General features: G+C 68.2%; 103 protein-coding genes, 1 tRNA gene and 1 other RNA gene (1 of these 105 only partly in view). 49 read left to right on the top strand and 56 right to left on the bottom strand.

The annotated features are described in order from the left end of the window. From sppA to murG, 14 genes are all read left to right on the top strand, one after another. A protein-coding gene (gene sppA, locus Q0053_RS02675; RefSeq protein WP_298095637.1) for a signal peptide peptidase SppA crosses the window boundary here: on the top strand, positions 1-1,595 show its 3' portion. Its footprint begins 187 nt before the window's first position; 1,595 of the gene's 1,782 nt are visible here — the last part of the coding sequence; the start codon falls outside the window, past its left edge; its stop codon occupies positions 1,593-1,595. 104 nt (positions 1,596-1,699) lie between these two features. After that, the gene (locus tag Q0053_RS02670; RefSeq protein ID WP_298095635.1) at positions 1,700-2,017 is read left to right on the top strand and encodes a hypothetical protein; all 318 of its coding nucleotides are present in this window, start codon (positions 1,700-1,702) and stop codon (positions 2,015-2,017) included. A 67-nt stretch (positions 2,018-2,084) separates the two neighbouring features. Beyond that, a complete protein-coding gene (locus tag Q0053_RS02665; protein WP_367276670.1) occupies positions 2,085-2,786 on the top strand; it encodes an N-acetylmuramoyl-L-alanine amidase in 702 nt (233 codons plus the stop codon). A gap of 144 nt (positions 2,787-2,930) precedes the next feature. Beyond that, positions 2,931-3,308: RNase P RNA component class A (rnpB, locus tag Q0053_RS02660), an RNA gene on the top strand. Positions 3,309-3,675: 367 nt separating this feature from the next. After that, complete coding sequence (locus Q0053_RS02655) at positions 3,676-4,110, top strand: division/cell wall cluster transcriptional repressor MraZ (protein ID WP_298095629.1); 435 nt, start codon at positions 3,676-3,678, stop codon at positions 4,108-4,110. Further along, on the top strand, positions 4,107-5,072 hold the full coding sequence (gene rsmH, locus Q0053_RS02650) for a 16S rRNA (cytosine(1402)-N(4))-methyltransferase RsmH (RefSeq protein WP_298095626.1): 966 nt from the start codon (positions 4,107-4,109) through the stop codon (positions 5,070-5,072). The genes Q0053_RS02655 and rsmH overlap by 4 nt, the downstream gene beginning before the upstream one ends. Then, positions 5,069-5,479, top strand: a complete 411-nt coding sequence (locus Q0053_RS02645) for a cell division protein (protein ID WP_298095623.1) — start codon at positions 5,069-5,071, stop codon at positions 5,477-5,479. The genes rsmH and Q0053_RS02645 overlap by 4 nt, the downstream gene beginning before the upstream one ends. 89 nt (positions 5,480-5,568) lie before the next feature. Then, positions 5,569-7,212, top strand: coding sequence for a penicillin-binding protein 2 (locus tag Q0053_RS02640; RefSeq protein WP_298095699.1), 1,644 nt, complete (start codon positions 5,569-5,571; stop codon positions 7,210-7,212). Further along, positions 7,209-8,678 carry a UDP-N-acetylmuramoyl-L-alanyl-D-glutamate--2,6-diaminopimelate ligase gene (locus tag Q0053_RS02635; protein WP_298095618.1) on the top strand — a complete coding sequence of 490 codons (1,470 nt, stop codon included), beginning with the start codon at positions 7,209-7,211 and terminating at the stop codon, positions 8,676-8,678. The genes Q0053_RS02640 and Q0053_RS02635 overlap by 4 nt, the downstream gene beginning before the upstream one ends. Further along, a complete protein-coding gene (murF, locus tag Q0053_RS02630) occupies positions 8,671-10,068 on the top strand; it encodes a UDP-N-acetylmuramoyl-tripeptide--D-alanyl-D-alanine ligase (protein WP_298095616.1) in 1,398 nt (465 codons plus the stop codon). Before Q0053_RS02635 ends, murF begins: the two co-directional genes overlap by 8 nt. Then, a complete protein-coding gene (gene mraY, locus Q0053_RS02625; RefSeq protein ID WP_298095613.1) occupies positions 10,068-11,177 on the top strand; it encodes a phospho-N-acetylmuramoyl-pentapeptide-transferase in 1,110 nt (369 codons plus the stop codon). The genes murF and mraY overlap by 1 nt, the downstream gene beginning before the upstream one ends. Continuing rightward, the gene (gene murD / locus Q0053_RS02620; protein ID WP_298095611.1) at positions 11,178-12,542 is read left to right on the top strand and encodes a UDP-N-acetylmuramoyl-L-alanine--D-glutamate ligase; all 1,365 of its coding nucleotides are present in this window, start codon (positions 11,178-11,180) and stop codon (positions 12,540-12,542) included. Between the two features lie 6 nt (positions 12,543-12,548). Beyond that, on the top strand, positions 12,549-13,730 hold the full coding sequence (locus tag Q0053_RS02615; RefSeq protein WP_298095608.1) for an FtsW/RodA/SpoVE family cell cycle protein: 1,182 nt from the start codon (positions 12,549-12,551) through the stop codon (positions 13,728-13,730). 204 nt (positions 13,731-13,934) lie between these two features. Next, the gene (gene murG, locus Q0053_RS02610; protein WP_298095605.1) at positions 13,935-15,023 is read left to right on the top strand and encodes an undecaprenyldiphospho-muramoylpentapeptide beta-N-acetylglucosaminyltransferase; all 1,089 of its coding nucleotides are present in this window, start codon (positions 13,935-13,937) and stop codon (positions 15,021-15,023) included. On the opposite strand, the gene Q0053_RS02605 is transcribed toward murG, so the two are convergent. After that, complete coding sequence (locus Q0053_RS02605; protein ID WP_298095603.1) at positions 15,020-15,466, bottom strand: hypothetical protein; 447 nt, start codon at positions 15,464-15,466, stop codon at positions 15,020-15,022. The genes murG and Q0053_RS02605 overlap by 4 nt on opposite strands. 60 nt (positions 15,467-15,526) lie before the next feature. On the opposite strand from Q0053_RS02605, the gene Q0053_RS02600 reads away from it, so the two are divergent. Then, on the top strand, positions 15,527-16,237 hold the full coding sequence (locus Q0053_RS02600) for a WecB/TagA/CpsF family glycosyltransferase (RefSeq protein ID WP_298095601.1): 711 nt from the start codon (positions 15,527-15,529) through the stop codon (positions 16,235-16,237). 48 nt (positions 16,238-16,285) lie between these two features. On the opposite strand, the gene Q0053_RS02595 is transcribed toward Q0053_RS02600, so the two are convergent. The 5 genes from Q0053_RS02595 to Q0053_RS02575 form a co-directional block, all read right to left on the bottom strand. Further along, entirely contained in the window at positions 16,286-17,197 is a 912-nt protein-coding gene (locus tag Q0053_RS02595) for a DUF6438 domain-containing protein (RefSeq protein ID WP_298095599.1), read from the bottom strand. Then, entirely contained in the window at positions 17,194-20,634 is a 3,441-nt protein-coding gene (gene smc, locus Q0053_RS02590) for a chromosome segregation protein SMC (RefSeq protein WP_298095597.1), read from the bottom strand. The genes Q0053_RS02595 and smc overlap by 4 nt, the downstream gene beginning before the upstream one ends. A 14-nt stretch (positions 20,635-20,648) precedes the next feature. Continuing rightward, entirely contained in the window at positions 20,649-21,287 is a 639-nt protein-coding gene (locus tag Q0053_RS02585) for a DsbA family protein (protein ID WP_298095595.1), read from the bottom strand. A gap of 8 nt (positions 21,288-21,295) precedes the next feature. Then, positions 21,296-21,946: a DsbA family protein gene (locus Q0053_RS02580; protein WP_298095592.1), complete on the bottom strand. Its 651-nt coding sequence runs from the start codon at positions 21,944-21,946 to the stop codon at positions 21,296-21,298. 102 nt (positions 21,947-22,048) lie between these two features. Then, positions 22,049-22,615, bottom strand: coding sequence for a DUF721 domain-containing protein (locus Q0053_RS02575; RefSeq protein ID WP_298095589.1), 567 nt, complete (start codon positions 22,613-22,615; stop codon positions 22,049-22,051). Between the two features lie 21 nt (positions 22,616-22,636). Between Q0053_RS02575 and mutY the strand changes: the two genes are divergently transcribed. After that, positions 22,637-23,665 carry an A/G-specific adenine glycosylase gene (gene mutY / locus Q0053_RS02570; RefSeq protein WP_298095586.1) on the top strand — a complete coding sequence of 343 codons (1,029 nt, stop codon included), beginning with the start codon at positions 22,637-22,639 and terminating at the stop codon, positions 23,663-23,665. Between the two features lie 3 nt (positions 23,666-23,668). Here the strand turns inward: mutY and Q0053_RS02565 are convergent, their stop codons facing one another. Both Q0053_RS02565 and pyrC read right to left on the bottom strand, forming a co-directional pair. Continuing rightward, the gene (locus tag Q0053_RS02565) at positions 23,669-24,748 is read right to left on the bottom strand and encodes a site-specific DNA-methyltransferase (protein ID WP_298095584.1); all 1,080 of its coding nucleotides are present in this window, start codon (positions 24,746-24,748) and stop codon (positions 23,669-23,671) included. Positions 24,749-24,835: 87 nt separating this feature from the next. Beyond that, positions 24,836-25,930, bottom strand: coding sequence for a dihydroorotase (gene pyrC / locus Q0053_RS02560; protein WP_298095582.1), 1,095 nt, complete (start codon positions 25,928-25,930; stop codon positions 24,836-24,838). Between the two features lie 242 nt (positions 25,931-26,172). Between pyrC and ppdK the strand changes: the two genes are divergently transcribed. After that, entirely contained in the window at positions 26,173-28,863 is a 2,691-nt protein-coding gene (gene ppdK, locus Q0053_RS02555) for a pyruvate, phosphate dikinase (protein WP_298095580.1), read from the top strand. 17 nt (positions 28,864-28,880) lie between these two features. Here the strand turns inward: ppdK and Q0053_RS02550 are convergent, their stop codons facing one another. From Q0053_RS02550 to Q0053_RS02520, 7 genes are all read right to left on the bottom strand, one after another. Next, positions 28,881-29,144 carry a hypothetical protein gene (locus Q0053_RS02550; protein ID WP_298095579.1) on the bottom strand — a complete coding sequence of 88 codons (264 nt, stop codon included), beginning with the start codon at positions 29,142-29,144 and terminating at the stop codon, positions 28,881-28,883. 113 nt (positions 29,145-29,257) lie between these two features. Then, positions 29,258-30,352, bottom strand: a complete 1,095-nt coding sequence (ychF, locus tag Q0053_RS02545; RefSeq protein ID WP_298095577.1) for a redox-regulated ATPase YchF — start codon at positions 30,350-30,352, stop codon at positions 29,258-29,260. A 68-nt stretch (positions 30,353-30,420) separates the two neighbouring features. After that, the gene (locus tag Q0053_RS02540) at positions 30,421-30,909 is read right to left on the bottom strand and encodes a copper chaperone PCu(A)C (protein WP_298095576.1); all 489 of its coding nucleotides are present in this window, start codon (positions 30,907-30,909) and stop codon (positions 30,421-30,423) included. 73 nt (positions 30,910-30,982) lie between these two features. Beyond that, on the bottom strand, positions 30,983-31,612 hold the full coding sequence (gene pth / locus Q0053_RS02535) for an aminoacyl-tRNA hydrolase (RefSeq protein WP_298095573.1): 630 nt from the start codon (positions 31,610-31,612) through the stop codon (positions 30,983-30,985). Positions 31,613-31,690: 78 nt separating this feature from the next. Beyond that, a complete protein-coding gene (locus Q0053_RS02530) occupies positions 31,691-32,308 on the bottom strand; it encodes a 50S ribosomal protein L25/general stress protein Ctc (protein WP_298095571.1) in 618 nt (205 codons plus the stop codon). Between the two features lie 154 nt (positions 32,309-32,462). Next, positions 32,463-33,554: a hypothetical protein gene (locus Q0053_RS02525; RefSeq protein ID WP_298095569.1), complete on the bottom strand. Its 1,092-nt coding sequence runs from the start codon at positions 33,552-33,554 to the stop codon at positions 32,463-32,465. 84 nt (positions 33,555-33,638) lie between these two features. Next, positions 33,639-34,574 (bottom strand): ribose-phosphate pyrophosphokinase, encoded by a 936-nt coding sequence (locus Q0053_RS02520; protein ID WP_298095566.1) that lies wholly within the window; start codon positions 34,572-34,574, stop codon positions 33,639-33,641. Between the two features lie 208 nt (positions 34,575-34,782). Between Q0053_RS02520 and Q0053_RS02515 the strand changes: the two genes are divergently transcribed. The 5 genes from Q0053_RS02515 to Q0053_RS02495 all read left to right on the top strand — a co-directional run bounded on the left by Q0053_RS02515 (position 34,783) and on the right by Q0053_RS02495 (position 39,333). Then, positions 34,783-35,640 (top strand): outer membrane protein assembly factor BamD, encoded by an 858-nt coding sequence (locus tag Q0053_RS02515; protein WP_298095563.1) that lies wholly within the window; start codon positions 34,783-34,785, stop codon positions 35,638-35,640. Between the two features lie 37 nt (positions 35,641-35,677). Next, positions 35,678-35,962 carry a BrnT family toxin gene (locus tag Q0053_RS02510; RefSeq protein ID WP_298095560.1) on the top strand — a complete coding sequence of 95 codons (285 nt, stop codon included), beginning with the start codon at positions 35,678-35,680 and terminating at the stop codon, positions 35,960-35,962. Then, positions 35,925-36,224 (top strand): BrnA antitoxin family protein, encoded by a 300-nt coding sequence (locus tag Q0053_RS02505; RefSeq protein ID WP_298095557.1) that lies wholly within the window; start codon positions 35,925-35,927, stop codon positions 36,222-36,224. Before Q0053_RS02510 ends, Q0053_RS02505 begins: the two co-directional genes overlap by 38 nt. 48 nt (positions 36,225-36,272) lie before the next feature. Continuing rightward, the gene (gene recN / locus Q0053_RS02500; protein ID WP_298095554.1) at positions 36,273-37,973 is read left to right on the top strand and encodes a DNA repair protein RecN; all 1,701 of its coding nucleotides are present in this window, start codon (positions 36,273-36,275) and stop codon (positions 37,971-37,973) included. Positions 37,974-38,229: 256 nt separating this feature from the next. After that, positions 38,230-39,333, top strand: a complete 1,104-nt coding sequence (locus tag Q0053_RS02495; protein WP_298095551.1) for a pentapeptide repeat-containing protein — start codon at positions 38,230-38,232, stop codon at positions 39,331-39,333. A 224-nt stretch (positions 39,334-39,557) separates the two neighbouring features. Here the strand turns inward: Q0053_RS02495 and Q0053_RS02490 are convergent, their stop codons facing one another. The 5 genes from Q0053_RS02490 to Q0053_RS02470 all read right to left on the bottom strand — a co-directional run bounded on the left by Q0053_RS02490 (position 39,558) and on the right by Q0053_RS02470 (position 43,493). Then, positions 39,558-40,943 (bottom strand): SPFH domain-containing protein, encoded by a 1,386-nt coding sequence (locus Q0053_RS02490; RefSeq protein ID WP_298095549.1) that lies wholly within the window; start codon positions 40,941-40,943, stop codon positions 39,558-39,560. A 73-nt stretch (positions 40,944-41,016) separates the two neighbouring features. After that, the gene (locus tag Q0053_RS02485) at positions 41,017-41,820 is read right to left on the bottom strand and encodes an inositol monophosphatase family protein (RefSeq protein WP_298095546.1); all 804 of its coding nucleotides are present in this window, start codon (positions 41,818-41,820) and stop codon (positions 41,017-41,019) included. Between the two features lie 143 nt (positions 41,821-41,963). Then, complete coding sequence (gene efp / locus Q0053_RS02480; protein WP_298095543.1) at positions 41,964-42,533, bottom strand: elongation factor P; 570 nt, start codon at positions 42,531-42,533, stop codon at positions 41,964-41,966. Positions 42,534-42,647: 114 nt separating this feature from the next. Further along, positions 42,648-43,148, bottom strand: a complete 501-nt coding sequence (gene bfr, locus Q0053_RS02475) for a bacterioferritin (protein ID WP_298095541.1) — start codon at positions 43,146-43,148, stop codon at positions 42,648-42,650. A 159-nt stretch (positions 43,149-43,307) separates the two neighbouring features. Further along, on the bottom strand, positions 43,308-43,493 hold the full coding sequence (locus tag Q0053_RS02470; protein ID WP_298095696.1) for a (2Fe-2S)-binding protein: 186 nt from the start codon (positions 43,491-43,493) through the stop codon (positions 43,308-43,310). Positions 43,494-43,607: 114 nt separating this feature from the next. Between Q0053_RS02470 and thiE the strand changes: the two genes are divergently transcribed. From thiE to Q0053_RS02455, 3 genes are all read left to right on the top strand, one after another. Further along, positions 43,608-44,267, top strand: a complete 660-nt coding sequence (thiE, locus tag Q0053_RS02465) for a thiamine phosphate synthase (protein ID WP_298095539.1) — start codon at positions 43,608-43,610, stop codon at positions 44,265-44,267. A gap of 73 nt (positions 44,268-44,340) precedes the next feature. Further along, complete coding sequence (locus Q0053_RS02460) at positions 44,341-46,017, top strand: sensor histidine kinase (protein ID WP_298095537.1); 1,677 nt, start codon at positions 44,341-44,343, stop codon at positions 46,015-46,017. A 44-nt stretch (positions 46,018-46,061) separates the two neighbouring features. Continuing rightward, positions 46,062-46,811 (top strand): hypothetical protein, encoded by a 750-nt coding sequence (locus tag Q0053_RS02455; protein ID WP_298095534.1) that lies wholly within the window; start codon positions 46,062-46,064, stop codon positions 46,809-46,811. A gap of 7 nt (positions 46,812-46,818) precedes the next feature. Here the strand turns inward: Q0053_RS02455 and Q0053_RS02450 are convergent, their stop codons facing one another. The 6 genes from Q0053_RS02450 to Q0053_RS02425 all read right to left on the bottom strand — a co-directional run bounded on the left by Q0053_RS02450 (position 46,819) and on the right by Q0053_RS02425 (position 53,020). Next, a complete protein-coding gene (locus tag Q0053_RS02450; RefSeq protein ID WP_298095532.1) occupies positions 46,819-47,184 on the bottom strand; it encodes a YkgJ family cysteine cluster protein in 366 nt (121 codons plus the stop codon). Positions 47,185-47,231: 47 nt separating this feature from the next. After that, the gene (locus tag Q0053_RS02445) at positions 47,232-47,726 is read right to left on the bottom strand and encodes a DUF6702 family protein (protein ID WP_298095529.1); all 495 of its coding nucleotides are present in this window, start codon (positions 47,724-47,726) and stop codon (positions 47,232-47,234) included. An 11-nt stretch (positions 47,727-47,737) separates the two neighbouring features. Next, complete coding sequence (locus Q0053_RS02440) at positions 47,738-50,143, bottom strand: M1 family metallopeptidase (protein ID WP_298095526.1); 2,406 nt, start codon at positions 50,141-50,143, stop codon at positions 47,738-47,740. Between the two features lie 72 nt (positions 50,144-50,215). Beyond that, positions 50,216-51,202 carry an alpha/beta hydrolase gene (locus Q0053_RS02435; protein WP_298095523.1) on the bottom strand — a complete coding sequence of 329 codons (987 nt, stop codon included), beginning with the start codon at positions 51,200-51,202 and terminating at the stop codon, positions 50,216-50,218. Between the two features lie 62 nt (positions 51,203-51,264). Beyond that, entirely contained in the window at positions 51,265-52,446 is a 1,182-nt protein-coding gene (locus Q0053_RS02430) for an acetyl-CoA C-acyltransferase (RefSeq protein ID WP_298095520.1), read from the bottom strand. Between the two features lie 70 nt (positions 52,447-52,516). After that, positions 52,517-53,020 (bottom strand): helix-turn-helix domain-containing protein, encoded by a 504-nt coding sequence (locus Q0053_RS02425; RefSeq protein WP_298095517.1) that lies wholly within the window; start codon positions 53,018-53,020, stop codon positions 52,517-52,519. Positions 53,021-53,188: 168 nt separating this feature from the next. Between Q0053_RS02425 and Q0053_RS02420 the strand changes: the two genes are divergently transcribed. Further along, on the top strand, positions 53,189-54,028 hold the full coding sequence (locus Q0053_RS02420; RefSeq protein WP_298095516.1) for a thioesterase family protein: 840 nt from the start codon (positions 53,189-53,191) through the stop codon (positions 54,026-54,028). Positions 54,029-54,048: 20 nt separating this feature from the next. Here Q0053_RS02420 and mnmA read toward each other — a convergent pair whose 3' ends face one another. The 5 genes from mnmA to Q0053_RS02395 form a co-directional block, all read right to left on the bottom strand. After that, entirely contained in the window at positions 54,049-55,260 is a 1,212-nt protein-coding gene (gene mnmA, locus Q0053_RS02415) for a tRNA 2-thiouridine(34) synthase MnmA (protein ID WP_298095513.1), read from the bottom strand. A 106-nt stretch (positions 55,261-55,366) separates the two neighbouring features. After that, positions 55,367-55,654, bottom strand: coding sequence for a DUF1153 domain-containing protein (locus Q0053_RS02410; RefSeq protein ID WP_298095511.1), 288 nt, complete (start codon positions 55,652-55,654; stop codon positions 55,367-55,369). A 163-nt stretch (positions 55,655-55,817) separates the two neighbouring features. Then, positions 55,818-57,272, bottom strand: a complete 1,455-nt coding sequence (flgE, locus tag Q0053_RS02405; protein ID WP_298095508.1) for a flagellar hook protein FlgE — start codon at positions 57,270-57,272, stop codon at positions 55,818-55,820. Between the two features lie 13 nt (positions 57,273-57,285). Next, the gene (locus Q0053_RS02400) at positions 57,286-58,044 is read right to left on the bottom strand and encodes a flagellar hook assembly protein FlgD (protein WP_298095505.1); all 759 of its coding nucleotides are present in this window, start codon (positions 58,042-58,044) and stop codon (positions 57,286-57,288) included. 4 nt (positions 58,045-58,048) lie between these two features. Continuing rightward, entirely contained in the window at positions 58,049-59,545 is a 1,497-nt protein-coding gene (locus Q0053_RS02395; protein ID WP_298095503.1) for a flagellar hook-length control protein FliK, read from the bottom strand. Positions 59,546-59,972: 427 nt separating this feature from the next. On the opposite strand from Q0053_RS02395, the gene flgK reads away from it, so the two are divergent. The 6 genes from flgK to Q0053_RS02365 all read left to right on the top strand — a co-directional run bounded on the left by flgK (position 59,973) and on the right by Q0053_RS02365 (position 66,761). Beyond that, entirely contained in the window at positions 59,973-62,069 is a 2,097-nt protein-coding gene (gene flgK, locus Q0053_RS02390) for a flagellar hook-associated protein FlgK (RefSeq protein WP_298095500.1), read from the top strand. Then, complete coding sequence (locus Q0053_RS02385; RefSeq protein ID WP_298095497.1) at positions 62,069-62,998, top strand: flagellin; 930 nt, start codon at positions 62,069-62,071, stop codon at positions 62,996-62,998. Before flgK ends, Q0053_RS02385 begins: the two co-directional genes overlap by 1 nt. Positions 62,999-63,284: 286 nt before the next feature. Beyond that, positions 63,285-64,397 carry an ABC transporter permease gene (locus Q0053_RS02380; protein ID WP_298095494.1) on the top strand — a complete coding sequence of 371 codons (1,113 nt, stop codon included), beginning with the start codon at positions 63,285-63,287 and terminating at the stop codon, positions 64,395-64,397. Further along, positions 64,394-65,194, top strand: coding sequence for an ABC transporter ATP-binding protein (locus Q0053_RS02375; RefSeq protein ID WP_298095491.1), 801 nt, complete (start codon positions 64,394-64,396; stop codon positions 65,192-65,194). The genes Q0053_RS02380 and Q0053_RS02375 overlap by 4 nt, the downstream gene beginning before the upstream one ends. Before the next feature lie 14 nt (positions 65,195-65,208). Continuing rightward, complete coding sequence (locus Q0053_RS02370; protein ID WP_298095488.1) at positions 65,209-66,147, top strand: MlaD family protein; 939 nt, start codon at positions 65,209-65,211, stop codon at positions 66,145-66,147. Further along, positions 66,144-66,761, top strand: a complete 618-nt coding sequence (locus tag Q0053_RS02365; protein WP_298095485.1) for an ABC-type transport auxiliary lipoprotein family protein — start codon at positions 66,144-66,146, stop codon at positions 66,759-66,761. Before Q0053_RS02370 ends, Q0053_RS02365 begins: the two co-directional genes overlap by 4 nt. Here Q0053_RS02365 and Q0053_RS02360 read toward each other — a convergent pair whose 3' ends face one another. The 6 genes from Q0053_RS02360 to Q0053_RS02335 form a co-directional block, all read right to left on the bottom strand. Then, a complete protein-coding gene (locus tag Q0053_RS02360; protein ID WP_298095483.1) occupies positions 66,762-67,607 on the bottom strand; it encodes a hypothetical protein in 846 nt (281 codons plus the stop codon). 103 nt (positions 67,608-67,710) lie between these two features. Beyond that, complete coding sequence (locus Q0053_RS02355; RefSeq protein WP_298095480.1) at positions 67,711-68,361, bottom strand: 3-oxoacid CoA-transferase subunit B; 651 nt, start codon at positions 68,359-68,361, stop codon at positions 67,711-67,713. A gap of 45 nt (positions 68,362-68,406) precedes the next feature. After that, a complete protein-coding gene (locus Q0053_RS02350; RefSeq protein WP_298095477.1) occupies positions 68,407-68,781 on the bottom strand; it encodes a four helix bundle protein in 375 nt (124 codons plus the stop codon). 35 nt (positions 68,782-68,816) lie between these two features. Continuing rightward, positions 68,817-69,521: a CoA transferase subunit A gene (locus tag Q0053_RS02345; protein WP_298095474.1), complete on the bottom strand. Its 705-nt coding sequence runs from the start codon at positions 69,519-69,521 to the stop codon at positions 68,817-68,819. Between the two features lie 155 nt (positions 69,522-69,676). Continuing rightward, the gene (locus Q0053_RS02340; protein ID WP_298095471.1) at positions 69,677-70,519 is read right to left on the bottom strand and encodes a DUF1365 domain-containing protein; all 843 of its coding nucleotides are present in this window, start codon (positions 70,517-70,519) and stop codon (positions 69,677-69,679) included. Continuing rightward, positions 70,516-71,886 carry an NAD(P)/FAD-dependent oxidoreductase gene (locus Q0053_RS02335; protein ID WP_298095470.1) on the bottom strand — a complete coding sequence of 457 codons (1,371 nt, stop codon included), beginning with the start codon at positions 71,884-71,886 and terminating at the stop codon, positions 70,516-70,518. Before Q0053_RS02335 ends, Q0053_RS02340 begins: the two co-directional genes overlap by 4 nt. Before the next feature lie 115 nt (positions 71,887-72,001). On the opposite strand from Q0053_RS02335, the gene Q0053_RS02330 reads away from it, so the two are divergent. The 11 genes from Q0053_RS02330 (at position 72,002) to Q0053_RS02280 (ending at position 84,829) form a co-directional block, all read left to right on the top strand. After that, complete coding sequence (locus Q0053_RS02330; protein WP_298095468.1) at positions 72,002-73,033, top strand: cyclopropane-fatty-acyl-phospholipid synthase family protein; 1,032 nt, start codon at positions 72,002-72,004, stop codon at positions 73,031-73,033. Between the two features lie 12 nt (positions 73,034-73,045). After that, complete coding sequence (locus Q0053_RS02325) at positions 73,046-73,474, top strand: DUF2177 family protein (protein ID WP_298095466.1); 429 nt, start codon at positions 73,046-73,048, stop codon at positions 73,472-73,474. A 91-nt stretch (positions 73,475-73,565) separates the two neighbouring features. Next, a complete protein-coding gene (locus tag Q0053_RS02320; RefSeq protein WP_298095463.1) occupies positions 73,566-74,480 on the top strand; it encodes a DUF459 domain-containing protein in 915 nt (304 codons plus the stop codon). Positions 74,481-74,482: 2 nt separating this feature from the next. Then, the gene (locus Q0053_RS02315) at positions 74,483-75,730 is read left to right on the top strand and encodes a GDSL-type esterase/lipase family protein (protein ID WP_298095460.1); all 1,248 of its coding nucleotides are present in this window, start codon (positions 74,483-74,485) and stop codon (positions 75,728-75,730) included. Next, on the top strand, positions 75,731-77,131 hold the full coding sequence (locus Q0053_RS02310) for an MBOAT family protein (protein WP_298095458.1): 1,401 nt from the start codon (positions 75,731-75,733) through the stop codon (positions 77,129-77,131). A gap of 7 nt (positions 77,132-77,138) precedes the next feature. Continuing rightward, positions 77,139-77,636: a hypothetical protein gene (locus tag Q0053_RS02305; protein WP_298095456.1), complete on the top strand. Its 498-nt coding sequence runs from the start codon at positions 77,139-77,141 to the stop codon at positions 77,634-77,636. A gap of 65 nt (positions 77,637-77,701) precedes the next feature. Continuing rightward, positions 77,702-80,146: a prolyl oligopeptidase family serine peptidase gene (locus tag Q0053_RS02300; RefSeq protein ID WP_298095454.1), complete on the top strand. Its 2,445-nt coding sequence runs from the start codon at positions 77,702-77,704 to the stop codon at positions 80,144-80,146. Between the two features lie 668 nt (positions 80,147-80,814). Next, on the top strand, positions 80,815-82,227 hold the full coding sequence (locus Q0053_RS02295; RefSeq protein ID WP_298095452.1) for a circularly permuted type 2 ATP-grasp protein: 1,413 nt from the start codon (positions 80,815-80,817) through the stop codon (positions 82,225-82,227). After that, the gene (locus Q0053_RS02290) at positions 82,227-83,159 is read left to right on the top strand and encodes an alpha-E domain-containing protein (RefSeq protein WP_298095449.1); all 933 of its coding nucleotides are present in this window, start codon (positions 82,227-82,229) and stop codon (positions 83,157-83,159) included. Before Q0053_RS02295 ends, Q0053_RS02290 begins: the two co-directional genes overlap by 1 nt. A 3-nt stretch (positions 83,160-83,162) precedes the next feature. Then, a complete protein-coding gene (locus tag Q0053_RS02285) occupies positions 83,163-83,990 on the top strand; it encodes a transglutaminase family protein (RefSeq protein WP_298095446.1) in 828 nt (275 codons plus the stop codon). A 74-nt stretch (positions 83,991-84,064) separates the two neighbouring features. Beyond that, positions 84,065-84,829 (top strand): peptidase, encoded by a 765-nt coding sequence (locus Q0053_RS02280; RefSeq protein ID WP_298095444.1) that lies wholly within the window; start codon positions 84,065-84,067, stop codon positions 84,827-84,829. Between the two features lie 54 nt (positions 84,830-84,883). Here Q0053_RS02280 and Q0053_RS02275 read toward each other — a convergent pair whose 3' ends face one another. Both Q0053_RS02275 and Q0053_RS02270 read right to left on the bottom strand, forming a co-directional pair. After that, the gene (locus tag Q0053_RS02275) at positions 84,884-88,180 is read right to left on the bottom strand and encodes an amidohydrolase family protein (protein WP_298095442.1); all 3,297 of its coding nucleotides are present in this window, start codon (positions 88,178-88,180) and stop codon (positions 84,884-84,886) included. Between the two features lie 155 nt (positions 88,181-88,335). Then, positions 88,336-88,411, bottom strand: a tRNA-Lys gene (locus Q0053_RS02270). A 201-nt stretch (positions 88,412-88,612) separates the two neighbouring features. On the opposite strand from Q0053_RS02270, the gene Q0053_RS02265 reads away from it, so the two are divergent. Together Q0053_RS02265 and Q0053_RS02260 are read left to right on the top strand one after the other, a co-directional pair. After that, entirely contained in the window at positions 88,613-90,064 is a 1,452-nt protein-coding gene (locus Q0053_RS02265) for an amino acid permease (protein WP_298095440.1), read from the top strand. Further along, complete coding sequence (locus tag Q0053_RS02260; protein WP_298095438.1) at positions 90,064-90,417, top strand: Hpt domain-containing protein; 354 nt, start codon at positions 90,064-90,066, stop codon at positions 90,415-90,417. Before Q0053_RS02265 ends, Q0053_RS02260 begins: the two co-directional genes overlap by 1 nt. Before the next feature lie 14 nt (positions 90,418-90,431). Here Q0053_RS02260 and Q0053_RS02255 read toward each other — a convergent pair whose 3' ends face one another. Both Q0053_RS02255 and Q0053_RS02250 read right to left on the bottom strand, forming a co-directional pair. Continuing rightward, on the bottom strand, positions 90,432-90,782 hold the full coding sequence (locus tag Q0053_RS02255) for a chorismate mutase (protein ID WP_298095435.1): 351 nt from the start codon (positions 90,780-90,782) through the stop codon (positions 90,432-90,434). 140 nt (positions 90,783-90,922) lie between these two features. Next, the gene (locus tag Q0053_RS02250; RefSeq protein ID WP_298095432.1) at positions 90,923-91,738 is read right to left on the bottom strand and encodes a ferredoxin--NADP reductase; all 816 of its coding nucleotides are present in this window, start codon (positions 91,736-91,738) and stop codon (positions 90,923-90,925) included. 424 nt (positions 91,739-92,162) lie between these two features. Between Q0053_RS02250 and Q0053_RS02245 the strand changes: the two genes are divergently transcribed. Continuing rightward, complete coding sequence (locus Q0053_RS02245) at positions 92,163-94,421, top strand: S9 family peptidase (RefSeq protein ID WP_298095429.1); 2,259 nt, start codon at positions 92,163-92,165, stop codon at positions 94,419-94,421. Continuing rightward, complete coding sequence (locus Q0053_RS02240) at positions 94,355-95,971, top strand: amidase (protein WP_298095426.1); 1,617 nt, start codon at positions 94,355-94,357, stop codon at positions 95,969-95,971. The genes Q0053_RS02245 and Q0053_RS02240 overlap by 67 nt, the downstream gene beginning before the upstream one ends. Positions 95,972-95,980: 9 nt before the next feature. Here the strand turns inward: Q0053_RS02240 and cysC are convergent, their stop codons facing one another. The 11 genes from cysC to Q0053_RS02185 form a co-directional block, all read right to left on the bottom strand. Next, positions 95,981-97,819: an adenylyl-sulfate kinase gene (cysC, locus tag Q0053_RS02235; protein WP_298095423.1), complete on the bottom strand. Its 1,839-nt coding sequence runs from the start codon at positions 97,817-97,819 to the stop codon at positions 95,981-95,983. After that, the gene (gene cysD, locus Q0053_RS02230; protein WP_298095420.1) at positions 97,819-98,724 is read right to left on the bottom strand and encodes a sulfate adenylyltransferase subunit CysD; all 906 of its coding nucleotides are present in this window, start codon (positions 98,722-98,724) and stop codon (positions 97,819-97,821) included. The genes cysC and cysD overlap by 1 nt, the downstream gene beginning before the upstream one ends. 38 nt (positions 98,725-98,762) lie before the next feature. Continuing rightward, complete coding sequence (locus tag Q0053_RS02225; protein ID WP_298095417.1) at positions 98,763-99,158, bottom strand: RidA family protein; 396 nt, start codon at positions 99,156-99,158, stop codon at positions 98,763-98,765. Beyond that, entirely contained in the window at positions 99,155-99,577 is a 423-nt protein-coding gene (locus tag Q0053_RS02220; protein WP_298095414.1) for a thioesterase family protein, read from the bottom strand. Before Q0053_RS02220 ends, Q0053_RS02225 begins: the two co-directional genes overlap by 4 nt. Beyond that, on the bottom strand, positions 99,574-101,178 hold the full coding sequence (locus tag Q0053_RS02215; protein ID WP_298095411.1) for an AMP-binding protein: 1,605 nt from the start codon (positions 101,176-101,178) through the stop codon (positions 99,574-99,576). Before Q0053_RS02215 ends, Q0053_RS02220 begins: the two co-directional genes overlap by 4 nt. After that, entirely contained in the window at positions 101,178-102,344 is a 1,167-nt protein-coding gene (locus tag Q0053_RS02210; RefSeq protein ID WP_298095408.1) for an acyl-CoA dehydrogenase family protein, read from the bottom strand. Before Q0053_RS02210 ends, Q0053_RS02215 begins: the two co-directional genes overlap by 1 nt. 2 nt (positions 102,345-102,346) lie before the next feature. After that, a complete protein-coding gene (locus Q0053_RS02205) occupies positions 102,347-103,159 on the bottom strand; it encodes an enoyl-CoA hydratase family protein (RefSeq protein ID WP_298095405.1) in 813 nt (270 codons plus the stop codon). Further along, positions 103,156-103,674 (bottom strand): MarR family transcriptional regulator, encoded by a 519-nt coding sequence (locus tag Q0053_RS02200; RefSeq protein ID WP_298095402.1) that lies wholly within the window; start codon positions 103,672-103,674, stop codon positions 103,156-103,158. The genes Q0053_RS02205 and Q0053_RS02200 overlap by 4 nt, the downstream gene beginning before the upstream one ends. After that, positions 103,671-104,432: an SDR family NAD(P)-dependent oxidoreductase gene (locus Q0053_RS02195; protein WP_298095400.1), complete on the bottom strand. Its 762-nt coding sequence runs from the start codon at positions 104,430-104,432 to the stop codon at positions 103,671-103,673. Before Q0053_RS02195 ends, Q0053_RS02200 begins: the two co-directional genes overlap by 4 nt. Next, positions 104,429-106,723: a bifunctional salicylyl-CoA 5-hydroxylase/oxidoreductase gene (locus Q0053_RS02190; RefSeq protein WP_298095398.1), complete on the bottom strand. Its 2,295-nt coding sequence runs from the start codon at positions 106,721-106,723 to the stop codon at positions 104,429-104,431. Before Q0053_RS02190 ends, Q0053_RS02195 begins: the two co-directional genes overlap by 4 nt. Before the next feature lie 148 nt (positions 106,724-106,871). Then, positions 106,872-107,741: a TSUP family transporter gene (locus tag Q0053_RS02185; RefSeq protein WP_298095395.1), complete on the bottom strand. Its 870-nt coding sequence runs from the start codon at positions 107,739-107,741 to the stop codon at positions 106,872-106,874. Positions 107,742-107,821: 80 nt separating this feature from the next. Between Q0053_RS02185 and Q0053_RS02180 the strand changes: the two genes are divergently transcribed. Continuing rightward, positions 107,822-108,994, top strand: a complete 1,173-nt coding sequence (locus Q0053_RS02180; RefSeq protein WP_298095392.1) for a Xaa-Pro peptidase family protein — start codon at positions 107,822-107,824, stop codon at positions 108,992-108,994. Here the strand turns inward: Q0053_RS02180 and Q0053_RS02175 are convergent. From Q0053_RS02175 to Q0053_RS02165, 3 genes are read right to left on the bottom strand one after another with little or no spacing between them, the layout of a single operon-like run. After that, positions 108,991-109,641: a GntR family transcriptional regulator gene (locus Q0053_RS02175; RefSeq protein WP_298095390.1), complete on the bottom strand. Its 651-nt coding sequence runs from the start codon at positions 109,639-109,641 to the stop codon at positions 108,991-108,993. The two genes, Q0053_RS02180 and Q0053_RS02175, sit on opposite strands and share 4 nt — an antisense overlap. Before the next feature lie 2 nt (positions 109,642-109,643). After that, a complete protein-coding gene (locus Q0053_RS02170) occupies positions 109,644-110,645 on the bottom strand; it encodes a 4-hydroxyproline epimerase (RefSeq protein WP_298095387.1) in 1,002 nt (333 codons plus the stop codon). Position 110,646: 1 nt separating this feature from the next. Beyond that, positions 110,647-111,543 carry a dihydrodipicolinate synthase family protein gene (locus tag Q0053_RS02165; RefSeq protein WP_298095384.1) on the bottom strand — a complete coding sequence of 299 codons (897 nt, stop codon included), beginning with the start codon at positions 111,541-111,543 and terminating at the stop codon, positions 110,647-110,649. Between the two features lie 69 nt (positions 111,544-111,612). Between Q0053_RS02165 and Q0053_RS02160 the strand changes: the two genes are divergently transcribed. After that, a complete protein-coding gene (locus Q0053_RS02160; RefSeq protein ID WP_298095380.1) occupies positions 111,613-112,866 on the top strand; it encodes an FAD-binding oxidoreductase in 1,254 nt (417 codons plus the stop codon). Positions 112,867-112,905: 39 nt separating this feature from the next. Here Q0053_RS02160 and Q0053_RS02155 read toward each other — a convergent pair. Beyond that, on the bottom strand, positions 112,906-113,094 hold a 189-nt coding region (locus Q0053_RS02155), incomplete at its 5' end, for an aminotransferase class I/II-fold pyridoxal phosphate-dependent enzyme (protein WP_298095377.1).

Here is a 113,094-nt window from a genome sequence, read left to right as displayed (position 1 = left end):
TCGCCATCTTCGGCGGTTCGGGCCTGTCGACCCTTCAGATCGTCGACACCCTGGCCCAGGCCGGGGTGGACGACAGGGTCAAGGTCCTGCTGATCCGCCTGCCGGAAGCCGGAATCAGCCCCGCCGCCGCCGATGAGATCCGTCAGGCCATCCGTCGCTTCCGGGGCACGGGCAAGACCGTCATTGCCCACAGCCAGGGCTTCCAGCCGGTCGGAGCCACGGTCTCCAGCTATATGATCGGGGCCTCGGCGTCTGAACTGTGGATGCAGAACACGGCCGGTTTCCAGCTGGCGGGCTTCTCGGCCGACAGCATCTTCCTCGGCCGCGCCCTCGACCGATACGGCGTCAACGCCGAGTTCGAGCAGCGCTACGAGTACAAGAACGCGGTCAATGAATACACCCAGAGCGACTACACCCCGGCCCATCGCGAGGCGATGACGGCCTGGATGACGTCGATCTATACCTCGGCCATCGCCCATGCGGCGCAGGACCGGAGGACGACGCCGGCGGCCTTGCGTGCCGCGATCGAGGCCGGTCCCCATTCGTCGGCCCAGGCGCTGCAGCGCCGTCTGATCGACAAGATCGGCCAGGTCGAGGAAGCCGAGGCCGAGGCCCGGCGTCGGGCGGGCCGCAATGCCGCGATCATGGAGTTCGCCGACTACGCCTCGTCCAAGGGCCCGCGGGAGGGTTCGGGCCGGAACGCGATCGCCATCGTCGGCGGGGAGGGTGCCATCATGACCGGTACCGGCGGCAGCGCCGACCCGTTCGGTGGCGGTTCCTCGATCCTGTCGGATGACCTCGCCGAGGGCCTCTATGCGGCGATCGAGGATGACAGCGTCAAGGCGATCGTTTTCCGGGTGTCTTCGCCGGGCGGTTCGCCCGAGGCGTCCGAGCAGATCCTGGCGGCGGTGCGCGCGGCCAAGGCGGCCGGCAAGCCGGTGGTGGTGTCGATGGGCGATTACGCGGCCTCGGGCGGCTACTGGATCAGCTCGGAAGCCAACTGGATCGTGGCCCAGCCCTCGACCCTGACCGGCTCGATCGGCGTCTATGGCGGCAAATTCGTGCTGGCCGATGCGCTGGGCCGGTTCGGCGTCGACATGCGCAGCCTGTCGGTCGGCGGTGACTATGCCGATGCCTTCTCGCCGGCGCAGGCGTTCACCCCGGCGCAGCGCGCGGCTTATGCGGCCCAGATCGATCGTACCTATGAGGAGTTCATCGCTCGCGTCGCGGCGGGTCGTCGTCTGCCGCCCGCCCGGGTGCGCGAGATCGCCCGCGGCCGCGTCTGGACCGGTGCCCAGGCCCGGGAGATCGGCCTCGTCGACCAGCTGGGCGGCCTTGAGGAGGCCATCGCCAAGGCCCGCGAGCTGGCCCGTATTCCGGCCGGGGATTCGGTGCGCTTCAAACGCTATCCGGAAGTCAGCTCGCCGTTCGAGGCCCTGTCGCAGGCGTTCGGCGTCTCGGGCGAGGCGGCGCGCGTTCTGGTGGGGATCGGCGGGGTCATGAATGACCCGGCGGCCGAGGCGACCGTTCGCCGCATCCAGACCGAGCGGGCCCGGGCTTCCGGCGCATCGGTGCTGGCGGAACAGCCCTATTGAGGCGGAACACTCGCCTGTGAAGGATCCGGTCATTGACCGTTCATCCGTGTGGACCGACATTGAGGGTTCGACGTTGTTCTTCCAGCGTCTGTTGAGGTGATTTGATGACCCAGTCCGACCGTCTGATCTTCGGCCCGTCGTCGCGCCGTCCGTCGAACGGACTGCTGGCCCCGGTCATGTGGCTGGCAGGCGTGATCGCAACCCTCGTCGCCATGACGGTGGGCGCTGTGCTGGCGGTTTTCACCGCCGTGGCCGTGGCGGTGATCGCCCTGTTCGTCGCTGTTCTGGTCTTCTTCGCCGGCCTGGCCATGGGCGCGCGCCGCAAGGCCGCCGTCCGGGCCCGTCGGGCCGATGACGTGATCGAGGCGCACAAGGTCGACGGCGGGTGGGTCGCCTATGGCTGGGAGCGGCCCGGCCGGTAAGCGCGCCGTGCTCAGCGTCAAGGACGTCCCGTCCCCAAACTTCAACGCCCGGCGCGGCCCACCGGACATGCTGGTGCTGCACTATACCGGCATGCGCACGGCCGATGAGGCGGTTGCGCGGCTGTGCGATCCTGAAGCCCAGGTCTCGGCCCACTATGTGGTCGATGAAGACGGCGCGATACTGCGGCTGGTGGCCGAGGAGCGCCGCGCCTGGCATGCCGGCAAGGGGGCATGGCAAGGCGAGACCGACTGCAACGCCGCCTCCATCGGTATCGAGATCGTCAATCCGGGTCATGAGTTCGGCTATCGCGACTTCCCCGAGGTCCAGATCGATGCGGTGATCAGCCTGATCAACGACATCCGCACCCGCTGGACCATTCCCGACGCCCGTATCATCGGTCATTCGGACCTGGCACCGGAGCGGAAGCAGGATCCCGGCGAGCGGTTTCCGTGGAAGCGGCTGGCCGCGATCGGCCACGGCCTGTGGTTCGAGCCGGCACCGGAGCGGATCGCGGCGCTGGGCGTGCCCCTGGGTGTCGGCGACGAGGGGCTGGGGGTGATCGTCCTGCGCGCCGGCCTGCACCGGCTGGGCTATGCCCTGACGCCGGGCGGGACCTATGACGAGGCGACCCGGCTCACCGTCGAGGCCTTCCAGCGCCACTGGCGGCCGGGGCAGGTGGACGGGGTAGCGGACGGCGAGACGCGGGCGACCCTGATGGGGGTGCTCCAGCTGGCGACGGCGGAGAGTGTGACCGGGGTGTTGAACTGACCATCGCCTTCTCCCTCCCCCGAAGTGGGGAGGGAGAACCGTGCGGCTGTGCCCCACCCGTCTGTCGCTGCGCGACAGCCACCCTCCCCATGAAGGGGAGGGAGAATTTGACGCCAACCCTCTTCCGGCCCATCTGTCGCCGCGTCAGACGGCCGGGCGGTCGCGGCGGGGGTTTTGCCCTCGTCGAGGAAAGTCCGGGCTCCACGGTGAAGAGGCGGCGGGTAACGCCCGCCCGGGGTGACCCGAGGGATAGCGCCACAGAAAGCAAACCGCCTGCCCCTCGGGGCAGGGAAGGGTGAAAGGGTGGGGTAAGAGCCCACCGCGTGCCTGGTAACAGGGACGGCATGGCAAGCCCCGCCTGGAGCAAGACCGAATAGGGACGTCGCGCGAGCTTGCTCGCAGGGTTCACCGCCCGAGGCGTCCGGGTAGGTCGCGAGAACCGTCCGGCAACGGGCGGTCCAGAGGAATGATCGTCACCGTCTCCGGACGGTACAGAACCCGGCTTACAGGCCGTCTGACATAATTTTTGGGCGCTAACGCTCGCCGCGCGGCGGCTCGCTGCTTGAGCGCATCGTCAGCCTCCGACTTGACCCGGGCTGCGTCGTATCGGGCCCCGCGACCGGTGTCGGCCCTTCCGCTTCTGTTAACCCCTTGGCCCCGAATGCGGCGCAGGATTGGCCCACAGGCTGTTAATACTGGGGATGTTCTGTCTCTGTTCACGCCGTTGCAGTTCTGCTTGCCCCAATTGAGGTTAACTTTCGTCAACTAATCCCATTGAGACCCATTTCATCCCATGCTATCCCATTCACCTGGCGCGGGGTTGGTGTGCGCCGCGTGAGGTTCACGGGGATCAGAGGGGCGGACCGAAGGGTCCGAGTTGGGGCAGGGCGTGTTTCTCTCGACCTACGAGAAACAATTGGACGGCAAGCGGCGCCTGCTGATTCCGCAGGAGTTCCGCACCGCCGACAATGGCGCCGAGCATGGCGTCTTCTGCTTCTTCGCCCTGGCCGATGACTGTCTTGAGGCCGGTGGTGACCGGCTGATGGCCGAATATGTCGCCCGGATCGAGGCCCTGCCGTTCGGCAGCGACAAACGCACTGCCCTTGAAGAGACCTTCTACGCCGGCCAGCGCCCGCTCTCCTACGACGGCGGCGGCCGGATCACCCTGCCGGAAAGCCTGTGCCAGGATGCCGGGCTGGGTGAGGATGTGGTCATCGTCGGCCTCGGGCCGCGCTTTCAGATCTGGGACCGCGCGCGCTGGAACGCCCGCCGCGACGCCCGCCGCGCCCTGGCCCGGCAGGTCATGAACGGGGAGGCGGGATGACCTCGCCCCACGCCCCCGTCCTGCTGGCCGAAGTGATCGAGGCCCTGGCTCCGGTTGCCGGCGATGTGATCATCGACGCCACCTTCGGGGCCGGCGGCTATACCCGCGCCATCCTGGCCACCGGAGCCACGGTGATCGCTCTCGATCGCGATCCGACGGTGCAGCCGCACGCCGAGGCCGTGGCCAATGACTATCCGGGCCAATTCCGGCTGGTGCGCACGCCCTTCTCCGGCCTGGCCGAGGCCTTTGCCGACAGCGGCGAGGCGCGGCTGGACGGGGTGGTGTTCGACATCGGCGTTTCGTCGATGCAGCTCGATCAGGCCGAGCGCGGCTTTTCCTTCATGCGCGACGGTCCGCTGGATATGCGGATGGGCGATGAGGGCGAGACCGCCGCCGACATCGTCAACGGTTGGGACCACGGGCCGATGGCCCATATCTTCAAACTGTACGGCGACGAGCGTCAGTCGGGGCGGGTCGCCACGGCCATCCTGCGCCGGCGCGTGGAAAGGCCGTTCGAGCGGACGCTGGATCTGGCTGCCGTGGTCGAAAAGGCGCTGGGCGGCCGCCGGGGTGCGCCGATCCATCCGGCCACGCGCGTGTTCCAGGCGCTGCGCATCGCCGTGAACGACGAACTGGGACAACTGCGTCAGGGACTGGAGGCGGCCGAGGCGGCCCTGTCGCCGGGCGGTCGGCTGGCGGTGGTCACCTTCCATTCGCTGGAGGACCGGATCGTCAAGGCCTTCCTGACCGAGCGGACGGGCAACGCCCCCGGCGGCTCGCGCCATGCTCCGGTCGCGATCGAGACCCGCAAGCCCAGCTTCAACCTGTCATTCAAGGGCGCGCGCGAGGCCGGCGACACGGAGCGGGCCGACAATCCCCGGGCGCGCTCGGCCAAGCTCCGGGCCGCGGTCCGGACCGAGGCTGCCCCCTGGGGTGCCTTCGAGGGGAGGGTCGCTGCATGAATACGGCCGTCGCCACCCTGAACCGTCTCTTCGCCTGGAAGATCCGCGGCATCCGCTGGATCGAGATCATCGGCGTGCTGCTGGTCGCGGTCATGGTCTTCTCGGTCTATCTGGCCAAGGCAGGGGCGGCGCGCGAGAGCGCCCGTATCTCGGACCTCGAACAGCAGATCAGTGACAATGGTCAGCGAGTGCGCCTGCTGCGCGCGGAGGTGGCCCGGCTGGAACAGCCCAACCGGCTTGAGGCCCTGTCGCGCGGGGCGGGCCTGGTGCCTGTCGATGTGCATCGTCAGGCGAGGGTCGAGAATCTTCCGACCCTGGCCCCGATCCCGGAGCCCGGACCGGCCGTCATCGCAACGCCCGCGCCGGTCCCGCCCGCGCCCGCGCCTGCGCCGGAGGCCGAGCGATGAGCGTCCAGGATCCGCATCTGGGTTCCCGCCCGGCACCGTCCTGGGATGTGCGTCGCTTCACGCCCTCATGGCGCTGGCTGACCGAAGCCATGTGGTGGGTCGAACACGCCTTCGGTCGGGCCCGTGCCGTCGCCCGGCCCGAGGAGGACACAAGGGTCCGGATCTTCGTCATCCTGTCGGCCTTCTCGGCGGTCTTTGTCTGCCTGACCTTGGGGGCCGTGCACGCAGCCCTGTTGACGGCCGGAGCCGGTGCCGGAGCGGACTCCCACCCCAATGCGGTCGTTCGCGCTGATCTGGTTGACCGCAACGGGGCCCTGCTGGCCACCAACATCGTCCACTACGGCCTCTATATCGACCCGGCCCAGGTCTGGGACCGGCGGGCGGCGGCGGCGCAGATCCGGCGAGCCCTGCCGCGTGTGTCGCGGACCCGGCTCCAGGCAGCCCTGTACGGCGATCGTCGTCTGCTGGTCGTCAACCGCCTGACCCCGCGGGAAAAGGTGGCGGTCCACAACCTGGCCCTCGGCGGCGTCAGCTTCGAGCCCGAGGACGTCCGCGTCCATCCGCTCGGTGAGTCCGCCCGCCATGTGATCGGCAGTGTCGATACCGGCGGGGTGGGCCTGTCCGCGGCCGAGCGCGCCTTCAACGACGAGATCCGGGCCGCGGGTGCCCGTGGCGAGAGTTTCCAGATATCCATCGATCTGCGGGTCCAGGGTGTTCTGGAAAACGAACTGGCCGCGGCCGCCGAGGCGACCGGGGCGCTCGGTGCCGTCGGCATCATCACCGATGTTCAGACGGGCGAAGTGCTCGGCATGGCCAGCTGGCCGGCGTCCAACTCACGCAACCTGGCCACCGCCGCCACCTATGAAATGGGATCGGTGTTCAAGACCTTCACGGTCGCCGCTGCCATCGACACCGGCCGGGCCGACATGAACACCCTGCTGGATGCGTCCGAGGCGCTTCAGATCGGCAATCGCCGCATCACGGACTTCCATGCCCAGAACAAGGTGATGACGCTGGAGGAGGTGTATCTCCACTCGTCCAACATCGGCACCTCGCGACTGTCGACCGAGATGGGACCGCGGGTGATGCGCGACTATTTCGAACGGTTCGGCCTGATGTCGCGGGCTCCGTTCGAGATTCCCTCGGAAGCGCCCATTCTGCCGGGCGAATGGTCGGACTCGACCCTGGCCTCGCTGTCGTTCGGCTACGGCATCTCGATCACACCGATGCAGATGGCCGCGGCCATGGGAGCCTTGACCAACGGTGGTCGATTCATTCCCCTGACGCTGCGCAAGGGCGGCCGGCCGGATGTGCGGGGCCGCCAGATCGTTTCGCCCGAGACCTCCCTGACCATGCTGGACCTGATGCGCCGCAATGTCGTGCGCGGCTCGGGCGGCCGGGCCGAGGCGCCGGGCCTGCGGGTCGGCGGAAAGACCGGCTCGGCCAACAAGTCGGTCAACGGCCGCTACAACACCGCCCATGCGGTCGGCACCTTCGCCGGGGTCTTCCCCGCTGACGGCCCGGTGAACGCCCGCCGTTACCAGATCCTGGTGCTGATCGACGAGCCGCAAACCTATCCGCGGACCGGCGGCTTCGTCGCTGCCCCGGCTGTCGGTCGTATCGCCGACCGCATCGCCGGCTTCCTCGGCGTGGCGCGCAAGGCCGATCCCTATCGGACGGCCCTCGGCGAGCGCATCCCGGCGTTCGAGGATCTGGAAGGCGACGGGCGATGAACGCGACCCGGCCTGCCCCGATCAAGCTGTCGGAACTGCTGCGCCGCGACGTGGCCGCCGATCCGATGATCACCGGAGTCACGGCCGACAGCCGCAAGGTCGCGCCGGGTTCGCTGTTCGTAGCCCTGCCGGGCAGCGTGGCTGACGGCCGGGCCTTCATCCCGCAAGCCCTGTCGCAGGGCGCGGCGGCGGTGCTGGCCCCCAGTGACACGGATGCGGGCCTGGCCCCGGTCCTGATCACCTCGGGCGATGTGCGTCGGGCCTATGCCCTCGCGGCGCGCGACTTTTATGGCGCCCAGCCCGCGACCTGCGTGGCCGTCACCGGCACCAACGGCAAGACCTCGGTGGCCGCCTTCTGCCGCGAAATCTGGGCCGCCCTGGGCCTGCATGCCGCGAGCATGGGGACCCTCGGGGTTTTGGCACAAATGGGTAACGTTAACCGGGCGTTGACGGGGCCCGGCCTGACCAGTCCGGACGCGGCCGACGCGGCGCGGATCCTGGCGGATCTGGCCGCGAGCGGCGTCACCCATCTGGCGCTCGAAGCCTCGTCGCACGGCATCGACCAGCGCCGGCTGGACGGGGTCACCCTGCAGGCGGCGGCCTTCACAAATCTGAGCCAGGATCATCTCGACTATCACGGCGACATGGACAGCTATCGCAGCGCCAAGCTGCGGCTGTTCGAGACCCTGCTGCCGCGCGGCCGAACCGCGGTTCTGAACGCCGACAGCGACGCCTATTCCAGCTTCGCGGCGGCTTCGATCATGTCCGGGCTGGGCATCATGGGCGTGGGCGAGCGGGGGCGGGACCTGTCGCTGATCGCGCGCCGGGCGACGCCTGAGGGCCAGCGGCTGACGATCGATGCGCGGGGGACCCTGCATGAGGTCCTGCTGCCTCTGGCCGGGGCCTTCCAGGCCTCGAATGCGCTGGTCGCCGCAGGCCTGTGCATCGCCGCCGGCGAGACGCCCGAGCGGGTGCTGGCCGGGCTGGAGAAGATCACCGGCGCGCGGGGCCGGTTGCAGCGTATTCCGGGCAGCGGCCGGGGCGAGGTCTATGTCGACTATGCCCACACGCCGGACGGGCTGGAGACGGTGCTGAAGGCGCTGCGGCCGCATGCGACGGGCCGGCTGATCGTGGTCTTCGGGGCCGGCGGCGACCGGGACCGGGCCAAGCGGCCGATGATGGGCGAGATCGCCGGCCGCCTGGCCGATGTGGCCATTGTGACGGACGACAATCCACGCTCGGAGGACCCGGCGGCCATCCGCAAGGCGGTGCGGGCGGGCTGTCCGGGTGCGCGCGAGATCGGCGACCGCCGCGCCGCCATCCGCGAGGCGATCGAAATGATGGGCGACGGAGATGTGGTGATCATCGCCGGAAAAGGGCATGAGCAGGGACAGATCGTCGGCGGCGTGACCCACCCGTTCGACGACGCCACCGAAGCCGCCGAAGCCCTGCGTATCCATGCCTGACAGACCCCTCTGGACCTCTGCCGAAATCGTTGCCGCCACGGGTGGGACCCTGTCCGGCGCGGCCTTCGAGGCAGGGGGCATTACCTACAACAGCCGCGAGATCGTGCCGGGCGACCTGTTCCTGGCGCTTAAGGGCGCGCGGGACGGCCACGATTTCGCGGCCGCCGCCTTTGCCGCCGGGGCGGCGGGGGCGATCACCGAACATCCCGTCGGGGGCGGCCCGTGCGTGGTCGTGGCCGATACCCTGCGCGGTCTCGAGGCCCTGGGCATGGCGGCGCGGGACCGGACCCCGGCCCGGCGCGGCGCGGTCACGGGCTCGGTCGGCAAGACCAGTGTGACCCAGGCGATCAAGGCGGGCCTGGATCTGGCAGGGCCGTCCCACGCCTCGATCAAGAGCTACAACAACCATATCGGCGTGCCCCTGACCCTGTCGCGGATGCCGCGCACGACCGAACGGGCGGTGTTCGAGATCGGCATGAATGCGCCGGGCGAGATCGCGCCCCTTTCGCGGATGGTCCGGCCGCATGCCGCCTGTGTCACCACGGTCGGTCCCGTGCATATCGAGGCCTTTGCCGACGGCGAGGCCGGGGTGGCGGCGGAGAAGGCGGCCATCTTTGAGGGACTGGCCGACGACGGCGTGGCGATCTTCAATGCCGACGTGGTCTTCGCCCCCGTGCTGGACGGTGCGGCCCGGCGTGCCGGGGCGCGGATCGCGACCTTTGGAACGGTCCCCGGCTGTGATGCGCGTCTGATCGATTTCCAGCCGCACGACAACGGCGCGCGCGTGCGGGCCGAGCTGTTCGGGCGGACGATCGGGTTCCAGCTGGCCCAGTCCGGCTTCCACTGGGGTCTGAACAGCCTTTGTGTCCTGCTGATGCTGGATTCTCTGGACGTGCCGCTGGACACGGCTCTGGCGGCCCTTTCGGAGTTCCAGCCGCTGGCGGGGCGGGGGCAGACGGTTGTGGTCCATGCGCCGGGCGGGGCCTTCACCCTGATCGACGAGAGCTACAACGCCAATCCGCTGTCGATGGCGGCCGGTTTCCGCAGCCTCGGCGCCAGGCCGCTGCCGGCCACGGGCGGGCGGCGGATTGTGGTCCTGACCGACATGCTGGAGCTGGGCGACCAGTCCGAGGCCCTGCACAAGGGCCTGGCCGGGCCGATCGAGGCCGCGGGACTGGATCTGGTCCACGCCGCCGGGCCCGAGATGAAGCGGCTGTATGACGACCTGCCGGGCTCGCGTCAGGGCCTGTGGCGCGAGACCGCCGCCGAACTGGCCGCCGAGGCCGCCATGCTGGTGGGCCCGGGCGACATCGTCATGGTCAAGGGTTCCAACGGATCGAAGGCGGCGCTGATCGCCAAGGCTCTTGCTGCTCTGGGAGGGGCTGCCTGATGTTCTACTTGCTCTATCTCCACTACGCCGACATCGCGCAGGATTATCCGCTGCTCAACCTGGTCCAGTACCAGACGGTGCGGGTGGCGCTGGCCATGGCCACGGCCATGATCGTGGCCGTCACCATGGGCAGCCGCTTCATCGACTGGATGCGGCTCAAACAGGGCAAGGGCCAGCCGATCCGCGCCGACGGACCGGTCTCGCACCTGTCCAAGGTCGGCACCCCGACCATGGGCGGGCTGATGATCCTGGCGGGCATCGCCGTGGCGGTCTTCCTGTGGGGCGACCTGACCAATCCCTATATCTGGATCGTCTCCGGGGTGACCGCAGCCTTCGGCCTGCTGGGCTTCGTCGACGACTATGCCAAGGTGTCGAAACAGACCTCGGCCGGGCTGACCTCGAAACAGAAGCTGCTGGCCCAGGTGGTGGTTTCGGTCATCGCCGGCATCCTGACCGTGATCTGGATGAAGGCCTCGCCGACCTCGCCGAACCTCGAGACCTCGATCGCCTTCCCCTTCTTCAAGGCCGTGCTGCTGAATATCGGCTGGTTCTATGTCCTGTTCGCCGCCTTCACCATGGTCGGCTTTTCCAATGCCGTGAACCTGACCGACGGCCTCGACGGCCTGGCGATCGTGCCGGTCATGATGGCGGCCGGGGCCTTCGGCATCATCAGCTATCTGGTCGGCAATTTCATCTTCTCGGACTATCTGGGCGTCCACCACGTCCCGGGTGCCGGCGAGCTGGCGATTTTCACGGCGGCCATCATCGGCGGGGGCACGGGCTTTCTCTGGTACAATGCCCCACCGGCCAAGATCTTCATGGGCGACACCGGTTCGCTGGCCCTCGGCGGCGCCCTGGGCGCCATCGCCGTGGCCACCAAGCACGAACTGGTGCTGGGCATCGTCGGCGGCCTGTTCGTCATCGAGGCCGCCTCGGTCATGATCCAGGTCGCCTATTTCAAGGCCACCAAGAAGCGCATCTTCCTGATGGCCCCGATCCACCACCATTTCGAGAAGATGGGCTGGCCGGAGTCGACGGTGGTGATCCGATTCTGGATCGTCTCCGCCATGCTGGCCCTGATCGGCCTCGCCACGCTGAAGCTGCGCTAGATGATCCCGGTCCCCGGTTTCGAGGGGCAGCGCGTCGCGGTCTTCGGCCTGGGGCGGTCGGGGATCACGGCGGCGCGCGCGCTGCACGCCGGGGGTGCCATCCCCATCCTGTGGGACGACGGCGTCTCGGGGCGGATGCAGGCCGAGGCCGAGGGCTTTGCGGTCGAGGACCTGAGCCGGGCCGACTGGTCGCAGTTCGCGGCCCTGGTCCTGTCCCCCGGCGCGCCCCTGACCCACCCGAAACCGCACTGGAGCGTCGACAAGGCGAAGGCGGCGGGCGTCGAGATCATCGGCGACATCGAGCTTTTCGCCCGCGCCATGGCGCGCACGCCCGGGACGGTGCGGCCGAAGGTCATCGCCATCACCGGCACCAACGGGAAGTCCACCACCACCGCCCTGATCGGCTGGGTATTGAAACAGGCCGGGCTGAAGGTCGCCGTCGGCGGCAACATCGGCATCGGCGTGCTGGCCCTGCCGGCGCCGGCCGAGGTGGGAGTCTATGTGATCGAGGTGTCGAGCTACCAGCTGGACCTGACGACCGGCTTTGCGCCCGACGTGGCCATCCTGACGAACATCTCACCGGACCATCTCGACCGGCATGGCGGGATGGAGGGGTATGTGGCCGCCAAGGCGCGGATCTTCGCCCATGCGGGCCTGTCCCTGGTCGGGGTGGATGAGGAATGGGGCAGGGGCATTGCCGCGGCCTTGGTTGGTGCCCTTACCGTATCGACCGGCGGAACGCCTGCGGACATTCAGGCCTCGGACGGGCGGCTGAGGGCCGAGGGTGAGACCATCGATCTTGCTGCGGCCCGCTCGCTCCCCGGTCGCCACAACGCCCAGAACGCCGCCTTCGCATACGCCGCCGCCCGCGCTGTGGGTGTCCCGCATGACGCCGCCGTCGAAGGCCTGATGACCTTCCCCGGCCTCGCCCATCGCATGGAGGAGGTCGGCCGTCTCGGCCGCGTCCGCTTCATCAACGACTCCAAGGCCACGAACGCCGACGCCGCGCGGCAGGCGCTGTCGTCCTATGAGCGCAGCTTCTGGATTGCGGGCGGGCGCGCCAAGGCGGGCGGGATCGACGAGCTGGAGGACCTGTTCCCGCGGGTCGTCGAAGCCTTTCTGATCGGCGAGTCGGCCGGGCCCTTCGCCGCCCGGCTGGGCGACACCCCGCACCGGATCAGCGGCGACATGGCCTCGGCCGTGCAGGCCGCCGCGGAAGCTGCCGCCGCGAGCGGGCGCGAGGCGGTGGTGCTGCTCAGCCCCGCCGCCGCCAGTTTCGACCAGTATCCCGACTTCGAGGCGCGCGGTGAGGCGTTCCGGGCCGCCGTCCTTAACCTCGGCGCTACCCCTTCAGGGCATGGTTAGCGAACCATGACCGCGCACAACTACACCCCGGCCTTTTCGCGCAACGACCAGAGCCCCATCGCCAAATGGTTCTGGACGATCGATCGCGGCCTGCTGGCGGCGGCCCTGACCCTGGTCGGGCTCGGTGTGGCGCTCAGTTTTGCCTCCAGCCCGGCCGCCATCCTCGCCGATGAGTCGATCTCGGACCCGTTCCACTATTCCTGGCGGATGATCGTCTGGGCCTCGGGCGGGACGGCGGCCATGCTGCTGGCCTCCCTTCTGTCGCCGCGCGGTGTTCGCCGGATCGCCCTTCTGGCCCTGCTCGGCGCCATCGTGGTCATGGCTGCCCTGCCGTTCATCGGCAATGAGGTGAAGGGGGCCGCGCGCTGGGTGAACCTGGGCCCGTTCAGCCTGCAGCCCTCTGAATTCGCCAAGCCGGGACTGATCGTCTTCGCCGCCTGGATGTTCTCGGAGGCGCAGAAGGGGCAGGGAGTGCCCGGGGTCTCCATCGCCTTCGCGGCCTGGGCCCTGTGCGTCGGCCTGATGCTGATCCAGCCCGACATCGGCCAGACCCTGCTGATCACCACCACCTTCATGGCCGTCTTCTTCATGGCCGGGGTGCCGCTGAAATGGGTGGCGGCCCTGGCGGCGGCGGGGGCGGGCGGGGTCGTGGGCCTGTATTTCGCCTTCAGCCATATGCGTGACCGGCTGAGCCGCTTCTTCTCGCCCGAGACCGCCGACACCCACCAGATTGACCGTGCCTCCGAGGCCATCCGCGCCGGGGGTCTGGTCGGGCGCGGGGTCGGCGAGGGGGTGATGAAACGCCACGTCCCCGATCTGCACACCGACTTCATCTATTCGGTCGGGGCCGAGGAGTTCGGGCTCGTTCTGTCGCTGCTCATGATCGGCCTCTATGCCTTCATCGTGGTGCGCGGGATGCGGCGGGCGATGAAGCTGACCGATCCGTTCGAACAGACCGGGGCGGCGGGGCTGTTCATGCTGATCGGCCTGCAGGCCTGTATCAATATCGCGGTGAACCTGAACCTGATCCCGACCAAGGGGATGACCCTGCCCTTCATCAGCTATGGCGGCTCGTCGATGCTGGCCATGGGGCTGACCATGGGGCTGGCCCTGGCCCTGACCCGACGTCGTCCCGGCGCCTATGAGCCGGGAACCAGCCTGCCGGATCGCGGGCGGATCTTGCCCTAACCACCCGGCTATCGTCATTCCGGCGAAGGCCGGAACCCAGCGGCGCGCGATAGCGCGAACCTGCCGGGAGCGGGTTCGCCTCCGACATTTCGCCTTTGGCGCCGCTGGGTCCCCCGGTCTCCCCCCGCTTTCGCGAGGGTCGCCGGAGGATGACGATAGCGGAAGGGAGTGGCGGGCGGGCGCGCCATCGGGCAAACACAGCCTATGAAATCCAGGGTCTGCGTCGTCGCCGCCGGGGGTACCGGCGGGCATATGTTCCCGGCCGAGGCGCTGGCACGCGAGCTGGCGCGGCGTGGCTGGCGGATCGTGCTGGCCACCGATCACCGGGGCGAGGCCTATGCCCAGGCCTTTCCGGCCGAGGCGCGGATCGCGCTGGACGCCGCGACCGGGCGCGGACCGATCGGCTTGGCGAAGGCGGGCGTGGCCATCGCGCGGGGCCTGTTCAAGGCGCGGTCGGCGCTGCAGCGGCTGGACGCGGCGGTGGTGGTGGGCTTCGGCGGCTACCCCTCGGCCCCGGCCCTGCTGGCGGCGCTGAGCCAGGGGCGGCCGACGTTGTTGCATGAGCAGAATTCGGTGCTGGGGCGGACCAACCGCTGGCTCAGCCCCTATGTCGGCGCGGTGGCGGCGTCCTTTCCGAACCTGCGGCTGGTGCCGTCGGGCGTCGAGGCGCGCGTCAGCCTGATCGGCAATCCGGTGCGGCCGGACATCCGCACCCTGTCCGACCGGCCTTATGCCGCCCCGAAGGCGCGCGGGCCCATCCATGTGCTGGTCACCGGCGGCAGCCAGGGCGCGCGCATTCTGTCCGAGGCGGTGCCGCAGGCCTTGGCCGCCCTGCCGGCCCCCTTGCGCAAGCGGTTGCGGGTGCAGCAGCAGTCGCGGCCCGAGATGCTGGAGACGGCACGGGCCATCTATGCCGCGGCCGGGATCGAGGCTGAGGTTGCGCCCTTCTTCGGCGACATGGCGCGGCGGCTGGCGACGACGCATCTGGTCATCGGCCGGGCCGGGGCCTCGACCTGTTCGGAGCTGGCAGTGGCGGCCCTGCCGTCGCTGCTGATCCCGCTGAAGATCGCCATGGACGACCACCAGCGCTTCAACGCCCTGAGCCTGGTCGAGGCCGGCGGGGCGGAAGTGGTGCTGGAGGATGAGGCGACGGTCGAGCGGCTGACGGCGGCGCTGCTGGCGCTGTTGAGCGATCCGGCACGGCTGGCGGCGATGAGTGCGGGCGCGCTGTCGGCGGCCCTGCCGGACGCGACCGTGGAACTGGCGGACATGGTTGAGGCGGTGGCGGGCTAGTCCACAGCCGCCAGATTCATCCGGCCATGGGCGACGGCCTCTTCCAGCGTCACGGCGTCGGTGTCGTAGTCGTCGGGGTTGCAGGCCGCGACCACCATTTCAAAGGCCTCGTCGCCCTGAACGGCGTCGAAGGGCGGCGCATCGTCGCGCGTGGCCGGGCCTTCCGCGCCGCCTTCGCGCACGGCCGCGAAATCCAGCCGGTCGACCTTGCCGTCTGCGCTGCAGTCGAATGACCACCATGACCAGCCGCCCCAGTACGCATTGCCGGCGGCGCGGAAATCGGGCTCGACCACCTGGAACACACGGATGCGGCCGCCGGATCCCTCCGGCTGAAGGCTGGCCAGGTCGGCATAGTGGGCGAACCGGTCGGCACCGAGGAAGACGAACCGGTGCGGCGGCTGGGCGGGCTGGGCGGACAGCAGCGACAGAAGGGTCAGGAACATGCGGCCATCGTAACCGGGCGTTGACCGGGACGGGAGTAGTTTGTCCGCATGGCCCGGTTCATGACTCTCGATTTCGCCGACGGCGACCGGCCGCAGATGCTGGCCCGGGTGCTGGACATGGCGCGCGGGGCCTATGGCTATGTGGTGACGCCCAATGTCGACCATGTGGTCAAGCTGATGGACGGCCGGGTGGGGCGCGAGGTCTATGAGGGGGCGGCGCTGAAGATCTGCGACAGCCGCATTCTCAGCCATCTGGCGCGGCTGCGGGGGGTGAGCCTGCCGGTCTATCCGGGTTCGGACATGACGGCCGACCTGCTGGCGTCATCGGCGGCGGAGGGGCTGACCATTGCCGTCTTCGGTCCCGACCGCGCGGCGTTCGACGATCTGGCCGCCCGTTATCCGCGCCAGACCCTGAAATATCTCGAGGCCCCCATGCTGACGCCCGGCACCCTTGGCTGGCGCGCCGCTGTCGGCCATGCCGCCGGGGCCGAGTGGGACGTGCTGCTGGCCTGCGTCTCCTTCCCGAAACAGGAGCTGTTCGCCCACGCCCTGAGGGCTGCGGGGCGGACTACGGGCGTGACCCTGTGCGTCGGAGCCTCGGTGGACTTCCTGACCGGCCGCCAGCAGCGGGCACCGCGCATCTTCCAGACGCTGTCGCTGGAATGGCTGCACCGCCTGCTGAGCCAGCCGCGCCGGATGTTCCGCCGCTATGTCATCGAAGGCCCGGCGATCTTGGGCTGGTTCCTCAGGACCGAGGTCATCGGGCGCTAGTTCCTCCCCCTTGGGGGAGGGGGACCATGCGAAGCATGGTGGAGGGGACTAATCGCCCGCTGCCCTACGGCTCGCCACCACGGCTCGCCGACCCGCTTCAGACAGGTCTGTCGGACATTGCGGAACGTCGCCGCCGTCAGAGGCCCACTCGTCCGGAGAGCCGAGCCATCGCGAGGTTCCCGCCGCTTCGTCCACTGCCTTCTGAAGGCTTCTGATCACGCCGGGCATGCCCACTTGGCGGCCAGCGGAATCCATCACCATCTTCTCCCGATCGCCGATCCGGACGCGGAGATGGATGTCTTCACTTTCGGCTATGTTGGAGACGTAGTGCTCGTCCAGCGAGAAGAAGTCCGCCTCCCTGAATTTCTGAACCAGGGCTTCAAAAGCCGCACGGCTGATACGTGCCTGATGAGGACCCAGCGCTTTGACGTGGCCCATCCCGCAGAAGTCGACCTCTCCGTCATTGTCGAGCGTCACCGAGTAAATTCCGTAGGGATCATAATTTCCGGCGCGCTCCAGGGTAATGCTCACCGCCTGACCTTCTGTATCGGGGAAGGGCACGTGACGGGTCGGCAGCCGTTCCGGCGGCGCGTTCAGCACCACCTGATATCCGCGGAATGGCCGACCGGACTCAGGCGCCGGCCACCGGGCGGCGAGCGCTGCCCTTGCTGCCCTGCCGCGGGCCGACGGGTCGAATCGGAACTCGAGCCCGTTAACAAGCGCGCGTGGCCGCCCCGCCGCATCGACAATGACTTCGTAGTAAATCATCCCTGGTTCGCAGCCCGGCTTGTCGCAATAGATCGTGACTTCCGGTCCCCAGCTGCTTGCGTCGTTCACGTGATCCGTTGGTCGGAGCAGCAGGGCCTGGGCCTCGAACGCGATACGTTCCCCGGCGAATACCAGCGTCGCAATGGTCACCGTACCCGCGATGAACAGACCGATCGGGAGCCGGATCCTCATGCCGCCACGATCTCTTCCGCCTGCTGCAGGTCCACACTCACCAACTGGCTCACCCCTCGCTCCGGCATGGTCACGCCGTAGAGGCGGTCCATGCGGCTCATGGTCACCGGATTGTGGGTGATGACGATGAAGCGGGTGTCGGTCCGCTTCCGCATCTCGTCGAGCATGCGGCAGAAGCGGTCGACGTTGGCGTCGTCCAGCGGGGCGTCGACCTCGTCGAGGACGCAGACCGGGGCCGGATTGGCGAGGAAGACGGCGAAGATCAGGGCCGCCGCCGTCAGGGCCTGTTCGCCGCCCGACATCAGGCTCATGACCGACAGCCGTTTGCCGGGCGGGCAGGCGTAGATCTCGAGGCCGGCCTCCAGCGGATCGTCGCTCTCGACCAGTTTCAGCTCGGCCTGGCCGCCGCCGAACAGGGCCTCGAACAGGCTCTTGAAATTGTCGTTGATGACATCGAAGGCGGCGATCAGCCGCTCGCGGCCCTCGGCGTTGAGCTCGTCGATGCCGTCGCGCAATTTGGCGATGGCGGTCGTGAGATCCGAGCGCTCGACCCTCATGGTCTGCAGCCGGTCGCCGTATTCGATGGCCTCTTCCTCGGCCAGCAGATTGACCGCGCCGAGGGCCTCGCGCTCGCGCTCAAGGCCATACAACAGGCTTTCGGCACCGGCGGCGTCGGGCGGGCGGGCGATGGCATCGTCGGTCAGCTTCTGGCCCAGCTCTTCCGGGGACATCTGGGCGGTTTCCCGGACATTGGCCTCGGTCTCGACCAGCCGTTCGGCGACGGCCTCGGCCCTTGCGGCCAGGCCGGCGCGGGCTTCGCGCGCTGAGGACGCCGTGGCTTCCGCGGCCCGCGCGGTCCGGTCGGCCTCGGTGGCCAGGCCTTCCGCCACCGCAAGGGCGTCACCGGCGGCCTTGCGCCGGGTCTCGGCGACGGTCAGGGCGTCGAGCAGGGATGAGCGCTGGGCGGCCAGCTGCTCGGGGGCCGTTGCGGCCGCCGTCAGCCGCGCCGCTGTCTTCTCAGCATCCTTCTCCAGCGCCGCGATCCGGGCCGTGGCGTCCTGTGCCCGCGCGGCCCAGCCGTCGCGTTCGCGGGTCAGGCCGTCCAGCCGCGCCTGACGGCCCGCGACCTCGCGCGCCTCGGCATCGCGTTCGACCCGGGCCGTGGCCGCCGCGCCACGCGCCGTGTCCGCCGCGGTCCGCGCCGTGGCCAGTTCGGCGCGCAGGCCGTCGAGGGTTTCGGACGGGGCGTCGGACCCTTGCGCCTCGGCAAGGGCCGCCCGGGCGGCCTCGACCTCGGTGGTCAGCCGGGTCAGGGTCTCATCGAGCGCCAGGGCCCGCGCCTCCTTGCGCGCCTGGTCGCGGCCGAGGCTTTCGAGCCGGTCGCGGGCGGCGGTCACGGCCTTGTCGAGCGGGAAGGGGGCGGCGCGGGCGGTCTTCACCGCCTCCTCGGCGGCGCGGAAGGCTTCGGTCGCGGCCTTGAGCGCGGTCTGGGTCTTGTCCAGCGCCGGCTTGCCGGCGTCGATCTCGGCCTCCAGCTCGGACAGGCGGGTGCGCTGGGCGAGGCGGACGGCGGCCGGACGCGGGGCCTCGGCGCGCTGGACGAAGCCGTCCCAGCGCCACAGGTCGCCCGCGACCGTGACCAGACGGGCCCCGACCGGCAGGGATCCGGAAAGTCGCTCTATCTCGCTCGCCGGGGCCACGCCGCAATGGGCGAGGCGGGCTTTCAGCTGATCGGGAGCGGAGACATGGGCGGCCAGGGGTTCGACGCCGGTCGGCCAGACAGGGGCGGGCACCTCTGCCCCGGCCCACCAGGTCGCGGCCCGCGAATCCAGCGCCGCATCCAGATCATCGCCGAGGGCCGCGGCCAGGGCTGCCTCATAGCCCTTGTCGGCCTTCACCCGGTCCAGTGCCGGTGGATACTCCCGTCGGCCCTGCATCAGCAGCTGGGCAAGGCCGCGCGCCTCCGTTTGCAGCCGGCCGAGACGGTCCTCTGCGGTCCGGGCGGCGGTGCGCGCCTCGGCCTCCCAACGGGCGCGGTCGCCGCGATCGGTCTCGGCGGCCTCGACCGCGGCGCGGGCGGTCGCCAGCTCGGCCCGGGCCGTTTCCAGCTCCGTTTTCGCCGCCTCGATCTCGGGCGTTTCCAGCGGCCCCAGCGCCGCGCGCTCGGCCTGTGTGGAAGCCAGCTGCGCCTCCGCCCGGGCCACCCGGGCCTCGGCGTCGCGCTTGCGGGCGCTTTCGGCATTGACCCGCGCCTCGACCGAGGCTGCGGCACCGGCGACGCGCTCGACCTCGGCGTCTGCGGCCTTGCGGGCGTCCTCGGCGACGGCGAGGGCGGCTTCCAGCTCCGGGCCGCGGGTCGGGGCCCCGGCGATCTCGGCGGTCAGGGTCTCCAGCGCCGTGCCCAGCCGGGCCAGTTCGTCCCCGGCGTCGCCGGCCATGGCCGTCTCGCGTCCGATGTCGGCGGCGATCCGGGCGGCCTCGGCCGTCAGGCGGTCGACCTCGGCCCGGGCGGCCTGCTCGGCCATGTCGAGCCGGTCGCGCTCAAGGCTGGCGCGGTGCAGCAGGGCTCCGGCGACGGCGTCCTCCTCGCGGGCCGGCTTCAGCGCCTCCTGCGCCGCCAGTGCCGCCGTCTGGGCCCGGCTTGAGGCGGCGGTCGCATCGCCGACGGCCCGCTCGGCGTCGGCCAGTTCCTGCGCCGCGGCCTCGGCGGCGATGCGGGCGTCGTTCCAGCGGACGAACAGCAGGGCCGCCTGCAGGGCACGGATCTCGGCGGAAATCTTCTTGTAGCGTTCGGCCTGCCGGGCTTCCCGCTTCAGCCGCGTCAGCGCGGTCTCGAGCTCGCGACCGATGTCGTCCAGACGGTCGAGGTTGGCCTCTGCCGCCTTCAGCCGCAGCTCGGCCTCGTGCCGGCGCGTGTGCAGGCCGGCGACGCCGCCGGCCTCCTCGAGAATGCGACGGCGGTTCTGTGGCTTGGCGGCGATCAGTTCACTGATCTGGCCCTGACGGACGAGGGCGGGGGAGTTGGCACCGGTCGAGGCGTCGGCGAACAGCAGCTGCACGTCGCGGGCCCGGACCTCCTTGCCGTTGATGCGGTAGGTCGAGCCCTGACCGCGGTCGATGCGGCGCGACACCTCCAGCATCGGACTGTCGGTGAAGGGTTGCGGGGCCCGGCGCTGGGCATTTTCGATGGTCAGCTGGACTTCGGCATGGTTGCGCGGCGGACGGTCGGCGGCACCGGCGAAGATCACATCGTCCATGCCCTGACCGCGCATGGCCTTGGCGGAGTTGGCCCCCATGACCCAGCGCAGGCCTTCGAGCACATTGGACTTGCCGCAGCCGTTGGGGCCCACGACACCGGTCAGCCCCGGCTCGATATGCACCTCGGCGGGGTCGACAAAGGACTTGAAGCCCACAAGTCGGAGGCGCTGGAACTGCATCGGCTCCTACGCCGTCACTGGCCTGCGGTGGCCGCCCGGATCGCGACCTCCAGCCCGCCCAGCGAGCGGTCCGTCACCTGACGTCCATTGACGAAGAAGGTCGGGGTGGAGTGGACGCCCGCCGCCTCGGCGCTGTCCATGTCGCGGGCGAGGGCAGCCTCGACCGCCGGGCTCGTGGCGCAGGCTTCGATCTGGGCCTGGGTGCGACCGCTGACAGCGATGGCCGGGCCATACCAGTCCTCACGGTTTCCGCCGCGGAGGACGGCGGACTGACCCCGCATCAGGACGGCGGCGACCTCGAAGAAGCGTTCGGGCGCGGCGCACCGGGCCAGGGCGGCCCCGGGAAGGGCGATCTCCTGGGGGTCGGTCGGCAGGTTGCGGAACACGAACCGGACCTTGCCGGTGTCGATGAAGCGGGTCTTGAAGCCCGGATAGACGAACTGGTGCCAGTCCGCGCAATGGTGGCAGGCGAACGAGGCGTATTCGATCACCGTCACCGGCGCGTCGGCGCGACCGATGCTGCGGTCCGCCGCTGTTACCGGGGCGAGCGTCTGACGGGCCTGGGCGGAATCCGACCCTGACGCGGAAGCCGCGACAGCGTGCGCCAGCAGCGCCAGCGTCAGGGTCAGAAAGAAGCGCCGCCGGTTGGTCACCAGGCTGATCAGCCCTTGGCCAGTTCGGCGTCGATGGCGCGCGACAGATCGGCCAGGGTCGCGCCTTCCGAGCCGGGCGAGACGATGGCGACGCCGTTGACGAAGAAGGCGGGCGTGCCGGTGACGCCGGCCTTGACGGCGGCCTCGCTGCGCGCCTCTGCAGCCTTCAGATTGTCAGGGTCCTTGATGCAGGCCTCGATCTGTTGATTGTTCAGACCGGCGCCGTTGCCCACCCGGAACAGGGTGTCGCGCGGATTGACCCCGGCCCGCCATTCATTCTGGCTGGCCATGATCCCGTGGATGACGTCGAAATATTTGTCCTCGCCGGCACAGCGGGCGATCATGAAGCCGGCGACCGCGACATTGGTCGGCGGCGTCGGCAGTTCACGGAAGACGTAGCGAACCTTGTTGGTGTCGACGTATTTGGCCTTGAACGCCGGCCAGACGGCTTCCTGCCACGACGCGCAGTGCGGGCAGGTGACCGAGGCGTATTCCACAACCGTGACCTTGGCACCTTCAGGTGCCCCGAGGGCCATGTCACCCTCGACCGACGATCCGGTTCCACCGCCGCAGCCCGAGAGCGTGGCCATGGCGGCAAGGGCCGCTGCGGTCATTGCCGCGCGGCGGCTCATGGCGGCGTATTTGGTCTGGGCGCTCATGGCGTCGTCCTCAACTGCGGGCGGGATTCTGAATAGCATCGCGCGATTCCCCACCGATACGCGCGCCTGATCACTTTCGAGAACAGAAACGGCGAAGTTTTGTCAACGGCCCGAACGGTCGCGGCCTTTTTCGGGATCGCCCAGAACCGCGCGGCCGAGCCGTTCCAGCGGCCCCTTCAGGCTGTCGGGTGCCCCGTCGAGGGCGGCTTTCAGATCGGCTTCCTCATGCGCAGCCAGCGGCTGGGCGGCGGGACGGCGTTTCGGTGCGGCCGCAAGGTCCGGGGGCGGCTTGACCGGTCCCTGGGCGATCCTGAGCCGGTCCACGCTGCCCGCGCCCAGGAACAGATTGACCCGGGCCAGTATGTCTTCGGACTGATGCTGCACCAGCAGGGCGGCGGGTCCGGCCACGCGCAGCTCCAGGGTTCCGCCGGCACCGCCCCGGCCCTTGGTCAATTTCTGCGGCCGGGTCACCCGCGCCAGCCGGTCGCCGACGATCTCGCGCCAGCGCGGTTCCAACGCGGTCGCGCCGCGGCCGAACCGGCCGTCCAGCTCCTTGATCAACGCCTGCAGGGCCCGGCCGGCCTTGGGCGCCGGGCGGGGTGCAGGGCGCGTGCGTCGGCGCGACAGGATTTCGCGGGCCTCGGCGTCTGTGGGCAGCGTGCGGCGCATTTGCGGTCTATAACGCGGTCGATGCGTTCCGTCCCCAATCCTGTGTCCGCCGTCCGCGCAGCCTTGCTGGAATGGTATGATCGCCACGGACGGGCGCTGGCCTGGCGCGCGCCGCCGGGAGCTCCGCCACCCGATCCCTATCGGGTCTGGCTGTCCGAGGTGATGCTGCAGCAGACCACCACCCCGCATGCGACGCCCTATTTCGAGACCTTTACCGCCCGCTGGCCCACGGTTTCAGACCTCGCCGCGGCGGACGACAGCGATGTGATGGCGGCCTGGGCGGGGCTCGGCTACTACGCCCGCGCGCGCAATCTGCTGGCCTGCGCCCGTGCCGTGGCCCGGGATCACGGCGGGGTGTTTCCCGATACGGAGGCCGGTCTGCTGGCCCTGCCCGGGGTCGGTGCCTATACCGCAGCCGCCGTGGCCGCCATCGCCTTCGGCCGCCCGGCCAATGTCGTCGACGGCAATGTCGAGCGCGTCATGGCGCGGCTGTTCGCGGTAGAGGCACCGCTGCCGGGAGCGAAGCCGGAACTCAGGCAGCTGGCCGGTTCGCTGGTGGCTGACGACCGTCCGGGCGACTGGCCGCAGGCCCTGATGGATCTGGGCGCGACGGTCTGCCGCCCCGGCAAGCCGCAGTGCGAGGCCTGCCCGCTGACCGAATGGTGCGCCGCCCATGCGTCCGGCCATCCGGAGCGCTGGCCGCTGAAGACGAAGAAGGCGGACCGTCCGCACCGCACCGGGATCGCCTGGGTCCTGCGCGACGGGCGGGGCCGGGTGGCGCTGGAGCGGCGGCCGGACAAGGGGCTGCTGGGCGGGATGACGGGGCTGCCGACGTCGGAATGGCGTGTCGGAACCGCAGAGGCCTCACCGCCCGTCGCCGCCGACTGGCGCGAAGCGGGCGCGATCGAGCACGTCTTCACCCATTTCTCGCTGACGCTGACCGTGCGTGTGGCGGAGGGCCAGGGGGATTTCGTCTGGACCGATCCCGATGAGGCGCTGGCGTCACTGCCGACGGTATTCAGGAAGGCGCTGGAGCGGGGGCTGGGCTGACGCCTACTGCATTCCTGCCCGTACCTCGGCGCGCAGGGCATCGATCGAGCGCAGGCCCTGATCGGTCCTGAACCGCCAGTAGGTCCAGCCGTTGCAGGCGGGCGCATTCTCGAACAGGGCCCCCAGCTTGTGGATCGAGCCGGTGAGTTCGCCGGCCACCAGCGAGCCGTCGGCCCGGACCCGGGCCTCGCGCTCGCCGCGCGGGCAGTAGAGCTTGTCGCCCGGCGACAGCAGGCCGGCCTCGACCAGGGCCCCGAAGGGTACCTTCACCTCGGCCTTGCGCGAGCCCATGACCACCAGATCCTCGGGCGCGGCGGGAATGACCGCCTTGATCCGCTTCTCGGCCACCTTGGCATAGGTCTCGTCGCGCTCGATGCCGATCCAGTGGCGGCCCAGCCGCTTGGCCGCCGCACCCGTGGTGCCGGTGCCGAAGAAGGGGTCCAGCACCACATCGCCGGGCCGGGTGGCGGCCATCAGCACGCGGTGCAGCAGGCCCTCGGGCTTCTGGGTCGGATGGGCCTTCTTGCCGTCGGCGTCCTTGATCCGCTCCTCGCCCGTGCACAGGGCCAGGGTCCAGTCGGACCGCATCTGGACGTCCTCATTGAAGGCCTTCAGGGCGTCGTAGTTGAAGGTATAGCGCTTCTGGTCCCGGCTCCGCGCCGCCCAGATCAGGGTCTCATGGGCATTGGTGAACCGCGTGCCCTTGAAGTTCGGCATGGGGTTGGACTTGCGCCAGATGATGTCGTTCAGGACCCAGAAGCCGAGGTCCTGGATCGCCGAACCGAGGCGGAAGACATTGTGATAGCTGCCGATCACCCAGATCGAGCCCTCGGGCTTCAGGATGCGGCGGCATTCCTTCATCCATTCGCGGGTGAAGGCGTCATAGGCGGCGAAACTGTCGAACTTGTCCCAGTCGTCGTCGACGGCGTCGACCTTCGAATTGTCCGGCCGCAGGAGGTCGCCGCCCAGTTGCAGATTATAGGGCGGGTCGGCGAAGACCATGTCGACACAGGCATCGGGCAGGGACCGCAGCACCTCGATGCAGTCGCCCCTCATGACGACATCGGTCTTCAGATCAGACATGGATACGCAGGCCCCGGACAGATTGAGGACCGAACGGTGAATCATTGCGGTTAAGGGCGGTTTAAGCGGACGGCAGACCGCGGGCCGTCAGTGACCGGCCAGGCCCGCAAACTTCCAGCCGAGGGTCTGACCGGCGTGGAACGGCACGACCTCGGTATCGGCGGCGATCATCATCTCCGGCACCTGGTGCGCGACCCGGTCGAGCCGGATCCGGTCCTCGTTCAGGGGCAGGCCGTAGAAGCGCGGGCCATTCTCGGAGGCGAAGGCCTCGAGGTAATGCAGGGCCCCCTCTTCCTCGAAGGTCCGGGCATAGCTTTCGATCGCGAACGGGGCGTTGAAGATGCCGGCGCAGCCACAGGCCGATTCCTTGGCCCCGACGGCATGGGGGGCGGAGTCGGTGCCGAGGAAGAACCGGTCCGAACCCGAGGTCGCCGCCCGGCGCAGGGCGAGGCGATGCACTTCCCGCTTGGCCACCGGCAGGCAGTAGAAATGCGGGCGGATCCCGCCCTGGAACATGGCGTTGCGGTTGAAGTCGAGGTGGTGCGGCGTGATCGTCGCGGCGACATTCGCCCCGGCGGTCTCGACAAAGGCCACGGCATCGGCGGTGGTGATGTGTTCGAACACCACCTTCAGGGCCGGGAAATCGGCGATGATCCGGGTCAGGATGCGGTCGATGAACACCGCCTCGCGGTCGAAGATGTCGACATGGGAGTCCGTCACCTCACCATGGACCAGAAGCGGCATGCCGATCTGCTGCATGACCTCGAGAACCGGATAGATCCGGCGGAAGTCGGTCACGCCGTGGCTGGAGTTGGTCGTGGCATTGGCCGGATAGAGTTTGCAGGCGGTGAAGACACCCGCCGCAAAGCCGCGCCCGACCTCGGCTGCGTCGATATCGTCGGTCAGGTAGCAGGTCATCAGGGGGGTGAAGACCGTTCCCGGCTCGACCGCCGCCAGGATGCGTGCGCGATAGGCCTCGGCAGCCGCCACGGTGGTCACCGGCGGGGCCAGGTTTGGCATGACGATGGCGCGGGCAAATTGGCGGGCCGTATAGTTGACGACCGAGCCCAGCATGGCCCCGTCGCGCAGGTGCACATGCCAGTCGTCAGGCCGGCGGATGACCAGTCCGGTGCCGGTGGCCGGGGGCGTCGCGACCGCCGTTGCGGTTTCAGAGAGCGTCATCGGGCTGTTCCTTGGCGGACCTTGCCGGTGTCCATCGCGTCGCCGCGCGGGCTGGATCCGGTCCCCTGCGCATAGCGGCAGACGGGCCCGCTCGTCCAGTTCGCCGCCTGCGGGTGCCGACTGTGCCGCACCCCGTTGCGGAGCCGCTACATCCGCTCACGCTTTGTTACAGTCCCGGCCTCGCCTTCGCGGGCGCAGCACGTTAGTCAGGCCGGACAAGACGAGACTTCAGGGACCAGGCGATGACTCAGTGGGTGTACGGCTTCGGTGGGGGCTCTGCCGACGGCGATGCGTCGATGAAGAACCTGCTCGGCGGCAAGGGGGCCAACCTCGCCGAGATGTCGTCGCTCGGCCTGCCGGTGCCGCCGGGCTTCACCATCACGACGGAAGCCTGCGTCCACTATTATTCGAACGGCCAGACCTATCCCGAGGCCCTGGCCGCCCAGGTCGCCGTCGGGCTGAAGACCGTCGAGGCGGTCGTCGGCAAGACCTTCGGCGATGCGAGGAATCCGCTGCTGGTCTCGGTCCGGTCGGGGGCCCGCGCCTCCATGCCGGGGATGATGGACACGGTCCTGAACCTCGGCCTGAACGATGAGACCGTTGAAGGCCTTGCCGCCCTGTCCGGCGACCGCCGCTTCGCCTTCGACAGCTACCGCCGCTTCATCACCATGTATTCCAGCGTCGTGCTCGGCCTGAGCCATGACGATTTCGAGGAGGTGCTGGACGACCACAAGGACCGGCTGGGCGTTACCATCGACACTGACCTGAGCGCCTCGGACTGGGAAAAAGTCGTCGCCGACTACAAGGCCGTGGTCGAGGACCGGCTGGGTCACGCCTTCCCGCAGGACCCGCATGACCAGCTCTGGGGGGCCGTCTCGGCCGTCTTTGCCAGCTGGATGAACGACCGGGCCAAATTCTATCGCCGCATGCACGACATCCCCGAGAGCTGGGGCACGGCGGTCAATGTCCAGTCCATGGTCTTCGGCAATATGGGCGAGACCTCGGCCACGGGCGTCGCCTTTACCCGCAATCCCTCGACCGGCGAAGCCCGGCTGTACGGCGAGTTCCTGATCAATGCCCAGGGCGAGGACGTCGTCGCCGGCATCCGCACGCCCCAGTCGCTGACGAAGGCGGGCCGGGAAGAGATGGGCGAGACCGCCCCCTCGATGGAGGAGGCCATGCCGGTCGTCTTCGGCGAATTCGTCGAAGTCATCGGCCGGCTGGAAAGCCACTACCGCGACATGCAGGACATCGAGTTCACGGTCGAACAGGGCCGCCTCTGGATGCTGCAGACCCGCAACGGCAAGCGGACAGCCAGGTCGGCGCTGAAGATCGCGGTCGATCTGGCCGCCGAGGGGGTGATCTCCGAGGAGGAGGCCGTCGCCCGGGTCGAGCCGTCGGCGCTCGACCAGCTGCTGCACCCGACGCTGGATCCGAAAGCCAGCCGTACCGTGGTGGCGTCCGGCCTGCCGGCCTCGCCCGGCGCGGCGACCGGCAAGATCGTTTTCGACGCCGATGAGGCCGAGCGGCTGTCGCAGCTGGGCGACGCCGTCATCCTGGTGCGCGAGGAGACCTCGCCGGAAGACATCCACGGCATGCATGCGGCCCGCGGCATCGTCACGGCGCGCGGCGGCATGACCAGCCACGCCGCCGTCGTGGCGCGCGGCATGGGGCGTCCCTGCGTCTGCGGCATCAATGAGCTGTCGATCGACGACAGGGCCGGGACCTTCACCGCCCGTGGCCGCACCTTCAGGGCCGGCGAGATCATCACCATCGACGGCTCGAAGGGCGAGGTGCTGGACGGGGCCGTGGCCATGATCGAGCCGGAGCTGACCGGCGACTTCCAGACCCTGATGGCCTGGGCCGACAAGGTCCGCCGCCTGAAGGTGCGCGCCAATGCCGAGACGCCGCTGGATGCGAAGACGGCGCGCGGCTTCGGCGCCGAGGGTATCGGCCTGTGCCGGACCGAGCACATGTTCTTCGACGACGCCCGCATCGCCGCGGTGCGCGAGATGATCCTGGCCGATGACGAGGCCGGTCGCCGTGCGGCGCTGGCCAAGATCGCGCCGTTCCAGAAGGCCGATTTCGTTGAACTGTTCACCATCATGGCCGGCCTGCCGGTCACCGTGCGCCTGCTCGACCCGCCGCTGCACGAGTTCATCCCCCACACCGAAGCCGAGATCGATGCGCTCGCGGTGACGCAGGGGCTCGACGCCGCCAAGCTGAAGCGGCGGGCGAAGGAACTGCACGAGACCAACCCCATGCTCGGCCACCGGGGTTGCCGGCTGGGCGTCGCCTATCCCGAGATCTATGAGATGCAGGTCCGCGCCATTCTCGAGGCGGCCCTGCAGGTGAAACAGACCGCGGCCGAGGCCCCCATCCCGGAGATCATGCACCCGCTGGTCGCCCTCGGGCTGGAGATGAAATATCTGCGCGAACTGACGGACCGCACCGCCGAGGCCGTCTTCGCCGGGGCCGGCGACCGGGTCGAATACCTTGTCGGCACCATGATCGAACTGCCGCGCGCGGCCCTGCGTGCCGCCGACCTGGCCGAATACGCCGAGTTCTTTTCCTTCGGCACCAATGACCTGACCCAGACCACCTTCGGCATCAGCCGCGACGATTCCGGCCGCTTCCTGCAGGCCTATATGGACAAGGGCATCTTCGAGACCGATCCGTTCGTCCGTCTGGACCAGGATGGGGTCGGCGACCTGATCCGCATCGCCGCCGAACGCGGCGGGGCGGCGCGTCCGGGCATCAAGATGGGCATCTGCGGGGAACACGGCGGCGACCCGTCGTCGATCGCCTTCTGCGAAGAGGTCGGCCTCGACTACGTCAGCTGCTCACCCTACCGCGTGCCGATCGCCCGGCTGGCGGCGGCCCAGGCGGCACTGGTGTCGCGCGGGGGAGAGGCGCGCGAGAAGGACCGTTAGGTCGTCCAACCCCTGTGTCAGGCGACGCCGGGTTGCAGGGCCCAGCGCATCGAGCCTTCGCCGAAGGGTTTGAAGAACAGGTCGCGGTAGCGTTCGAAGACCTCGACGATCGCGTTGGCCAGATCCTGTCCGACGCTCTCGCCGCGCTGGCGCTTCATCGCCGCCACGCACTGGACCACGTCGCGCTGATGGGCCGAACCGCCCATGCGTTTGAGCACCGCGGCGATGTCCTGCGCCAGCGGATCGATCGGTTTCGCCCAGGGATTGGTGCTCTGGGTCATGCGGAATGCCCCCTTGTTCTCGACACTGCGGCTCCGCTCGCAAAATCTCGTGGCGGATGCAAGGCGGAGCTCGAATTCGTGATCATTGCAGAGGCCCTTGAGACCGGGCCGGGTCAGTTGAAGAGGAAATTCATCACGTCGCCGTCCTTGACGACATAGGACTTGCCCTCGGCGCGGAGCTTGCCGGCCTCGCGGGCCTTCGCCTCGCCCCGCAGCGCCACGAAGTCGTCGAAGGCGATGGTCTCGGCGCGGATGAAACCCTTTTCGAAATCGGTGTGGATCACGCCCGCCGCCTGGGGGGCCGTGGCGCCGATCGGAATGGTCCAGGCGCGCGCCTCCTTGGGGCCCACGGTGAAATAGGACTGCAGGCCCAGCAGGGCATAGGCCTCGCGGATCAGACGGTTCAGGCCGGGCTCGGCGAGGCCGAGGCTTTCCAGGAATTCGGCCTGTTCGGCGGGGTCCAGAACGGCCAGTTCGGAATCGATCTTGGCCGAGATGACCACGGCCTTGGCATTGTCGGCGGCGGCGCGGGCGGCGACCTGTGCGGACAGTTCATTGCCCTTGTCTGCCGAGTTCTCGTCGACGTTGGAGACATAGAGGGCGGGCAGGGAGGTCAGCAGCTGCAACATGTGCCAGGCCTTCTGGTCTTCCTTGTCGACCTGGACGACCCGGGCGGGCTTGCCGGCGCGCAAGGGCGTCAGGGCCATGTTGATCAGGCGCAGGGTGGTCTGGGCCTCCTTGTCGCCGCCCTTGGCCTTCTTCTCGACGTTGACCACGCGCTTCTCGAGGCTTTCGAGGTCGGCCAGCATCAGTTCGGTCTCGATGATCTCGAGATCGCTGATCGGGTCGATGCGGTTTTCGACGTGGGTGATGTCGTCATCGATGAAGCAGCGGGCGACGAAGGCCACGGCGTCGCAGTCGCGGATGTTGGCCAGAAACTGGTTGCCCAGGCCCTCGCCCTTGGACGCGCCGCGCACCAGGCCGGCGATGTCGACGAAGGTGATCCGCGACGGAATGATCTCCTTCGAGCCGGCGATCTCCGCCAGGACGTCCAGGCGCGGCTCCGGGACCGCCACATCCCCGGTGTTCGGCTCGATGGTGCAGAACGGATAGTTGGCAGCCTGCGCCGCCGCCGTCCGGGTCAGGGCGTTGAACAGGGTGGACTTGCCGACATTGGGCAGGCCGACGATCGCGACTTTCAGGGCCATGGTCTTGGGGAGCTTTCGAGTGAGCGCGAGCCTTTAGCCCGTCGCGACCGGTTTGTCAGGCTCGGGTGTCAATGAGCGGCGGGCGCGGCCGCGTGATCGCCTTCGGGCGCAGCCGGCTGGCCGACCGTCGCCGTCACCTCGACCGGCGGCGAGGCCTCGAAGGTCAGGGTCAGGGCAACGGTATCCCCCGCCACCAGCGGCTCCTTGACGCCCAGCAGCATCAGATGATTGCCGCCCGGCGCGAGGGCGACGGTCTCGCCGGCGGGCAGGGGCAGGCCCTCCTTCAGCTCGTTCATCATCATCATGCCGCTCTCGATCCGGCTCTCGTGGATCTGGACCAGATTGGCGGCGGGGCTGGCGACGCTGACCAGCCGGTCGGCGGTCGTCGTGGTCAGGGTCAGGTAACAGCCCGTCATCTGGCGCCCCACCGGCGTCGGCCGGCAGATGGCTCCGGCGACCTCGACGGTTGAAGTTGCCCCGGACTCCGTCCCACCGGGACTGCAGGCGGACAGGGTTAGCAAGGCGAGGGCGAGCGCGAGGCGCGGGGTGCGGGTCATCGGATCAGGCCTTTGTGGCGGCGGTCGGTTTCGTCCCGGCCGTACAGGCGGGACGGCGGGGAGGGAAGGGCGGCTAATCGCCCCGCGCCGCCTTCTCCGCGGCCTGACGGGGGCTGAATTTGGGGGCGGGGGCCAGGCGCATGACTTCGGCCTGGTAGCGGTCGTCGTCGTCGGCGAGGGCGAAGGGCAGGGCACCGGCGACGGCGTCGAGCATGGGCTCCAGCCAGGTCAGGTCGGCCTTGTGGAAGTCGCTCAACACATGGCCGTGCACCAGTTCGGGCGCGCCGGGGTGGCCGACGCCCATGCGGGCGCGGCGGAAGTCGGCGCCCAGCTGGCTGATCAGGCTGCGCACGCCGTTCTGGCCGGCTGCCCCGCCACCGGTCTTCATGCGGAAGCGGCCGGGGGCCAGGTCGATCTCGTCATGGAAGACGATGACCGCGCCGGGCTGGACCTTGTAGAAGCGCGCCGCCTCAGCCACGGCCCGGCCGCTCTCGTTCATGAAGGTCTGGGGCTTCATCAGCAGGACCTTGACCGGCCCGGCGGCGGTGGCGACCTCGCCCTCGCGGATCACCGACTGGAATTTGGCCCGCTCGGGCCCGAACGACCAGCGCCGCGCGATCTCGTCGGCGGCCATGAAGCCGATGTTGTGGCGGTTGCCCTGATATTTGGGACCCGGATTGCCCAGGCCGGCGATGATGATCATGGGGCGAGGTCCGGATAAGGAAACGGCCCCGTCCGTTTCCGGAAGGGGCCGTTCCAGTAGCATCTGGTGGGAAGGCGATCAGCCCTCGGCGGAGCCTTCGGCATCGGAGCCGTCGGCCGCGGCCGAGACGGCAGCCGAGGACGACTTGATCAGGGCGATCACGAAGTCACGGTCGGTGATGACGGGCGCGACGTCCGCGGGAGCCTTGAGGTCCGCCCAGCGGATGGTGTCGCCCATCTTGTGGCCGGCCAGGTCGACGATCAGGTCTTCCGGGATGTGATCCGCGCGGACCTTCACCTCGACGGCGTGACGGACGACTTCCAGCACGGCACCCTGACGGAAGGCCTCGCACTTGTCCTGGTTGATGAAGTGGACCGGGACCTCGATCTTGATGGTCTGGGTCTCATCGACCCGCATGAGGTCGAAATGCAGCGGGCGGTCGGTGACCGGGTCGAACTGGACATCGCGCGCGATGACCGGCTGCGATTCCGTGCCGTATTTCAGCGTCACCAGGTGACCCAGCAGCTTGCCGGTGTAGAGCGACTTGCGGAAGTCGCGCTCGTTCACCGAGATGGCCACGGGGGCCTTGTCGCCGCCGTACAGCACGCCCGGGACCATGCCAGCGCGGCGCGCGGCGCGAGCGCCACCGGTGCCGACGCCACTACGGACGTCCACGTTCAGAATGATCTCGGCCATCGCCTCGCCTCAACAACACAAACGCCGCGCTGACCAGTCAGCCTTCGCGGCGGGGTCTCGGGACCCTGAATTCAAGAGCGCGGGTCATTACACGCCAACCGGCGCGGACGCAACCGCTCCCGACGTCATTGCGACGCCGGAGTGGAAACCTGCGTCAGCGGCCGTTGTTCAGGGCCGCAGCCGCCGCCTCGGCGACGGGCGTCTGCACCGGGGCGGAATCAGCGGCACCACTCGCGACCGACGTCGGCGAGACCTCGGCTGGGACCGGGGTGATGTTCTGGGCGGTGCAGGTGGCGAGGTCACGCGCCACATGGCGGCCGACGCAGAACATGTCCTCATAGCTGGGCCTTGAGGCGGCGAGGCACTGGAACAGCATAAGCTTGGACATGTTGAGGCAGAATTCGCTGTTCTGCTCGACGGTCAGGGCCTCGGTATTGGCCCGGGCGTCCTCGCCACCGGCCCCCAGTGCCGCCAGGGCGGCCACAGCCAGCGACCGGGTGACCGCCGGGGTATAGGGCGGCCCCGAGCGGGCCGGGTTCAGCGCCAGGCCGGTGCCCGAGTTGGCCGCGGCGAACAGACGGGCCGATTCCTCGGCCGAAGGCAGCATCTGGACGGCTGACAGGGCCTTGGCACCCTCCAGACGCCGGACGCGATCGGTGATGTGGGCCGTGGCCCAGCGGCGGCGGGGGTCGTTGCGGGCCTGGATGGTGTAGGCGTCCTGCTCGACGGCGTCCGCGATCAGCAGCATGGCCGCGGAATCGCGACCGATGGTGTCGACGATCAGACCGGCGGCGGCATCGGCGCCCGGCAGATTGGCGGCATAGGCGGGGTCGGCGATGATCCTGGCGATGATATCGCTGCGGACGGCCGGATCGGCGGCAAGGGCGCGGACGCCCTGGACGAACTCCGGCGACTGCAGGGCGAGGATCGAGCCATAGGCGATCATGCCGCGCGACAGCTGGGCCGGTTCATAGGCGGCACCCCTGCGGATGGCCGCCTGGATCGCCTCGGCGCTGGTAAACCCGGCCTGGATGGAGCTGGCCTCGCGCATGAAGGCGACATAGATGGAGGCCGCCTGGGCCACGCCCTCGTTCAGGCTGACGGGCGGCGGCGGGGCATGGACCACGACCGGCGGAGGGGGCGGTGCGGGGGCGGGTTCCGGCTCCGGAGTGGCGCAACTGGCCAGAAGGGCGGCGACGGCAACGGCCGCCAAGGAAAAGCCGCGACGCGGAAGGGCCTGAAGCATGCGAAATCCTCACAACGAAGCACGGCGCCGCGAGGCACCGGGGTTCCAAGCCCTTATAACGCGTGGAGAAGCGTTTTCCGACCGTTAATCGAACAGCTTGGAAACAGACTCTTCATTGGCGATTCGCCGGATCGCCTCTCCGATCAGCGGGGCGACGGAAACCGTCCGGATTTTTCCGCAGCTCAGGACTTCATGGGGCTGCTCGATGGAGTCCGTGATCACCAGCTCCTTCAACGGACCGTCGGTGATCCGCTGAACCGCCGGGCCCGAGAGGACGCCGTGGGTGATATAGGCCGAGACCTCGGTCGCGCCCTTTTCCATCAGGGCCTTGGCGGCATTGACCAGGGTGCCGCCGGAATCGACGATGTCGTCGAACAGGATGCAGCGGCGGCCCTGGACGTCGCCGATGATGTTCATGACCTCGCTTTCGCCGGCCCGGGCGCGGCGCTTGTCGACGATCGCCAGATCGGCATCGAGGCGGGAGGCCAGCGAGCGGGCGCGAACCACGCCGCCGACGTCGGGCGAGACGATCATCAGGTCGCCGCCGCGCGGATAGTGATCCTTGATGTCCTGGGCCAGCACAGGCGTGGCGACGAGATTGTCGGTCGGGATGTCGAAGAAGCCCTGGATCTGGCCGGCGTGCAGATCCATGGTCAGGACCCGGTGCGCCCCGGCCCGGGTGATCATGTTCGCCACCAGCTTGGCCGAGATCGGCGTCCGGCCGCCGGTCTTCCGGTCCTGCCGGGCATAGCCGAAATAGGGCATGACCGCCGTGATCCGCCGCGCCGACGCCCGCACCAGGGCGTCGGTCATGATCAGCAGCTCCATCAGATTGTCGTTGGCCGGATAGCTGGTCGACTGGATGATGAAGACATCCTCGCCGCGGACGTTTTCCTCGATCACGGCGAAGACCTCATTGTCGGCGAACCGTTTCACCTGGGCCTTGGTCAGGGGCATGTCGAGGTGGGCCGCAATGGCCTGGGACAGGGTCCGGTTGGAGTTGCCAGAGAGCAGCTTCATGTCCGGTCATCCTTTCGCCGTCATCGCCGGGCTGAGAATGGATCCTCGGCGCTGGCGCGCTTCATACCAGTGGATGGCCCGGCCACAAGGCGCGGCGCGCCTTTTTGGCGTTCTTCTTCGCGGATTGGCGTGGGCAGGTTCGCTGGTGTAGAGATCGCCTCTCGTTTTCCGGGGGCGCCGACGGGTCCACGCCCGCCGGCATTTCAAGTTGAGGTCGTCCTTGCCTGCTTCCAAATTCCGTTCCGGCCTGGTCCTGGCCACGGTGGCTGTGTCGGCCCTGACGCTCTCGGCCTGCGGTGCCCGCACCGATCGTCCCCGTCTGGCCTATGAAGAGCGGCCGGTCGAGGCGCTCTACAACACGGGCTACCAGCGCCTGCAGAGCAAACGCTGGGCCGATGCGATCGACTATTTCCAGGAGGTCGAGCGCCAGCATCCGTATTCGGAGTGGTCGCGTCGTTCGATCCTGATGCAGATCTACGCCTATTATCAGAACAACAACTACGCCGAGGCCATCGCCGCCTCGGACCGGTTCATCCAGCTGTTCCCCGGCAATCCCAGCGCGCCCTATGCCTTCTACATGAAGGCCCTGTGCAATTTCGAACAGATCACCGACGTGGGCCGCGACCAGGGCTATGCCCAAGCGGCGCTGGACGGGCTCAAGGATGTGCAGCGCCGTTACCCCGGCACCTCCTATGCCATCGACGCCACGGTCAAGATCGACATGGTCAATGACCAGCTGGCGGGCAAGGAAATGGCCATCGGCCGCTACTACCAGCGCGCCGGCCAGCCGCTGGCGGCGATCAACCGCTACAAGGCGGTGATCGACAACGAAGCCTACCAGCGCACCTCGCACACGCCCGAGGCCCTGTTCCGCCTGGTCGAGGTCAATCTGGTGCTCGGCCTCAAGGAAGAGGCGACCCGCAACGGTGCCGTGCTGGGCTTCAACTATCCGGGCAGCCCCTGGTACGCCGAGGCCTATGCCCTGCTGTCCGAGGACGGCCGCACGCCCGAGGTGGCTCCGACCGCCCAGCGCGAAAGCTGGCTGCGCCGGATCATTCCGGGCTGATCGGACCTTGACCGCGATCATTTATGTAGCTACATAAATGATCATCTTCGATCCGAAGAAGGACGCTGCGAATATCGCCAAACACGGCGTGTCGTTGAGCCGCGCCCGAGACTTCGTTTTCGAGAACTCCTTGGTCGAAGCGGATGACCGGTTCGACTACGATGAACGACGGTGGGTAGCCTACGGTGATCTGGACGGCAGGCTTTATGTGCTGGTCTTCGTGGTTCGGGACGACATGACTCGCGCGATAAGCCTGCGGAAGGCGAACGAACGGGAGAAGCGGCATGCCAAACGGCAAGGGCGTCTCGGAGGCGCCGGTTGAGTATCTGGTCGATGACGACGATGACACGCCCGAGCTGACCGCCGAGCGCGCCGCCAGGCTGCGTCCGGCCAGGGACGTTTTCCCGGAATATGTGCTGGCGCAGTTCAAGCGGTCGCCCGGTCGGCCTCGCTCGCCCTCTGCAAAGAAACAGGTCACGCTTCGGCTGGACGCGGAGATACTGGACTACTTCCGGGCCGGGGGAGACGGCTGGCAATCCCGCATCAACCGCGCCCTGCGACAGGCCGCCGGTTTCACGGATTGATCGTCCGCAGTTTGCTAGACTGACGCCGATGCCGAATCGCCGCCGTTCATGCTGACCGCCCTGTCCATCCGAGACATTGTGCTGGTCGACGCCCTCGACCTTGAGGTTCATGGCGGCCTGACCGTGCTGACCGGCGAGACCGGGGCGGGCAAGTCGATCATCCTCGACGCCCTCGGCCTGGCGCTGGGCGCGCGGGCGGACGCCGGTCTGGTCCGGGCCGGGGCCAAACAGGCCTCGGCCACCGCCGTCTTCACCGCCCCTGACGATCCCGCCCTGATCGCCCTGATCAGCGAGCGGGGCTTTGACGTGGTCCCGGGCGAGGAGCTGATCCTGCGCCGCACCCTGGCCGCCGACGGCCGCAGCCGCGCCTTCGTCAATGACCAGCCGGCTGGCGTCACCGCCCTGCGCGAGATCGGCCAGGCCCTGGTCGAGGTCCACGGCCAGCACGAGACCGTGGGCCTGCTGGACTGGAAGACCCACCGCGCCCTGCTGGACAACTACGGCGGCCTGCAACCCCCGCTGGACGAGGTCGCCCGGGCGGCCGACCGGCTCAGGGCCGCCGAACGCACCGTCACCGACCTCAAGGCCGCGGCGGCCGACGCCGCCTCGCGGGCCGAGGAGCTGACCCGGAACCTCGCCGACCTCGACGATCTGGACCCGCGCGCCGACGAGGAGACCGAACTGGCCGGCGAACGCGCCATCCTCGGCGCGGCGGAAAAGGCCGTCGCCGACCTCGCCGACGCCCGCGCGTCGCTGGGCGGGGACAAGCTGTCCCAGAAGCTGTCGGCGGCCCTGCGCGCCGTCGAACATGCGCGAACGCGGGCGGGGCAGGCGGGCACCGACCCCGAACACCCCCTGCTGCAGAAACTGGCCGCCGCGGCCGAGGCCATCGACCGCACCATGGTGGAGGCCGAAGAGGCCATCGCCTGCGTCGACGCCGCCGCCAATGCCTTCGACTTCGAGCCCGGCCGGCTGGACAAGGCCGAGGAGCGGCTGTTCGCCCTGCGCGCCGTCGCGCGCAAGCTGAACGCCTCCGTCGACAGCCTGCCGGCCCTGCGCCTGCGGTTCCGCGAACAGCTGCGGCTGATCGAGGACGGGGCCGATGCCATCAGCGCCGCCGAACGCGCCGCCTCGGCCGCGCGCGAGGCCTATGATGTGGCCGCCGGCCGCCTGACCGCCGCCCGCGAGGCCGCCGCCGACCGGCTGACCGCCGCCGTGATGGAGGAGCTGGCCCCGCTGAAGCTGGAGCGCGCCCGCTTCCGCGTGGCGTTCGAGCCGGTGACCGAGGGCCGCCGCGGCCCGCTGGGCGTCGAGACGGTCCGGTTCGAGATCGCCACCAATGCCGGCACCCCCTTCGGCCCGCTGGACGCCATTGCATCCGGCGGCGAACTGGCCCGCTTCGCCCTGGCCATGAAGGCGGCCCTGGCCGGGCGCGAGGACCAGCGCCAGCCGGTGATGATCTTCGACGAGGTCGACCAGGGCGTCGGCGGCGCCGTGGCCTCGGCCGTCGGCGCGCGGCTGGAGCGGCTTTCGAAGGGTGCCCAGGTCCTGGTCGTAACCCACAGCCCCCAGGTCGCCGCCCGCGGCCACGCCCACTGGAAGGTCCGCAAGGCCGACGCGGGCGGGGTGACGACGACCACGGTCGACGCGCTGGACGATGACGCCCGCCGCGAGGAGATCGCGCGGATGCTGTCAGGGGCCGTGGTCACCGACGAGGCCCGGGCGGCGGCGAGAAGCCTGATCGGGTAACAGGCAAGGGGCGGACGCGACGCCGGAAGCGGACGGTCCGGCAGTCCCCGGAACCGGGCCTGAGGTTTCTGAGCCGCAGGCAGGCAAGACGCAACCGTCCCGGCGCCGGAACGTCCGGGGGACGCCTGGACCTTCTGGCACCCGGCCCTCCCGTGATCATCCAACGCCTGGCACACTGCCGTTATCCCGAAGTTCACGCTTGGGGATCAAGATCGGCGGACTGAGGCACATTCGTGCCATCTCCGGATGTCGTGTTTTGGCTGAAGCAAAATCCGCTTACGATAACGGCCTGGCGGAGCTTCCGAGCTTCACCCAGGCCATGCTGGATCGCTACCTCGAGGCGCATGAACGTTACGTTCGGCGTCAGTCGAATGGCCGTCGCGCGGTGATCAAATACATCCGGGCACCCCATCTTGATTTCAGGGCGCGGCAGCTGGCCGAGGCCGATCTGACCGGAGCCAACCTCGAACGCACCAAGCTTTCGAAGGTGAATTTCGAGCGCGCATCCTTCTACTGCGCAAACCTGCCCGGCACAGATGCCCGGCAGGCCGATTTTCGGCAGGCCGATTTGCGAGGCGCAAACCTTCGTGGGGCTGACCTCTCCGGTGCGAACCTCGACGACGCCGATCTGCGGCAGGCCCTGCTGGCCCGGGCCGACACGGAGGACGGGTTCCGGATGCTGCGGCAAGGCGACAGCATCGAAGGCCTGGAGCAGCGGTTCTCGGTTGATCTGTCGAACGCCTCGATGAAGGGCGTGAAGCTGAGGAATGCGAAGCTGAAATGGGCAAATCTCAGTGGAGCCCTGCTACAGGGTGCCGACCTGACCGGATCGGATCTGAGCGGTGTCCAGCTTGCCGGGGCCGTCATGACGGGCGTTCGCCTTGATCGAGCGACCATCGATCCGGGTGCCCTGGACAACTGCGTCGTCGACCCTTCCCGGGCCGCGCTCCTCCTCGCTCCGTCCCTCGCGGCCCTGATCCATGAAAACATTCAATGGGTCGAGACAAACGGCAGGGTCGGACGGCCGGCGATGCTCAACAATCAGGATCTTCGCCCGACAGGAAACCTGTTTGCAGGCAAGGAGCTCGCCGCCTTGTCGGCAACTGGAGCCTGCGCCGTCGGCATTGATTTCAGCGGGGCCCAGCTTCAGGGAGCCTGTTTTGATGGTGCCGACCTGCGCGACGCCAATTTCACATCCGCCGACCTGCGCGGTGCCTCCTTCAAAGGTGCATTGCTGTGGCACGCCAGATTCGATGGCGCGGACATCCGGTCGTTGATCCTGCCCGGAGGTTCGAAACGTGACTTCTCGTTCACGGGTGCCCAGTTCGCGCCCGGCTGCTTCCGGAGTTGCCGGCGCTGATCCGGGGACCAGGCCTTAGGGGGCCCGGTCGAAGATCGCACGGGGGCGAGCCTGTGGCCGACACCGGCACCCGGAGCGCCTCTCGCCTCTGATCCCCGGATCAAGCCCGAGGATGACGGTGGGCAAGGTCGAGCCCCGGTGCGGAACGGCGACGCCGCCAAGGTCCGCAACGGCCCGAGACCGGACCGTCGATCCCGCCGGCGGCTGGACGGACCTGAAGGCGGCTATTCCTTGGGCTTGGCCGACCCCTTGGTGGCCCGTTCGACCACGGCCTTGCCGGCGTCGGTCTGGGCCAGACCTTCCAGCATGGCGCCCAGGGCCTGGCCGCCCTTGGCGCTGAACACCTCGGTGATGTTGTTCATGCCCGCGGGCACATCGCCGCCGGTCACGATCACCTTGATGTCGGCGGCCTTCAGGGCCTCGGCCTGGGCGACGCCCACGGTCTGGCCGGCCTTGATCTGCTCGACGCGCACCAGATAGGTCTGGTAGCCGTCGTTGCCGCCGATCTCGCGGGCCAGTTCGATCTGGGTCGAGACCGGTGCCAGAAGCAGCAGCCGCTCGGCTTCGGCGCGGCTCTGGCCCTGTGCCAGCAGGCCTTCGGCGTCGAGCTTCTGCTGCGCCAGGGTGCCTTGCGCGACCAGTTCCAGCCTTTGCCGTTCGGCCTCAGCGCCGATGACCTCTTGCTGGCGCTGTCCCTCGGCCCGGATGATGGTCACCTCGCGCTCCTGCGCGGCCTGGACCTCCGCCACCCCCTTGGCGATGTCGGCGGCGCGCGTATCGGCGACACGCTTCACATCCATCTCGCGTTCGGTGGTGTCCTTCTGGGCGACCAGCACCTCCTGTTCGGCGACCTGTTTGGCGATGCCGACCTGTTTTTCCTGCTCGGCCGTTCGCATGCCGACCTGCTGCAGGGCGTCCTGTTTGTTGACCTCGACGATGCGCTCGGCCTCGATTTCCTTGGTCCGGGCCATCTGGCTGTTCATCGCCACGGCCTCGCGGCTCTCGCGATCGATGCGGGACTTTTCCTTCGCCATGATGTTGGCGATGACCTCGGAATTGGCGCTGTCGCGGATGTCCATGAACTCGATGTTCTTGACCGTCTCGACGCCCCAGGCCTGGAGCTGCTTGTCCACCTGGCCGGTGAAGGCCTCGGCCAGGGTGGAGCGGGCCTCGAGGATGTCCTCAAGCTTGTGGGTGGCCAGCACATTGCGGACCGCGCCCTGGAGGATGCCGGACAGCTGGTGCTGCAGCTCGTCGAAATTGGCGACCTTTTCCGCTGCCGTGTCCGATTTGGCGATCCGCATGAAGGCCTGGACGTCGACGCGGAACGGCAGGCGTCCGGTGTCATAGGCCTCATAGTCCTTCAGGTTGACGTCAAAGATGGAGACCGGGAATTTGGTCACCAGCACGCCGATTTTGGGCAGGAAGGCGGGCCATTCGTAATAGACGTTGCCGGCGTCCTGACTGGCCCCGTAGCTGACGCGGGACCGTCCACGCTGGACGATGTGAACCTCGTTGGTCGGGACCACCCGGCGCAGAACCAGGGCGATCAGGAATCCAATGGCGAAGAGTCCGAACGCGACAGCGCCGGCAACGAAATACATGGTCATGAGGGGTCCCCGATCTTCACCGGACTATGTCCGCAAACCCCGGGCGCGGCAACCATTGCGGGAGGCGAGGGGCCTACCCCCGCAACACCTTCAGCAGCTGCGGATGCAGGTCCGAGTTCGTGGCCAGGATCTGGGCGCCCGTCTCGGGGCGGCCCTCGCCGTCGATGGTGGTGACGATGCCGCCCGCCTCGGTGACGAACAGGATGCCGGCCGCCACGTCCCAGGGCTGGAGGTTGCGTTCATAGAAGGCGTCGTAGCGCCCCGCCGCGACCCAGGCGAAGTCGAGGGCGGCGGAGCCCAGACGGCGAATGCCGGCGACGCGCTGGCCGATGGCGTGGAGGTCCTTGATGGCCTGGGCGTGGCCGGTCTTGCCGATGAAGGGCAGGCCGGTGGCGATCAGGCTTTCCGACAGGTCACGGCGCGCGGCGACCCTGATCCGGGTGTCGTTCAGATAGCAGCCCTTGCCCTTTTCGGCCCAGAACAGCTCGTTCATGACGGGGTTGTAGGTGACGCCCGCCACGATCTCGGAGCTGCCGTCCGGGGCGGTGCGCTGCAGGCCTACCGTGATCGCGAAATGCGGCATGGCGTGCATGAAATTGGTGGTGCCGTCGATCGGGTCGACGATCCACATATGGGACTTGTCGGTCCCCTCGATCAGGCCGCGCTCCTCGCCCAGGAAGCCGTAGCCGGGGCGGGCCTTCATCAGCAGTTCGAACAGGGTGTCCTCGGCCTTGATGTCGGCAGCGGTGACGAAGTCGCCCGGACCCTTGCGCGACACCTGCAGCTGGGCGACCTCGCCGAAGTCGCGCAGCATCGGCCGGGCGGTCTTGCGGACCGCGTCGATCATGACGGAAACGAGGGCAGAGGCGAGGGCCATGGGGGAAGCTCCTGGTCCGAAGGTCCTGAAAAGGTCGGAGCGACCCGGACAGACGGAGAAGTTCAAGGGGGTAGGGCTTGGGGCTTAGGGCTTAGGAAGCAGGCGGTTCCGAGCCCTAAGCCCTAAGCCCTAATTTCTAAGCCCTACTCAGCGCGCCGGACGTATTCGCCCGTCGTGGTGTCGACGACGATCCGCTCACCCACGCCCATATAGGGCGGGATCATGATGCGGACGCCGTTGTTGGCGATGGCCGGCTTGTAGGACGAAGAGGCGGTCTGGCCCTTCACGGTGGGCTCGGTCTCGACGACTTCCAGCGTGACCTGGTCGGGCAGGGTCAGGCCGATCGGACGGTCCTCGTGCATCTCGATGACGACCTTCATGCCGTCCTGGAGGTAGGCGACGCGGTCCTCGCCGACCCAGTCCTTCTGCAGCTCGGTCTGTTCGTAGGTGGCGTCATCCATGAACACCAGGGCGTCGCCCTGCTCGTACAGATAGGAGAACTCCTTCTGTTCCAGCGTGACGCGCTCGACCTTGTCTTCCGAGCGGAAGCGTTCGTTCAGCTTGTTGCCGGTTTCGAGGTTCTTGGCCTCGATGTTGGCGAAGGCACCGCCCTTGCCCGGCTTGACGTGGCTGGCCTTGGTCACGACCCAAAGGCCCTTGTTGTGCTCAAGGACCATGCCGGGCTTGATGTTGTTGCCGTTGATTTTTGCCATGGGGGATCGCCGGGGCTGGGGCGCAGCCAGGAGGGCGCGCGAATTCGGTCGCGATCCCTAGAGGAAGCCGCCCCGCTGGGCAAGGCGGGGGCGTCGGTGGCCGGCCGGGAGCCCCTAGTTCCCCGTCGCGCTCTTGTCCGGGGCGATCTCGGTCATGGCGGACTGCAGATAGTTCTGCTCGCCCAGCTGTTCGATCAGTTTGAACTGGGCCTCGAGGAAGTCGATGTGCTCCTCGGTGTCGTTGAGGATGCGCATCAGGATGTCGCGGCTGACGAAGTCCTGGGCCGCCTCGCACTGGGCGACGCCGGCCTTGACCGTCTCGCGCCCGCCCAGCTCCAGCTGCAGGTCGGCGCCGAGGCATTCGACGGCGGTCTCGCCGATCTTCAACTTGTGCAGGTCCTGCAGATTGGGCAGGCCGTCGAGGAACAGCACGCGCTTGATCAGCATGTCGGCGTGTTTCATCTCGCCGATCGATTCGTCGTAGATGATCTGGCCGAGGTGTTTCAGGCCCCAGGACTCGAACATCCGGGCGTGCAGGAAATACTGGTTCACGGCCGTCAGTTCGTTGGTCAGCACCGCGTTGAGGGTGCGGATGATCGCGGGGTCGCCCTTCATCGTCATTCTTTCCGTCAGCGGCGCGGCGGTCGGCCCGACCGCCCTGAATCACCGGCTGTGAGCGATGCTTCTAGCACGCAAAACCGCCTTGTGTTCACCTGCGAACACTTCTCACGACATTGAAAATGCGAATGAATCTCCCGTGGGGGAGGGCAGGGCCTATTCGGCCGCCATGGCGAAGGCCTGGCGCGTTTCCTGGATCATCTCGCGCATTTCGCAGACGCATTTGGCGCACTGGGCCGAGCACTGGTTGCGGGCAAAGACGTCGCGCGGCCGCGTCGCACCGGCCTCGATGGCGGCGGCGACATCCCGTTTGCGAAGACCGTTGCAGTTGCAGACGTACACGAAGGGCGGACCCGGTGATTGCGAATGGTTCTCCATAGCAGTGTGCGGGCAGAGAATGCAAGTCGTTCGCAGCAGGCGGTTGACCGCGCGGTCCATCCGTCGCACTTCCCGCCCATGTCCAGGCCCCCCGTCGTTCCCGAGCGCCCGCCCTGCCGGCTGTATCTGATCACGCCGCCGGCGATCCCGGATCTGGCTGCCTTTGCGCGCGATCTGGAGGCGGCGCTGGACGCAGGGGATGTGGCGGCGCTGCAGATCCGGCTCAAGGACCTGGACGATGCCGCCGTCCTGGCCGCCGTTGCGGTGCTGAAGCCGGTCGCCCAGAGCCGGGGCGTCGCGGTCATCCTCAACGACCGGGCTGATCTGGCGGCGCGATCGGGCTGTGACGGTGTGCATCTGGGGCAGACCGACGGCACGGTCAGCGCGGCGCGTACCATGATGGGCCGGGACGCCATGATCGGTGTCACCTGTCACGACAGCCGCGAACTGGCCATGGATGCGGCCGAGGCGGGGGCGGACTATGTGGCCTTCGGGGCCTTCTATCCGACCGCGACCAAGGCAACGGTTCACCGGCCCGATCCGGAGATCCTGACCATCTGGCAGGAGACGGTCGAGGTGCCCTGTGTCGCCATCGGCGGGATCACGGCCGCCAATGCAGGGGGGCTGGCCCGGGCCGGTGCTGATTTCGTGGCCGTCAGTGCCGCAGTCTGGGGCCATCCGGACGGGCCGGCCGCAGCGGTTCGGGCGCTGGAGCGGGCCCTGGCTCAGAACGCCTGAGCTTCAGGGGATATTAGGACGGTGTCGGCTATAGCTGGCCATTCCCTTGCCGACGTCCGGATCCGAACTGACCATGAGCCATGCGCTCGACACCTCGCAGCCCCTGTTCGGAGCCGGCACCCCTGCCAGCACCTCGACCGGCACGGCTGCGCGCGTACCGGGTCCCGGTCAGCCCATGGCTCCGGTCTTCACCGCGATTGTCGTGCTGGTTCTGGTCGTGCTGTCCCTGACATTCGCGCGGTCGGCCGGCGTGGTGGCCGCACTTTGGGGCGCGGCCGGAGTCGCCCTGGCGGTCTGGCTGCGAACATCGCGCGGCCCCCTCTATGATCTGTCCTTCGGCGGGCTGATCGCGGCCGGTATCGCGGCGGGCAATCTGCTGGCCGGAAATTCGACCGCGCTGACCTTGATGTTCACCGCGGCCAATATGCTCGAAATCTGTCTCGCCGTCCTTCTGGTGAGGCGGTTCGCACCGACCTTGAGCCTTGATTCCGTGCAGGGAGCCTGCCGCTTCCTCCTGGCCGCCGCCGTTGTGGCGCCCCTTCCGTCGGCCGTCCTGGCCGGTGGCATGCTCTGGTGGATGACGGGCGCGGATTTTCTGGAAACCGCCCGGACGTGGTGGTTCGCCCATGCGCTCAGCATCGCCGTGCTGTCGAGCCTTGGCCTGGCGCTGACAGGGCGGGATCTGGCCCGTTACCGGACCCCGGCCCGCGCCGCTGAGGCCGTCCTGCTGCTGGGCACGCTCGCCGCCCTCTCCTATGCCGTGTTTTTCCTGCAGCAGTTGCCGATCACCTTCGCCCCGATGCCGCTGCTGCTGCTCATCGCGGTTCGGCTGCGCATGCCCGGAGTCACGGTCGGGCTGATGATCATTTCCCTCCTTGCAGTCGGCGGCAGCATGCACGGGCTGGGGCCCTATGCGCTGGTCCTTGAGGGCGGCGATCGCGCCCTGATGGCCGAGTTGCTGGTCCTCTTCGGCTATCTGCCGATCATGCTGGTCGCGGCGCTTCTGGAGGAGCGCGACCGTTTCGCCGAACGCGCCCACCTGGGTCAGGTCCGGGCGGAGAAGGCATCCGCAGCCAAGTCCCGCCTGCTCGCCAATGTCGCCCATGAGATCAAGAGTCCTGTCGGGGGCGTGATCGGCATCGGGGAGTTGTGGAAGGGCGGGCAGCTGGGACCGGTTTCGAGCAGCCAGGCCGAGATGGCGGATATGCTGGTCAGGACGGCGCGTCAGGTCGAGGCGCTCGCTCTGGATCTGCTGGACCTGGCCCAGGCCGAGTCCGGGGCCGTCAAGGTCGAATTGCGGCCGACCGACGTGACCGGCGTGCTGGAGGATGTGCGTCGTGCGACCGCCCTCCGGCCCGATGCGAAGGATATCCAGCTGGATGTCGTCAGCGAAAGCGATGGCCTTGTGGCTCTAGCGGACTCCCAACGCCTGACCCAGGTGATCGCCAATCTGGCCTCCAATGCCGTCAAATACGGGGGATCCGGCGGCGTGGTCGTCCTCCGCGCCGGCAGGATCCGCGATCAGGTCCGGATCGAGGTCGTCGACCGTGGTCGCGGGCTTTCGGTCGAGAAACAGACCCAGTTGTTCGAACCCTTCAACCGCCTGGGCCTGGAACGCTCGACCGTCGAAGGCCACGGTATCGGCCTGGCCTTGGCCAAGCGGCTGGTCGAACTGCAGGGCGGCTCGATCGGCGTGACCTCCACCCTCGGCCAGGGGGCCACCTTCTGGGTCGAACTTCCGGCCGCCTGATCCGGGCCTTGCCGTTGGCGGGTTGAAGGGGGATGGTGGTCTGCATGAACATGCTCGTCCCCGCCGCCGCCGCCCTGCTGCTCGCCGGAGCCGCGCACGCCCAGACGTCGCCGGATCAGACGCCACCGGCCCAGACGCCTGCTCCGTCGGCGGTTCCGGTCCCTCCGGTCAGCACCCTGACCCGTGATCTGAACAGCGGCCCGCCCGCACCGGCGGTCTATCTGGCTCCGGCACCCGAGCCCGTGGTCGCGCAGCCTGTGGCACCGCCGCCTCCGGCTGCAACGATCACCCCGGCCCCGCGACCGACGACTCCCGCGCCCTCCGTCGTACCGGCTCCCCTGCTGCCGCCAGCCGCATCCCCCGCGCCCGCGCCGACGGTACCGCTGGAGGCGGTCGTGGCGACCCCGCCACCGCCTGCCGCCCCGGCCGTCACCGTGCTGGACAGCGCCGCCCGTGCCGCCCTGCCGTTCACAGCTGACCTGCCACCGGGCTTCGAGATCGTCACCGGCCGCCCGGGTCCGGACTTCCGCATCTACACGATCCGGCGCGGTGCCCGGTCATTCGTCATGGTCTATGCCGGACCGTCCTCGCAGTTCCCGATCTACAGCGGCCAGATGGTCGAGGCGGCGGGCCGAGCCTCCATCCTCGCGACCGAGGACGGCGTGCGCCATGCGGTGGAGCACCTGTTCCAGCGGACGGTGGCACCGCGCGAAATCCACGTCTGGACCATGAGCCTGGACGGGGCGGACCGCGACCTGGCCGAACAGATCGCCCAGTCGGTCGACGTCCGCTAGCGAGGGGTCAGGCCCGACGTACGGGTGTGTCCGGCGCGCCCAGCCGCACACCACGCGAGCCGGCGAAGACCAGCACCTCCTGGCCCTCGGCCGCAGCCCAGAGGCGCAATGTGGCTTCATAGGGCGCGCGCCGCCAGTCGTGCGGCCGGGCCGGATCGCATTCGACCACCAGCCGCGCCCCGCCCAGTTCGCTGTGCAGGACGAAGCCGGCCGTGGTCGGCTTCCAGCTTTCGTCCAGCGCGCCGGTCAGCAGCCAGAGGCAGTTGAAGACGCGGCAGTCGTCGGGCCGGTCTTCATAGATGGCGCAGCCCGACGTCTTGCTGAACTGCCGGCACCATTTTCCGGCCGGCTTGCCCAGAGCCGTCACGCCCATCAGCTTGCAGCAAAGGCCGCAGTCGCCGCAGCTTTTTTCCGCCGTCGTCAGGCGCCGGCTGCCGCGAAGGTCACGGTCTGGGCCGCCGATCCCGGCCGGAACACCACCGTCCGGGTCACGCCGTTGATCCGCACATTGACCTGCTGCTCCTGGTCGTCATGCACGCCGGGGAAGAAGTCGAGGTCGATGGTCACGGATGCGATGCTGCGGTCGCTCGTCTCGCCGACGAAATCGACCCGGACATTGTCGCCCGCCAGATCGGTGCGGGCATGGGTCACCGGGATGGCGGCCCCGTCGATGTCGAGCCGAAACCGCTGGCGCAGATGGGTCTCAAGCTCCGCCACGGCGCGGGGGTCGTCCAGACTCGGCTGGGCCCCGGGGGCGATGGAGACCAGGGCCGGCTCGACGTCATGCGCCGCGAAGCGATGCACCACGCTGACACTGCCGGAGGCCGGATCGATCTCGACCACCGTCAGTCCGGCATGGCCGCGGTGGGCCGCCACGGGTGTGGCGAGGCCCGCGACCAGGGCCGCAGCGAGCATCGCCCGCCGCATCACCGGGCCGCCGCCGGGCGGCGAACCCGGGTCGCGGTCGAGTCCGGGCTGACCTCGACGTCCGAGTCCCGCATCCGGTTCTCGCCGGGCGGCGGCGGGGGGGCCAGGCGCAGGGTCCGCTCGTCGATCTGGCGCGGGAACAGGTTGTTGGAGCGGTTGGCGTCCGCCGTCTCGCGCAGGGGATCGACCTCGGCCGAGACCAGGGTCTTCGACGACACATGCTGCCAGATCACCTGCTGGCTGTTGCGGCGCCAGATCTCGGCCGGGATCCGGATCGTCTCGTCCGAGCCGTCCGACCAGGTCAGCTTCAGGATCACCGGCATGACCAGGCCACCGACGTTGCGGAAGGTGAAGCGGTAGATGTTGTCGTCGAACCCTTGTGCCGCGCGGCGGTCGGCATCGGCCCGACGGGCGGCGCTTTCGGCGTCGCGGCGCTGCTGGGCCGTGGTCGTGAAGCGGTCGGTCTCATTGTAGAAATCCCGCGTCGCCGGGTCGCGCTCGACCACGGTCTCGATGCCGCGGTTGTTCTCGACGGTGCGCGAGATCGGCTCCTGCTCGAACCGCTCGCGGGCCGCGCGGTTGCGCACCTCGGGATCGGCCGATTCCAGCGTCGCCGCGGTGACGCTTTCCAGCGAGATGTCGACGTGGTCGGTGGAATAGAACCAGCCGCGCCAGAACCAGTCGAGATCGACGCCGGAGCTTTCTTCCATGGTGCGGAAGAAGTCATACGGGGTCGGGCGTTTGAAGGCCCAGCGCTGGGCGTATTCGCGGAAGGCCCGGTCGAACAGTTCGCGGCCCAGAACGGTCTCGCGCAGGATCACCAGGGCGGTCGCCGGCTTGGCATAGGCGTTGTTGCCGAACTGAAGCAGGGAGTCCGACTGGGTCATGATCGGCACCTGGTCCTGGCTGATCATGTATTCGATGATGCTGGACGGCTCGCCGCGGGCGGGGAAGTCGGCGTCCCAGAGCTTTTCGGCCTGGAACTGCAGGAAGCTGTTCAGCCCCTCGTCCATCCAGGTCCACTGGCGCTCATCGGAGTTGACCACCATCGGGAAATAGATGTGGCCGACCTCATGGATGACCACGCCGATCAGGCCGTTCTTGGCGCGTTCGGTATAGGTCAGGCTGCCGTCGTCACCCCGGACCGGGCGCGGCCCGTTGAAGGTGATCATCGGATATTCCATCCCGCCGACCGGGCCGTTGACCGACTGGGCCGTCGGATAGGGATAGGTGAAGGCGAACTGGTTGTAGACGTCGATGGTGTGGGCGATCGACCGCGTCGAATAGGTGTCCCACAGCGGCCGGGCCTCCTTCGGATAGAAGGACATGGCCATGACGACGGGGTGTTCTGCACTTTCCTGGTCGACGCCCATGGCGTCCCAGATGAATTTGCGGCTCGAGGCCCAGCCGAAGTCGCGGACGTTGTCGGCGCTGAAATTCCAGGTGCGGGTACCCGAGCGGGCCGGGCGGGCCTCGGCGGCGGCGGCCTCGGCGGGCGTCACGATATAGACGGGGGCGTCGGCGGTCCGGGCCTCGGCCAGCCGGGCCCTTTGTTCGGCGCTGAGGATGTCGGTGTTCTGGAGTTCGCCGGTCGCGGCCACCGTATGATCGGCCGGCGCGGTGATGGAGACGTCATAGTCGCCGAACTCCAGGGTGAACTCGCCGGAGCCCAGGAACTGGGCATTGTGCCAGCCCTCATAGTCCGAATAGACGGCCAGACGCGGGAACCACTGGGCGGCCAGGAACAGGCAGTTGCCGTCCTGGCCCGGCCTGGTGAAACACTCATAGCCGCTGCGTCCACCGACCACATTGGTCTCGGGCAGGGGCAGGCTGAAATCGATGGTGAAGGCGAAGCGCTCGCCGGTGGCGAGCGGTCGCGGCAGTTCGATCCGCATCATGGAATCGACGATGGTGAAGGGCAGGGCCTGGCCGTCCGGGCCGGTCACCTTCAGGTCGTTGAAACCGCCCTCCCAGTCCTGCATGCGCTGCACGCGCAGCACCTCATTGACGCTGACCGTGTCCGAGGCGGTGTAGGTCCGGCTGCGCTCGGCCATGGAGTCGCGGCGATAGTTCTGCTGGTCCAGCAGCAGCCACAGATAGCCGAGGGCGTCGGGCGAATGGTTGGTGTAGGTCACCGCCTCGCGACCGGTCAGGGTGCGGCGTGCCTCGTCCAGGGACACGTCGATGTCGTAGTCGACCTCCTGCTGCCAGTAGCGGTGCCCGGGGGCGCCGGAGGCATTGCGGTAGTCCGTCGGTGTCGGCCAGTCCTCGCCCTCGAACTGGCGGAATTTGTCCTCGAACGTGCCCTTCGTCTGGTCGACCGGGCCGACGCTCTGCTGTGCCAGGGCGGCCGTGGCCAGCAGGGAGATACCGGCGGCCGACGCCAGCAACATACCGATCCGCATTCGAAACACCGTCCGTTACCTGAAAACCCGCCCGGACCTTAGTCGGCGCGGGCGGCGGGGCAAGGGGTAAGATCAGGTCGGCGCAGCCCAGCCGTGACGCCCGGCCCATGCGAGGGCCAGTTGCGGCCAGACGGCTGCGGGTTTGCCTGCGATGAGACGGATGCCGAACCCGTGGCCGCCCGCCTCGAACAGGTGCGCCTCGCAAGGAACGGCGGCGGCGCGCAGGGCCGCGATCAGTTGCAGGCTGTTCGCGACGGGCACGGATGCGTCGTCCATGGCGTGCAGCAGGAAGGTCGGCGAACAGTCGGTCCAGTCCATCCGCTCCAGCGAATAGCGCGTGATCGCCTCCGGCGTCGGGGTCTCGCCCAGCAGCTCACGCCGCGAACCCGCATGGACATGGGGGTCGGCCATGGTCGCCACGGGATAGAGCAGTATGGACAGATCGGGTCGGTGCGACCCGGCATCGGCCTCGTCCACGGCGGCATAGGTGACGTCTGCGCGCGCCGTCAGCATCCCGGCCAGATGGCCGCCGGCTGAAGCCCCGAGGACGGCCACCCGCGTGGGGTCCAGACCCTGGGTGACCGCCTGTGCCCGGATCAGCCGCAGGGCGCGCTGGGCGTCCTGCAGCGGCGCATCCGGCCCCGCGGACCAGCCGTCGCCGGGCAGGCGATAGCGCAGCACGAAACAGGTCACCCCGGCTGCGGCGAACACCCGGGCGCAGTCCAGCCCCTCCTTGTCGACCACGGCCCATCTGTAGCCGCCGCCGGGGATCAGCAGCAGCGACGCCCCGTTCGGCCGATCGGGTCGCAACACGGTCAGGATGGGGTCGGTGGTGTAGCGGGCGAAACGGTCGTGAAAGGCCGGATCGGTCGACCGTTCGGTGACCTCAGGCGTCACCGTGACCCGCTCGCCACCGGGGGCGGCCCCGGGCCACAGCCGGATGACCTCGGTCGGATCAGGCGGCGCGATCTGCGGCGACACCTGTGTCCGCGCGGCGGCGGGTCGGGCTGTCGCGGCCAGGGCGGCGAGCCCCAGGGCGGTTCGACGGTTCAGGGTCATCGGGCGGCGCTCCTGACGCCGAAGCTAGGCCCTCAATCGCCGGTCGCCAAGGCGAACAGGCGTCAGACCAGCTCGACGGCCAAGGCCACGGCCTCGCCGCCGCCGATGCACAGGCTGGCCACGCCCTTGCTGCCGCCGCGCGCCTGGAGCGCCGCCAGCAGGGTGGTCAGGACGCGGGCACCCGAGGCACCGATGGGATGGCCGAGGGCTGTGGCACCGCCGTTGACGTTCAGCTTCGCCCGGTCGATGCCGAGGTCGCGCATGGCGATCATGGCGACCACGGCGAAGGCTTCGTTGATTTCCCACAGGTCGACGTCATCGACCGTCCAGCCGGCCTTTTTCAGGGCCTTCTGCATCGCTGGGACGGGGGCGGTGGTGAATAGGCCCGGCTCATGGGCGTGGGCGGCATGGCTGACGATGCGGGCGACGATCGGCAGGCCCATGGCCTTGGCCACGCTCTCGCGGGTCATCACCAGGGCGGCCGCGCCGTCGGAGATCGAGCTGGCGTTGGCGGCGGTGATGGTGCCGTCCTTCGAGAAGGCGGGCTTCAGCGTCGGGATCTTCTCCGGCATGGCCTTGCCGGGCTGTTCGTCCTCGGTGATCGTCACGACGCCCTTGCGGCCCGTGACCTCGACCGGTGTAATCTCGGCCTTGAAGGCCCCCGAGGCGATGGCCTCCAGCGCCCGGCTCAGGCTCTCAAGCGCGTATTCGTCCTGGGCCTCGCGGGTGAACTGATAGGTGCGGGCCGAGTCTTCGGCGAAGGCTCCCATCAGCTTGCCGGGCGTATAGGCGTCCTCCAGCCCGTCCAGATACATGCTGTCGAGGATGGCGTCGTGGCCGATCCGGGCCCCGCCACGGTGTTTGGTCATCAGATAGGGGGCGCCGGTCATGGACTCCATGCCGCCCGCCACGATGACGTCGGCGCTGCCGGCCAGGATGCTGTCGGAGGCCATCATCACCGCCTGCAGGCCTGAGCCGCACATCTTGTTGACGGTGGTCGCCTCGACATGCTGGCCGAGACCCGCGCCGATGGCGGCCTGACGGGCGGGGGCCTGACCGAGACCGGCAGGCAGGACGCAGCCCATGTAGATCTGCTCGACCCTGGCCGGATCAACGCCGGCCCGCTCGACCGCAGCCCGGACAGCGGTCGCGCCCAGCTCGGTCGCCTTGACGCCGGACAGGGCTCCCTGGAAGCCGCCCATGGGCGTGCGGGCGAAGGAGACGATGACGACGGGATCGGACATGGAAGGGCTACCCTTGGCAGGAGGAATTGCGCGGCTGGATGGGCCGGGGCGTGGGGAAAGGCAAGGGGGCTCAGGCGGCCTCTTCGCCGGCCCGTTCCCGGGGCATCATCTCGCCGACGGTCGGGCGGTTCTCGGCCGTGGTCAGCAGGATGTCGCGCGGTTTGACGATCTCGTTGCAGTGGCCGCAGGCGATGCGCGGAGCCAGGTCGTGACCGCAATCCCTGTGGATCATGGAGACGCCGGAATCGGCATTGCCATAGACATGTTTGGCCCCCCAGCCGTGCAGGGTGACCAGGACGCCGTAAAGGTCCTTGCCCTTGGCGGTCAGGACATACTCGTTGCGGGGAGGGCGTTCGGAATAGAGCCGGGGCTCCAGCACACCATGCTGAACCAGGCTCTTCAGCCTGGCCGCCAGCACATTGCGGGCGACGCCCAGCCGCTCCTGCCACTGTTCGAAGCGACTGACGCCGTTGAAGGCGTCGCGGATGACCAGCAGGGTCCAGGGGTCGCCGATGACCTCGAGCGTGGCGGCGATCGAACAGCTCTGTCGTGAGTAATCTGCGGTGCGTCCCATCCTGCGAAAGTGACCTTGCGTCAGCCGTTTTGCAAGAGGGTTGCCAATCTGAACGGACTGGGTCAGTCTTGTTTGGCTACGGACACGCTGCGGCGTTTCCGGATCCCTCGACTTCGGGCGGGGGTTTCCCCGCTTCCGCCCGCCTTTCCCGCACGCTAGCAAGACCGCATGACCGAGCAGACCCTCGCCGAAGCCCTGGCCCTGACCGACGATGGCGAAGGCGGCCTGACCGCCCGACTGACGAGCGGCTTTTCCAACGCCCCGCAATCGGTCCCGCAGGAGCGCGGCGCGCCGTTCGGCGGCCTGATGGCGGCACTCGCAGCCGGCGCCATGCGGCAGGGGCTGGGCATCGAGACACCCCTGCAGTCCCTGACCGTCCAGTATCTGGCCGCGGCCCGGTTTGAAGACGCGGTCTTCACACCCACCATGGACCGGGGAGGGCGCAATGTCGCCTATGCCTCGGTCACGGGCGGACAGATCGACCGACCCGCCATCCAGGCGCTCGGAACCTGGGGGCGCGACGTGCCGGGACCGGTGCTGACACCACTGACGGCTTCGCCGATACCGGTCGGGGATCTCGACCCGACCCCGCTGGATCCGCTGTTCGGCCCCTGGTTTACCCGGCATATCGACCATCGCTTCGTCGACGGTCCAAGGCTGTTCGGCGAGAACGCCGGCCGGTCGCCCGAACTCGGCTGCTGGATGCGGACCATCGACGCCGCCCCGCTGGACGAGGCCCGTCTGCTGTTCCTGCTGGACGGCCTGTATCCGACGTATTTCACGGCCTTTCCGGCCCCGCCGAATGTCGCGGCCAGCGTCGACCTTCGAGCCGATCTGCTCACCGCAATGACACCGGAGACCTCGCCGGAGGGGTGGGCCTATTTCCACTTCACCAGCCGCGACGTCGGCGGTGGCTGGGCTGTGGAGGATGGCGTCGCCCATGCACCCGACGGTCGGCCCCTGGCCCTGGTGCGCCAGCGCCGGAAGCTGATGCCGACCCGCGGCTGACCTTGCAGGCCAGGACGCCGTCAGGCGACGGCGGTGGTTGTCCTGATGAATCCGCCACCCAGTAGCCGGTCCGGATCGGCCGGGTCATAGAGGGCACAGGCCTGGCCGGGGGCCACGCCTTCCTCGCCGGTGGCGAAGGTCACGCCGACGGTGCCGTCGACCCATGACAGCCGGGCCGGAGAGGGCGGACGGGTCGAGCGCACGCGGGCCAGCACCGGCGCCCCGGCCTCCGCCGCCGCCTCGATCGAGGCCTCGTCGCCGAGCCAGTTGGTCTCGTCCAGCGTCAGGGCGGCGGTCCGCAGGGCTTCGCGCGGGCCGACGATCACATGGCGCTTCACCGGGTCCAGCCGGGTCACGAACAGGGGTTCGCCCACGGCGACGTTCAGACCCCGGCGCTGGCCGATGGTGTAGTCGGTGATGCCTGCATGGCCACCCAGCACCCGGCCGTCCATGTGCACGATCTCGCCGGCCTCGCGCCCCTGGGGCCGCAGCTTGTCGATCAGGGTGCGATAGTCGCCGTTGGGCACGAAACAGATGTCCTGGCTGTCCGGCTTGGCGGCGATGCGCAGGCCCAGGCTCGCGGCCACGCCCCGCACCTGCGGCTTCTCCAGATCGGCCAGCGGGAAGCGCAGATAGTCGAGTTGCTGCGCCGTGGTGGCGAACAGGAAATAGGACTGGTCCCGCGAATGATCGACCGCCTTGCGCATCTGGGCGCGGCCGTCGACGACCGAACGGCGCACGTAGTGGCCCGTAGCCATGGCCTCGGCCCCCAGATCACGGGCGACGTCCAGCAGATCGCGGAATTTGACCGTCTGGTTGCAGCGGATGCAGGGCACCGGCGTCTGGCCGGCCAGATAGGCGTCGGCGAACTGGTCGATGACGGCGTCGCGGAACCGGCTCTCGTAGTCGAGGACGTAATGGGGGATACCCAGCATCTCGGCCGCCAGCCGGGCGTCATGGATGTCCTGACCGGCGCAGCAGGCACCCTTTTTCTTCAGTGCCGCGCCGTGGTCATAGAGCTGCAGGGTCACACCGACCACTTCATAGCCCGCCTTGTGCAGCAGGGCGGCGACCACGGTGGAGTCCACCCCGCCCGACATGGCCGCGACCACACGCGATCCGACCGGCAGGCCGACAGCCGCGCGCGCGGACGCGATCGCCGCATCCATGTCGGCCTGAGACGACATGGGAGCGATGGTCGGAACCGGGCAGATGTCCTCAGAGAGGGTCATGGCGCGCCATGTAGTGCGAAAGCGGCGCGAATTCGAGGCCGGTCCGCAAACGAAAACGGCCGCCCCCGTCACCGGGAGCGGCCGTGATCTCGTCGGAGCGGTCGCCCTAGGGGCGGCCGTAGTGCTGGATCCGCGTCGTGCGCAGGCCCTGCATGCCCCATTTGTCGATCGCCTTCTGCCAGGCCAGAAACTCCTCGGCAGTCAGACGGTAGCGCGCGAGCGCGTCTTCCAGACTGATCAGCCCGCCACGCACGGCGGCCACGACTTCCGCCTTGCGGCGGATAACCCAACGGTCGGTATTGGCCGGAGGCAGGTCGTGAAGCGTCAGGGGAATCCCCGTCGGCCCGACCACGTATTGTTCGCCCTGATTATTCAGGCGTCGCTCTTGCAACATGGGCTTATGCCTCATTGACCACCACTACTATGATCGAACCATAGGGGTCGGCGGCTAAGGGCCGTTTAAGCGTCGTGGTGAAGGAAAGGCTAAAAAGCCCTCCGTCCACCCGCTCAATATTCAACGAAAGATTCATTGAGGTTTACGCTCTGTTACTTGGTTATCAGCGTTTGATGCTGATAAGCTCAGACAGCATTTCGTCTGCAGTGGTGATAATCTTGGACGACGCTGAATAGGCGCGCTGGGTGGTAATCAGTCCGGTGAACTCTGCGGACAGGTCGACCGTGGAAGACTCAAGTTGCGAAGCGCCGATCTTGCCGGCCCCCCCGGTCCCCGCCACCTTCAGGTTGAAGGTGCCGGACCCCTGGCTGACGTTGTAGGCGTTACCCGAGGTCTGGCTCAGGTTGTCAGGGCTGGGGAAGGTGGCCAGGGCGATCTGGGCGATCTTCCGGGTGACGCCGTTATCGAAGACGGCGGTCACGAAGCCGGTCTCGTCGATCTTGATCTCGGACAGATTACCGAAGGCGGTGCCGTTGGTCAGGACGGCCTGCACCACAGACCCGCTGTCGTACTGCGTCAGGCCACCCGTTGCCGCGGTCAGATCGAAGGTCACATCCTGGGCGTCGATACCGAGGTTGGGAGCCCAGGCCACGACGCCGGCGCCCGGCGCGCCCGAGTTCGAGGCCGCGAAGCTCAGCGTCGCAGCGGCCACGTCCGGGAACAGGGCGCTGGCTCCGAGACCGGCCATGGCGGCCACATCAAGGCGGCCGTCCTGGGTAAAGGCGACCAGGCCGCTCCTCAGCTGGCCATTGGTAAGCCCAGCTCCGGTGACGACATCCGAAGCGGGGATGGCCCGGATCTCTGCGAACCACTGGTTGGGTACGGTGCTCTTCAGGAAGGAAAGCGCCACGGTCCGCTGCCCGCCCTTGGAATCCGACAAGGGGATCGTCAGTTCGAAGTCAGGCTTGACGCCCGCGTTGGTCTGGGGGTCCCACATGGCCATCGAGTTGGTCGTGGGGTTGTAGGCATTGGGACCGGGAGGAGCCAGGGCCGCGTCGATGGCCTCGGCCGCGAGCGGCTGACTGGACCGGAGGTTGGCGTTCAGCTGGATGCGGGTCGTCGCTTCCGCCGTGCCGCCGACGGACCCCACGTTGACGGTGCGCAGGCGGTTCAGGTCGGACGGGTCCGGGGCGGTATTGCCGTCCGAGTCGACGGGCCAGCCCTGGAGGTAAAGCCCGGCCGTGTTCCTGAGGTAGCCCAGGTTATCAAGGCTGAAGGCACCGGCGCGGGTGAACATGCGGGTGTCGGTGACCTGCAGGTTCTCGGCCCGCTCGGTGACCACAAAAAAGCCCTGTCCGGCGATACCCAGGTCAGTGTTTGAGGTCGTGCGCTGCAGCCGGCCGTCCTGGCTGGTGAAGTGGCGCGCTGTGGCCATCACGCCGCCGGCGGAATAGCCCGAGCCTTGCGTCCGGGAGTTCATCACCGTCGAAAACTCACCCGTCGTGCGCTTGTAGCCGACGGTGTTCACGTTCGCGATGTTCTGCGAGATCGCCGCGAGGGCGGCGGAGTTGGCGGTCAGGCCGGATACGCCGGCCAGAAGGGCGCTGTTGATGCTCATGGCGTGGAACTCCTTACGAGAACAGTTTCATGGGATTGAGTGCGGATGCGATGGCGGCCATGGCGCTATCCGGGTCGTCATTGGCGGCCGGCGGTCCTGCCGTGGTCCGGCCCTCCCGGAGGGCGATCACGGCTGAGAGCGGCAGGATGGAGTTGCCGACTGTCAGATAGGGCACACCGTCGTACATCTCGACGCCGGTAATCCGGCCGCGGGTCAGCACCTGACTGCCGATGGCCCCGCCGGCGGCGTCCTTGGCCACGATCCGCAGGGAATAGGCCTGACCGTCCTGGCCGTCGTTTCCGGTGGTGGCCTTGCCGTCCCAGGTAAAGTCGTGGACGCCTGTAGTGCGTTCGGGGGCATCGCCGGACCAGACCACCTTGCCCGAGCCGTCCAGCACCTGCAGCGTCGCCGAGGCGGCATTGGAGGCCAGCTCATAGCTCCAGGTTGCCTCTCCATCGGTGAATTTGGTGACCGACCAGGCGGCGGTAGCGTCCTTGCCGATGTTGGTGGCAGCGCTGGCCAGGCTGCCGCCGCCCTGGGCCTCGAGCATTCCCTTCAGCAGATCGTTGGTCAGCAACTGCTGCTCCACGCCGGCCATCTGGGTCAGCTGGGCGGTGAACTGGTTGGAATCGACCGGCGACAGCGGGTCCTGGTTTTTCAGCTGGGATGTCAGCAGGGTCAGGAAGGTCTCGAAATTCGAGGCGAGCATGGTCGAGCCCGCACCAATCCTGCTGGCTGCGGTGTTGGGCGTTGTGTTGACGGCGTCGACCATCAGATCAGACCTTCATGTCCACGCCCGAGGGCGAGAGGGAGAGCGCCAGCCAGCGCGGCGGCTGGGCGACATCGATTTCAGAGTTGAGACGCGAGGCGGCCGCGAAGGCGCGCGACGAGCCGTTCCGCCTGTCGTCCTGACCGCGGTCAAAGGCGCTGGAGCCGCTGTCCCGGCCGGTAAACTCGAAGGCGTCATCGGCCAGCTGGAAACCGGCGTCCTCAAGCTGACGCCGCAGTTCGTCGGCGCGGCCCTTCAGATCGGTCGCGGCGGCCGGGTTGTCGAACGCCAGGCGAGCATTCAGGCGACCCTCGGAATCGATGTCGAGCTTGACGTCGACGCGGCCGAGTTCGTCGGGCGTCAGGGCCATTTCGAACCGGGTGGACCGGCCTTCAAGCCGACGCAGGATCTGGGCGGCGATCTGGGCCGTCGCCTCGACTGTGGCGCGCGACAGCTGGGACAGTCCGGTCTCGCGCATGCCGGGGGTGTTCTGGACGGAGGCCGCCGTGCTTTCGAGTGGAGGCAGGGGCTCCGACCCGGCGCCTTCGGCCTCGCCGCCGGCGGCGATGTCGCCGGGAATCGGCGCGGCGGTGAATTCTGCCGGACCAGTCGCCGGCTTGATGTTTGCGGCCGGGGCGGGCGGCAGGGTCGTGGGCACCGGTCGGGCCGGATCCTTCGGTGCGGATCCGTCCCCGGTCGCGGCCAGGGTTTCGACGGGTCCCAGCAGCCGTGGGTTCCGTTCCGCCGAGGGACGAAGCGGCGGGGGCGGGGCCGTCGGAGGCAGGGTCAGGGGCACAGGCGTATTGCCGGTGCGGGCCCGGGCGTCGACGGCCGCGGTCGCGGCCGCGGGCGGGGCTTCGGCCACGGTCACCCCGGTGTCGGACGTCTCCGCCGTCAGGACGGGGGCCTCGCGCAACGGGGGCTGAACTTCAGGCCGGGGGGGTTTGGTGGCGACAGGTTTGTCCGAGGGCAGGGGCGTCGTGGTTTGCTCGCGGGGCTGAACCTCGGGGGCGGCTGTCTTTCCGGTCAGTGTCTTTTCGACCGGAAGCGGGGTTGTGGCTTGCGTGCCCGGCGGATCGCCGGCCGCGGCGTCGCCGGATCCTTGCGCCCATCCGTCCGGCATGACCTGCGCCTTGGGCGAGCCTTCTTCGGCGGCTGTGGACGACCCGTCCACCGCGACTTTGGACGATCCGTCCTCTGCGGCCGGAAGAACCAGGGGCACCGGCGGTGCCATGGGTGTTTGAAGGAAGCCCGCCGCAACGGCTCCATCAAGCCCGACATCGACCTGCACCTCGGTCGACTTCCCCGCTTCGGTCGATGTCTCCGCCTGGGTCGACGTCCCCGGCTCGCCCGGGCTCTTCGTCGCGGGCGCCGACTCCGGCTCACCCGAATAGGTCGCCAGCAGCTCCCCGAAGCCGGACATGGCCTCGCCCGAGCCTGACGCCCCCTGCGGGGCAGCCGGGACGGCTGGGGCGATGACGGACAGCAGGCTGAGTTCGGACATGGTTGCCGGGAAAGCCGTTCATGGAGGGGAGGGGGGACGAGGGCGCCTGCTGCGCCGGACATTCGAGGCCCACTGCGCAAGTCGCGGGCCAAACGGACCGCGTCTCGTAATATTCAGAAAACAAACAGAAAAGAGTCCGGGCCCGGCTTTCGATCACCGATGTGGCTCAGTCGAAACTTGCCGCGTGGAGACGTTTATTGCCCGGCGCCGGCGGTCGGTCGGCACGGCCTCACGGATCCGGCATGGGTCTGGCCCGGTCCTTGCGCGCCCTGCCCGGCATGACCCAGGCGAAAAACGCAAGAACGCGTAAATTCAGTAGCTTGTACGGGCCGCAATCGCGGAATGCCGGGCAAAAAACGCGCGTCGAGTGGCAGGGCTTGCCGGGTATCGTGACTTTGGAGGTCTTCGGATGTCCCTGAACGCCATCATGAACACTGCAAGCTCAGGCCTGCAGGCAGCCCAGACCCAGCTTCGCATCGTCTCCGACAACGTCTCCAACGTGAATACGCCCGGCTATGTGCGCAAGGTCGGCGAGCAGCGGAGCATGACCAGCCAGGGCATGGGCGCTGGCGTTGAGGTGGGGCGCATCCGCCTGGCCACCGACCGGTTTCTTCAGGCGGCCAGTCTGAACGCGGGGGCCGAGTCGGCGCGCATGGGCGTGCGGCACGAGCTCTATGACCGTATCCAGTCGCTGTTCGGTGACCCCGGCGGCGACGCCGGCTTTTTCGCCAAGGTCGACGCAGTCTTCTCCACCTTTGCGGCCACGGCCGAGGACCCGACGTCTTCGCCCCGGCGACAGGACGCCCTGTTCCGCACCCAGGCGCTCTTTGATGAGGCCGGCCGGATCTCCGGCCAGATACAGGCGGTTCGGCAGGACGCGGACGGCCGGATCCAGAGCGCCGTTGAACGGGCCAACAGCCTGCTTGAGCAGATTGACGGCCTCAACATCGAGATTTCCCGCGCCATGGCCGTCGACGGCGATCCGTCGGGGGCTGAAACGGCCCAGATGAACCTGATCAGCCAACTGGCCGAGTTGATGGACATCCGGGTTGCGGGCCGGACCGGGGGCGGGGTGTCGATCCGGACCGGCGTGGGCGCGCTTCTGGTCGGCCAGGGCGCGGCGACCCTCGAGTACAGCCGCGCGGGAACGGTCACCGGGGAAACCGCCTTCGGAGAAGTCTATATCACCGAGCCGGGTGGGCAGAAGCGGCCCCTGCTCGACAGCCTTGTCTCCGGCGAGATCAAGGGCTTGATCGAGCTGAGGGATGTCGAGGCTCCCGCCGCTGCCGAACGACTGGCCGAGCTGGTGTCTCATGCGGCTGATGAGCTGAACCGGGCCCACAACGCCAACTCCGCCGTGCCGGCGCCGACCCTCCTGACCGGCCGCAATGTCGGTCAGTCCTTCCAGAGCGCGATTGCCGGGTTCTCGGGGCAGACGACCGTCGCCGTGACAAACGCTGCCGGCGTGATCCAGACCCGGGCCAATATTGTCTTCTCGGGTGCGACCATGACGGTCAACGGCGTCGCCGCGACGCCGACGACCTTTCTCGGCGTCCTCAATGCCCAGTTGGGCGGCGCGGCAACGGCCAGTTTCAACAACGGCAAGCTGACCCTGGCAGCGACCGGAACCAACGGCGTCGCCATCGCCGATGACGCCGCCGCCCCGTCCGCCAAGGCCGGCCGGAGTTTCTCCCACTATTTCGGTCTCAACGACCTGGTGTCCTCGGACCGGCCTGCCTTCTACGACAACGGCCTGACCGCGGCCTCGCCGCACGGCTTCACCGCCGGAGAGACGCTGACCCTCCGCTTCTCCGGCGAAAACGGCTCGCGCCTGCGGGAGCTGGAGATCGCGGTCCCCGCCGGCGGCACGGTCGGAGACCTGGTCACTGCGCTGAATGATCCGGCAACCGGGGTTGGCCGTTTCGGAGCCTTCTCCCTGGCCGCTGACGGGTCCCTGTCCTTTGTCGGCACCGCCAATCCGGCACCGACGATGACGGTGGTGCAGGACCGGACGACACAGGTTCCGTCAGGCGTGTCGGTGACCGAGCTTTTCGGTATCGGCGGCGGCGTGCGCGCCTCGCGGGCTGATGGCTTCGCCCTGCGATCGGATATTCGACAGAGCCCTTCCAAGCTGGCGCTGGCGCGGCTGAACCTCTCGGCGGCCACGGGAACGCCAGCCCTCAGCATCGGTGACGGTCGCGGTGCCCTCGCCCTCGCCGATGCGGGCCAGAGGGCGGCGAATTTCCAGGCGGCCGGCGGATCCTCGGGCGGCTCGATTTCCGTCTCCCGCTATGCCGCTGAGCTGTCGGGCGAGATCGGCGGCAATGCGGCTTCGGCCAGAAGTCGCATGGAGACGGCAAGCGCCCTCGCGACCGAGGCAAACGCCCGGCAGAGAGCCGAGGAAGGCGTCAATCTGGACGAGGAACTGGTGCTGATGACGACCTATCAGCAGGCCTTCAACGCCTCCGCCCGGCTGATACAGGCGGCCAAGGACATGTACGATACGCTGATGGGGATAGTCTGATGACCCGCGTCGCCACCTTCGGAAACTATCAGTCGGCCCTGCTCGAGCTGATGAGCGCCCAGTCCCGGGCGGCGGAGGCCCAGGAACGGGTCTCGACGCAGAAGAACGCCACTGATCTGACCGGCTTCGGCCGGCAGTCGGAAACCCTGACGGCCCTCAAGGGCGCGCAGAGCCGGATCCAGGGCTTCCTCGACACCAGCGAGGCCGTGAGCGCGCGGCTCACGACCCAGGATCTGGCCCTCGGCCAGATCAATGACTCGATCTCCGGTGCCCGCGAGTCGCTGGGCAATGCGATCGCCACGGACTCCGGGGCCGCACTGATGCAGGATCTGGAAGGTCGGTTCCAGGCCATGCGAGGTGGGCTGAACATGCGGCACCTCGGTAGCTACCTGTTCGCCGGTGCCTCGACCTTCACCCAGCCCGTTGCGGCAGACAGTATGGCTGCCCTGGCCGCTGCGCCCGACGTCCCTTCGCTGTTCAGCAACGATACGCTGAAGACCGCCAGCCGCGTTGCCGAGGGAACGACGCTGGAGACCGGCTTCCTCGCCAATGAGGTCGGCTCCGATGTGCTGAGTATCCTGCGGGACATCCAGACCTTTCATACCACGCCGGGATCCGGCCCACTCGACGGTCGGCTCACCGCGCCGCAGAAGGCCTTCCTCACGACCCAGCTTGGCCGGCTCGCGGCGGCCGGGGCCGAGGTGGTCAACAAGATGGCAGGGACAGGAACCTTCGCAAACCAGGTCGAGAGCCTGACCCGGAGCCAGGAGGCGCAAAAGACCGCCCTCGATGGGCTGGTGGCCGGCCGGACAGACGCTGACATGGCGAAAGCCATCACGGATCTGCAGCTGTCCCAGGTCGCCATCCAGGCCTCGGCCCAGGTGATCAGCCAGTTGCGGCAAGTTTCCCTTCTCAACTATCTGAACTAAAGAAACATTCTGCGGCAGGATCACGCCGGTCTCCCGGTAGCGTCGCCGTAAAGGTCCCGGCCCGGGTTGGTCGGCATGTCATGGCGGGGCCGGTTCGGTTCGGGGCAGCGGTGCCCGGAACCCGGCGCATTCCTGAAGAAATGAAGACGGCGCGGGCCTTTCCGGGACCCTCAATCGACCAAAACCGTGGCTGAACGACTACGGCCGGTCTGCATTTTGACCTCTGGCCGGGCTTTGCCGTGCCGTCGGCGTAGTCAAAGCGGACGGGTCGATCTACCGTCGGGCCATGGCCGCAGCGGATTTCCAGATCGAGGACGGTTGGCCGGGACCGACGCTCCGGCTGTCCGGCGACTGGACAGCGACCGAGCTGGGCCGGATTTCGCGCCGTCTTGACGAAGAGCTCCGGGATCGTCCCGTGCACGCGGTGGATCTGACGGATCTCGGCCGGTTTGACACAGCCGGAGCCCTGGCGATCGTCCAGGCCGGCAACTGCGTCCTGCCTGCTTCGGCCTGGGCCCAGCGGCCCGGAGCCGGGCGCACCTATGCCATGGTCGAGAGGCTGGAGCGCGAAAGCGCCGGACCGGCCCGCCGGTCAGCGGGCTGGGTTCGCTTTTTCAGCAAGGTCGGACGGGGTGTTCATGACATTCTCGACGAGGCGGCCCTGTCGATGGCCTTCCTCGGCCGGCTGGTCGTCGCCTCAGGCGCAGCGCTCCGGCCGGGCCGTATCCGCTGGGCGGCCTGGTTCAGCCAGGTTGAACGCGCCGGGCTCGACTCGATACCGATCGTGGCCTTGACCAATTTCTTCATCGGCGCGGTGATCGCCTATCTGGGTGCCAATCTGCTGACCCAGTTCGGTGCCGGGGTTTATACGGTGCAGCTGGTCGCGGTGGCGACCTTGCGTGAGCTGGCGGTCCTGATCACCGCGATCCTGCTTGCAGGCCGTTCCTCCTCGTCCTTCGCCGCCGAGATCGGCGCGATGCGTATGAACCAGGAGGTCGACGCCATGCAGGTGATGGGGGTCAACCCCTTCCAGGCGCTGGTTATCCCGCGCCTTGCGGCCATGCTGCTGATGCTCCCGCTGCTGACCTTCATCGGTATGCTGGGCGGTCTGCTGGGCGGGATGCTGGTGACCTGGAGCGAGCTCAGCTACGGCCCGTCCTTCTTTGTCCAGCGCATCAGCGAGGACCCGGACATGGGCACCCATCTGCTGGTCGGGATGATCAAGGCCCCTGTGTTTGCGGTGGTTATCGCCACCATCGGCTGCCGCCAGGGCATGGCGGTCTCGGGCGATGTCGAGAGCCTGGGTCGGCGGGTCACCGCCGCCGTGGTGCAGGCCATCTTCGCCATCATCCTTCTGGATGCCCTGTTCGCCATGATCTTCCTGGAGCTCGACCTGTGACCCCCGCAGTGGCTCCGGCGGCTCCGGCCAAGGTCACCGAAAACCTGATCGAGGTGCGCGGCCTGCTGAGCCAGTTCGGCGATCGTGTCATTCATGAGGGGCTCGACCTGACGCTGGAGCGGGGTGAGGTGCTGGGCGTCGTCGGCGGCTCGGGCACCGGCAAGACCGTGCTGCTGAACTCGATCATCGGACTGAAGGAGCCCGAGGGCGGCTCGGTCAGCATCCTTGGTCATGACCGCGCGACCATGACCGAGGCGGATGAGGCGGATGTCCAGCGGCGGACCGGAATCCTGTTCCAGCAGGGGGCCCTGTTCTCGTCGCTGAGCGTCATCGACAACGTCGCCTCGCCCCTGGTCGAGCACACAGACCTGCCCGCGGCCGTGATCCGTGAGCTCGCCGAGATGAAGATCGCCATGGTCGGGCTGAAGCCCGAGGCCCACCACCTGAAACCCGCCGAACTGTCGGGCGGGATGCGGAAGCGGGTCGGCCTGGCCCGGGCGCTGGCGCTGGACCCTGAACTGCTGTTCCTTGATGAACCGACCGCCGGGCTGGACCCGATCGGTGCCGCGGCCTTTGACGCCCTGATCCGTCAGCTGTCGGAAGACCTGGGTCTCACGGTGTTCATGATCACCCATGACCTCGACAGCCTGTACGCGATCACCGACAAGGTTGCCGTGGTGGCTGACAGACACATCGTGGCCAAGGCGACGGTTCAGGAGCTGGAGCGGTCAGACCATCCCTGGATCAGGGAGTATTTCCTGGGGCCGCGTGGTCGCGCAGCCGGCAGGGTCGCCTGAGGAGAGCGGACGAGATGGAACGAGACGCCCACTACGCCGCTGTCGGCATTGCCACCATCGCCCTTCTGGCGGCGGCGGTGGTGTTCGCCATGTGGCTGGCCCGCCTGTCATTCAACAATGACTATGACGTCTATGACATCGTCTTCTACGGCCCCGTCCGCGGCCTTTCGGAAGGCGGAGAGGTGCATTTCAACGGCATCCGCGTGGGCGAGGTCACGGACCTGAACCTGGACCCCGAAAAGGGCGACCAGGTCATCGCCCGGATCCGCGTTGATGCGACCACGCCGGTGCGCGTCACCTCGCGCGCCCAGCTGGAGCCGCAGGGCATCACCGGACTGAACTACATCCAGATCACAGCCGGCAATCCCGAGAGCGCCGTGCTCAAGACCCGGTATCCGGACAATGCCGTGCCGGTCATCCAGAGCCAGCCTTCGCCGATTGCGGAACTGCTCACCGGTTCCGGCACCGTCCTGGCCCAGACCGTTGATGCGCTGGACCGGATCAACCGGGTGCTCTCGGACGAGAACATCCGGTCCTTCTCCACCAGCCTGAAGAATTTTGAATCCCTGACCAATGAGCTGGAGGCCCACAAGGGCGTGCTGGAGCAGCTGGAGCAGGCGCTGATCAAGGCCAACTCCGCGGTGGCCGAATATGAGGCGCTGGCGGTCAGCGCGCGCCGGATCATCGAGAGTGACGGACGCGAGGCTGTGGCGAATATCAACGCTGCGGCCGAGGAGGCGAGAGCGGCGATGGCCTCGATCAATCGCACCGCCTCCAATGTCGAGGGCCCGATGGACGAGTTCGCCACCACCGGTCTTCCCCAGCTTCAGCAATCGATCCAGGCGCTGGAGGAGGCGACCCGGTCGCTGGAGGGGCTGGTCGAGGAGGTCCGGACCCGTCCGCGCGACTTTATCGGCCGCGCGCCGACCAAGGAAATGGAGGTCCAGCCGTGAACCGCATCTCATTGATCCGCCCGATTGCGGTGACCCTGGCCGCGATGGCCCTTTCGGCCTGTGCCCTGCTGGCGACGCCCGAACCGGTGCAAAGCTATCGCTTCGGCGAAGCGGCACCGGCGGCTTCAGCGGCCCTGTCGGTCGCCAGTCCGACAGAGGTCACCCTGCGTCGCGTTGAGTTTCCGCAGGCCGTTGAGGGCGACAGGCTGTTGGGCGTCACGGGCACAGAGACCGCCTATATCGCCGGCGCGCGCTGGGTGTCGCCGGCGGCGGACCTCTATATGGCGAGTCTCGAAAACGCCTTTACGGCCCAGGCGACGCGGGTGCGCCTGATCGGTCCGCGTGAGCTCATCCGGGCCCGGCGGTCGCTTGATATCGACGTCCGTTCCTTTGAAGCCCGCTACGAGGCACCGGGCCGCGCACCGACCATCGTGGTCACCGCCCGCGCCCGGCTTCTGGCCCTGCCGGACCGGACCGTGGCAGCCGAACAGGTGTTCACCATCGAACAGCCTGCGACGGCCAACCGTGTGTCCGCCATCGTTGAGGCCTTCGACATCGCAACGCGGGACCTGAACACCCGGATCGTGGCCTGGACCGATGCCAGCGCCGGCTGACTAGAGGGACCGCAGCAGCGCTTCCATCCGGGCCTCGACTTCGGCGCGGCGGCTTTTCGAAACGGTCAGTTCGGTGAGTGCCCGGTCGATGCGGGTCCTGAGGTCATTGCGGACGCGGCTCATGCGTTCGCCATCGGGCCGGACGGATTTCGGCCGTTTGCCCGAAAGGCCCAGGGCCTCCTTCCAGTCGTCACGCCAGACCGTCAGGCCTTCGGCGCAGGCCTTCAGCGTCTCTGCGCTGCGGGCATCGGCATTCTGGGCACTGCGGATCAGCGGCAGGGACTGCAGGGCCGCGGCGCGACACGCCTCCAGGGCGGCCTTTCGGACGACCAGCGGATGCGGGGCGTCGCCTTCACCGGGCGCGTGACCCGCGAGCCGGGCCGAGGCGGCGGCAAGATGGGCGTCGAGGTCGGCGAGCGCCTCCCGGATCTCGACCCAGGCCTTGTCGAGGACGCCGGACCGTTGATCCGCACCCTCGACCCGTCCCGAAAGGTCTCCGGTGGTCTCTGCAAGGCCGGCGGCGGCCCGGGTCCAGGCTTCGCGGAAACCCTTCAGCCGGGCACCACGACCCTTGAACAGGCCCGCCAGCCCGCGGCGCGGCTCCAGCGCCGCCGGGTCGAGACCCTCCAGCACGGAACGGGCCTGGCTGAGCGGAGCCGCCGCGCCGGCCGGGTCGCCGGTGCGGGCGGCGGCGAGGGCGCGTCCGATGCGCTCCACGGTGGCGGCCCGGGTGGATTCAGCGAAGACCTCGACCCGGGACTCGTCCCAGGCCGCGTCGATCTCTGCGACACGCGCTGCGTCAGGCCCGGGCCAGTTGCCCTGCCAGCGATAGGCCCCGTCTGCCATCACCCATACTCCACCCCTCCGGTTCTGCGACCGGTGGAAAGACTATGACTACGACTTTGGCCCGGCGGCAACGGTACAGGTTGTCCCGGTTGTATGGCGACGGTCAGCCGAGGTCAGGCGCGATCGTATAGGTCGCCTCTGTCTTGCTCGCGACCTCTTCGAGGGTGACGCCCTCGGCCAGTTCGATCAGCTCCAGACCCGAGCCGTCCGGCTTGACGTCGAAGACGCACAGGTCGGTGATGATACGGCTGACCACGCCGGTCCCGGTCAGGGGCAGGGTGCAGGATTTCAGCACCTTGGACTGGCCGTGTTTGTTGGCGTGATCCATGACGACCACGACGCGCTTGACGCCGGCGACCAGGTCCATGGCCCCGCCCATGCCCTTCACCAGCTTGCCGGGGATCATCCAGTTGGCGATGTCGCCGTTCTCGGCCACTTCCATGGCGCCGAGAATGGACAGGTTGATGTGGCCGCCGCGGATCATGGCGAAACTGTCGGAGGAGCTGAAATAGCTGCTCTCGGCGATCTCGGTGATGGTCTGTTTGCCGGCGTTGATCAGGTCGGCGTCGACCTCGTCCTCATAGGGGAAGGGGCCCATCCCCAGCATGCCGTTTTCGGACTGGAGGGTGACCTCCATCCCGTGCGGAATGTAGTTGGCGACCAGCGTCGGAATGCCGATGCCGAGGTTGACGTAGAAGCCGTCCTGCAGCTCGCGGGCAGCGCGGGCGGCGAGTTGTTCGCGGGTACGGGGCATGGGGGTGATCCGGGTGTGGGGGATGGGGTGTGGGTGTGGGGGTGATCAATCGGTCTTGGCGCGCAGTGAGCGGATGAGGGCACCGAGGCCGCGGCCCAGTTGATCGCAGCGGCCGAGCACCGGTTCGATGTCAGTTTTCGCTGCCAAGTCGACTTCGGCAGCGATGATCAAGTGTGTCTCCAACTCCTTCAACGATCCCTGCGCGATCAAAAGATGCCTTACATAGTCCTTGCGGGTGCCTCGCCCGTATCCCTCGGCGACATTGGCCGGGACAGACACGGCAGAACGTCGGATCTGGGCGGTCAGGCCGAACAATTCATCCTTCGGGAATGTCCGCGTGATGAGGTAGCAGGTCTTCACAAGCGCGATCCCGTCGCGCCAGACAGTCAGCTCGCGGTAGGACGAAAGCGGCCTGTTCAAACCCTACACCCCACACCCCACACCCCACACCCTGATCAGGCGCTCTCCCTCTGACGAACGGTGCGTTGTTCGATGCGTTTCTCGGGCACGGTCAGGACGATGCGGTCGACATAGATGCCGGGGGTGTGGATCTGGTCGGGGTCCATCGCGCCGGTCGGGACGATGTGCTCGACCTCGACGACGGTGACCTTGCCGGCCGTGGCCATCATCGGGTTGAAATTGCGGGCGGTCTTGCGGAACTGGAGATTGCCGCGGCCGTCGGCCTTCCAGGCCTTGACGATCGCCAGGTCGGCGACGAGGCCGGTCTCCATGACATAGTCGCGGCCGTTGAAATTGCGGACTTCCTTGCCTTCGGCCACCAGGGTGCCGACGCCGGTGGCGGTGAAGAAGGCGGGAATGCCCGCGCCGCCGGCGCGGATGCGCTCGGCCAGGGTGCCCTGGGGATTGAACTCCAGCTGCAGCTCGCCGGCCAGATACTGACGCTCGAACTCCTTGTTCTCGCCGACGTAGGACGAGATCATCTTGGCGATCTGGCGGGTCTCAAGCAGCTGGCCGAGGCCGAAGCCGTCGACGCCGGCATTGTTGGAGATGACCGTCAGGTCCCTGGCTCCACTGTCGCGCAGGGCGGCGATCAGGTGTTCGGGGATGCCGCAAAGGCCGAATCCGCCGGACATCACGGTCATGCCGTCGAAGGTCAGGCCCTCCAGCGCGGCCTTCGCGTCGGGGAAGATCTTTCGCATCGCTTCCTCAAATTTTCACCGCCCGATGAATATCGGCAGCGCTCGTCCGTCCCTACCGTGGGGATGCGACACCGGCAAGGCGGACCGCGAAAAAGCCGGACCGGAGCTGCCGCTGCGCGCGGCTTTGCAGGGTCCCGGGATGGCGTCCTGTTGCGTCAGGATCGGACGGAGCCCTCCGTCACAGGCTGCTCCGGCGGCGCGCCGCGGTGACGGTAACGCGCGCCCTTGAACATCATCTTCGCCGCCTCCCAGTGGATGCCCCAGGTGACCTTCCAGGTCAGCAGGGGGTGGGTCAGGAAGGCGCGAAGCAACTGGCCGTCCGTCAGGGGGCGGCGTTGACCGGTGAAGCTGGCCGTCAGGATCGGGGTCTCACCCCGCCGGACGGCGACCACGACGGAGACCGCTTCGCCCGGCGGGCGGACGGTGAAGTCATAGGTCAGGTCGCGGTCCATGAAGGGCGAGACGAACAGCTGCTTGTCCACCGTCTGGCGGATCAGTGCGGGACCAGCCCCCTCCACCGCCTCCGGCGGTCTCCCTCCTCCGGGAGGGGGCGGAGAAGGCACGGCGACGAGATAGCTGTGGCGCTCATGGAAGGTGTTGGTGACCTCATAGAGCAGGGCGGCCAGGGCCCCGTCCGGCGTGTGGCAGAAGAAGACGCTGATCGGGTTGAAGCCGTAGCCGAGGATACGCGGCATGGTCAGCAGGCGTATCGGCCCGCCGGCGATGTCGATCCCGGCCTCTGCCAGATGACCCTCGACCTGGGCGCGCAGGGGCCGGTCCGAGCGGTCGCCATGGTCGGTGGCGCGCAGGGTGATCAACCCGAACCGCCCGCGACCGAGCAGACGCAGGCGGGACTGGAGGCCGTCCAGCGCGTCAAGGTCGACCAGCACCATCCAGACACGATAGCGCAGGCGGTGGTCAAAGGTGCGCGACCGCTGATGCACGACCTCGCCGACATAGAGGGCCGAGGCGGCGGTGTTGGCCGGAGACGCTTTCACGCCGCCTCGGTCAGCCGGTCCGGGTCAGCGGACGGGCGCAGGTGAATCCGGCCACTCTCGTTTTCGACGGTCCATGGCCTGCGCACGCCGCCCAGCTGTTCGGCAACAGCCAGCCCGGCCTGGATTCCGTCCTCGTGGAAGCCCGAGCCGAACCAGGCCCCTGCGAACCAGACATTGCGCCGGCCCTGAAGCGACCATAGCTCTGTTTGGGCGGCGACGGCGGCGCTGTCGAACACCGGGTGCTCATAGTCCCATTCGCCGATCACCAGGGCCGGATCCGGGTCCCGGGCCGGGTTCAGGCTGACGAACAGCGGCGGGCCGGGCAGGGACTGGAGTTCATTCATCCAGTAGGTCACGCCGCCTTCGCCCGCGCGGGCCGAGTAGCCCTTGTGGGTCCAGGCGGCCCAGGCCTTGCGCCGCTTGGGCATCAGGGTGACGTCGCGATGCAGGATGACGTGATTGGCCCGGTAGCCGATGGCGCCCAGAAGGCGGCGGTCGTCCGCCGACGGTGCTTCCAGCAGGGCGAGGGCCTGATCGGAATGGGTGGCCAGGACCACGGCGTCGAACCGCTCCAGCCGCCCGTCCGCGAACCGCAGGGCCGCACCGTCGAGCCCGCGCAGGACGCCGGTGATCCCGGCATTGGTGACGACCTGTCCGCGGAAGGCCTCGACCAGCCGGGTCACATAGGATCGGCTGCCACCATGCACCGTCCGCCAGGTCGGCCTCAGATCGAGGGTGAGAAGGTTGTGGTTCATGTAGAAGCGGACAAAGGAGGCCGCCGGATAGTCGGCCATCTGTCCCATTGTGCAGGACCAGATGGCGGCGGCCTGGGGCAGCAGATGGGCGTCCCGGAACAGGGTCCCGTATCCGCGACGCGCCAGATAGGCGTGCAGGGTCTCACCCGTCCGTTCCAGCTCCGCCAGATCGCGGGGCGCCTGTTTCTGGAACCGCAGGAGATCGGCGATCATCCGCCAGAACCGCGGGCTGGCATAGTTGCGCTTCTGGGCAAACAGGGCACCGATCCCCTGGCTGCAATACTCAAAGGCTCCGTCATCGATCGATACGGCAAAGGACATCATGGCCGGCTTGGTGGGCACGTCCAGATGCGCGAACAGGGCGGTCAGATTGGGATAGTTGGCCTCATTGTAGACGATGAAGCCGGTGTCGACGGCCACCGGCTGGTCCGGCGACGGGGCATCGACCGTGCTGGAGTGACCACCGAGGCGGTCGTCGGCCTCGAACAGGGTGACATCATGCGCCTGTGACAGCAGCCAGGCGCACGACAGCCCGGAGATGCCCGAGCCGACCACGGCGATCCGGCGGCCCGGGGGCGAGGGGGGCGTCTCCGCGACGAGATGAGGGGACATGCCGACTCCAACTACTGTCCGATAACATACGGTCGAATCAGCCCGGTGGATGCCGTTCATCCGGATGCCGGGCCCTGACGTAGATGTATTATTCCAAGACCTGCCAGGAGCGTCCATGTCTCTCGCCAACGTCGCCATACGTCGCCTGCAGGATGCGCCGTTTCCGGACTTCATCACCCGTCCGGCGATCGACAGCCTGGTCAGCGAGGCACGCCGGCGGCTGGACCGCGAGGCGCCGCATGACGAGGCCGTCTTCGCCCGTGACATGGCGCAACGCGCGATCGCCGAGCATACGGCGGCGGCCAATGCCCAGCACTATGAACTGCCCCCGGAGTTCTTCGAGATCTGTCTGGGCAAGCGCCTGAAGTACTCCTGCTGCCTCTATCCGGCCGCCGATACCTCGCTGGATCAGGCCGAGGAGGCGGCGCTGGCCGAGACCTGCGAACATGCGGGGCTTGCCGACGGACAGCGGGTGCTGGAGCTGGGCTGTGGCTGGGGCTCCCTGAGCCTGTGGATGGCCGAGCGTTATCCGAACGCGACGATCACGGCCGTATCGAACAGCCACGGCCAGCGCGGTCATATCGAGGCCCAGGCGAAGGCCCGCGGCCTGACCAATCTGACCGTGATCACCTGCGACATGAACGACTTCAGCCCGGCTGAAGGAGACGGTTTCGACCGCATTGTCTCGGTCGAGATGTTCGAACACATGGCCAATTGGCGGGCCCTGCTGACGCGTGCCCGGGGCTGGCTGAAGCCCGACGGGCGGATGTTCATCCACATCTTCACCCACCGCGACGCCCCCTACCGGTTCGACCACACCGACAGCGGTGACTTCATCGCCCAGCATTTCTTCACCGGGGGCGTCATGCCCAGCCGTGGCCTGATACGTCAGTTCCCGGACCTGTTCGGGGTCGAGCGGGAATGGACCTGGAGCGGCGTCAACTACCAGCGCACGGCGGACCACTGGCTGGCCAATATGGACGCCAACGGCGATCGGGTGATGGAGCTGATGCGCGAGACCTACGGCCCGGATGCGGCGCTGTGGCGGCGGCGCTGGCGGCGGTTCTACCTGGCCACGGCGGGTCTGTTCGGCAATGACGGCGGCAACACCTGGGCGGTCAGCCATTATCTCCTGAAACCAGCGTAAGGACCTGACTTCATGTTCAAATATATCGCGGCCTACCTCGGCGCGGGCCTGACCTTTGCCGCCATCGACGCGGTCTGGCTGACCAATATGACCGACCGGCTCTACCGGCCGGTGCTGGGCCCGATCCTGGCCGACAAGCCGGATATGCAGGCGGCGGTTGCCTTCTACCTGATCTCCATCTTCGGGACCGTTTTCCTCGCCATCGCACCGGCGCTGCGTCAGGGGGCCTGGCAGCGGGCGGCGATCAACGGTGCGGTGCTCGGCTTCGTGGCCTATGCCACCTACGACCTGACCAACCAGGCGACGCTCAAGGTCTGGTCCCTCCACCTGACCCTGATTGATCTGGCATGGGGCACGACCCTGACGAGCGTCTCGGCGCTGGGCGGCTATTTCAGCGCACGGTGGGCCGAGCGCCGGTCCGGCCGAACCGCGCGGGGTTAACCTTTTTCTTCCCGCGAGGCGGGCACGAGGTGGCGGCGCTGCGGTGATCGGTTAAAGGATCAGACGGTTCAAGGTTCAGTCGGGGATCGTTTTGCGCGCTGGCATCAACGCTTTGACGGCGATCTTCCTGATCGGTGTCCTGGCCGGACTGGCGTTGACGCCGGACGGCCGTGCGTGGCTGCGCCATCCGACGATCCTGCTGGGCGACAGGGCAGCGGCCTCCGCGCCCTTGCCGACATCCGTCGCAGTGCCGGCCGCCGCTGCGACCGCCACCGTGCCTGTTCCAGCCACCGCCCCCGTGGTCCCTCTGAGCGCCCGGCTGGCCGACGGGCCACTGCGCATCGGCGTGTTCGGGGACTCCATGGCCGATGGCCTGTACGCGGGCCTGTACCGCGAGCTGCAGGATGAGCCGAACCTGAAGGTGAGCAAATTCTCGCAGGTGTCGACCGGGCTCACCCGCTATGACTATGTGAACATTCAAGCCAGAACCCAGGCGCAGCTGGATGAGCATCCGGTCGATGTGGCGGTCCTGCTGTTCGGCACCAACGACGCCCAGGGTATCGACACCGGCGACGACATTCACCGGTTCGGCACCGACGGCTGGAAGGCCGCCTATGGCCGTCGGATTGACGATCTGGTCGCCCTGCTGCGAGGCCGTGGTATCGCGGTCTACTGGGTCGGTCTGCCCCGAATGAAGCGGGACAGCCTTGATGAGCAGATGATGCTGATCAACGGCGTGGTCGAGGCGCGGATGCGGGCGCTGGGCGTGCCCTACATCCAGACCGTGGGCCTGACCTCGAACGACGACGGTGACTATGAGGCCTATCTCCCGACGGCGGGCGGACGCCGTGTTCTGATGCGCGCCGGCGACGGCATCCATATGTCGATGGCCGGCTATCTGCGGATGAGTGCCCCGGTCGCGGCGATGATCAGGCGCGACGCCGGACTGGACCGCGCGCCGGCACCGGGTCCCGCTACCCCGCCGCCCGCAGAGCCCGCTGCCTGAGCATGAAACGGCTCGCCGGGGTCCTCGTCGCGGCTGCCCTGGCGTCCGGTGCGGCCGCGCAGGTGCCCTATGGACCGGCGGACATCCCGGCACCGGGCCTTTCGGTCTGTCCTGACGGCCTGTGTCATCCCGAGGCGCTCAACGGCGTGTTCGAAGCCCTGTCGGAGGCGCAAGCCGGTCCGGGTCACGCCCCCGTTCACATCCTCCAGATCGGCGACAGCCACACCGCAGGCGACCGGATCACCGGCAAGCTGCGGGCAGCGCTGCAGGGGCGTTTTGGCGATGGCGGCCGCGGTGTCCTTCCGCCCGGCATTCCCTATGCCGGCTATTCGCCGACGGGAGTTGAGGTCACGACGGAAGGCTGGATCGCCACCCTTGCGCCGCTGGTCGGCAACACCGGCTATGTCCGGGCGGGGGTGGGGCTGACCGGGGTGCAGGCGATCACCGTCCAGCCGGGCGGGAGCCTGACCGTTCGAAGTGACCGCCCTTCGCCCGCGCCCTTGCGCATCGGCCTGTGCGGGGAGGGACCCGGCCGGTTGCAGGTCACGGCGGATGGCGAGATCTGGACCGTCGACCTTGTTGACGGGGCCTGCACGACCCTGATCGCCAAATCGGACCACCGGCAAATGGTGCTCGAGGCCATGGACGGGGTCGTGTCACTGGACGACCTGCGCCTGACCCTCAGTCGCCCGGGGGTCGAGCTCTCCAACCTCGGCGTGGTCGGCGCGACGCTCCGGGATCTGGCCTCGCGCGATCAGGCCGTGGTGGCGCGGGAGCTTGCGGCCTGGCAGCCGGCGCTGATCGTGCTGGCCTTCGGAACCAATGAGGGGTTCGACGACAGGCTGGACCCGAAGGACTATGAGGCGCTGCTGCGCGGGCAGATCACGCGGCTGCGGCGGCTGGCGCCGGAGGCTTCCCTGATGATCCTGGGCGCGCCGGACGCCCTGCGGAACGGCGTCATCAACGGCTGCAGCGCTGATGGGGGACGCAGCCCTCCGCCGTCGCTGGCGCTGGTGCGCGACGTGCAACACAGGGTCTCGGCCGACATGGGTGTGGCGTTCTGGGACTGGCACGGACGGATGGGCGGAGACTGTTCGGCGGATCGGCTTGCGACACGAGGCGAGCCCTTGATGTTGCGCGACCGGGTGCATTTCAGTTCTGCCGGCGCTGACTGGATCGGCGGCATGCTCCATGCCGATCTGATGACCGCCTATGAGGCCTGGGCGGCGCGGCGCAGGGGGGGCGAATAGATGCTCTTCCCCACGCTCGCCTTCGGCGTCTTCTTCCTGTTCGTCTATTTCACCGCCTGGTCGCTGGATCGCGAGAACGGGCGTCGCAAACTGTTCCTGCTGCTGGCCAGCTGGTTCTTCTATGCCCAGTGGGACTGGCGCTTCGTCGCCCTGCTGATCGCCTCGGCGGTGCTGAACTGGGGCGTCGGCGCGCTGATCGCACGGCAGCCGGGGGCGAAGAAGGCCTCGCTGGTCGGCCTCGGGGTCGCGGCCAATCTGCTGATCCTCGGCTTCTTCAAATACTACGGCTTCTTCATCGAACAGGCCGGTGACCTGCTCATGCGGTTCGGCTGGGAGCGGGACCTGCCGCTGCTGCAGATCGTCCTGCCGGTCGGGATCTCCTTCTTCACCTTCCAGGGCATCAGCTATGTCGTGGACGTCCATCGCGGCAAGACGCCCCCGGCGAAGAGCCTGCTCGACGTCATGCTGTTGATGAGCTTCTTCCCGCATCTGGTGGCCGGGCCGATCGTGCGGGCCTCGGATTTGCTGCCGCAGTTCGACCGGGTCCCGCGGCTCACGCGGGAGATGGCGACCTATGGTCTGCTGCTGATCGTCTGGGGCCTGTTCAAGAAGACGGTGATCGCGTCGGAACTGTCGGTGAACCTGGTCGATCCGGTGTTCTTCGACCCGTCTGCCTATTCCGGGTTCGACATCGCCGCGGCGACCTATGGCTATGCGGTCCAGATTTATTGCGACTTCTCGGCCTATTCGGACATGGCCATCGGCCTGGCCGCCCTGCTGGGCTATTCCTTCCCGCGCAATTTCGACCAGCCGTACCGCGCGTCTTCGCTGCAGAGCTTCTGGCGGCGCTGGCATATCAGCCTGTCCAGCTGGCTGCGGGACTATCTCTATGTGCCGCTGGGTGGCGGACGGAAGGGGCTGGTCTCGTCCTGCGTCAACGTCTTCATCACCATGGTCCTGGGCGGGCTCTGGCACGGGGCGGCCTGGACCTTCCTCGCCTGGGGGGCCTTGCACGGCGGGGTGCAGGTCATCGAGCGGCTGGGCCGGGCGGCCTTCGGCGACCGCAAGGTGGTGCCGACGGTGATCGGGGTGCTGGTCACCTTCCATATCGTCTGCCTCGGCTGGATCCTGTTCCGCGCCGAGAATTTCGAACTGGCCATGGCCATGCTGCAGGGGCTGGGCCGGGTCGGGCCGGTGACGGCGCTGACGCCCTTGCTGCTGACCCTGATCGTGGGCGGCCTGGCCATGCACTGGCTGCCGCCGCGCGCCATCGAGGGCGTGGCCGAGCGGCTGAAGGCGGCACCGTCGGTGACCCTGGGTCTGCTGATCGGGGCGGCCATCCTGCTGGTCGAGGCCGTCCGTCCCGAAGGCGTGGCCCCCTTCATCTATTTCCAGTTCTGAGGCGGCGATGACCGACGAACGCGATCCCCCTGAAATCCCCCTGGAGCCGTTTCAGGTCTACCGGCCGGAATCGCCCTTTCCGCCGCTGGACGACGGTCTGCCGTCCGGCGCGCGCGATCCTTGCAGCGACGGGAACCAGCCTGCCGAAGCCCATGACCTGCCGACCCGTGAGAACCGTCTGGTGGCGCTGGGACGGTTCGCCTTTCCACCCGCCCCACCGCTGGACGACGACGGCCTCGCCGCCCGCGATCGCCGTTGGGCCGGCCGCACGATCCTGGTCAGTGCGGCCTTCCTGCTCGTGTTCAACGCCGTCTCGCCCCTGAACTGGTCGCGGCAGCAGGCCCCGTCCTGGCTGCAGGGCACGGTCCAGCAGATATCCGGCGTCTGGGTCGGACAATTGGCGGTCTTCGGGGTCGACATGCCGCGGCAGGGCGTGCGCGAGGCCTGGATGGCGGCGCGCGAAATGCGCTTCACAGGTCAGGAACCGGCGCCGCCCGCGCCTTGACCGGAGCCTTGCCCGGACCCTAGCGTGCCGCAGCCCGTCGGGGCCGGTCGTTTGGGGAGTTCATCATGCGTCATCGTCTGCTCGGCCGGGCCCTGCCCGCCTTTGTGCTGCTGGCCGCCCTGGCCGGCCCCGTGCTGGCGCAGGAGGGCCGGACCTATCAGCAGCCGCCGGCCCCGATCGCCGAGATTCTCGACACCCGCCCGACCCCGACGCCCAGCCTGTCGCCCGACCGGACGATGCTGGCCCTGTTCGAGCGCGCCAACCTGCCGCCCATCGCCGAAATGGCCGAGCCGATGCTGCGGCTGGCCGGCTACCGGATCAATCCGCGCAACAACGGCCAGGCCAACAGCCGGGTGACCTGGCTGACAGGCCTCAGCTTCCAACCCGTCGCAGGCGGACCCGCGCAGGCGGTCAGCCTGCCGGCCAATTCCCGCTTCCTCTCACCCGGCTGGTCGCCGGACGGCCGCTCGGTCGCCCTGCTGATGGATGCGCCGACCGGGCTGGAGCTGTGGGTCGTGGACGTGGCCAGCGGCAGCGCGCGCAAGCTGACGGACGCCCGGGTCAATGCGGCCAGCGGCGGGGCCTTCGACTGGCTGCCGGACAGTTCGGGTCTGGTCGTCCGGATGACGCCGCAGGGGCGTGGCCCGGCCCCGGACGTCAGCCGTCCGCCTGAAGGCCCGATCGTCGAGGAAAGCTTCGGCCGCACGGCCCCCGCCCGCACCTATCAGGACCTGCTGTCGAACGCCGGGGACGAAGCCCTGTTCGAATACTATTTCACCTCACAGCTGACCCTGGTCCCGCTGGCCGGGCAGGCGCGCACGCTGGGGGTGCCGGCCGTCTATCTGGCGTCGGGCGTCTCGCCGGACGGTCGCTATGTCCTGCAAACCCGGGTGCGCAGGCCCTACAGCTATGTCGTCCCCGCAGCCCTGTTCCCGGCCGATGTTCTGGTGACGGATATGGAGGGCGTGGTCGTGCACCGGGTCGCCGACCTGCCGCTGCGCGACAACATCCCGACGCCGTTCGACTCCGTGGCACCGGGCCCGCGCTCGGCCCAGTGGCGGGCCGACGCGCCTTCGACCCTGGTCTGGGTCGAGGCCCAGGACGGCGGCGATCCCCGCACCCCGGCCGAGGTGCGCGACCGGGTGTTCACCCTCGAAGCCCCGTTCGACTCTGCACCGACCCCGCTGATCGATCTGAAGGACCGCTTCGCCGGCATGGTCTGGGGCGATGCCGATACGGCCCTGGTCGTCAGCCGACAGTTCAACAGCCGGCGCGAGACCCGCTATCTGGTCGATCCGTCGAACCCCGGACAGGAACGCGTCCTGCTGGAGCGGAACTATCAGGACCGCTACAACGATCCGGGCTCCCCGGTGACCGAACCCAATGCCAGCGGCTTCCCGGTCATGCGGTTCACCGCCGACCGCACCCGTGTGCTCATGACCGGTGCCGGGGCGACGCGGGCGGGGGAGTATCCCTTCCTGTCGAGCATGGACCTGGTCACCGGCCTGATGGAGCGGATATGGACCTCGGCGGACGGGGTCTATGAGAGTGTCGTCGGCATCCTCGATGAGGACGGTCGCCGCTTGGTGACGCGGCGGGAGACCCGCAACGATCCGCCCAACCTCTTTGTCCGTGATCTGGACGCCGATGCGACGCCGCTGACCAGCTTCCCGGATCCGGCCCCACAGATGGCCGGGGTGACGAAGCAGCTGATCAGCTACACCCGCGCCGACGGGGTGCAGCTGTCCGGGACGCTGTATCTGCCGGCCGGCTACGACAAGGACCGCGACGGGCCGCTGCCGCTGGTCATGTGGGCCTATCCGGCCGAGTTCACCGACGCCGCCGTGGCGGGTCAGGTGGTCGACACCGCCAATCGCTTCACCCGGCCGGGCGGCATCAGCCACCTGTTCCTGCTGACCCAGGGCTATGCCGTGCTGGACGACCCGTCGATGCCCATCGTCGGCGTCAACGGGGCCGAGCCCAACGACACCTATATCCAGCAGCTGACCGCCAGCGCCGAGGCGGCGGTTGAGGCGGTTGTCGGCATGGGCGTCGCCGACCGCGACCGCATCGCCGTCGGCGGGCACAGCTACGGGGCCTTCATGACCGCCAATCTTCTGGCCCACACCGACCTTTTCCGCACCGGCATCGCCCGGTCGGGTGCCTACAACCGCACCCTGACCCCGTTCGGCTTCCAGGCCGAGCAGCGCACCTACTGGGAGGCAGGCGACACCTATACGGAAATGTCGCCCTTCACCTTCGCCAACCGGGTCAATGAGCCGATCCTGCTGATCCACGGCGAGGCCGACGACAACTCCGGTACCTTCCCGGTCCAGTCAGAGCGGTTCTATGCCGCGCTCAAGGGCAATGGTGCCAATGTCCGCTACGTCGTCCTGCCGCTCGAGGCCCACGGCTACCGCGCGCGGGAGTCGGTCGGCCACACCCAGTGGGAGATGACCCGCTGGCTGGACCGGTATCTCAAGAACGCCGGGCCGCGGACGGCTGACTGAGGGTGCGCGCCACTACGGCCATTTTGCTACTGAGCATGGCCGGTTGTGGTCAACCGGACCAGTGGACCGGCTGGGTATATCCCAATGCTGGAAATCTCACGCACTCCGTGGAGATCGGATGTTTCGAGACCTTCGAACAATGCAGGGCCTCAGCCGTAAACACGCTTGCGGCATATGGCCGGACCGATTCCGGGGCGTTTGAGTGCGGTCGGGACTGCCGTCGCTCAGGACCTACCCACCAACTGACTTGATGGACCCAACTTGTCATCCCCGACGGAGCGAAGCGGAGATCGGGGACGGCGCGCATCCCCCCCTGACCCCTCCCGGACAGCCCGCAGGGCTGAGCCGGGAGCCGGGTGGCGGTCACGCAAATGTATGACGTCTGGCAGGGGCGTTCAGCCTCCGTCCCGCCTGTCCGGGTGTCCGCAGGCTGTCGCCCGGCTCAGCCCAAGGGGGCTGTCCGGGCGTGGCCAAAGAGGGGCGGCGGTCCGTCCCCGATCGCCGCTTCGCTCCGTCGGGGATGACAAGGCGCGCGCTTCCCCCGGTCGAACCACGACGGTCCGGTCAGGCTGTTGCGCAGCCACTGAACCCTCGGGGCGGCGCAACATTCCTGTTGCGCCAGCCCCGTTTGTCGGGCCACGCTGCAAGAACGTTGCAACGGGAGCAGCATGGCCTTCGACGAAATGTCCGGTGACGGCGGGGGAGTCCGCGACAGCTATCGCGGACTTGCGCGCTGGCTGGCCGACGCCCCCGACGGCCTGCTGCAGGCGCGGTCGCGTCAGGCGGAGCTGTTCTTCCGCCGCATGGGGATCACCTTCGCCGTCTATGGCGATGCCGAGTCAAGCGAGCGGCTGATCCCGTTCGATGTGGTTCCCCGCATCATCGGTGCCTCTGAATGGGCCGGGCTTGAGGCCGGGCTGACGCAGCGGGTCCGGGCGATCAACCTGTTCCTGGCCGACGTCTATGGCGCCCAGGAATGCCTGAAGGCCGGCATCGTCCCGGCCGAGCTGATCCTGACCAATCCCCACTATGTGCCCGAGATGCAGGGCCGACGGCCCCCGCGCGGGGTCTGGGTGCATATCGCCGGCGTCGATCTGGTGCGGACCGGCGAGGACGGCTTCTACGTGCTGGAGGACAACTGCCGCACCCCCTCCGGGGTCTCCTACATGCTGGAGAACCGCGAGATGATGATGCGGTTGTTCCCCGACCTGTTCGCCGACTATCCGGTGCGGCCGGTCGAGACCTATACCGACATGCTGCTGGCCAGCCTGCGCGGGTCGGCACCCGAGGCGGCGGGGGCGGATCCGACCATCGTCGTCCTGACGCCCGGGCCGTTCAACTCGGCCTATTACGAACACTCCTTCCTGGCCGACAAACTGGGCGTCGATCTGGTCGAGGGGCGCGACCTGTTCGTCGACGACGGCAAGGTCTTCATGCGCACGACCCAGGGCCGTCAGCAGGTCGATGTGATCTATCGGCGGATCGACGACGACTTCCTCGACCCCCTGACCTTCCGGCCGGACTCCAGCCTCGGCGTTCCGGGTCTGATGACCGCCTATCAGGCCGGCACGGTGACCCTGGCCAATGCGGTCGGCACCGGCGTCGCCGACGACAAGGCCGTCTATACCTACATGCCCGAGATCATCCGCTTCTTCACCGGCGAGGAGCCGATCCTGAAGAACGTCCCGACCTGGCGCTGCCGCGAGCCGGAGGCGCTGAAGGAGGTGCTGTCGAAACTGGACCAGCTGGTGGTCAAGGAGGTCGGCGGATCGGGCGGCTACGGCATGCTGGTGGGACCGGCCGCGACCAGGGCCGAGATCGAGGCCTTCCGCAAGAAGCTGATCAACGATCCCGACGACTTCATCGCCCAGCCGACGCTCGATCTGTCGACCGCGCCGACGCTGGACAAGGGCGAGCTGCACGGCCGTCACGTCGATCTGCGGCCGTTCGTCCTGTCGAGCCCCGAAGGGGTCAGGGTCGCGCCCGGCGGCCTGACCCGCGTGGCGCTGAAGCCTGGCTCGCTGGTGGTCAACTCCAGCCAGGGCGGCGGCACCAAGGACACCTGGGTGCTGGACGTCTGATGCTCTCCAGAACCGCAGACAGCCTGTACTGGACCGGCCGCTATATCGAGCGGGCAGACTTTCTCGCCCGCATCCTTGAGGCGACCTTGCGCCTTGCCGCCATTCCGACGCGCGGCGACGGCGATGCCGAGACGGTCTGGGCCAGCGCCCTGGCCTCGGCCGGCGCACCCAAGGCCCTCGGCCGGTCGCCGACCGAAAAGTCGGTGCGGGAGTATCTGGCTTTCGCGCCCGACAACGCCTCGTCCATCACCGCCTGTATCACCCGCGCCCGGACCAATGCGCGCTCGGTCCGCACCGCCCTGACGGTCGAGCTTTGGGAGGCGATCAACGGGGCCTGGAACGGGCTGGAGGAACAGGGCCAGCCGACCCGGCGTGACGAGTTCGCGCGCTTTCTGGAGTGGGTGAAGACCGTCACCCTGTCCGTCGAGGGTGCGACCAGCCGGACCATGCTGCGCAACGACGGCTACTATTTCCTGCGGCTGGGCGCAGCCATCGAGCGGGCCGACAACACCGCCCGGCTGCTGGATGTGAAATATCATCTGCTGCTGCCCGAGGGGGAACGGGTCGGCGGGCAGCTGGACTATTTCCAGTGGACCACCCTGCTGCGTGAGGTCTCGGCCCTGACCGCCTATCGCTGGGTCTATCGCGACAGCGTCAAGCCCTGGCTGGTGGCCGACCTGCTGGTGCTGAACCGGCAGATGCCGCGCTCGCTGGCCAGCTGCCAGGCCTCGATCGTGCGCTATCTGGAACGGCTGGCCAATGACTATGGCCGACGCGGCCCGGCGCAGCGGCTGGCCGCCGAGCGGATGCGGGCGTTCGACAGTTCGCGCATGGAGGACATCTTCCAGTCCGGGCTGCACGAATACATCCAGGCCTTCCTCGCCGAGAATGGCCGGCTGGGCCAGGCCATCCATGACCAGTATCTGAGCTGATCCGTGCGCATCAGTATCGACCACGCGACCACCTATGCCTACGACCGGGCGGCGCGTTTCATCATCCAGACTCTGAGACTGACGCCCCGCTCTTCCGAGGCCCAGCAGGTCCGCAACTGGCGGGTCGAGACGGACGTCGACGCGCGGCTGCACCGGTCCGAGGACGCGTTCGGCAACATCGTCCACACCCTCTACACCGAACAACCGACCCAGAGCCTGACGGTGCGGGTCTCGGGCGAGGTGGTGACCACGGACACCGCCGGGGTCGTTCCGGCGGGGCAGGAGACGCTGTCACCTCTGGTCTTCCTGCGCGACACCGCCCTGACGCGGCGCGACAAGCTGATCGGGGTCTTCGCCTCGGAGTTCTCGGCCCATCCGCCGCTGGAGCGGCTGCACCGCCTGATGGCCGGCATCCACGGCTCGGTGGCATTCGAGGTCGGGGTCACCACCCCCACCCATACGGCGGCCGAGGTCCTGGCCCTGGGGCGCGGCGTCTGCCAGGACCATGCCCATGTCTTCATCGCCTGCGCGCGGCAGATGGGCACCCCGGCCCGCTATGTTTCGGGCCATCTGCTGCGCCGTGACGGCAGGGACGATCAGGAAGCCGCCCACGCCTGGGCCGAGGCCTGGATTCCCGATCTGGGCTGGGTCGGCTTCGATCCGGCCAACGGCATCTGCGCCACCGACCGCCATGTCAGGGTCGCGGCCGGCCTCGACTATCGCGGTGCGGCCCCCGTGCGCGGGGCCAGCTACGGCGGCGGGGGCGAGCGGCTGGCGGTGCGGCTGAACGTGCGTGATGCCGACATGCAACAGGAACAGCAGCAGGCATAGGCCATGGGTTATCCGTCGCGGGAATCTGTTAGCCTGCACGTCATGACGGACGGGCAGTGGGGATTGCGCGCCGCATGACCTATTGCGTGGGCATGCTGGTGGAGGACGGGTTGGCGATGATCGCTGACACGCGCACCAATGCGGGCGTCGACAGCATCTCGACCTATCGCAAGCTGCATGTCGTCGATCGTCCGGGCGAGCGGGTGCTGGGCATCTGCACGGCCGGCAATCTCTCCGTCACCCAGACAGCCCTCGCCATGGCGCGGGAAGGCGTCCATCTCAACGTCGGCGAGCCGGCCGAGACACTGGAGACGGCACCGACCCTGTTCCGGTGTGCCCAGATCCTGGGCCACGCCCTGCGCAGCGTGCGGCTGTCGATCGCCCCGGCGCTTGAGGCGGACAGTCTGAACACCTCGGCCTCGATGCTGCTGGGCGGCCAGATCAACGGCGGCCAGATGGCGCTGTACCTGATCTACAGCCAGGGCAATTTCATCGAATGCGGCCGTGACACGCCCTATCTCCAGATCGGTGAACTGAAATACGGCAAGCCCATCCTCGAGAGCGGTCTGGCCTTCGATACGCCGCTGGCCGAGGCGGTGAAACTGGGTCTGATCTCGTTCTCGACCACGATGCGGTCGAACGTCGGTGTGGGCGCACCGTTCGATGTCCTGACCCTTCGCCGGGACTATTTCAGCGGCGACCAGCGGCGCATCGAAGAGGACGACTCCTATTTCGCCGACCTGCACCTGCGCTGGACCCAGGCCCAGGCCGCGGCGCGCCGGGCGATGCCCGAACCGCCCTGGATGAAACGTCCCCGACCCTCGGTGGTCGAGGGCTGAGGGGCACCGGCGGAACCGCGAACGGTCCCGCCGGACGCCACAGTCTCCGGTCCGTCAGTGGCCGTGGCCGTCGGTCTCGACCTCGGTTGCCCCTGCCGCCCAGCCCTCGCCGCCGGCCTCGGCGAACCAGAAGGGAGCGCGGGCCCGCTGGCGCGGCGCGACCTCGTTCATGCCGGAGTCATAGACGCGGCCGTTGGCGATCGTGAAGGCGATCGAGGTGGTGTTGCGGATGTTCTCCAGCGGGTTCTGGTCCATCACCACCATATCGGCCAGCTTGCCGACCTCCAGGGAGCCGATGTCCCGGTCCAGTCCCAGGGCGCGTGCGCCGTTCAGGGTGCCGGCGCGGATCACGTCCATCGGGGCCATGCCGCCCTGGGCCAGGCTCCACAGCTCCCAATGGGCCGCCAGTCCCTCGCGCTGGCCATGGGCGCCGATCAGGACGCTGACGCCCTGTTCGGACAGCCGCGTCGCCTCGCGGGCGATCGAGATGTGGTTCCACTCATTGTCGGGCAGGGTCTCCGGCCGCCGGGCGCGGGAGTCGAGGATGCGGCGCGGCACGTATTGCGTAAGGATCGGATGGTTCCAGACCTCGCTCTCCTGGTACCAGTAGTTTTCGCCGTAGCTGCCGCCATAGGCCACGACCAGGGTCGGGTTGTAGGCCACCCCCGTCTGGCGCCACAGCTGGTGGACGTCGTCATAAAGACGGGCCAGCGGGATCGAGTGTTCGATCGTGGTGTGGCCGTCGACGATCATCGACATATTGTGCTGGAACAGCGAGCCACCCTCGGGGACGACCATCATGTGCAGCCGGCGCGCGGCCTCGATGATCTGCTGACGCTGGTCACGCCGCGGCTGGTTGTAGCTCTTGACGCTCCAGGCCCCGGCCGCCTGCATCCGCCGCAGGGTCGACAGGGCATCGTCGAGGTCATCGACCTGGGCGGTGAAGGCCGTGCTGGCCCCGTAGAGAATGGTGCCGGTCGAGAAGATGCGCGGCGCGATAATCCGGCCGGTGCGGGCCAGTTCGCTGTGGGCGAAGATCTCGCTGGTATCGGCCGAGGGGTTGTGGATCGTGGTCACGCCGAAGGCCAGCGAGGCATAGTCGACCCAGCTCTGTTCGGGGATGATCTCGTCCGACCCCATGGAGCCGTGCCAGTGGGCGTCGACCAGGCCGGGCATGATGGTCTTGCCGGCCATGTCCATGACCGGGACGCCGGCCGGCACCGGGGTGCTGGAAGCCGGACCGATGGCCTCGATCCGGTTGCCGTTGACGATGACCACCCCGTTTTCGATGACCTCGGTGCCGTTCATGGTGATCAGCCGGGCCCCGGTCAGGGCCATGCGGCCTTCGGGCCTGTCCGCCTGGGCGCTGAAGCCGAGATTGATCCCGGCCTCGTCGGGCGCGGGCAGTTCGTCGGGGGCACCGTCGACGAAGGTGAAGGCCTGGTTCAGGTCGCGGGTGAACAGTTGCGGCCCCAGCGACCATTGCAGCCGCTGCGAGTCGCCTGACCAGCTCAGCCATTCGCCGGCGTCGCGGGTGACCCGGGCCTGCGGCAAGGACTTGCCCTCCGCACTGATGGCGACAGGCCGGCCCGCCATGACGAAGGGGGCGACATAGGCGTTGAACCGCTCGGTCCAGCCGATCCAGTTCCCGTCGGGCGAGACAGCGAACTCGCTGGCCCATTCCGAGGTCAGGTGGGTTCGTTCGTCCTCGCCGTCGAGATTGACCGAGATCAGGGTCTGTTTGTCGCCGTCGCGGCCCTGCAGGAAGACCCGGTCATTGTCGGCACCAAATTGGGGCGTGGAACCGTCGTCGGTCATGAAGACCGGCGCACCGCCGGCCGTGGGGATGCGATAGACGCCGGGGTCGCGGCTCCACAGGGCACTGGTCAGGAAGCCGTCGCTGACGGCGCGATAGACGATGGTCCGGCCGTCCGGCGAGAAGGTCGGCTCGATATAGTGGCCGGGGTTGGGGGTCACCACGCGACCCGCACCGCCGCTGACGGGCACGACGCGGACCGAGCCGAATTCCTGGTCGTCCCAGGTCGTATAGACGATGGAGCGGCCGTCACGGGACCAGTTGGGATACAGCTCGAAATGGTCGTTCTGGCGCGTCAGCCGGCGTGCCGTTCCGGTCGGCAGGTCCCGGATCCACAGAGTGCCGAGGGCCTCGAACACCACCTTTGTCCCGTCCGGCGAGGGGCGGGCCCAGCGGATCATTCGGACGTCGAAGGTGTCGGGTGCCACCTCGACGGGGAAGCGCACCGTGTCCTGCACCCGCCGGGTGTCGGCGACGTGGAAGGGGATGTCCGTGACGGCCTGGGTGCCCACCTCGACGCGCTGGATCCGGCCGTCGGCCCAGAAGACGATGGAGCGGTTGTCGGGGGTCCAGCTGATCGCCGGATAGACGCCGTGGATCGCCCAGGTCTCCTGCAGGTCGCGGTCGAGACCCGAGAAGACCGGCGTCTCACGCCCGGACTCGATGTCCATGACATAGAGGGTCGACTGGTAGCGAACCCGGCGGATGAAGGCGATCGACTTGCCGTCAGGCGACGGCGTCGGACGGATCGAGCCGCCGGGGCCGGTGATATAGGGATCGATCTCGCCCGTCTCGCGATCCAGACGGCGGATGATGTAGATCTGGTCGTTGACGTCCTTGGAGTATTCGAAGGTCGCGCCCGGCGTGGCGTCGTCGCTGAAATAGACATAGCGACCGTCCGGCGAGAAGGCGGGCTCGCCCGTGTCCTTCTGCTGCGTCCGGCGCTCGGTCATCTGCACGCCGTTGCCGCCCGAGCGGTGGTACATCCACAGCTCGCCGGCCCCCAGCGAGCGGGACGAGGTGAAATGCTTCCGCGCCACGATGAACTGGCCGTCGGGCGACCATTCCGGCTGGTTCAGCAGGCGAAAGCTCTCCCGCGACACCTGCGTCGGGTTCGAGCCGTCGGCCTCCATGATCCAGATGTTGTCGCCACCGGCCCGGTCCGAGGTGAAGGCGATATGGCGGCCGTCCGGCGACCATTTCGGCTGCATGTCCCAGGCCACGCCCGAGGCGATGGCCCGCGCCTCACCCCCAGAGACCGGCATGACATAGATGTCGCCCAGCAGGTCGAAGACGATGGTCTGGCCGTCGGGGCTGACGTCCAGCGACATCCAGGTCCCGCGGGTCACGTCGATCGAGATGTCACGCGACGGTCCGGGCGGATTCTGCACATCCCATTTGGGCGTTTCGGCCGAGGCCTCCGCAGGCGCGGCGGCCGGTGCGGCATCGGCGCCGGCGACCGGCGCGGGCGTCTGGGCCCCGGCGGGACAGGCGAGCGCCAGCAGGGCGACCGTGGTCAGAAAAGCGCGCTTCATGGTGTGTCATCCCCGGGGACAGGTGCGGACGTCTCTCGCCGCCGTCAGCGGCCGCGTCCTTGGCGGGGGGAGATGAACATTGTCGGGGGCCGGAAGTCCAGTGGCCGGACCATCCCGCCCCGGACCGCTGCCTCAGCGACCCTGGCGGAGAACGATGGTGGGTGATGCAGGGTTCGAACCTGCGACCCGCTGATTAAGAGTCAGCTGCTCTACCAACTGAGCTAATCACCCGGACCATTCGTCCGGCGCATGCCACGCAAGGCCCGTGCCGTCTCACCCTTTGCCAGTCAGAAGACCGGTTTCGGAGAGCGGCGTTCCTAAGGGGAATGCCTCTCGCGTGCAAGGAGATTCAGGGTTCCGTTTCGGTTTGTCGCAGGACGGGCTAGGGTCCGATGAATCAGCCGCCGGGGAGCGGCGACGGGGGAAACGACCATGGCCTTCTGGAACCGCCGGCGCTCGATTGACGCCATGCTGGCCCCGCACGACGGGCCGGCGCTGAAGAAGACGCTGGGCTGGCCGCATCTGATGGCGCTCGGCGTCGGGGCGATCGTCGGCACCGGCATCCTGACCCTGATCGGGGTCGGCGCCGGCCTGGCCGGTCCGGCGGTGATGATCAGCTTCGCCCTGGCCGGGCTGGTCTGCGCCTGCGCCGCCCTGGCCTATGCCGAGCTCTCGACCATGATGCCGGCGGCGGGCAGTGCCTATACCTATTCCTACGCCGTGCTGGGCGAGCTGATCGCCTGGATCGTCGGCTGGAGCCTGATCCTCGAGTATTCGCTGGTCGTCTCGGCCGTGGCGGTGGGCTGGTCGGGCTATGCGACCGGATTCCTCGCCGGGCTGGGCGTTGAGCTGCCGGCCATGCTGGCGGCGGGACCGCATGTCGAGGGCGGGCTGGTCAATCTCCCGGCCGTCTTCATCATCGCCGTGGTGACGGGCCTTCTGCTGCTCGGCACCCGCGAGAGCGCGACGCTGAACGCCATTCTCGTGGTCATCAAGATCGCCGCCCTGATCGCCTTTGTGGCCATCGCCCTGCCGGCCTTCGACGCCGCCAACTTCACCCCCTTCATGCCCAATGGCTTCGGTGCCCCGGCCCTGCCGTTCGCCGAGCAGATCACCGGCCAGCCCGTGGTCCAGACCGGGGTCATGGCGGCGGCCGCGATCATCTTCTTCGCCTTCTACGGCTTCGACGCCATCTCGACGGCCGCCGAGGAGACCAAACGGCCAGAGCGCGACCTGGCCATCGGCATCGTCGGCTCGATGGTGGTCTGCACGGCCCTGTATCTGGTTGTGGCCGCCGCCGCGATCGGGGCCCGCCCGGTGGCCAGCTTTGCCGAAAGCCCCGAACCCCTGGCCCTGATCCTGCGCGAGATGGGGCAGGGGACGGCGGCGCAGTGGATCGCGGTCTCGGCCGTGGTCGCCCTGCCGACCGTGCTGCTGGCCTTCCTGTTCGGCCAGAGCCGTATCTTCCTCGGCATGGCCCGCGACGGCCTGCTGCCGCGCCGTCTGGCCAAGGTGTCCTCGCGCGGCGTGCCGGCGGTGGTGACCATCTTCACCGCCATCGTGGTGGCGGGCCTCGCCGGCGTCATGCGGCTGGACGAGCTGGCCTCACTGGCCAATGCCGGAACGCTGGCGGCCTTCGCGGCGGTCGGTGTCTGCCTGATCGTGCTGCGCATCCGCGATCCGCACCGCCCGCGTGTCTTCAAGGCACCGCTGTGGTGGCTGGTGGGGGGCATCACCATTGTCGGCTGCGTGATCTTCTTCTTCAGCCTGCGGCCCTCGACCCAGCTGTATTTCCTCTACTGGAACCTCGCCGGCCTGGTGATCTATTTCGCCTGGTCCGCCTGGAACTCCCGGCTGGCCAAGGGCGAGGAGACCGCCGGCTGATGGCGCGACGTGACCTGTCCGGCGCGGTCGACTTCTCGGTTCTGGAGCGGATGACCGGCGGCGACGACGCCATCACCGAGGAGGTGCTGGACCTGTTCACCCAGCAGGCGGCGATGTGGTCACCGCTGCTGGACGTCCGCGACGACGGCTGGCGCGACGCCGTCCACACCATCCGGGGGGCGGCGGCCGGCATCGGCGCCGACACGCTGGCGTCGGCCTGCCAGTCGGCCGAGGCCGCCGACAAGGCCACGGCTCCGCCGTTGCTGGGCCGCGTCACAGACGCTCTGGAGATCGCCCTCGGCGATGTGGCGGCCTATCGGCATGAGCTCATGCTGCGGTCGCTGAAAGGCTGAGGCGGGGACAGACGCTAGCCGCGCGTCCGGTCGAACGTCTCGAACTCATGCGCGATGCAGCGGTCGATCAGGGTCCGCCACACCGGCTCGGCGATGGCGGGCGACAGGCCGGCAGGACCGGCGGCTGCCAGCACCTTGGCGACGACATCCTCGATGCGGGCGTTGTCATGCACCACCGACCGGTCCGGCTTGATACGGGCGGCGGCGTCCATATAGCGCTGGCGCTCGGCCAGCAGGGCGACGAGGGCGCGGTCGAGGGCGTCCACGCCCTGGCGCACCTCCACCATGGAGGCGCAGTCTTCCGGCGCGGTGCGCGGATCGATCGTGAGTGTTTCGGGCGAGCTCAACTCAAACTCTCCGCTCATCCCCGCGAAAGCGGGGACCCAGTGCTTTGGGTGATGTGATCGTTGTCGGGGGCCACCGACCCAGGTCCTGACACACGGATGCCAGGATGGACAGAACTGGGTCCCCGCTTTCGCGGGGATGAGCGGAATGGGATTGGGGTTCACCCGACAAAGGCGCGCTCCAGCACATAGTCGCCCGGCCCGGCGTTCGAGCCTTCCGTCAGACCGAAGCCTTCCAGCAGTTCGGCGGTTTCCTTGATCATGGCCATGGAGCCGCACAGCATGACCCGGTCGCGTTCGGGCGAGAAGCCGTGCGGCAGGCCGAGGTCGTCGAACAGGGCACCGGACGTGATCCGCTCCGTGATCCGCCCGGGGTGTTCGAACGGCTCGCGGGTGACGGTGGGATAATAGGTCAGCTGGGCCCGGGCCTCCTCGCCGATCAGGGGATCGTCGTGGATGCCCGTGGTCAGGAAGTCGCGATAGGTCAGGTCAGCGACATGGCGCACCGTATGGCAGACCACGACATGGCCGAACCGGCTGTAGGTGTCGGGATCGCGCGCTACGCTGAGCCAGGGGGCCAGGCCCGTGCCGGTCCCGATCAGCCAGAGCCGCTCACCCCCGGTCAGGGCGTCCAGCACCAGGGTGCCGGTCGGCTTTTTGCCCATCAGCACCGTGTCGCCCGGCTGGATCTTCTGCAGGCGCGAGGTCAGGGGGCCGTCGGGCACCTTGATCGACAGGAACTCCAGCTCCTCGGCCCAGCCCGGGCTGGCGATCGAATAGGCCCGCAGGATCGGCTTGCCGCCGTCTGCGCCCGGCAGGCCGATCATCACGAACTCGCCGGAGCGGAAGCGGAAATCCTCGGGCCGGGCGATGGCGAAGCTGAACAGCTGGTCGGTCCAGTGACGCACCCACAGCACTTCCAGCTCATGGAAGGCAGAGGCCTTTGCAGGCGGCGGGGCGGCGGCGGCGTCGGTCATTGCGCGCTTCTTAGGGGGTGAGAGGCGAGGGGGGAAGGGATGCGGATGTCGCGTCGGACATGTTCCGCAGCGACCCGGCCTGATGCTGTCTTCTCGCCCCTGATCATCGCCTCCCTTTTCGCCCCTGACCGTGTCTTCCGGCCCCTCGATCCGACCTCGCCCGACCTCCGTCCACCGGCCTGCGACCGAAGCTGACGTACCCCTGTGTCTCTATGTGAAACGGCCATGGAGACAGGAGATTTTGACGGTTCGAAACACATCACGGCGCCCGCTTCGGGATCGACACGCTCCCCCGGCGACGACCCCGCGCAGGGCTGCCCGTCGGTGCGAAAATTTCCGGCGGCCACAGTGTACTTTCGACCCCTTTGCCGCGGGTGCGGAATCGGGGATGACGCCGGCCGAAACGACCGCTAGCGTCCGCCCCATGCGCAACAAACTCCTCGCCTCCACCCTGTTCCTCGCGGCGCTTTCGCCGTTCTCCGCCGTGATGGCGCAAACCGCAGATCCTGCGGTCCTGACGCCCGAGAGGGTGTTCGCCAATCCGTCCCTGGCCGGGCCGGTGGCGCGGGGTGTCAGCCTGTCGCCGGATGGTGAGCTGGTGGCCTTCCTGCGCTCGCGGGAAGACGACGTCGATGTGCTGGACCTGTGGGCCGCGCCGACCGGTGAGGGCGAGCCGTTCAAGCTGATCGACGCCCGCGCGCTGGTGCCCGACGCCGGCGAACTGTCGGAGGCCGAGAAGGCCCGGCGCGAGCGGATGCGGATCAGCCAGCGCGGCGTGGTCGAGTATTCGTGGGACCAGCAGGGCCGCTACATCCTCGCCCCGCTGGAAGGCGACATCTTCCTCGCCGAGCGTGCGGGCGGGGCCGTGCGCCGCCTGACCGAGACCGCGGCCGACGAGATCGACGCCAAGGTCTCGCCCCGGGGCAATTTCGTCTCCTTCGTCCGTGACCAGGACCTGGTCGTACTGGACCTGAACGGCAATCGCGAGACGGCCGTGACGACCGACGGCGAGGGCCTCATCACCTGGGCTACGGCCGAGTTCATCGCCCAGGAAGAGATGAACCGCGACACCGGCTACTGGTGGAGCCCGGACGAGCGCCGGATCGCCCTGCAACGCACCGACGAGAGCACCGTCGACATCATCCCGCGGCTCGACATCACCGGTGGCGGGGCCAGTGTGATCGAGCAGCGCTATCCGCGCGCCGGCCGGCCCAATGCCGTGGTCGAACTGTATGTGCATGACCGGGAATCCGGCCAGCGGACGAAGGTCGATCTGGGCTCCAACCCCGACATCTATCTGGCCCGCGTGGACTGGTCCGCCGACGGCCGCACCCTCTATGTCCAGCGCCAGTCGCGCGACCAGAAGACGCTGGACCTGCTGAGCGTCGATCCCGCGACGGGGGCCTCGCGGGTGATCCTGACGCGGACCTCGGACGCCTGGGTGCCGCTGACCGACGACTTCAAGACCCTCGAAAACGGCAACTTCATCTGGTCGTCGGAAGAGACCGGCTGGCGGCACCTCTATCTCTACAACCGCGACGGCGGCCGTATCCGGGCGATCACCGCGGGCGACTGGCCGGTCAAGACCCTGAACGGGGTCAACCAGCGCACGGGCGAGGTCTTCTTCACCGCCTCGATGCGTGACGGGGCGGAGTTGCCGATCGAGCAACAGATGTTCCGCGCCAGCCTGCGCCGGACCGTTACGCCCGTGGCGGTGACGCCGGGCGGCGGCTGGTGGGGCGCGTCGATGAACCGGACGGGCACGGCCTATGTCGGCAACTACACCGACCTGAACACCCCGGCGCAGTCGGCCCTCTATCGCGCCGACGGGACCTTTGTGCGCTGGATCGAGGATAACCGGCTGGACGCCGATCATCCGATCTATCCCTATGTCTCGCGCCGGGGCGCAGTGACCTTCGGGACCCTGGAAAGCCATGGCGAGACCCTGGTCTGGCAGATGACCACACCGCCGGGCTTCGACCCTTCGAAACAGTATCCCGTGGTCATGCAGGTCTATGGCGGCCCCTCGGGCGGCGGCGTCCGTCGCAGCTGGCAGGGCGCGACCAATCAACTGTTGACAGAGGCCGGATACATCGTCTTCCGGCTCGATAACCGCGGCGAGGGCGATCGCTCGGCGGCCTTCAAACAGGCCCTGTATCTCCGCATGGGTCAGCCTGAGATCGAAGATCAGGTGTTGGCCATCAACTACCTGAGATCACTTCCTTTTGTTGCAGACGATCGCATCTCCGCCATGGGCTGGAGCTACGGCGGTTTCATGACCCTGCACATGCTGACCGAGCCGGCGATGGGCCTGACCTCGGCCATTTCGGGTGCCCCGGTCACCGACTGGAGCCTCTACGACACCCACTATACCGAACGCTTCATGTCGACGCCCGAAGGCAATCCCGAGGGCTATGCCGCGTCCGACGTCCTCGACCAGCTGGACCAGCTGACGGGGCGGCTTCTGCTCCTTCACGGCATGGCCGACGACAATGTCATCTTCGAAAACGCCACCCGCGTCATCGACGGCCTGCAGAGCCGCAGCATTCCGTTCGACATGATGCTCTATCCCGGCCAGCGCCACGGTGTGCGTGGCAACGAAAGGCAGCTGCAGCAATGGCGAACCTATCTCGACTTCCTGGATCGCACGATCGGTTCAAGGGCACCCGCCGCGCAGGACTGATTGCGGCTGCGCTTGCGGCGCTGTCACTCGGTGCCTGTGCCACGCCCAACGGCGACGGCAGCTGGACCCTGCCCGGTGATGACGGCGGCCGGATCTTCCAGCCGCCGACTGTCGCGGCGATTGTGGACGGGCATTTCCCGGCCACGGGCGCGCTGGAGGGCTCCCTGGCGCTGATCCAGAGCGTCGACAATATCGGGCCGGAGCCCTTCAACGCGGTCATCGCGGTCAACCCTGTCTTGCTCGGAGACCAGCCCTTGCCCCGCCCGGGCGGCTTGCTGGGTGGCCTGCCGATCCTCCTCAAGGACAATATCGAAACCGCCGACATGCCGACGACCGCCGGCTCGCTGGCGCTGGTCGACAATGCGCCGGGCCGCGACGCCCCTCTGGTCACCCGGCTGCGGGAGGCCGGTGCCGTCATCCTCGGCAAGGCCAATCTGTCGGAATGGGCCAATATCCGCTCGACCAATTCCATCAGCGGCTGGAGTGCCGTCGGTGGGCAGACCCTGAACCCCTATGATCCGACGCGAACGCCGTGCGGCTCTTCTTCAGGCAGCGCAACGTCGGTGGCCATGGGTCTGGCCCCGGCCGCCATCGGCACCGAGACCAACGGCTCGATCGTCTGCCCCGCCTCGGTCAATGGCGTGGTCGGGTTCAAGCCGACCGTGGGTCTGGTTTCGCGCACCCACATCGTGCCCATCAGCCATTCGCAGGACACCGCCGGGCCGATCACCACGACCGTCGAGGACGCGGCCATTGTGCTGACCGTCATCGCCGGGTCCGACCCGCTGGACCCCGCCACGGTCGAGGCCGACGCGCGCAAGGTCGACTATCGGGCGGCGCTGGACGCGGGGTCTCTGAGCGGCACCCGCATCGGGGTGATGCGGTTCCTGCTCGCCAACTATTCCGCCGAGACGCAAGCCGAGTTCGAGCGGGCGCTCCAGGCCCTGCGCGACGCGGGAGCCGAACTGGTCGAGATCACTGAAGGGCCGGACATGCAGGCGGTCGGTGCCAGTTTTCAGGTGCTGATGACCGAGTTGAAGGTCGATCTGAACGCCTATCTCGCCTCGACCGACCCGACGCAGGTCCCGACGCGGACCCTGGCCGATCTCATCGCCTTCAACGCCGCCGAGCCGCGCGAGACCGTGCTGTTCGGTCAGGAGCTGTTCATCCGGGCAGAGGCCACGACCGGGCTGGAGGATCCGGACTATATCGCAGCGCGCGAGCGCTCGTTCCGGGCGGCCGGGCCGGAAGGCATCGACCGGATGATGACGACGCACAACGTCGCCGCCCTGATCGCCCCGACGACTTCGCGGGCCTGGACCAATGACCCGGCCGACGACGACCGGTCGCAGGGCTCGTCCAGCTCGCTGGCAGCCGTGGCGGGCTATCCGCACCTGACCGTCCCGATGGGTTTCGACCGCGGCATGCCGGTCGGCATCAGCTTTATCGGCGGCAAATGGGACGATGCCCGCATCCTGTCGCTGGGTTACGCCTATGAGCAACGCACGCACGAGCGGCGAGCGCCGACGCTCGCGTCAACCGGGGACTGAATGGGCGGCTCAGCCCCTGAGGCGGTTCCGGACCAGCGCCAGGATCCGGTCCGCCGCTTCGTCAGGCGAGCACGCGGTCGCGTCCACCCGAAGCTCAGGGTTCTCCGGCGGTTCATAGGCGCTGTCGATGCCGGTGAAATTCGCCAGCTGGCCCGCCCGCGCCTTGGCATAGAGCCCCTTGACGTCCCGCGCCTCCGCGACGGCCAGCGGGACATCGACGAAGATCTCGAAGAACTCGCCCGGCTCCATCCGCTCCCGCGCCATCCGGCGTTCCTCGCGGAAGGGGGAGATGAAGGACACCAGCACAATCAGGCCCGCGTCGGTCATCAGCCGGGCCACTTCGGCCACCCGGCGCACGTTCTCGACCCGGTCGGCATCGGTGAAGCCCAGGTCGCGGTTCAGGCCGTGGCGGACGTTGTCTCCGTCGAGCAGGACAGAATGCAGACCCTCGACGAACAGGCGCTGCTCGACCCGGTCGGCGATCGTGGACTTGCCTGCGCCGGACAGGCCCGTAAACCACAACACGAGCGGTGCCTGCCGCTTGAGCGCGGCGCGATCCGCGCGGCGGATGGTCAGTGTCTGCGGCCGCACATTGGCCGAGCGTCGCAGGGCAAAACGGATCATCCCCGCGCCGGCGGTCTCGTTGGACATCCGGTCGATGAGAATGAACCCGCCCAGATCGCGGTTGACGGCATAGGGTTCGAAGGCAATCGGCGCATCAAGCGCCAGGGTGCACAGGCCCAGATCATTGAGCGCCAGCGTCGACGCGGCCAGCAGCTCTCCGGTATCGACATTGACCTTGTGCCGCAGGTCGCTGATCCGGGCCGGCACCGTCGTCGCGCCCAGTTTGAGCCAGTAGGACCGGCCGGGCAGCAGGGGGCGGTCAGACATCCAGACCAGATGAGCCTCGAACTGGTCCGCGACCTCGGTCGGTGCGTCCTCGGCCACGATCAGGTCGCCCCGCGAGACATCCACATCCGGCGTGAGGGTCAGGGTCACCGACTGGCCGTGCGAGGCCTCGTCGAGGTCTCCGTCGAGGGTGACGATGCGGCTGATTGTGGCGCTGACACCGGATGGCAGGATGTGGACGGCGCCGCCGGGCCGCGCCCGGCCCGCGACGATCCGGCCTGCGAATCCGCGGAAATCCGCGTCCGGGCGGCTGACGCCCTGCACGGCCATGCGGAGCGGGCCCGGCGCGACCTCAGCCGGGGTGACCGACTGCAGATGGGCCATCAGGCCGGATCCCGTGTACCAGGGTGTCAGGCCGTCCGGGGAAGAGACGTTGCCCCCGGTCCGCGCACAGGTCGGGATTGCGGTCACATCGGTGAGGCCGATCTGCCCGGCGAAGGCGCGATAGTCATCGACGATGGCTTCGAAACGGTCCCTCGACCCTGCGACCAGATCCATCTTGTTGACGGCCAGCACAATACGACGGACGCCCAGCAAAGCCAGCAGCCGACTGTGCCGCCGCGTCTGGGTCAGCACGCCCTTGCGGGCATCGACCAGGACGATGGCGAGGTCCGCGGTCGAGGCAGCGGTGACCATGTTGCGCGTGTACTGCTCGTGCCCCGGCGTGTCGGCGAGGATGAAGCGGCGCTCGCCGATGTCGAAAAAGCGGTAGGCGACGTCGATGGTGATGCCCTGCTCGCGCTCGGCGGCCAGGCCGTCGACGAGGAAGGACACATCCGGCGCACCGTCGATCTCCGGCAGGCTGGCCATCTGGTCAGAGGGGATGGCACCGGCGTCGTACAGCAGACGGCCGATCAGGGTCGACTTGCCGTCGTCGACCGAGCCGCAGGTGATCAGGCGGACGATGTCCCTGGGCCCGGTGTCATCCAGTGCCGCCATCAGAAATAGCCCTCACGCTTCTTCCGCTCCATCGAGGCCGAAGGATCGTGGTCGATGGCCCGCCCCTGACGTTCCGACAGAGGGGCATCGCTGATTTCGCGCACAATGGCCTCGAGCGTGTCGGCATCGCTCTCGACTGCCGCGGTAAGGGGCCAGCAGCCGAGGGTGCGGAAGCGCACGCGGCGCATCCGGGCCGCCTCGCCGGGCCGAAGCGGCATGCGGTCGTCATCGAGCACCAACAGGGCCCCGTCCCGTTCGAGAACCGGTCGTTCGGCGGCGAAATAGAGGGAGGGCAGGGCGATGTTCTCGCGTTGGATGTAGCGCCAGATATCCAGCTCGATCCAGTTCGAGAGGGGAAAGACCCGCACGGACTCCCCGTCCCGGAGACGGGTGTTGTAGAGGCTCCAAAGCTCGGGGCGCTGGCGTTTGGGATCCCAGCCGTGGGCTGCCGTCCGCACCGAGACGATCCGCTCCTTGGCCCGGCTCTTCTCCTCGTCGCGCCTTGCGCCGCCAAAGGCCGCATCGAACCGGCCGGCGTCCAGTGCCTGCTTCAGGCCCTGGGTCTTCCAGATATCCGTATGGACACTGGCACCTTGGTCGAACGGATTGATGCCCTCGGCCTCGGCTTCCGGGTTGCGGTGGACCCGCAGCGTCATGCCCGCGGCGGCTGCGGCCTGATCGCGGAACGCGTACATCTCGCGGAATTTCCACATCGTATCGACGTGCAGCAGGGGAAACGGCGGCACCGCCGGGAAGAAGGCCTTGCGTGCAAGGTGCAGCAGGACAGCCGAGTCCTTGCCCGCCGAGAAAAGCAGCACCGGCCGTTCGCACTCGGCCACTACCTCCCGGAAAATCTGTATGGCCTCAGCCTCAAGCGAGCCAAGGACGTCGTCATGAAGCCGCATGGTCTAGCTGTGGCCCCGGAATCGCGCGGTGCCAACCCTCATGCGGGAATGACCGCAGTGGTCTCGATTTCGATCCGGGCGGCGTCCTCGATCAGCCCCTTGACCTCGACCACGGCCATGGCCGGGTAGTGTGGGCCGATCAAGGTGCGCCAGACGGTGCCGATGTCGCGCAGGCTGGCCAGGTATTCGCGCTTGTCGACGACATACCAGGTCATGCGGACGATGTGCTCGGGTCCGGCCCCGGCCTCGGCGAGGACAGCGAGGGTATTCTCGAGGGTCTGGCGGAACTGGCCGGCGAACCCCGTCTCGACAAAGGCCCCCTCGGGCGTCCAGCCGATCTGGCCGGCGACGAAGACCATTTGGCCAGTGGCTTCGACGCCGTTGGAATAGCCCTTCGGGCGCGGCCAGCCCTCGGGCAGGAGGACGCGGTTCATTCGGCTGTCTCCAGGTAGTTTGCCATGCGGGCGCGCAGGTCCTCGGGCCAGGGCTCGGGCTTCAAGGACAGGCCGACGTAGACGAAGGTCTGGCTCGCCTCGAAACGCAGGATACCGCCAGCGCTGATCCGGTGACGGAGGCTGCAGGATGAGCGGCCCAGCCTGGTGACCGTGAGGGCGAAGGTGAGCTCGTCTTCCAGCCGGGACGGCGCGATGAAGCGAGCCTCGACGGCGGCAGTCGGGACACTGACCCGACGGTTGACGTGCAACTCGCGGAACGAGACCTGAAGCGGGCCTGCGAACCAGTCCTCGACCACGCCGTTCAGCATCTCGAAATAGCGCGGGAAAAAGACGATCCCGGCCGCGTCGCAGTCGGCGAAGCGCACGCGGCGTTCGGTGGTGAAGACCTGACCGCTCATGCGTCTGCCTTCAGCCGGAAGCGCTGCAGCTTGCCGGTCTGGGTCTTGGGCAGTGCATTCACGAAGTCGAGGGCGCGGGGGTATTTGTAGGGGGCGATGACGCGCTTCACATGGTCCTGGAGCACCGATCTCAATTCTGCCGAGCCAGTATGGCCGTCGCCGAGGACGACGAATGCCTTCACGATCTGGCCGCGCTCGGCATCCGGGACGCCGATCACAGCTGCTTCGGCGACCGCGGGATGGCAAAGCAGGGCATTTTCGACCTCCGGGGCCCCGATGTTATAGCCGGACGAGACGATCATATCGTCGGACCGGGCCACGAACCAGAAATAGCCGTCCTCATCGAGGCGATAGACGTCTCCGGTGAGGTTCCAGCCGTTCTGGACATAGACGGCCTGTCGGTCGTCATCGAGATAGCGGCAGCCGGTGGGACCCCGAACGGCCAGCCGCCCGGTTTCACCGGCCGGAAGGGTCTGGCCGTCTGCGTCGATAATCCGGGCCTCATAGCCCGGTACGGCCTTGCCGGTGGCACCCGGACGGATGTCATCGCCCGAGGCGGAGATGAAGATGTGGATCATCTCGGTCGAGCCGATACCGTCGATGATGCGCACGCCGGTGGCCTCATGCCAGGCGTCGGAGGTGGCAGCGGGCAGGGCCTCCCCGGCCGAAACACAGGTGCGCAGACTGGAGAGGTCATGCGTTTTGGTCAGCTTCATCAGGGCGCGATAGCCGGTCGGGGCCGTGAGCAGGGCGGTCGCGCGGCAGCGCTCGACGGTCTCCGCCAGGGCGTCGAAACCGGGCCGCGGCGCGAAGGCGGTGGCGGCTCCGGCGGCGGCCGGGAAGACCACCAGCCCACCGAGCCCGAAGGTGAAGGCGATGGGAGGGGTGCCGATCACCACATCGTCCTTCGTCAGGCCGACGATGTGGTGGCCGAAGGTGTCGGCCATGGCGAGGATGTCGCGATGAAAATGAACGCAGCCCTTGGGCTTGCCGGTGGTGCCCGAGGTAAAGGCGATCAGGGCGGGGTCATCGGCGGCGGTTTCGACAGGGTTGAAGCGGAAGCCTGCCGGAAGGGCCTGGGCGGCCGTCTGCAGGCCAGCGGAGTCCATCACCCGAAGCAGTGAAGGCGCGGCCGCACGTGCTTCGGCCAAAACGTCCGCAAAGGCCTGATAGACGAGCGCGTGGCTGATCCGGCCCTTGTCGATCACGGTCGCCAGTTCGGCGGCCCGCAGCATGGGCATGGTGGCCACGACGACGCCGCCGGCCTTCAGGATGGCGAACCAGGCCAGAACGGTCCAGGCGGAGTTCGGTCCGTGCAGCAGCACCCGGTTGCCCGGCACCAGTCCCATCTCCTCGACCAGCACCCGCGCCATGCGGCCCGAGATGGCGTCGACGCGAGACCAGGAGAATTCGTGATCGAAATCGATCAGGGCACGGCCGTCGGGGCCCGCAGCGGCAATCGCGCGGCGCAGCAGCTCAACGGCGGCATTCAGACGGTCGGGATAGGCCAGTTCGGGCAGGTCGAAGACAAGGTCGGGCTGCTGGTCCGCGGCAGGCAGATGGTCGAGAACGAACCGGTCGAGGTGCGCGCTGGTCCCCATCAGCGGCCTCCGCCCATCCCGGCAAGAACCTGCCTGGCGATGACGATCTTCTGCACCTCGGAGGCCCCTTCATAGATGCGCAGGGCCCGGATCTCCCGGTAGAGCCGCTCGACCGGATGTCCGGCAACCACACCGAGACCGCCGAACAACTGGACCGCCGCGTCGATGACGGCTTGCGCCTCATCCGTGGCGAAGAGTTTGGCCATGGCGGCCTCGCGGGTGACACGCGGCGCGCCCTGATCCTTCAGCCAGGCGGCGCGATAGATCAGCAGGGCCGAGGCATCGATCCTGAGCGCCATGTCGGCAATCGAGGCCTGGACCATTTGCAGGTCGCTCATCGGCGCGCCGAACAGGTGGCGGGTGGTGGTGCGGGTGGCGGCCTCGTCAAGCGCGCGGCGCGAGAAGCCGAGCGCGGCGGCGGCCACGGTCGAACGGAACACGTCCAGGGTCGCCATGGCGATTCGGAAGCCCTCGCCGGGCGCGCCGAGCATGCGATCGGCGTCGATGCGGCAGTCGGTGAACCGTATGGTCGCCAGCGGGTGCGGAGCCATCAGGGGGATCCGTTCGACGATCCCGAAGCCGGGCGTGTCCGCATCCACGACGAAGGCGCTCAGGCCCTTGGCACCCGCCCCTTCGCCGGTGCGGGCGAAGACGGTGTAGCGGTCGGCAAGGCCGCCGTTGGAGATGAAGGTCTTGGTTCCGTCCAGCACCCAGTGGTCGCCATCCCGGCGCGCGCTGGTCGCCATGGCGGCGACGTCAGAGCCGGCATCGGGCTCGGACAGGGCGAAGGCGGCGATGGTCTTGCCCGCGGCCACGCCCGGCAGCCAGCGCGCTTTCTGCTCGTCTGTGCCGAACAGGCTGATCGGGCCGGAGCCCAGACCCTGCATGGCGAAGACGAAGTCGGCCAGGCCGGAGCGACGGGCGAGTGTCTCCCGGGTCAGGCACAGGGTGCGGACGTCGAGCTTGCCGTCTGCGTCCGGTACGGCGTTGTGGAGCCAACCGCCCTCAGCGAGCGCCTTGAGAATGGTGCGGCAGTCGCCGTCGAGGTCGTGGTCGCCGTGCAGGTGCACCGCCTGCGTCCTGTCCGCCCAGGCCTCCAGATCGGCGGCGAAGGTGCGGTGGCGGTCGTCGAAGAAGGGCCAGTCGAGGAAGGTGCGGTCCGTCATGGTCAGTTCCCCTCAAATACCGGCTCGCGCTTGGCAGCAAAGGCCTCGTAGGCGCGGCGGAAATCATTCGTCTGCATACAGATGGCCTGGGCCTGGGCCTCGGACTCGATGGCGGCGTCCAGGCTCATGTCCCATTCGACGTTGAGCTGGTTCTTGGTGATGCCGTGGGCGAAGGTCGGGCCCCGGGCCAGCGATTGTGCCAGCTCGAGTGCTGTCTGGATCAGGACCTCGCTCTCCACGACGCGATTGTGGAAACCCCAGCGCTCGCCTTCGTCGGCGGTCATGACCCGGCCGGTGAACAGCAGTTCGGAGGCCCGGCCCTGACCGATCTGGCGGGGCAGGATGGCGCAGGCCCCCATGTCGCATCCGGCCAGGCCGACACGGGTGAACAGGAAGGCGGTCTTCGTCCGTGGCGTGGCGACCCGCAGGTCCGAGGCCATGGCCATGATGGCACCGGCCCCGACACAGACGCCGTCCAGCGCGGCGATGATCGGCTGGGGACAGCCGCGCATGGCCTTGACCAGATCGCCGGTCATTCGGGTGAAGGCGAGCAGGGCCGGCATGTCCATTTCGGTCAGGGGGCCAATGATCTCGTGCACGTCGCCGCCGGATGAAAAGTTGCCGCCGGCACCCGTGACGATCACCACCTTGCAGTCGTCGGCGTGGACCAGGGCGCGGAACAGGTCGCGCATCTCGGCATAGGACTCGAAGGTCAGCGGGTTCTTCCGCTCGGGCCGGTTCAGGGTCAGGGTCGCGACACCGTCGTCATTGACCGACCACAGGAAATGGGCCGCCTTGTAGTCGCGCGACTTCATCCGTTCAGCTCCTCATGGGTGGTAGCGTGTAGCGACCGTTTGGTGCGTTCCAGCAGGCGGGTCAGGTCGTCGGCCTCGGCCCTGGTCAGGTCCGCAAACAGGGCCTCGATCCATTGCTCATGGGCCCGGGCCATGGCGGTGAAGCGGGTTCGGCCCTGGGGCGTCAGGCGCACGCGCTGCACGCGCCTGTCGGTCCCGGCCATGGCCTCGATCAGGCCATCGGTCTTGAGCCGCGCGGCCAGGCCGGTGACGTTGCCGTTTGAGACCATCAGCATACCGGCGGCTTCGCCCATGGTCAGGCCCGCATCACCTGCGCGGTCCAGAGCCGACAGCATGTCGAACCGGGGCAGGGTTGAGCCGAACTCATCACGCAGTCGCTGGGACACGGTCTGTTCGATCCGGGTCGAACAGGTCAGCAGGCGCAGCCAGAGGCGCAGCGACCGCTTGCCATCGGGTGCGCCGCCCAGTCGGTCAGGCAGCGGTCGATCAGGCAGCACGGCAAGGGCGGGGCTCACAGCTCGCCGCCTGCCACCGGCACGGCGGTGCCGTTGACCCCCGAGGCACCGTCGCCGCAAAGCCAGACAATGGTCGTGGCGACCTCGTCTGGCGTGATCAGCCGGCCTTGTGGATTGGAGGCGGACAGGGCCGCGCGGGCTTCGTCCTCGCTTCGGCCGGTCTTGCCGGTGATGGCCTCGATCGACCGTGCGACCAGATCGGTGTCGGTAAAGCCGGGGCAGACGGCGTTGACGGTGACGCCCTTGCTGGCGACCTCCAGCGCGAGGGCGCGGGTCAGGCCGACGAGGCCATGCTTGGCCGCGACATAGGCCGAGACATAGGGATAGCCCTTGAGCCCCGCCGTCGAGGCGACATTGACAATGCGGCCCCAGCGGCGGGTCAGCATGCCGGGCAGCACCAGCCGCGAGGCCTCGGCCGGGGCTTCCAGATTGAGCGCCAGCATGGCGCGCAGGGCGTCGGCGTCGGTCTTGAGGAAGGGGGCCGAGCTGGCGGCACCGGCATTGTTGACGAGGATGTCGACCGGCCCGAACCGGTCGCGTCCGACCTCGATCGCGGCGGCCAGCATATCGGGGTCGGTGACGTCGGCGGGGGCGGCGAAAGCGAGCTCACCGATGCGGTCAGCGGTCACGCCCAGGCGGGAGACTTGGCGACCGATCAGGGTGACCTGACAGCCCGCCTCGGCGAGGCGCTCTGCCGTGGCCCGGCCGATGCCGGAACCGGCACCCGTCACCACGGCATGATGTCCGGTCAGGCTCATACCGGTCCCGCCTGCTGCTTTTCGAGGTTACGGGCCAGCTGGCCGAAGCCGGCGAGATACTGGACCGGCGGCATCTGACCGCGCCAGCCGAGCTCGGCGGCGGCACGCAGGCTCCAGTTGGGGTCGGCCAGATGCGGCCGGGCGAGGGCGCACAGGTCAGCGCGGCCGGCGGCGAGGATGCTGTTGACGTGGTCGGTCTCATAGATGTTGCCGACGGCCATGGTCGCCACGCCCGCCTCGTTGCGGATGCGGTCGCTGAACGGGGTCTGGAACATCCTGCCATAGACGGGCCGCGCGTCGGGCGTGGTCGATCCGGCCGAGACGTCGATCAGGTCGCAGCCGGCGTCGGCAAAGGCCCGGGCGATGACGACGGAGTCCTCGGGCGTCAGACCGTCATCGACCCAGTCGGTCGCGGACAGTCGCACGGACATCGGCCGGTCCTGCGGCCAGACGGCACGCATGGCGGCGAAGACTTCCAGCGGGAAACGGAGGCGGTTCCCGACCGTGCCGCCGTACTCATCGGTGCGATGGTTGGAGACCGGCGTCAGGAAGGACGACAGCAGATAGCCGTGGGCGCAGTGCAGCTCGGCCATGTCGAAGCCGGCCTCGGCGGCCCAGCGCGTCGCCTGGACGAAGGCGTCGCGCACCCGGTCCATGTCGGCCCGGTTCATTTCGCGCGGTGTCTGGTCCTTGTCCGTCCACGGAACGGGGGAGGGCGCGATCAGTGGCCATCCGTCCTCCAGCGGTTGATCAGCGCGCGACCCCCAGGGCCGTTCGACCGATCCCCTGCGGCCGGCATGGGCCAGCTGGATCGCGATGCGGGACCCCTGACCGTGCACGAAGTCGACGATCCGCTTCCAGGCAACGCGGTGTTCGGGTCGGTACAGGCCCGCGCAGCCCGGGGTGATGCGGGCGTCGGCCGATACGTCGGTCATCTCGGTGAAGACCAGTCCGGCACCGCCGAGTGCCCGGCTGCCGAGGTGTACCAGGTGGAAGTCGCTGACCAGGCCGTCCTCGGCTGAGTACATGCACATGGGCGAGACGACGACGCGATTGGGGAGGGTCAGGCCGCGCAGCTTCAGCGGTGCGAACATGGGGGGAGGCGGATTGTCTGCGGACGGAGCGCCGGCCTGCTCAGCGAACCAGCGCTCGACGCCGGTCAGGAAGTCACGGTCCCGCAGACGGAGGTTCTCATGGCTGACACGCTGGCTGCGCGTGAGCAGGCTGTAGGTAAACTGCAGCGGATCGAGGCCGACATAGCGGTCGATGGTCTCGAACCATTCGGTGGAGTTACGGGCTGCGCTCTGCAGCTTGAGCACCTCGACCCGGCGCTCGGACTCATAGGCCGCCAGGCCCGCGTCGAGATCGTCGGCTTCGGTCAGGGTCTCGGCCAGGCGGATGGCGTCCTCGAAGGCCAGTTTGGTGCCGGAGCCGATGGAGAAATGGGCGGTGTGGGCGGCGTCTCCCAGCAGGACTACCTTGCCGTCGCGCCAGTTCGAACAGGCCACGCGCGGGAAATTCAGCCAGGCCGAGCCGCGCAGGTGTCTGGCATTGCTCATCAGGGCATGACCGCCCAGCCAGTCGGCGAACAGGTCTTCGGCCGTGCGGCAGGTCTGGTCCTGGTCCATGGCGTCAAAGCCGAGGCTCCGCCAGGTCGCTTCCGAGCACTCGACGATGAAGGTCGAGGCACCCGGTTCGAACTGATAGGCGTGGGCCCAGATCCAGCCGTGCGGGGTCTCGACAAAGGCGAAGGTGAAGGCGTCGAAGGACTGTTTCGTGCCCAGCCAGATGTATTTGTTGGTCCGGACATCGATATCGACGCCGAAAACCTCGGGGTTCTGGTTGCGGACGCGACTGTTGAGGCCGTCGGCGGCGACGATGACATCAGCGGGCAGGGCGCGGATGTCGGCGACCTCGTCCTCGAACCTCAGCTCGACCCCGAGCGACCGGGCGCGATCCTGAAGGATGGTCAGCAGCCGCTGCCGGCCGATACCTGCGAAACCATGCCCGCCCGATCGGATCGTCCGGCCATGGATGTGGACGTCGATGTCGTCCCAATGGACGAAGGCCGCCTCGATGATGGCGGCGGTTTCCGGATCATTGGCCTTGAGATTTGCGAGGGTCTGGTCGGAGAAGACCACGCCCCAGCCGAAGGTGTCGTCCGGCCGGTTGCGCTCATGGACCACGACCTCCAGTGACGGATCACGCAGCTTCAGGGAAATGGCGAGATACAGGCCACCCGGCCCGGCGCCGGCGATGGCGATGCTTCTGACAGTGCGATCTGACGACATGTTTTAAGCTTGAAATAAAATCCGGCGATAGTCCACAGGCGTTGATGGTGCCGTCCCGAGGGGCTGGATCATTCCGAGGTTGGACACCTGCGGTTCCCTTGGAGCCAAAGTCCGCCGCTGCTCCCGGCGAATCCGTCCGCGCGCGACCCTAGGTCGTCAGTGCATCCCGTTTGCTTGCGGCTCGCAGCAACAGGGCGGCGGCGTAGAGGACCACGACCACGACAGCCCAGCGCAACGGCTCGATCGGCATTTCCTTGACCAGGAAGGCGGCGACCAGAACCGCCGGAATGCCGCCGAGGGCCATGCCGATGACAATCCGCAGGTCGATGCGTTCGGCATGGATGTAGCGCAACCCGGTGGTCGGCATCAGAAAGGCGCAGGCGCTGGCCATGATGGGAAAGGCCAGGCGCGGGTCGAGGCCCAGAAGGCTGAGCAGGATCAGGGCCGGTGCATAGAGGCCAATCCCGAATGACATCAGCATGCCCATGATGAAATGGCCGGCCACGGCGATCCACATCAGGCGTGGTTCCAGCGCCGTGGCGGTTCCGCCGATCGGCATCAGGTCCAGATTGCTCATGGCATAGAGGGCCGCTGCGATCAGCAGGGCGATGCCGACGACACCCTGAACCACCCGCACCGGAGCCCGCACCATCAGAGGCGCACCCACGACCGCACCGGACACCGCAGCGACGATGCACAAGACCAGCAGCATGGGGTCGACGTGCACGCCCAGCAGCACGAGAAAGACCGCCGACTGAACCATGGTGGGCAGGGCGTGGCCAACGTTCAGGGTCGCCGGAATGAAGCTGTCGGGCGTCATCTTGCGGAACCGCAGCCAGGCGGTGGTCGGGGCGAAGGAACCGATGCCGAGGGTGTCGAAGAAATTGACGACGGCCCCGAGGATGACCGCTTCCGGTCCGGGTGCGTCGGTCCTGCGTTTGATCGCCGCCCGGACGAGAACCACGACGAAGGTCATCGCGAGCAAGGCCAGAGCCGTCAGAAGAATTGTCAGGACCAAGATCTTTCCCCCTTGTCGTTCGGCTTTCAACTGAGCACGATCGTATACGATACTCAATCCGACGGCGACGGGAGCAGGCCATGGTCAGCATGTCAGCAAAGGCGCCGGCTCCGATCGGCGTGGCCGAGCGACAGGGGCGTCTGACCGGGCTGAGGCAGGGGATGGAGGCGGCCGGTGTCGAGACTGTGCTGCTCGGTTCAACCTCCAGCCTGCGCTATTTCACCGGGCTGGACTGGTACGCTTCTGAACGCCTCGTGGGGGCCCTGGTCCATGCCTCGGGTGACCTCGACTACATCACACCGCAGTTCGAGCTGGAAAAGGTCGAGGGGCTGATCAGTCTTCCCGGAGAGATCCTGACCTGGGAGGAAGACGAGAGCCCCTGGCGTCTGGTCGCCGAACGGATCGGCCCCACCGGGCGCATGGCGGTCGATGAGCGGATGGCACTGGGGATGTACCGCAGCCTGCGGGCCGAGATCGACGATGCGCGCCTCGCCGACGCCGGCCCGCTGATCCACCCACTGCGAAGCCGCAAATCCCCGGCCGAGATCGCACAGATGCGCCACGCGAAGGCTATCACCCTCGAGGTCCATCGCCGCGCCCATCTGCAGCTTCATGCCGGTCAACGGGCATCCGAGGTCGTGCGCTTCATCGATGACCAGCACCGGGCGCTGGGCGGGTCGGGCAATTCCTTCTGCATTGTCTCTTTCGGCGAGGACACGTCCCTGCCGCATGGCGGAGAGGGCGACCGGGCCCTGGCCCAGGGCGACGTGGTGCTGATCGACACCGGCACGCGGATCGACGGCTACAGCTCCGATATCACCCGCACCTATGTGTTCGGGGAGGCGACGCCCGAGGTCCGCCGGGTCTGGGAAGCCGAAAAGCGGGCCCAGGCCGCGGCCTTCGAGGCAGCCCGGCCCGGTGCTGCCTGCGAGGCCGTCGATGCGGCGGCCCGGCGGTCGCTGGAGGTGGATGGCTTCGGCCCCGGCTACAGCCTGCCCGGCCTGCCGCACCGGACGGGCCACGGCATCGGTCTGGACATCCACGAGGGGCCCTATCTGGTGAAGGGCGACACCACGCCGCTGGCGACCGGCATGTGCTTCTCCAACGAGCCGATGATCGTCGTGCCGGGCCGGTTCGGTGTGCGGCTGGAGGATCATTTCCACATGACCGATGCCGGGCCGGAATGGTTCACCCGACCCCAGCACAGTCTCGACGAGCCGTTCGCCGACGTCCCGGCCTGGCCGGAGCGCTAGGTTTCCGGCAGCTGGGCGCGCAGGTCGGACAGGGTCGTGCGGATATGGGCGCGGGCCTCGCGACGTACCGTTTCGGTCCGGCGCTCCAGCCAGGCCTGGAGCAGGACGCCGTGCTCCTGGCTGGCGCGGTCGAGGCGGCGGTGCTCGCCGAGATGCACCCGCACATAGCGTTCCGACAAGGCCAGCAGCCGGTCGACGGTCTCGATGGTGACCTCACGTCCCGAGGGGCGAACCAGCGCCAGATGGAATTCGCGGTTCCGCCGACCGACATCGGCAAGCCCGTCGCGCAGGGCGGCTTCGAGCGCAGCGAAGGCGGCGCGGGCGGCGTCCTGCGCGGCCTGATCCGCCCCGACAGCACCGAGAACGCAGGCGTTCGGCTCGATGCGCAGCCGTAGGTCGAAGACGTCTTCCGCGTCGGTGCGCGACAGTGGCCGGACGATATAGCCGCGATTGGGATGGGAGACGACCAGCCCCTCGCTCTCCAGCCGCGCCAGGGCCTCGCGCAGCGGGATCTTGCTGACGCCCAGTTCCAGCGCGAGGGCGTCCTGACGGATCGGCGCATCGGCGGCCAGGCGACCGGACAGGATCCGCTCCCGCGCCTCGGCAAGGATTTGATCCGGCAGCAGACGCGGGGGCCTAAGCGCCATCCTCAGACGACCTGGAAACCGTGCGCGAAGACGTCCTCATCGTCGATCCAGATCTCGTTCAGGCCGGTGGCGATGGCCGAGCCCTCCACCGAGGGAATGATGGCGGGTCGGCCGCCGACCTCTGTCTCGGTTTCGACGCGGCCGGTGAACCGGCTGCCGATATAGCTCTCGTGGACAAAGGCTTGGCCGACCGCGAGGCGGCCTGTGGCATGCAGTTGAGCCAGTCGCGCCGAGGTGCCTGTGCCGCAGGGACTGCGGTCGATGGCCTTGTCGCCATAGAAGACGGCATTGCGTCCGTCGGCCCCTTTGCCCTTCGGTACGTCGGCCCAGAGCAGGTGGGAGACGCCGCGAATGGTTGGATCGATTGGATGCACCGGGGTGAAGGCTTCGCGCAGGAGCGTACGGATCACCGGGGAAAGCTGGAGGATGCGTGCGGCACCGAGGGCGTCGAGCCCGGAATAGGGGCCCTGCGGCTCGATGATGGCGTAGAAATTGCCGCCATAGGCCACATCGATCGTCAGCGGGCCGAAATCGGGGACCTCGATCTCGATGCCCCGTTTGTCGAGCCATGAGGCCACATTGCGGATGCGCACGGACCGGACGCGGGCTCCGTCCTGCACATAGTCGAGTTCGATCACGCCGGCGGGGACTTCGGCGATGACCTTGCCCGGTGTGCGCGGGTTGATCAGGCCGTGCTCCAGCGCAAAGGTGATGATGCCGATGGTCCCGTGGCCGCACATGGGCAGGCAGCCGCTGGTCTCGATGAACAGGATGCCGACATCGGCTTCCGGGGTCGTGGGCGGATAGAGGAAGCCGCCGCTCATCATGTCGTGGCCGCGCGGCTCGAAACACAGGCCCGTCCGGATCCAGTCGTAGCGCGCCATGAAGTCCTGCCGCCGCGCGCTCATGCTGTCGCCGGTCAGGACCGGCGCGCCTTCGATCACCAGCCGCACGGGATTGCCGGCGGTGTGGCCGTCGATGCAGCGGAAGACGTGCCGGGCCATTCTAGAGGACCGGGCGGGTGGCGGCAGCCTTCTCGACCATGGCGATCACCTCGGCGCGGCGGGCACCGACCAGCGGATGCCGCGGGGGGCGGACGCGTTCGTGGCCGCGTCCCATGACCTGTTCGGCGATCTTGATCGACTGGACCAGGTCATGGTCGGCGTCGAGATGCAGCAGGGGCATGAACCAGCGGTAGATGGTCAGGGCGGTCTGCATGTCGCCGCGCCTGAAGGCGTCCCACAGGGCCAGAGACTCCTTCGGAAAGGCATTGGTCAGGCCGGACACCCAGCCCCGGGCCCCCAGCATCAGGCCCTCCAGCGCCACATCATCCAGACCGGCGAACAGGACATAGCGGTCACCGAACTCGTTCAGCAGGTCCGTGAACCGGCGCGTATCGGGCGCGCTCTCCTTGAGGGCGACCACATTGGGCAGGTCCGACAGGGCGTGCAGGGCCTCAAAGCCGATGCTGACGCGATAGGCAGGCGGGTTGTTGTACAGCATGATCGGCAGGCCGGTGGACTCGGCCACCGTGCGGAAATGGGCGGCCAGCTCGGCCTGGGTCGGAACATAGACCATGGCCGGGAGCACCATCAGGCCGTCGGCACCTATGGCCTCGGCGTCGCGGGCGAAGGCGGCGGCACGTCGGGTGTCCAGTTCGGCGACCCCCGCGATCACGGGTACCCGCCCGGCCACGGTCTTCACGGTCGCGGCAAGCATGGCGCGTTTCTCGTCAGCGTCGAGCGAGTTGTTTTCACCCACTGTGCCCATGACGATCAGGCCGTGCACACCGTCGCGGATCAGCCCATCCTGCACGGCGGCGGTGGAGTCGAAATCAATCGAGAAATCCGCCGCGAACTGAGTTGTGGCGGCGGGGATCACGCCCTCCCAGGAAATCGACATCGGGTCCTCGCTTTCAGTGACTTGTCCCATTATCGTATACGATCCTGAGGTCGAGGCAACGGCAGTCCGATGCAGCCGAAATCCTATCTCGTTATCGGCGGGGGCCTCGTCGGGGCCGCCTCGGCGCTGCGGCTGCAGGCGGCAGGCTTTGCAGTGACCCTGATCGATCCGGGCGATCCGCGCCGCGCGGCCTCCTTCGGCAACATCGGCCATATTGCCGCCGAGCAGGTCTCGCCCCTGGCCTCGCGCGAGAGCCTGCGAACCTTTCCCGGCCGGCTGTTTGTCCTCGGGGGTGCGCTGGATTTCCGCTGGCGTGACGCCGGCCTTTGGGGACCCTGGGCGCTGCGTTTCATCTCAGCCTCGGACCCGGCGCGACATGCGCGCGGGCAGGCGGCCCTGACCGCCATTCTCGCCCATGCCCTGCCGGCCTGGCGTCGGCTGGCAGAGTTTTCCGGCGCGCCCGGCGTTGTCGGACCTGACGGCCACGCTGTGGTCTGGATGTCGGAGCTGGCGGCCGAGCAGGGTCTTCGGACATGGCAGCGGTCACCGACCGGCAGCGCCGCCTTCCGCCCGATGAGCCTGGAAGATCTGGCCCCCTATGCGAGCGTGATGAAGAACGCGCCGGTCGCGGGCATCCGCTTTTCAGGCACGGCCCAGGTCAGTGAGCCCCAGGCCGCCCGCGATGCCCTGATGGCGGCCTTCGCAGCGCATGGAGGGGAGGTGGTCCATGCCCGGGTCGCCCGTCTGTCCGGCGGTGACCGCGTGATCGCCCATCTCGACGGCGGTGGCACGCGTGAGGCCGAGGGTGCACTGGTCGCGGCGGGTGCCTGGGCGGGCCGGTTGATGCGCGGGCTGGGTGTTACGGCACCGGTGATCGGAGAGCGCGGCTATTCGGTGCAGAGCACCGACCACGGTTGGAACCAGACCCTGCCGCCGACGGTGTTCGAGGAGCATTCGATGGTGGTGTCGCGCTTCACCAGCGGACTGCGCGCTTCCAGCTTCGTCGAGTTCGGATCGCCCGATGCGCCCGGCGACCCGCGAAAATGGCGCGCGCTGGAGCGGAACCTGTCCGCTCTTGGGATTGCTTTCTCAGACCAACCGGATCGCTGGGTCGGGCCGCGGCCGACCCTGCCTGACTATCTGCCCGCCATCGGCCGGCTGGAGCGTGATCCGCGCATCCTCTACGCCTTCGGTCACCAGCACCTCGGCCTGACCCTGTCAGCGATCACCGCCGAGCTGACGACGTCGCTGGCGGAGGGGCGCGACCCGGCGGTAGATCTGTCGCCGTTCCGGATCGAACGGTTCGGCCCCGGTGCGCGCTGAGGGCGCCCGGTTTTCGCGGGTTAGAGCGAAGGGTTCGCCTCAGGCTGCCACCGGCATCCGCGCCACATTGCAACGGGTCCAGAGCCGATCCATCGCCGCCACCAGATCATCCATCATGGCGTCGGTGTGGTTGGGAGACGGGGTGAAGCGCAGCCGTTCGGTGCCCTTGGGCACGGTCGGATAGTTGATCGGCTGGACGTAGACGCCATGCTCTTCCAGCAGCATGTC

The organism is Brevundimonas sp., assembly GCF_027487935.1.
In the GTDB taxonomy this organism is placed as follows: domain Bacteria; phylum Pseudomonadota; class Alphaproteobacteria; order Caulobacterales; family Caulobacteraceae; genus Brevundimonas.
Note: the sequence above shows the minus strand (reverse complement) of the source record. Positions and strands in the feature narration are given on the sequence as shown.

Excerpts from the sequence above, each read along its gene's own strand:
- Q0053_RS02670 (WP_298095635.1), top strand. The coding sequence starts at position 1,700 with ATGACCCAGTCCGACCGTCTGATCTTCGGCCCGTCGTCGCGCCGTCCG.
- Q0053_RS02665 (WP_367276670.1), top strand. The coding sequence starts at position 2,085 with ATGCTGGTGCTGCACTATACCGGCATGCGCACGGCCGATGAGGCGGTT.
- rsmH (WP_298095626.1), top strand. The coding sequence starts at position 4,107 with ATGACCTCGCCCCACGCCCCCGTCCTGCTGGCCGAAGTGATCGAGGCC.
- Q0053_RS02645 (WP_298095623.1), top strand. The coding sequence starts at position 5,069 with ATGAATACGGCCGTCGCCACCCTGAACCGTCTCTTCGCCTGGAAGATC.
- Q0053_RS02640 (WP_298095699.1), top strand. The coding sequence starts at position 5,569 with ATGTGGTGGGTCGAACACGCCTTCGGTCGGGCCCGTGCCGTCGCCCGG.
- Q0053_RS02635 (WP_298095618.1), top strand. The coding sequence starts at position 7,209 with ATGAACGCGACCCGGCCTGCCCCGATCAAGCTGTCGGAACTGCTGCGC.
- murF (WP_298095616.1), top strand. The coding sequence starts at position 8,671 with ATGCCTGACAGACCCCTCTGGACCTCTGCCGAAATCGTTGCCGCCACG.
- mraY (WP_298095613.1), top strand. The coding sequence starts at position 10,068 with ATGTTCTACTTGCTCTATCTCCACTACGCCGACATCGCGCAGGATTAT.
- murD (WP_298095611.1), top strand. The coding sequence starts at position 11,178 with ATGATCCCGGTCCCCGGTTTCGAGGGGCAGCGCGTCGCGGTCTTCGGC.
- Q0053_RS02615 (WP_298095608.1), top strand. The coding sequence starts at position 12,549 with ATGACCGCGCACAACTACACCCCGGCCTTTTCGCGCAACGACCAGAGC.
- murG (WP_298095605.1), top strand. The coding sequence starts at position 13,935 with ATGAAATCCAGGGTCTGCGTCGTCGCCGCCGGGGGTACCGGCGGGCAT.
- Q0053_RS02605 (WP_298095603.1), bottom strand. The coding sequence starts at position 15,466 with ATGTTCCTGACCCTTCTGTCGCTGCTGTCCGCCCAGCCCGCCCAGCCG.
- Q0053_RS02600 (WP_298095601.1), top strand. The coding sequence starts at position 15,527 with ATGACTCTCGATTTCGCCGACGGCGACCGGCCGCAGATGCTGGCCCGG.
- Q0053_RS02595 (WP_298095599.1), bottom strand. The coding sequence starts at position 17,197 with ATGAGGATCCGGCTCCCGATCGGTCTGTTCATCGCGGGTACGGTGACC.
- smc (WP_298095597.1), bottom strand. The coding sequence starts at position 20,634 with ATGCAGTTCCAGCGCCTCCGACTTGTGGGCTTCAAGTCCTTTGTCGAC.
- Q0053_RS02580 (WP_298095592.1), bottom strand. The coding sequence starts at position 21,946 with ATGAGCGCCCAGACCAAATACGCCGCCATGAGCCGCCGCGCGGCAATG.
- Q0053_RS02575 (WP_298095589.1), bottom strand. The coding sequence starts at position 22,615 with ATGCGCCGCACGCTGCCCACAGACGCCGAGGCCCGCGAAATCCTGTCG.
- mutY (WP_298095586.1), top strand. The coding sequence starts at position 22,637 with ATGCGTTCCGTCCCCAATCCTGTGTCCGCCGTCCGCGCAGCCTTGCTG.
- Q0053_RS02565 (WP_298095584.1), bottom strand. The coding sequence starts at position 24,748 with ATGTCTGATCTGAAGACCGATGTCGTCATGAGGGGCGACTGCATCGAG.
- pyrC (WP_298095582.1), bottom strand. The coding sequence starts at position 25,930 with ATGACGCTCTCTGAAACCGCAACGGCGGTCGCGACGCCCCCGGCCACC.
- ppdK (WP_298095580.1), top strand. The coding sequence starts at position 26,173 with ATGACTCAGTGGGTGTACGGCTTCGGTGGGGGCTCTGCCGACGGCGAT.
- Q0053_RS02550 (WP_298095579.1), bottom strand. The coding sequence starts at position 29,144 with ATGACCCAGAGCACCAATCCCTGGGCGAAACCGATCGATCCGCTGGCG.
- ychF (WP_298095577.1), bottom strand. The coding sequence starts at position 30,352 with ATGGCCCTGAAAGTCGCGATCGTCGGCCTGCCCAATGTCGGCAAGTCC.
- Q0053_RS02540 (WP_298095576.1), bottom strand. The coding sequence starts at position 30,909 with ATGACCCGCACCCCGCGCCTCGCGCTCGCCCTCGCCTTGCTAACCCTG.
- pth (WP_298095573.1), bottom strand. The coding sequence starts at position 31,612 with ATGATCATCATCGCCGGCCTGGGCAATCCGGGTCCCAAATATCAGGGC.
- Q0053_RS02530 (WP_298095571.1), bottom strand. The coding sequence starts at position 32,308 with ATGGCCGAGATCATTCTGAACGTGGACGTCCGTAGTGGCGTCGGCACC.
- Q0053_RS02525 (WP_298095569.1), bottom strand. The coding sequence starts at position 33,554 with ATGCTTCAGGCCCTTCCGCGTCGCGGCTTTTCCTTGGCGGCCGTTGCC.
- Q0053_RS02520 (WP_298095566.1), bottom strand. The coding sequence starts at position 34,574 with ATGAAGCTGCTCTCTGGCAACTCCAACCGGACCCTGTCCCAGGCCATT.
- Q0053_RS02510 (WP_298095560.1), top strand. The coding sequence starts at position 35,678 with ATGATCATCTTCGATCCGAAGAAGGACGCTGCGAATATCGCCAAACAC.
- Q0053_RS02505 (WP_298095557.1), top strand. The coding sequence starts at position 35,925 with ATGCCAAACGGCAAGGGCGTCTCGGAGGCGCCGGTTGAGTATCTGGTC.
- recN (WP_298095554.1), top strand. The coding sequence starts at position 36,273 with ATGCTGACCGCCCTGTCCATCCGAGACATTGTGCTGGTCGACGCCCTC.
- Q0053_RS02490 (WP_298095549.1), bottom strand. The coding sequence starts at position 40,943 with ATGACCATGTATTTCGTTGCCGGCGCTGTCGCGTTCGGACTCTTCGCC.
- Q0053_RS02485 (WP_298095546.1), bottom strand. The coding sequence starts at position 41,820 with ATGGCCCTCGCCTCTGCCCTCGTTTCCGTCATGATCGACGCGGTCCGC.
- efp (WP_298095543.1), bottom strand. The coding sequence starts at position 42,533 with ATGGCAAAAATCAACGGCAACAACATCAAGCCCGGCATGGTCCTTGAG.
- bfr (WP_298095541.1), bottom strand. The coding sequence starts at position 43,148 with ATGAAGGGCGACCCCGCGATCATCCGCACCCTCAACGCGGTGCTGACC.
- thiE (WP_298095539.1), top strand. The coding sequence starts at position 43,608 with ATGTCCAGGCCCCCCGTCGTTCCCGAGCGCCCGCCCTGCCGGCTGTAT.
- Q0053_RS02460 (WP_298095537.1), top strand. The coding sequence starts at position 44,341 with ATGAGCCATGCGCTCGACACCTCGCAGCCCCTGTTCGGAGCCGGCACC.
- Q0053_RS02455 (WP_298095534.1), top strand. The coding sequence starts at position 46,062 with ATGAACATGCTCGTCCCCGCCGCCGCCGCCCTGCTGCTCGCCGGAGCC.
- Q0053_RS02450 (WP_298095532.1), bottom strand. The coding sequence starts at position 47,184 with ATGGGCGTGACGGCTCTGGGCAAGCCGGCCGGAAAATGGTGCCGGCAG.
- Q0053_RS02445 (WP_298095529.1), bottom strand. The coding sequence starts at position 47,726 with ATGCTCGCTGCGGCCCTGGTCGCGGGCCTCGCCACACCCGTGGCGGCC.
- Q0053_RS02440 (WP_298095526.1), bottom strand. The coding sequence starts at position 50,143 with ATGCGGATCGGTATGTTGCTGGCGTCGGCCGCCGGTATCTCCCTGCTG.
- Q0053_RS02435 (WP_298095523.1), bottom strand. The coding sequence starts at position 51,202 with ATGACCCTGAACCGTCGAACCGCCCTGGGGCTCGCCGCCCTGGCCGCG.
- Q0053_RS02430 (WP_298095520.1), bottom strand. The coding sequence starts at position 52,446 with ATGTCCGATCCCGTCGTCATCGTCTCCTTCGCCCGCACGCCCATGGGC.
- Q0053_RS02425 (WP_298095517.1), bottom strand. The coding sequence starts at position 53,020 with ATGGGACGCACCGCAGATTACTCACGACAGAGCTGTTCGATCGCCGCC.
- Q0053_RS02420 (WP_298095516.1), top strand. The coding sequence starts at position 53,189 with ATGACCGAGCAGACCCTCGCCGAAGCCCTGGCCCTGACCGACGATGGC.
- mnmA (WP_298095513.1), bottom strand. The coding sequence starts at position 55,260 with ATGACCCTCTCTGAGGACATCTGCCCGGTTCCGACCATCGCTCCCATG.
- Q0053_RS02410 (WP_298095511.1), bottom strand. The coding sequence starts at position 55,654 with ATGTTGCAAGAGCGACGCCTGAATAATCAGGGCGAACAATACGTGGTC.
- flgE (WP_298095508.1), bottom strand. The coding sequence starts at position 57,272 with ATGAGCATCAACAGCGCCCTTCTGGCCGGCGTATCCGGCCTGACCGCC.
- Q0053_RS02400 (WP_298095505.1), bottom strand. The coding sequence starts at position 58,044 with ATGGTCGACGCCGTCAACACAACGCCCAACACCGCAGCCAGCAGGATT.
- Q0053_RS02395 (WP_298095503.1), bottom strand. The coding sequence starts at position 59,545 with ATGTCCGAACTCAGCCTGCTGTCCGTCATCGCCCCAGCCGTCCCGGCT.
- flgK (WP_298095500.1), top strand. The coding sequence starts at position 59,973 with ATGAACACTGCAAGCTCAGGCCTGCAGGCAGCCCAGACCCAGCTTCGC.
- Q0053_RS02385 (WP_298095497.1), top strand. The coding sequence starts at position 62,069 with ATGACCCGCGTCGCCACCTTCGGAAACTATCAGTCGGCCCTGCTCGAG.
- Q0053_RS02380 (WP_298095494.1), top strand. The coding sequence starts at position 63,285 with ATGGCCGCAGCGGATTTCCAGATCGAGGACGGTTGGCCGGGACCGACG.
- Q0053_RS02370 (WP_298095488.1), top strand. The coding sequence starts at position 65,209 with ATGGAACGAGACGCCCACTACGCCGCTGTCGGCATTGCCACCATCGCC.
- Q0053_RS02360 (WP_298095483.1), bottom strand. The coding sequence starts at position 67,607 with ATGGCAGACGGGGCCTATCGCTGGCAGGGCAACTGGCCCGGGCCTGAC.
- Q0053_RS02355 (WP_298095480.1), bottom strand. The coding sequence starts at position 68,361 with ATGCCCCGTACCCGCGAACAACTCGCCGCCCGCGCTGCCCGCGAGCTG.
- Q0053_RS02345 (WP_298095474.1), bottom strand. The coding sequence starts at position 69,521 with ATGCGAAAGATCTTCCCCGACGCGAAGGCCGCGCTGGAGGGCCTGACC.
- Q0053_RS02335 (WP_298095470.1), bottom strand. The coding sequence starts at position 71,886 with ATGTCCCCTCATCTCGTCGCGGAGACGCCCCCCTCGCCCCCGGGCCGC.
- Q0053_RS02330 (WP_298095468.1), top strand. The coding sequence starts at position 72,002 with ATGTCTCTCGCCAACGTCGCCATACGTCGCCTGCAGGATGCGCCGTTT.
- Q0053_RS02325 (WP_298095466.1), top strand. The coding sequence starts at position 73,046 with ATGTTCAAATATATCGCGGCCTACCTCGGCGCGGGCCTGACCTTTGCC.
- Q0053_RS02315 (WP_298095460.1), top strand. The coding sequence starts at position 74,483 with ATGAAACGGCTCGCCGGGGTCCTCGTCGCGGCTGCCCTGGCGTCCGGT.
- Q0053_RS02310 (WP_298095458.1), top strand. The coding sequence starts at position 75,731 with ATGCTCTTCCCCACGCTCGCCTTCGGCGTCTTCTTCCTGTTCGTCTAT.
- Q0053_RS02305 (WP_298095456.1), top strand. The coding sequence starts at position 77,139 with ATGACCGACGAACGCGATCCCCCTGAAATCCCCCTGGAGCCGTTTCAG.
- Q0053_RS02300 (WP_298095454.1), top strand. The coding sequence starts at position 77,702 with ATGCGTCATCGTCTGCTCGGCCGGGCCCTGCCCGCCTTTGTGCTGCTG.
- Q0053_RS02295 (WP_298095452.1), top strand. The coding sequence starts at position 80,815 with ATGGCCTTCGACGAAATGTCCGGTGACGGCGGGGGAGTCCGCGACAGC.
- Q0053_RS02290 (WP_298095449.1), top strand. The coding sequence starts at position 82,227 with ATGCTCTCCAGAACCGCAGACAGCCTGTACTGGACCGGCCGCTATATC.
- Q0053_RS02280 (WP_298095444.1), top strand. The coding sequence starts at position 84,065 with ATGACCTATTGCGTGGGCATGCTGGTGGAGGACGGGTTGGCGATGATC.
- Q0053_RS02275 (WP_298095442.1), bottom strand. The coding sequence starts at position 88,180 with ATGAAGCGCGCTTTTCTGACCACGGTCGCCCTGCTGGCGCTCGCCTGT.
- Q0053_RS02265 (WP_298095440.1), top strand. The coding sequence starts at position 88,613 with ATGGCCTTCTGGAACCGCCGGCGCTCGATTGACGCCATGCTGGCCCCG.
- Q0053_RS02260 (WP_298095438.1), top strand. The coding sequence starts at position 90,064 with ATGGCGCGACGTGACCTGTCCGGCGCGGTCGACTTCTCGGTTCTGGAG.
- Q0053_RS02255 (WP_298095435.1), bottom strand. The coding sequence starts at position 90,782 with ATGAGCGGAGAGTTTGAGTTGAGCTCGCCCGAAACACTCACGATCGAT.
- Q0053_RS02250 (WP_298095432.1), bottom strand. The coding sequence starts at position 91,738 with ATGACCGACGCCGCCGCCGCCCCGCCGCCTGCAAAGGCCTCTGCCTTC.
- Q0053_RS02245 (WP_298095429.1), top strand. The coding sequence starts at position 92,163 with ATGCGCAACAAACTCCTCGCCTCCACCCTGTTCCTCGCGGCGCTTTCG.
- Q0053_RS02240 (WP_298095426.1), top strand. The coding sequence starts at position 94,355 with ATGGCGAACCTATCTCGACTTCCTGGATCGCACGATCGGTTCAAGGGC.
- cysC (WP_298095423.1), bottom strand. The coding sequence starts at position 97,819 with ATGGCGGCACTGGATGACACCGGGCCCAGGGACATCGTCCGCCTGATC.
- cysD (WP_298095420.1), bottom strand. The coding sequence starts at position 98,724 with ATGCGGCTTCATGACGACGTCCTTGGCTCGCTTGAGGCTGAGGCCATA.
- Q0053_RS02225 (WP_298095417.1), bottom strand. The coding sequence starts at position 99,158 with ATGAACCGCGTCCTCCTGCCCGAGGGCTGGCCGCGCCCGAAGGGCTAT.
- Q0053_RS02220 (WP_298095414.1), bottom strand. The coding sequence starts at position 99,577 with ATGAGCGGTCAGGTCTTCACCACCGAACGCCGCGTGCGCTTCGCCGAC.
- Q0053_RS02215 (WP_298095411.1), bottom strand. The coding sequence starts at position 101,178 with ATGGGGACCAGCGCGCACCTCGACCGGTTCGTTCTCGACCATCTGCCT.
- Q0053_RS02210 (WP_298095408.1), bottom strand. The coding sequence starts at position 102,344 with ATGACGGACCGCACCTTCCTCGACTGGCCCTTCTTCGACGACCGCCAC.
- Q0053_RS02205 (WP_298095405.1), bottom strand. The coding sequence starts at position 103,159 with ATGAAGTCGCGCGACTACAAGGCGGCCCATTTCCTGTGGTCGGTCAAT.
- Q0053_RS02195 (WP_298095400.1), bottom strand. The coding sequence starts at position 104,432 with ATGAGCCTGACCGGACATCATGCCGTGGTGACGGGTGCCGGTTCCGGC.
- Q0053_RS02190 (WP_298095398.1), bottom strand. The coding sequence starts at position 106,723 with ATGTCGTCAGATCGCACTGTCAGAAGCATCGCCATCGCCGGCGCCGGG.
- Q0053_RS02180 (WP_298095392.1), top strand. The coding sequence starts at position 107,822 with ATGGTCAGCATGTCAGCAAAGGCGCCGGCTCCGATCGGCGTGGCCGAG.
- Q0053_RS02175 (WP_298095390.1), bottom strand. The coding sequence starts at position 109,641 with ATGGCGCTTAGGCCCCCGCGTCTGCTGCCGGATCAAATCCTTGCCGAG.
- Q0053_RS02170 (WP_298095387.1), bottom strand. The coding sequence starts at position 110,645 with ATGGCCCGGCACGTCTTCCGCTGCATCGACGGCCACACCGCCGGCAAT.
- Q0053_RS02165 (WP_298095384.1), bottom strand. The coding sequence starts at position 111,543 with ATGTCGATTTCCTGGGAGGGCGTGATCCCCGCCGCCACAACTCAGTTC.
- Q0053_RS02160 (WP_298095380.1), top strand. The coding sequence starts at position 111,613 with ATGCAGCCGAAATCCTATCTCGTTATCGGCGGGGGCCTCGTCGGGGCC.